A 113,057-nucleotide genomic window follows, 5' to 3' on the forward strand; every position below is an offset into this window, starting at 1 on the left:
GACGGTACGACGCCGTTGCCGGAGATATCGGCTGTCGTGTCGATGTTGTCCGCGATCGACGCGGTCCACAAGGTGTTGCCTGCCGCCGACAAGCGAGCGGCGAAACGTCGAGCGAAGGACATCGCCGAGGGCGACTGGGCGGGCGAGGCCGTCCGGAAGGCAGTGCAGGATGTGAACGCCGCGCTGGCGGTGGCGATCGTCGTCCCCGCCATCGCTGCGTCCGGTAGCTGAGCACTGGGCAGCAGGTCCTGCGATGATCGTGCGATGACGCGATCTCTCGCCATTCTGATGTTCGACGACGTCGAGGTGCTCGACGCATGCGGGCCGTTCGAAGTCTTCTCGGTGGCGAACCGAATCACCACGCGCGACGGGGGAGTGCGCGCGTTCGACGTGGTGCTCGTCGGAGTCGACGACGGTCCGGTGTATGCCCGCGGTGGCATGCGCATCGCGGTGGACACCACGATCGACGACACCAGGCGTTACGACGTGGTGCTCGTGCCCGGTGGTGTCGTCGACGAGGTACCTGCGGCCGCTGCGGCGTGGATCCACACGCAGTTCGGCACAACGGAAGTGACCGCGTCGGTGTGCACCGGTGCGTTTCTGCTGGCCGACGCCGGGGTGCTGGATGCACGTCCGGTGACGACGCACTGGGAAGACGTCGACGACCTCCGGCGGCGGTGGCCGAGTCTCGATGTCCGCGAGGGTGTCCGGTATCTCGATCACGGCGACATCGCGACGTCCGCGGGCATCAGCGCAGGACTGGACCTGGCGCTGCACCTGGTCTCGCGACTGGTGAGTCCCGACGTCGCCACGAGCACCGCCCGGCAGATGCAGTACGAATGGTCGGACGGTCAGTAAACGCAGGACCAGTGCTGCGACAGGCAGTGCAAAAGTGAGCCGAGGACGACACGAAAAAGGGGCCCGGTCGAACCGGGCCCCTTTTTCTACTTCTCGCTCAGGAATTCGACTGCGTCTGTCCCTCGTGGGAATCGGCGAATTCGGGAGTGTCGAACACTTCGCCTCCGAGCGGGTCGACGGGACCGCTGTCCGCCGAGTACTCCACTGCGCCGGTGTCGGGATCGACCTCGAGCGATTCTGTCGACACTTCGTGCACGGCGAGGACGACTGCGCCGTCGGTGGGCGTGGCCAAACCGATCTGCGACGGTCCGAGGCCCGAGAACGTCGACGAGATACCGGCTCCCCGACGACGTTTCTGTGTGTCCGAGTTCGTACCGGAGCTGTCGCCGTCTGCAGTGGGTGTCGCGGTGACCCGGACGTACCGCGGGGTCGTCGCGACGTCGTATCGGAACGCCTTCAACATGGACACGCATGCCAGCACGAGGATTATCGAGAACGGAACGGCCGTCGCGATGGACATCGTCTGCAGTGCCGTCAGTGACCCGGCGCCGCCGACGAGAAGCAGAATCGTCGCCGCGGTGCCTTCGAGGATCGACCAGTAGACGCGCGTGATCTTCGGCGGTTCCAGATCGCCTCCGGTGGACAGGATGTCGATGACGAGCGATCCCGAGTCCGAGGACGTGACGAAGAAGAACACGATGACGAAGATCGCGAGCAAGCTGCTGATCGTGGCCAGAGGCAAGCCGTCGAGCAGCTGGAAGAGCGAGGTGTTGGTGTTCACCGCGCCGTCGACGAGGAGATCGCCCTGCTCGCGCTGCCGAAGAATGCCTGCGTCGCCGAAGATGGTGAACCACAGCGAACCGATGATCGTCGGGGCCAGCAGAACACCGAAGACGAACTCACGGATGGTGCGTCCGCGCGAGATGCGCGCGATGAACATGCCGACGAAGGGCGCCCAGCTCATCCACCAACCCCAGTAGAAGATGGTCCACGCGCCGGCCCAGCCGTCGTCGGAGAAGGGGGAGGTGCGCAGCATCAGCTCCGGCATGGCCTGGATGTACCCGCCGAGGTTCTGCACCCAGGACTGCATGAGAAACAGCGTCGGGCCTGCGATCAGCACGAAGACGGCCAACCCGGCGGCGAGCGCCATGTTGATGTTGGACAGCCACTTCAGGCCACGCTTGACGCCGGAGACCACCGAGTACGTGGCGATGCCGGTGATGCCTGCGATGAGCAGGACGGTGACCCAGTTGCTGGTGTCGACCCAGCCCAGGTACTCGAGGCCGGCCGAGATCTGCTGAACACCGAAGCCGAGGGACGTCGCGACGCCGAACAGTGTTCCGATGATCGCGACCGCGTCGATGGCATGGCCGATACCGCCTTCGATCCGCTTACGCCCGAGCAACGGCTCGAGTAGCCAACGCACCGACAACGGCCGGCCCTTGCGGTACGTCATGTACGCCAGGCCGAGGCCGACGACCACGTAGATCGCCCACGCGTGCAGGCCCCAGTGGAACAGTGTCAGTTCCATGGCCTGATTCGCTGCGGCGTCCGTCGACCCGGCGACTCCACCGGCCTCCGGTGGAACGACGTAGTGCGACAGGGGCTCGGCGACACCGTAGAAGACGAGGCCGATGCCCATGCCCGCGCTGAACAGCATCGCGAACCAGGACAGCACCCCGAACTCGGGCTTCTCGTCGTCGCGTCCGAGTCGGATGTTTCCGACGCGGCTGACACCGCAGTACACGGCGAAGACGACGAATCCTGTCGTCGCGAGTATGTACCACCAGCCGACGCCGTCGGTGATCGCCGAATTCAGCGTCGAGAACGCGTCGGCAGCAGTGCTGGAGTAGATCACGGCGAAGGCGATCATCACGAAGATGACGATGGAGGCGGGGATGAAGACGGGCTTTCGAAGCCCGTCCCACGCTTCCTTCACCGCGTTGGGCTTCTTGTCCAGATTCACGTCGAGTCTTCCGTCCTCACGATTTTCGTATCCGAATCATGGGCGGCTACCGATGCAGTCGAGACCGGGCCGACCACATGTCGTTTCTCTTACTTATGCGTTCTATTGGTCAAGTGCCGGTAAACACGATAACCGACCTGTTCGACTCGAGCGAATTCGGCGTTCGACCGAGAACTCGCTGACGTGGCGATCTGCCGTTAATGTTTCGTCGTGCCGCAAACAACGACGGTGGTGGTCCTCGCACTCGGTGCAGCGCTGTGCATCGCAGTCGGGACAGTGGTTCGGCAGCGCACGGCAGCGCAGGTCCCGGTGGAGTCCAACGGTGCACTGGGGCCCATCGGGTCGCTGGTCAAGCAGCCGATCTGGTGGGTGGGGACCGTCGTCGGAATCCTCGGCTACGCGCTCCAGGCGGCCGCGCTCGGGATGGGATCGCTGCTCCTGGTCCAGCCTCTGCTGGTGCTGTCGTTGCTGTTCGCGCTTCCGCTCGGCGCACGGTTTGCACATCGGACGATCTCCGCCACCGAGTGGATGTGGGCCGCAGCACTGACCGCCTCGGTGGCGATCCTCGTCGTGGTCGGGGACCCGAAGCCCGGAGTGGAGAGGGCCGAGGCTCGGCACTGGATCGTCGTCTGCCTGATCGGACTACCGTTCGTCGCGCTGTGCGTCCTTGCGTCACGTAAGGCGAGCGGTCCTCGAAAAGCATTGCTGCTCGGCATCTCCGGGGGTGCATTGTTCGGCGTCGCCGCCGTGCTGACCAAGGGCGTGGTCCACCTCGTGAGCCGCGGAGTCGTTCCTCTGTTGACCTCCGTCGAGTTGTACGCGCTGATAGCCGTGGCGGTCGCGGCGATCACCCTGCAGCAGTCCGCATTTCAAGCCGGCGCTCTGCAGGCCTCGCTTCCCGCCACCACGGTGATGGAACCGGTGGTGGCGTCGGCTCTCGGGTTCGTGGTCCTCGGCGAGTACCTCGCCACCGGAAGAGGCGGCAGTGTGGTCCTCGTGGTCGCTCTCGTCGCGATGGTCGCGGCCACTGTTGCACTCGCCCGGTCATCGGCGCGAGACGAGCCGTCGGTGCCGATCTCGCCATGACCACCGGCCGCCTGTCGCCGGGACGGACGTTCGCCGGGTACACGGTCGAGCGGCTGCTCGGGGTGGGTGGGATGAGTGAGGTCTACCTCGTCGAAGGGCGCGAGACACTCAAGATTCTCGACGAGGACGCCTCGGGAGACGAGCAGCTCCGGGCGAAATTCGTCATGGAGGCGAAGATCGCGGCGCGGCTGCACCATCCGAACATCGTGTCCGTGCACGCCCACGGTGAGTTCGGCGGTCGACTGTGGATGACGATGCACTACGTCGAGGGATACAGCGCAGCGCGGCTCGTCGCACGCGGCCAGATCGCCCTCGACGTCGACCGAGCTGCCCGCATCGTCAGCGAAGTGGCGAAAGGTCTGGACTACGCCCACACTCAGGGCGTACTGCACCGCGACGTGAAACCGTCGAACATCCTGATCAGTACCGAACCGCGTGGCGGTTTCGAGCAGGTGATGGTGTCGGACTGGGGGATCGCGCGATTCCTCGACGCCGGACCGGTGGCGCGAGGAGGGTCGGTCTTCGCGTCCATTCAGTACGCCGCACCGGAACTGCTTCGCGGTGAGCGTCTGTCCGCTCGAACCGATGTCTACGCGTTGGGCGCAACGCTCGTGGAATTGCTCACCGGCAAGCCCCCGTATCCCCTCGCGACGCCGCTCGCGATCACGGACGCTCAGCTGAACGCGTCGCCTCCGTCGGTGACCGCGCGCCGACGAGACCTACGGAAGGGTCTCGACGGCGTCGTCGCGACCGCGCTGGCCAAGAAGCCGGAAGATCGATTCGCGACGTGCACGGAACTCAGCAACGCCGTCGCCGACGCCCTTGCTGCTCCCGCTCCGGAGCCCCCGCCTCGAAAGTCGCCCTTCGGGGCCGGGTGGCGTCGGAGGTTCTGATTGTCCGGCCCGTCAGTTGTCCGGATCGTCGTCGAGTGGTCTGTTGGCGACGACGGGGTACTGCCCGGTGTAGCCGAGACGTTCCTCGGCGACGGCGAGGACCTTCGTCCGCACCAGGAACCATCCGCCGATCAGTGCCGGGATGATGACGACGAGGGTGGCGATCGTCCAGGACCCGATCGGGGCGTCGAAGGCCATCAGAACCAGCACCCCGAAGAGGAACACCAGCGTCGCGTAGCTCGTGTACGGGGCGCCGAACAGACGGAATTTCGGACGTTCGAGGATGCCCTTCTTGGACCAGCGGTAGAGCTGGATCTGGCACAGCACGATCGTCGCCCAGCTCGCGATGATGCCGAGGGCGGACATGTTCAGCACGATCTCGAAGGCCTCACCCGGGGCGATGGCGTTGAGTGCGACGCCGAACAGCGTGATGAAGCAGGTGAGCAGAATGCCGCCGAACGGAACGCCGCCCTTGGTCATCTTCTTGGTGAACTCGGGAGCGCTGCCGTTCATGGCCATCGAGCGCAGGATGCGACCCGTCGAGTAGAGGCCGGCATTCAGTGAGGACAGAGCAGCAGTGAGCACGACGATGTTCATGATCGTGCCCGCGCCGCCGAGACCGATGCTCGAGAAGAACGTCACGAAAGGCGATGTTCCTGCTGCGTATGCCGTGTAGGGGAGCAATAGCGCCAGCAGGACGAGCGAGCCGACGTAGAACAGCGCGATACGCGCGATCACCGAGTTGATCGCGCGCGGCATGATCTTCGCCGGGTTCTCGGTCTCACCGGCGGCGGTGCCGACCAGCTCGACGGCGGCGTACGCGAACACGACGCCGGAGATGACGATGACCAGCGGCCACGCGCCCGACGGGAACAGCCCGCCGTTGTCGGTGATGAGGCTGATGCCGGGCATCTCGCTGCCGACGGGGATGCGTCCGGCGAGGAAGACGATGCCGACGATCAGGAACGTCACGAGTGCGACGACCTTGATCATCGCGGCCCAGAACTCCATCTCGCCGAACCACTTCACCGAGACCAGGTTGAGGCTCATGACCAGCACGAGCGCGATCAGTGCGATGACCCACTGCGGGATCACCTCGAACGATCCCCAGTAGTGCATGTAGGTGGCGATGGCCGTCACGTCGACGATGGCCGTCATGGCCCAGTTGAGGAAGTACATCCAGCCTGCGACGAATGCGGCTTTCTCGCCGAAGAACTCACGGGCGTACGAGACGAACGATCCCGACGACGGGCGGTGCAGCACCAGTTCGCCGAGGGCGCGGAGGATGAAGAAGACGAAGATGCCGCACAGGGCGTAGGCGAGGAACAGGCCGGGGCCTGCGCTGGCGAGTCGTCCACCCGCGCCGAGGAACAGCCCGGTGCCGATGGCGCCACCGATGGCGATCATCTGGAGCTGGCGAGGTTTGAGACCCTTGTGGTAGCCCTCCTCCTCGTGGTCCATGGCGGAGTTGTCGTACTTCGTGTCGACCGAATCGGACATGTGACGATCCTTGCTGTCGATGCGTTTATGGGTGTTTTGTCCGAAATGAGCTAGTGGCGAATGTTGCTGTCTCCGAACGTTATTTCCGGATCGCATCGAGCCGAAAGGCGTGCAATGTAAACAACGCGCCTGCATGTAAACAGTGCGTGAAAGGGTGAGCATCTGCTCGAGCTTCGCCCCGGCGTCGGACTCGGCCGGTCTTCTGCGCCGTAGGCGAACACTTCGGTGACGACCTTGCACTCGCCATGGTCGAGTGCTAGAAATGCAGTTGGCACTCGCGCCTTGTGAGTGCCAGGTCGGGACGGTGAGGCTGGGAATCATCGACACCCCTGGTCGTCCGTCGCGGGCACCGAACTCGGCCGAGCAAGTGCAGAAGAGCGACTGAACACGGTCGCTCTGCGTGTCACCCCCAATCCGGAGGATCACTTCGCAATGGCCAAGATCATCGCGTTCGACGAAGAGGCACGCCGTGGCCTCGAGCGAGGCCTCAACGCCCTCGCCGACGCAGTAAAGGTGACGTTGGGCCCCAAGGGTCGCAACGTCGTGCTCGAGAAGAAGTGGGGCGCCCCCACGATCACCAACGACGGCGTCTCCATCGCCAAGGAGATCGAGCTCGAGGATCCCTACGAGAAGATCGGCGCCGAGCTCGTCAAAGAGGTCGCCAAGAAGACCGACGACGTCGCAGGCGACGGCACCACCACCGCTACCGTTCTCGCTCAGGCACTCGTTCGTGAAGGCCTGCGCAACGTCGCGGCCGGCGCGAACCCGCTCGGCCTGAAGCGCGGCATCGAGAAGGCTGTCGCAGCCGTCACCGAGTCGCTGCTCGCTTCCGCCAAGGAGATCGACACCAAGGAGCAGATCGCTGCTACCGCTGGTATCTCCGCAGGCGACCCGTCCATCGGCGAGCTCATCGCCGAGGCCATGGACAAGGTCGGCAAGGAAGGCGTCATCACGGTCGAGGAGTCCAACACCTTCGGCCTGCAGCTCGAGCTCACCGAGGGCATGCGCTTCGACAAGGGCTACATCTCGGCGTACTTCGCCACCGATGCAGAGCGCCAGGAAGCCGTCCTCGAAGACGCGTACATCCTGCTCGTCAGCTCCAAGATCTCCACGGTCAAGGACCTGCTGCCGCTGCTCGAGAAGGTCATCCAGTCGGGCAAGCCGCTCGTCATCATCGCCGAGGACGTCGAGGGCGAAGCTCTCTCCACCCTCGTCGTGAACAAGATCCGTGGCACCTTCAAGTCCGTTGCCGTCAAGGCTCCCGGCTTCGGTGACCGCCGCAAGGCTCAGCTCGCCGACATCGCCATCCTCACGGGCGGCGAGGTCATCAGCGAAGAGGTCGGCCTCTCGCTGGAGACCGCAGGCCTCGAGCTCCTCGGTCAGGCACGCAAGGTCGTCATCACCAAGGACGAGACCACCATCGTCGAGGGCTCGGGCGACTCCGACGCCATCGCCGGACGCGTCAGCCAGATCCGCGCCGAGATCGAGAACTCCGATTCCGACTACGACCGCGAGAAGCTGCAGGAGCGCCTGGCCAAGCTGGCCGGTGGCGTTGCAGTCATCAAGGCCGGAGCAGCGACCGAGGTCGAGCTCAAGGAGCGCAAGCACCGCATCGAAGATGCAGTGCGTAACGCCAAGGCTGCCGTCGAAGAGGGCATCGTCGCCGGTGGTGGCGTCGCGCTGCTGCAGGCTTCGCCCGCACTCGACAACCTGAAGCTCGACGGCGACGAGGCAACCGGCGTGAACATCGTCCGCGTCGCCCTCGAAGCACCGCTCAAGCAGATCGCGTTCAACGCAGGCCTCGAGCCCGGCGTCGTCGCAGAGAAGGTCCGCAACCTCCCGTCCGGTCACGGCCTCAACGCCTCGACCAACGAGTACGAGGACCTGCTCGCTGCAGGCATCAACGACCCGGTCAAGGTCACCCGCTCGGCACTGCAGAACGCAGCGTCCATCGCGGCTCTGTTCCTGACGACCGAGGCCGTCGTCGCCGACAAGCCCGAGAAGGCCGGAGCGCCCGCAGGCGACCCGACCGGTGGCATGGGCGGCATGGACTTCTAGTCCGTCTCTCTCGAACAGGCCCGACTCCACTTCGGTGGGGTCGGGCTTTTTCGTGCTCGCGGTGGCCCGGGTGTACGTGTGCCCTGGATGCACACAAATCGGGTTCGCAGGGCCGGATGTGGCGTCGGGCGGCGGTTTTTGTGCACTCAGGCACGGCGGCTTCGCCTGCGGCGTCCGACCACTCCGATGATCTCGTCCACTACCTCGTCCAGGTGAGCGTTGACGTAGGCCGCGGAGTACCGGAGTACCCGCCAGTCGTCGTCGATCATCCAGTTCTGACGGATGCGATCGTTGGTGAACACCTCGGCTGCGATGTGGAATTCGCGACCGTCGATCTCGATGACGACACGTCCCCGTCTGCACACGAGATCGCCGTAGTACCTCCCGATTCGAGTGTTGATCTCGAGACGAAATCCGCGCGCGACCAGGGGGCGAGCCACCATCCGCTCGGGTTCGGATCTGGTGAGCGGACAGCACGTGCGGAGCTGCTCCCGGACTGCGACGACCCCATGACGCCCACGCGAATGCTCGACGAGAAGCGCAAGACGTTTCCAGTGCACGCGCGTGCCGATGGCGGAGTCGAACAGCGCCTCCAGTTCGGGTCGGGCCATGTCGACCGCCACATCCAGCATCGCCTGTTCGATCCCGACCACCGACAGGCCGTGTCGTGTGCTCGGCCGGACGACACGTCGATGCAGCGTCACCCAGCTCGGTGCTCTGACCTGGGCGGACATGGGCACCGTTGCCTCGACGATCGGCGGCTCGGTCGGCAGGAGCCCCCACAGCCAGGCTGCGGACGAATGGCTGAGGATCGCAGTGGGCTTCCACAGGGCGACGGCCGTACACCTGTCGAGGTAAGTGGGCGCCGCCGACGAGTAGACCGTGGGAAGTACCCGGTGCATCTGCGAAATTCGACGTTTGCTGTACCCGACTGCCGACCATTGCCCCCGTGTTCGAATAGTCATCCGAATACCGTTGCAAAAAAATCCGATTCGGATTTCGGGTTGTCCACATGCTGTGGACAACCGGAGTGACGGACCCGAGTGCACACAAATCGGGTTCGCAGGGCCGGATGTGACTCCGGCGCTCGATCTGTGTGCAGTCAGGCCCTGGATGTCTAGGCTCGTGGAATGGCAGCAGCGTCGGAGGCGATCGAACTCGAGGTGGGGGAGCGCATCGTGCGTGTCTCCAACCCCGACCGGGTGTATTTCCCCGAGAGCGGGGCCACCAAGCTCGATCTGGTGAACTACTACCTCGGCGTCGGCGATGGCATCGTCCGTGCTCTACGGGAGCGGCCGTGCATGATGCATCGGTTCCCGAAGGGTCTGGCGGGGGACAAGGTTCACCAGAAGCGTGTGCCGAACGGCGCCCCGGACTGGCTCGAGACCGTGCGCGTGACGTTCCCGCGCTACAACCGAACCGCCGACGAACTGTGCGTCACCGAGTTGGCGCACGTCGTGTGGGCTGTGCAGATGTCGACGGTGGAGTTCCACCCCTGGAACTCCAGGCGCGCGGACGTGGAGATGCCCGACGAGTGGCGCATCGATCTCGATCCCATGCCGGACTGCCCGTTCGATCGGGTTCGCCGAGTCGCCGGCGTCGCCGCCGAGGTCCTCGAAGACCTGGGTGCGACGGGCTGGCCGAAAACATCTGGCGGACATGGGCTTCACATCTACGTGCGGATTGCGCCGGAGTACGGATTCAAGGATGTTCGACGCGCTGCGCTCGCGTTCGCCCGTGAGGTGGAACGCCGCGCCCCCGACGACGTGACGACGGTGTGGTGGCGCAAGGACCGCGATCCGACGAAGCTGTTCGTCGACTACAACCAGAACGCGCGGGACCACACCATTGCCAGCGCCTACTCGGTGCGAGGCAATCAGCAAGCGACGGTGTCGACGCCGATTTCCTGGAACGAGGTTCCGGACGTCGATCCGCGTGACTTCACGATCTTCACTGTGCCGGACAGGTTCGCGAAACTCGGCGACCTGCACGACGGCATCGACGAGGCGGTGTTCTCGCTCGATCCGTTGCTGGAATGGGCGGAGCGGGACGAGCGGGAAGGGCTGACGGAACCCGAGGAGTAACCGATTCGAGTCGTCATCGTTATCCGTGATCGGTTAATGGCTTCGTAAAGCAGACCGATAGGACGGGTAGACGAGACGGCGCCCGGTTGTCTTGGGACGAGGAGTGTTCATGATCGCCGCACGGTCTGCCGTCGTCGTTGCCGCTGTGGCTGCTGTTCTGGCCGTGAGCGGCTGCAGTAGCGAGGAGCCGGATGGCGCTGCAGCGTCGGAAACGACGAGCGTAGCGCCCCAGTCGACGTCGGAACAGCCGACGTCGGAACAGCCGACGTCGGAACAGCCGACGTCCGACCAGCCGACGTCCGATCAGCCGCCGTCCGGACCTGCGCAGCCCGAGCAGGAGATCGTCATCGTTCCCACGGCGCCTGCCCCGGAGGAAGCGTCGGATCTGTTCCCGTGGAATCAGCCCCGACCGAGCCTGGATTCCGGCAATGTCGACCCGGCACTGTTCGCGACCGATCTCGGCCGGTACAACTTCACCACCCCGTCGGGAAATATTCAGTGCGGGATCTGGGCCGGGGGATCACCCGCAGGCCAGGTCGGTTGTCAGGCCAAGACGAGTGTCGCGCCGTTCGAAGGCCGCACATGCACCAATGCCGAGAACGACAAGTACGCAGTGCGGGTCAACGACGGTGGGGCGCAACACATCTGCACGACGCAAGGGATCTACACGGCCGACGAACCTCGAGTGCTCGAATACGGTCAGGTGTTGTCCGCGGTCGGCGTGGTGTGCGAATCCGACGAGATGTTCGGCGTCACCTGCTGGGGAACCGAAGGCGCGTTCATGTTCGCGCGTGACTGGAACGAGAGCTGGAGCTAACGGCGTAGCGATTCCACGGCGCCCCGGACGGCGTCGAGGTGCGCGGCCATGGCCTCGGCGGCCTTCTCGTAGCTGCCGGACCGAATGCCCTCGACGATGAGGTCGTGTTCGGTGTTGGACTTCTGCTGGCGTCGGGCGACGAGGTTGAGCGTCTCCGATTGGCGGGTGAGCGCGCCGCGGATGTCGACGATGATCGCTTCGAACACGCGGTTCTTGCTGGCTCGGGCGATGGCGGTGTGGAATTGGCCGTCGAGCAGTACCCAGGCGTGGTGGTCGTCCTCGCTTCGCATTTCGTCGGTGAGCCCTTCGAGGACGGCCAGGTCTTCGTCGGTTCGGCGCTCGGCTGCCCAGCCGGCCGACGGGATTTCGACGTGGGGGCGGGCTTCCATCAGTTCGCGGGCGTCGTAGTTGCCGATGTCGAGATCGCCGGTGACGCGATCTCGGGTGACGAAAGTGCCTCGGCCCGTTTTGGTTTCGGTGAGTCCGAGTGCATTGCACGATCGAAGTGCCTCGCGGATCACGGATCGGCTGACGGCGTATCGGGTGGCCAGTGCGCTCTCGGCGGGAAGTCGTTCGCCGATGGCGATGTGGCCGGCGACGATCGCGTCGCGGATGTCGGCGAAGACTGCTTCTGCCGCGCTCAGTCTCGTTGCGGTCGGCTGACTGACCGCCCAGCTGTCCGACAGGTTCATGTCTGAATAGTCCTCTTCCTGCGGCGGGCGAGTCAAGGTGACGGTTGACGGGCGGACGTGTCTTGGTTCACACTCTAACCTGTCAGACAGCCGGACAGCCGGACATCAGAAGGAGCAGGACGTGGTGGAGACTCGAATCGAGAAGGACCTTCTCGGTGAACGCGAGATACCCGCGGAGGCGTACTGGGGCATACACACCCTGCGCGCCCTGGAGAACTTCCCCATCACGGGCCGTTCGATCGGTACCAACGCTCATCTGATCCGCGGCCTGGCCGCCGTGAAATGGGCCGCGGCCTCCGCCAACGAGGATCTGGGGATTCTCGACGCCACCCGAAGCGACGCGATCCGTCGGGCATGCGACGAGATTCTGGGCGGGCAGTGGCACGACGAGTTCGTCGTGGATGTCGTTCAGGGCGGCGCGGGCACCTCGACCAACATGAACGCCAACGAGGTGATCGCCAACCGTGCGCTCGAGATCCTCGGTCATGCGCACGGTGACTACAGCCACCTGCACCCCAACGAGCACGTCAACGCAAGTCAGTCCACCAACGACGTGTACCCGACGGCCGTGAACATCGCGACGATCTACGCGGCGCACGAGCTGATCGAGTCCATGAAATTCCTGCGCGACGCGTTCCGCCGCAAGGCATCCGAGTTCGCCACCGTCGTGAAGATGGGACGTACGCAGTTGCAGGACGCGGTGCCGATGACTCTCGGGCAGGAGTTCGGAACGTACGCGATCATGATCGACGAGGACTGCTCGCGGCTGGAGGAAGCCGCGCTGCTGGTGCACGAGATCAATCTCGGTGCAACGGCCATCGGTACCGGTCTCAATGCCCCCGACGGATACACCGCGGCTGCATGCGAGCATCTGCGCACCAAGACAGGACTTCCGCTGGTCACGGCGACCGATCTGATCGAGGCGACGCAGGACGTGGGTCAGTTCGTGCACCTGTCGGGTGTGCTCAAGCGGATCGCGGTGAAGCTGTCCAAGATCTGCAACGACCTGCGGCTGCTGTCCTCGGGTCCTCGGGCCGGCCTGAACGAGATCAATCTGCCTCCGATGCAGGCGGGTTCGTCGATCATGCCGGGCAAGGTCAACCCGGTGATTCCCGAGGTGCTCAACCAAGTGGCCTACGAGGTGATCGGCCACGACGTCACCATCACCATGGCCGCCGAGGCGGGGCAACTGCAGCTCAACGCCTTCGAGCCGATCATCGTGAAGTCGCTGTCCGAAGGCATGGCCCATCTCGGCGCAGCCTGCCGTACCGTCGCGACCCGATGCGTGGACGGCATCACCGCCAACGCCGATCTGCTGCGCGCGCGTGTGGAGAACTCCATCGGTCTCGTCACCGCGCTGAGCCCGTACCTCGGTTACGCCGAGTCCACGACGATCGCCCAGGAGGCGTTGGTCAGTGGCCGCAATGTCGTCGACCTCGTGCTCGAGAAGAAGCTACTGGCCCGTGAAGAACTGGATCGTCTGCTCAGCCCGCAACATCTCGCCAATCTCCGCGTCGCGCCTGCACCGCACGCCGATGCCCCCGAAACTTCGACAAGGTAGCCGCACATGACAGTCGACACTCGACATTCGGAAGACCTCGGATACCGTAAAGCTCTGGTACCGAGACAGATTCAGATGATCGCCATCGGAGGTGCGATCGGAACCGGCCTCTTCATGGGCGCAGGCGGACGGTTGCACGATTCCGGTCCGGCCCTGGTGCTCGTCTATGCCCTCTGCGGGTTCTTCGCTTTCCTGATCCTCCGCGCGCTCGGCGAACTGGTGATGCACCGACCGTCGTCGGGAAGCTTCGTGTCCTACGCACGCGAATTCTTCGGGGAGAAGATGGCGTTCGCGGCCGGCTGGCTGTACTGGATGAACTGGGCCATGACGGCCGTGGTCGACGTGACAGCGGTTGCGCTGTACATGAATTTCTTCAAGAAGTACTGGGCGCCACTCGGAGATGTGGATCAGTGGGTCTTCGCGCTGATCGGCCTGGTTCTCGTACTCGGTCTGAATCTGGTGTCGGTCAAGGTCTTCGGAGAGCTCGAGTTCTGGTTCGCGCTCATCAAGGTTCTCGCCTTGGTCACCTTCCTGGTCGTCGGCGTGTACTACGTCATCTTCGGAACTCCCATCGACGGTCAGGCTCCCGGCTTGTCGGTCATCACCGACAACGGCGGACTGATCCCCAACGGGCTGCTGCCCGCGATCGTCGTGGTGCAGGGCGTCGTGTTCGCGTATGCGTCGATCGAGCTCGTCGGCACCGCGGCGGGAGAGACCGCGAACCCGGAGAAGGTCATACCCAAGGCGATCAACACGGTGATCGTTCGGATCCTGGTGTTCTACGTGGGTTCGGTGCTACTGCTGTCGCTTCTGTTGCCGTACAGCGCATATCACGCCGGGGAAAGTCCGTTCGTCACGTTCTTCGGCGCGATCGACGTGCAAGGCGCCGACGCCATCATGAACCTCGTGGTGCTCACCGCAGCACTGTCCTCGCTGAACGCCGGGCTGTATTCGACGGGCCGCATCCTCCACTCGATGGCCGTCGCCGGATCCGCACCGAAGTTCGCGGCTCGGATGAACAAGGCCGGAGTTCCCTACGGCGGAATCGCTCTGACAGCGTTGGTGGCGCTCGCCGGCGTCGGACTCAACGCTGCAGTACCGGCACAGGCGTTCGAGATCGTGTTGAACTTCGCGGCCCTCGGTATCATCAGCGCATGGGCGGTGATCATTCTGTGTCAACTGAAGCTGTGGTCGCGCTCTCGCTCGGGAGACCTCGCCCGGCCGAAGTTCCGGATGTTCGGCGCTCCCTACACCGGTATCGCGACGTTGGTCTTCCTCCTCGCCGTGTTGATTCTGATGGCGTTCGACAAGCCGGTCGGTACCTGGACCATCGCGTCGATCCTGATCATCGCACCGTTGCTCGTCGGCGGATGGTTCCTGTGCCGCAACCGGATTGCCGCAGTGGCCGAAGAACGAGAGGGATGACGGCTTGTCTCACATTGCCCTGCTGACAACAGGCGGAACCATCGGGAGCAGCCGCGACGAGGACGGCATCTCGAGGCCCGGCTCCGTGGGTTTCGACCTGCCGGGCGAAGTAAGGGTCCGCACCCTGATGTCCAAGGACAGCTCGGCGTTCGACTTCGCGGACCTGGACCGCATCGTCGACGCCGTGTTCGACGAGCTCGACGACCCGGCCTGCCTAGGTGTGGTGGTGCTGCACGGCACGGACACGATGGAAGAGTCCTCGCTGTTGGTGGATCTGTTCCACGGTGACCCGAGGCCCGTGGTGTTCACCGGTGCACAGCGCACGTCCGACCACGCGGACGCGGACGGTCCGGGCAACGTCGCCGCGGCCGTCGACGCCGTTCTCGACGAGGCGAACCGTGGCCGCGGTGTACTCGTCGTGTTCGGTGGACGGACGCTGCCTGCGCGGGGATTGTCCAAGTGGCACACAACGGAACTCGACGCATTCGTCAGCTCCGGTGAGCCGCGAGATGTCGTGCCTCGGACTCCGATCTCCGGTGTCCGCGTGGACATCGTGGCGCTGTACCCCGGCGCCGACGCGGTGGCCATCGACGCCTTCGTCTCCGCGGGCGCTCAGGGCATCGTGCTCGAGGCCACCGGGTCCGGGAACACCAATCCGTCCGTCGTGGCGGCGGTGAAGAGCGCGGGTGTACCGGTCGTCGTCACCACTCGCGTGCCCGTCGGGACCATCGAGCCCACGTACGGCGGTGGCGGCGGCGGAGCGGATCTCGTGGACGCCGGGGCCGTGTTCTCGCCGTTGCTACGCGCAGGCCAGGCGCGGGTGGTGCTCGCGGTACAGATCGCTACAGCTCCGACTCGCCCCAGGTCGTGACGTTCACGGTGTCTCCGACGGACAGCGTGCCGCCGTCGACCACGCTGAATTTCGCGCCGAAGGCAACGCCCTTCTGCCTTGCCTTGCGGTACGTGCCGAGGGTTTTCAGTGGTTCGCGTCCGTCTCGCACTCCGCGCGCCTGGTCGACGGTGGTGACGGGGCAGCGGATCGCGAGTTTGGTGTAGGCGAGCTCTGTCTCTCCGATCGAGATGTCGCGGACAAGATCTTCGGTGTGGGGGTCGTCCCAGCCGGTGACGACGATGTTCGGCCGGAATCGATTCATCGGAAGCGGCGCGTCCATCCGGGTGTTCAATCCGTCCAGGGTGGACTCCGAGAGGATGTGAACGGCGGAGCTGTCCGCGAATGCCGCTGTTCCTGGGGTGATTCCGTCGGTGACGCGGTGAAAGTCGGAGGGGACGGCAACCAGCCGCGACGCCTCGCCGACGACGTCGCTCAACCACGACGCGACGTCGTCGCCCTGATCGATGCCGAGGAACGGCGCACGGAACATGGTGACGTCGATCGGCTGTGACCGTCGATCGATCGTGCAGGTGACCGACCCGAATTCTTCGTGCGTGAGCGTCAGTTCGTCACCGTCGATCGACGGCGTCACCACGGCGAGGACGGGGTCGCTGCGTTGGCTGCGGAACGAGAAGTCGTCGTCGACGATCATGAATTCTCGATCGTGGTCGATCCCGCGAACCGTCATTCGTGCGGTGTCGAGTGACTGCCCGGCACAACCCTTGACCGGGTAGCAGACCAATTCGGACACTGTGGCACTCCGACCTGTGGCACTCACACCGGCGAGGATACTGGGGGCCATGACACGTGCATTGTTGGTAGTCGATGTTCAGAACGATTTCACCGAAGGCGGTGCTCTGGGAGTCGTGGGCGGTGCCGATGTCGCGCGTCGGATCAGCGGGCTTCTCGCGCGGCAGGGCGACGCGTACGACGTCATCGTCGCATCGCGGGACTGGCACGACGCGGACAGTGACAACGGCGGCCACTTCGCCACCGACGAGCAGCCCGACTTCGTGACGACGTGGCCGGTGCACTGTGTTGCGGGCACCGCCGGCGCCGCGTATCACCCGGAGTTCGCGACGGACTCGGTCGACGTGCATGTTCTGAAGGGGCAGGGCGAGCCGTCCTACTCCGCGTTCGAGGGCAGCACCGAGGACGGCACTGCGCTGCGGGACGTGCTGGATGCCAACGAGGTCACCGACATCGACGTCGTCGGGATCGCGACCGACTACTGCGTGCGGGCATCCGCCCTGGACGCGATCCACCATGGATTGGCTGTTCGGATTCTGACCGAGTTCGTTGCAGGGGTCGCGCCGGAGTCCTCCGAGACCGCCCTGAAAGAACTGTCCGACGCCGGTGCCGTGCTGGCCTAGGGCGTGTCGATGGTCGTCGTGATCGAGGTGACCGACGGTGCCGCCGGGGTACTGCCGAACCCGAAGGTGACCGGGGGCGTGACGGGTGTGAGGTGGCCGAGGTCTTCGCCGCGCCAGGATGCGGTGGCGCTGAGAATTCGGTGTTGGTGCTTCGCGCCGTAGTACTCGCGCCTGTCGTTCCCTGCACTGCCGCGGGTGCGTACACCTCGGAGGACCACCCGTGCGATGGGATCGGAGATGCGGCAGAACCACGGTGCCGTGGAGATCGTGGACGGGACCATCGCGAGGAGGGTGCCGAGTGCGGTGGAGCGTCCCGTTCTCAGAGTGAGTCGAAGGTCGTCGGTGTTCACGCTCACCGTGTCGCCGACTCGTGTGAAGCCGACCGGGGTCATTGATACGTCGTCGAACGTGTATGTCGCGGTGACGAATTCGCGCACATCTTCGTCCGGTGCGAGCAGAAGGCGGTGGCCGCCGGAGAACTGGATCATGACGTCGGTGAATTCTCCGAGCGGAGATCGGGTCCAGTGCCCGACGACGATGCGTACGCCCGACGAGGTACCTACTCCGAATATCTCACCGTGAAACCGTGATCTTCCCATCACACCGACTGTAACCCTGCGGCGTTGTTCTGGGTGCATGATGGATTCATGGCGTCCACGCGTTCCGATTCGCAGCAACCCACGATCTTCGTCCTGTTCGGTGCGACAGGCGACCTTGCCAAGCGCATGGTTCTACCGTCGTTCCATCAACTCCATGTCGAAGGACTGCTCCCGGAGGAGTGGCTTCTCGTCGGCAACGGCAGGCACGACACGTCCGACGACGAGTTCCGGGATCACGTGCGCAGTGCGCTCGAGGAGTTCGGCTCCGGGGCGGACGACTGGGATTCGTTCTCCGAGCGAATCCGGTTCGCAGGCAACGGGTTCACCGTGGACGATCCGGGAGATCTCGTCGACGTCGTCGCGAAGGCTCGTGAGGACATCGGCGACGCGCAGCTGGTGCACTACATCGCACTGCCGCCGAGCACGTTCGAGGACTACACGGCCGCGCTGGGTGCGCACGACCTCGCCGACGGCGCACGGGTGGTGTACGAGAAGCCGTTCGGCACGTCGCAGAAGGCATTCGAGCAGCTCGACAAGGCCGTGCACGACGTATTGGACGAGAAGCAGATCTACCGGATCGATCACTTCCTGGGCAAGGAAGCGACGCAGAACTTGCACGTGCTGAGATTCGCGAACGGCATGATCGACGGGATCTGGAACTCCGAGCACGTCGAGCAGGTTCAGATCGACGTACCGGAGACGCTGAACATCGACGACCGCGCCGAGTTCTACGACAGCACCGGTGCCGTGTTGGACATGCTGGTGACGCACTTGTTCCAGGTTGCTGCGGAGGTCGCGATGGAGCCCCCCGCGACGCTCGACGCGGAGGACCTGCAGTCCGCGCGTGAATCCGTCATCGGGTGTTTCAGGCCGATCGACACGTCCGAGGTGGTTCTCGGCCAGTACGACGGGTACCGCGATGTGGAGGGCGTGGCCGAGGATTCCGTCGTGGACACGTTCGTCGCCGCGACGCTGTGGGTGGACACCGACCGATGGCGCGGTGTCCCGTTCCTGCTCCGCACCGGAAAGATGCTCGGGGTCGGGGCCCAGCGTGTGTCGCTGGTGTTCAGGACTCCGGCGAACAGCCCGCTGAAAGATCTGCCCCGCGACGGTGCGGTGTTGTCCTTCGACCTGTCCGGCAACGGCGCGATCGACGTCGCGATGACGGTGAAGGAGCCGGGCCCGGACTTCGACCTGTCCGTCGGCCACCTGTCCCTGCCGCTGCCGTCGGTGCCTGATGCCGAACCGTTGTCCCCCTACTCACGTCTGATCCTCGACGTGCTGAACGGAGACCGGTCGCTGTTCACCCGGCCCGACGGCTTGGCTCACGTGTGGGAGGTCGCGGCGCCGCTGCTGAACGATCCTCCCGAGGTCAAGTCGTACGCACCGGGCTCGATGGGGCCTGACGAGGCCGACGAACTCGCCGCGCCGTGCGGCTGGCTGGTGCACTGACCTCGGTACCGGTGAGGGGTCAGCGCTGGGGCATCAGCATCCACGCTGCGAGGTACACGAGGGCGACGGTGCCGGCGGAGACGAACGCACCGATGACGGTGAGTACTCGGACGAGGTTCGGGTCGATCTCGAAGTATTCGGCGACACCGCCGCACACACCGGCGATCATCTTCTGCGAGTCGGAGCGAACGAATTCCTTGGGGGCGTTGGTGTAAGTCATGACACGAAGTCTGCGCGACGTCAGGGCCCCGGCGCATCGGGAACAACCCCCATCTCGACCCTGATTCGTAGCGCATGCCCGCCGTTCTCGGGGTGAACCGCGTCTGTCGTTCACCGAAGTGTCACCGGTTCGTTTCCGTATCCGGCTAGCTTCTGCGGTCATGACGCAAGATTTCAGCCTCCTCGGCGACCTGGCCACGGCGGTCGACCTGACGGACACCTCCGGGTTCGTCGTGGACGACAACGACGACGACGATCCCGTTCTCCTGACCGTCCCCGACGGTCGGATCGTCGACACCTGGCGTGAGGACTACCCGTACTCGGAGCGGATGACGCGGGCCGAGTACGACCTCCAGAAGCGGTTGTTGCAGATCGAGCTGCTGAAGCTGCAGATGTGGATCAAGGACACCGGCCAGCGTCACGTCATCGTCTTCGAGGGACGCGACGCCGCGGGCAAGGGCGGCACCATCAAGCGATTCATGGAGCACATGAATCCCCGAGGCGCACGCGTCGTCGCGCTGGAGAAGCCGTCGGTTCGGGAGTCCACGGAGTGGTACTTCCAGAGGTACATTCAGCATCTGCCTGCCGCGGGCGAGATCGTGATGTTCGACCGGTCCTGGTACAACCGTGCAGGCGTCGAGCGCGTCATGGGCTTCTGCACCGAGGACCAGCACGCTCGATTCGTCCGTCAGGCACCGCTGTTCGAGCAGATGCTCGTCGACGACGGGGTCAGTCTCACCAAGTTCTGGTTCTCTGTGTCGCAGCTCGAGCAGCGCACTCGGTTCGCCATCCGTCAGGTCGATCCCGTTCGCCAGTGGAAGCTCTCGCCGATGGATCTCGCGTCGTTGGACAAATGGGATGCGTACACCGCTGCGAAGGAAGAGAACTTCAGGGCCACCGACACCGACGTCGCACCGTGGACCGTCGTCAAGAGCAACGACAAGAAGCGCGCTCGGATCAACGCGATGCGGTTCATCCTCAACAAGTACGACTACGCCAACAAGGATCCCGAAATCGTCGGCGAAACCGACCCATTGCTCGTCGGCCGGGCTCGCGACGTGATCGGCGAGTGAAAGCGCCAGGTCAAACAAGTAATCGAGCTGTTACGGTGCCGAGGCGTTACCAAGTTTGTTTCTGGATTTAACGGGGTCGGAGCCGAGACCGCCCGTTAATGCGGTAAAAACGTACATGGGTCGTGATCGATCGGCTCGTTTCCAAATTCAAGGAGATCTCATGGGTTCTGCAGCAGGCTTCATCGGTGACATCGTCAGCGGCGTGTACGACGGCATCGTCGACGCCATCGTCGATCAGATCGTCGGCGTTCTGACCTCGGGCAGCGCAGCCTGATCGGTTGAATCACACGCGGTGTCGGGGGCCGCGGTGATTCGATATTTATCAGTGAAAACAAGATTCCTGTTTACTGTCGATTTGAATGCATTCGGTTTTTTATCGTTGCGGCTGTAGCCAATTCGATATTCGGTTGGTAGGAATGTATTCGGAAGTGATCGTTTCGTAACTTTCACATTCCGGGTACCTGACCTCGAATCGAAGGAGCTCAAAGGATGTCCATCAAGCCGTCGAACAAGATCGAACTTTCCGAACTTCTCGGCCTCCTGGCCCTCCTCTCCACGGGCAGCTCGGACAGCGGATCGAGCGAGGCAACCATTCCTGGTACGCCTCCCGTCAGCTGATCCACCGACCGCACACCGCGGTCCACGCGAACCTCGACGTCAGCCCGAACCGTGACCCGGTTCGGGCTGACGTCTTTTTCGTCCTTCCCGGCCTCGCTTTCCTTGCATAAAAGTCCTGATGAAGGTTTCGAGTGTCGTTCGAATTATTTGATCCGGTAAACATTCATTCGAACGACGCAATTGCGATCTCTTCGCTTTCCTCACGGCCATCCTGGTTGATAGAACTTTCCTCAGCCCGCCCATTCGTGGCATGGCCTTCCCCCTCAAGGAGATCCTCATGCTTGCTGCACTTCTTTCCCTCCTCGCCACCGGTAGCGCCGGAAGCTCCGAAGGCGCCGACACCGACGGTGGGCTGCTCACGGTGATCGGTGGACTGCTCGGAGGACTGCTGGGCGGCTGACCCACGCGTCGAGGTACACGAACAGCCGGCTCGCGTCACGCGAGCCGGCTGTTCGACTGTCCGGGGCCTAAGGTGTCGGCGTGGAGACAGTGCCGATTCAGATGCCCGACGGGACGAGCATCCCGGTTCGCTTGTTCGAGGCCGAGACTCCGAGGTCCGACCTGCCGGTCATCGTCGTGCTGCCCGGCCTCGGCATTCCGGGCGGGTACTACGCGCTGTTCGCGCAGGCTCTGACGGAGCGGGGTTTCCATGTGGCGACGGCCGACCTTCGCGGCCAGGGGGACAGCCGACCGAAGCCGAGCGGAGTCAGCACGTACGGCTATCAGGAACTCGTCTCGGTGGATTTTCCCGCAATCTTCGAGGTGGTTCGGGAACGGTTTCCCGACGCCACGCCGTACGCGCTCGGTCACAGCATGGGTGGCCAGCTCAGCTCCCTCTATGCGTCGAGAATCCGGGGGCGGCTCGGTGGGTTGATCCTCGTTGCATCCGGATCGCCGTTCCATCGCGGGTTCGGTGTGGCCCGCGGGGCGTCGCTGTTCCTCGGGGCAGCGGCGATGTCGTTGACCAGCAACATCGCCGGGTTCTGGCCGGGTGATCGCATCGACGTCGGCGGGTTCGGGCGCCAGTCGAAGGTGCTCATCGAGGACTGGTCGAGGTTCGCCCGCACCGGTCGGATCGAACCGACCGGCGCGGACATCGACTACGAGGAACGCATTGCCCGGTTGACGCTTCCCATCCTCGCGGTGACGCTCGCAGGCGACGATCTTGCACCGCGCGCGTCCATGGCCAACCTGCTGAAGAAGTTCCCGCGCGCGGAGGTCACCACGCGGCACCTCTCGTCGCCGCGCGGACACAACGAATGGATCCGGCAGCCGGCGACCGTCGTCGCGGAGATCGAGGCTTGGTTCAGTCGCTGAGGGTGTTCCACAGGAATCGGTACGTCAGCGCGGTCTTGAATGCGAGTTGCGCGTTGTCGGCTGCGCCGCCGTGCCCGCCTTCGATGTTCTCGAAGTAGCGGACGGTGTGCCCTGTTTCTTCGAGCCGAGCCGCCATCTTGCGAGCATGACCCGGATGGACTCGGTCGTCGCGGGTGGAGGTCGCGATCAGGATGGGCGGGTACGTTTTCTCTGCAGGCCCGACGACGTTCTGGTACGGCGAGTACTCGGAGATGAACGCCCACTCGTCCGGGTCGTCGGGGTTTCCGTACTCCGCGACCCACGACGCCCCGGCCAGCAGCAGGTGGTAGCGCTTCATGTCGAGAAGCGGAACCTGGCAGACGATCGCACCGAACAACTCGGGGTACTTGGTGACCATGATGCCCATCAGCAGGCCGCCGTTGCTTCCGCCCTGTGCACCCAGCTGACTCGGCGTCGTGATTCCCCGGTCGACGAGGTCGCGGGCCACGGCGGCGAAGTCCTCGTGCACCTTGTGGCGCCCCGCGCGGAGAACCTGTGTGTGCCAGTCCGGCCCGTACTCACCGCCGCCACGGATGTTGGCGACGACGTAGGTGCCGCCCTTCTCCAGCCAGGCCGACCCGGTCGCTCCGCTGTACGACGGGGTCAGCGAGATCTCGAAGCCGCCGTAGCCGTAGAGCAGGGTCGGGGCCGGGGAGCCGTCGGCGGGCTCCTTCCGGACGACGAAGTACGGGATCGCGGTGCCGTCGAGTGAGGTCGCGAAATGCTGTGCGACGGTGAGTCCTTCGGTGTCGAAGAACGACGGCGCTTGCTTGAGTGCCTCGACGCCGCCGCCGACGGTTCCGAACAGCAGCGTGGCGGGAGTGAGATATCCGCTCGACGACAGGAAGAACTCGTCGCCGTTCTCTTCGCCGTCGGTGCCGGCGATCTCGATCGACGTCAGTTCCGGCAGGCCGGTGAGTGGCGTGTCGCTCCATCCGTCGGCGCTCGGGGTGTAGATGCCGATTTCGGTGGCGACGTCGACGAGGGTGACGACGAGCAGGTGGTTCTCGGTCCACGCCCACTGGTGCAGCGACCGATGGGCGTCGGGCCGGAAGAGGACCGTGATGTCTCGGCTGCCACCGACGAAGTCGTCGAAGTTCGTCGCGAGCAGGGCGCCCGACGGGTACGTCACGTCGCCGACGGTCCACTCGGTCATCGTGCGGATCAGAAGCCACTGCTTGTGCACCGAAGTGGTTGCGTCGGTAGGGGTCTCGACGAGCGTGAGTGCGTCCCCCTCGAGGAGGTACAGCTCCGCGTTGTAGAAGTCGGTGGCTCGCTGAACGAAGTCGCGTTCGAAACCGGGCGTCCTGTCGTGCCACGCCGAGATCGAGATGTCCGACGCCTCGCCCTCGAAGACCGTCGTCGCCTCGGCCAGGGGAGTGCCACGGTGCCAGCGCTTGGCGATCCGCGGATAGCCCGAGTCGGTCAGGGAACCGTCGCCGAAATCGGTTCCGACGTAGACGGTGTCCGCGTCCATGTACCCGACGTCGGTCTTGGCTTCCGGAACGAAGAACCCGTCGTCGCGAAAAGTCCTCGACTCCAGATCGAACTCGCGCACGACGGTGGCGTCGGCGCCGCCCCGGGACATCGTCACCAGCGCGATCTTCTGATCGGGACGCAGAACCTGTGCGCCGCTCCACACCCAGTTCTCGCTCTCCGCGGCGGCCACGGCGTCGAGATCGAGGAGAACGTCCCACGCGGGCTCGTCCTTGCGATATTCGTCCATCGTCGTGCGACGCCAGATACCTCGGACGTGGGATGCGTCGCGCCAGAAGTTGTAGAGGTACTCACCGCGTCGGCGTGCGTACGGAATCCGCGCGTCGGTGTCCAGGACCTCGAGGATCCGTGCTTCGGTGGCGTCGAACTCGTCTCCGGCGAGTGCTGCGGTGGTCGCGGCGTTGCGGGTGCGGACCCAGTCGAGGGCCTCGTCGGCGGTGACTTCTTCGAGCCAGAGGTACGGATCGATCGCGTTGCTCATGCCCTATTTCTACCGTCTGCGAGTACTGTCCGTAGGTCATGGCCGGCCATGCGCTGACGTTCGCACTCGTGGGTCTCGTCGTCATGGTGTGGCCGTGGTCGGTGGTACCCGCGTTTCTGCTCGCGGCCACCGACAACGGTCCGAGAAAGCTTGTCGCGTACGTCCTCGGGTACGTCCTGGCCCTCGCCCTCGTGATGGTCCTTGCGGCAACTCTGCTGCCGCCGGGGCCGCGGGCGAAGTCGACGTCTCACGCCCTTTCCTGGTTCGAGCTCGCCGTCGGCCTCGTTCTGGCGTTGTTCGTCCTGGTTCTGTGGATCCGTGGGCGGCGCACGGCGGGGCAGCATCGAGTACGGCGTCGACCTGCTCGGTATCGACCACATCGGAATCGGCTCGGACTACTCGTTCGATCACGAGGATTTCAATCTGGAACTCGCGACGCATCCCGAGGCGTTCTCGGAGGAGTACACCAAGTACGGGATGCTGCAGTGGGTGCCGCCGGAGGACGTCGTGACGCTGCCTGCTGTGCTGCGTGATCGAGGGTTCGACGAGGCGTCGATCGCCGCCGTGTACGGAGGAAACTTCGCGCGGGTCGCCGCCCGGAGCCGTGCTACCGGCCGGTAACCGGACCGTCTGGAGACAGTGATACACGACGGGACTATCCTGGGGAATCGTGACCTCACACTATGACGTCGTTGTCCTCGGAGCCGGTCCCGGTGGGTACGTCGCTGCTATCCGCGCGGCACAACTCGGACTGAGCACTGCCATCATCGAGCAGAAGTACTGGGGCGGTGTCTGCCTGAACGTCGGCTGCATCCCCTCGAAGGCTCTTCTCCGCAACGCCGAGCTGGCGCACCTCTTCACCAAAGAGGCGAAGCTGTTCGGCATCTCCGGTGAAGCGTCCTTCGACTTCGGCGCAGCGTTCGATCGCAGCCGCAAGGTTGCCGAGGGCCGCGTCAAGGGAATCCACTTCTTGATGAAGAAGAACAAGATCCCCGAGTACGACGGCAAGGGCACGTTCACCGACGCCAACACCATCGAGGTCGAGCTCACCAAGGGCGGCACCGAGACCATCACGTTCGACAACGCCATCATCTCGACCGGCAGCACCACCAAGTTGCTGCCAGGTACCGAGCTGAGCAAGAACGTCGTGACGTACGAAGAGCAGATCATGACGAAGGAGCTCCCGGGCTCCATCCTCATCGTCGGCGCGGGCGCCATCGGCATGGAATTCGGCTACGTCCTCAAGAACTACGGTGTCGACGTCACCATCGTCGAGTACCTCGATCGCGCGCTGCCGAACGAGGACAAGGACGTCTCGAAGGAAATCGAGAAGCAGTACAAGAAGCTTGGCGTCAAGGTCATCACCGGCGCAGGCGTGCAGAGCATCGACGACGACGGCTCCAAGGTCACCGTCGAGATCAAGCACAACAAGTCCGGTGAGAGCGAAACCTTCACCGTCGACAAGGTCATGCAGTCCGTCGGGTTCGCACCCCGCGTCGAAGGCTTCGGCCTCGAGAAGACCGGCGTCGAGCTCACCGACCGCGGCGCCATCGGCATCACCAACACGATGCAGACCAACGTCCCGCACATCTACGCCATCGGCGACGTGACCGCGAAGCTGCAGCTCGCGCACGTCGCCGAGGCTCAGGCTGTCGTCGCTGCGGAGACCATCGGCGGTGCCGAGACACTCCCGATCGACGATTACCGCATGATGCCGCGCGCGACGTTCTGCCAGCCTCAGGTCGCCAGCTTCGGTCTCACCGAAGACCAGGCCCGCGAAGAGGCTCAGGCTCGTGGCTCGGACATCAAGGTCGCGAACTTCCCGTTCGCAGCCAACGGCAAGGCACACGGTCTCGGCGACGCCACCGGCTTCGTCAAGCTCATCGCCGACACCGAGCACGGCGAACTGCTCGGTGGCCACCTCATCGGCCCCGACGTTTCCGAGCTGCTGCCGGAACTGACGCTCGCGCAGAAGTGGGACCTGACGGTCAACGAGTTGGCTCGCAACGTGCACACGCACCCGACCCTGTCGGAAGCGCTGCAGGAAGCCATCCACGGCCTCGCCGGGCACATGATCAACTTCTGATCCAGCTTCACCGAAGAACATCCGCCCACAGCCTCGGCCGTGGGCGGATGTTCTCGTTTCTTCGGTCGGAGCTCCTCGGACGAAGGCTCAGAAATCGCGCTCGATGCGAAGGGTGCCGATGGTGGTGGCCAAGCCGTCGTATTGGCTTACGAGCAACAGGAATTCGATGAGTTGGCGTTCGTCGAATTCCTGGGCCAGAAGGGTCCAGGTCGGGTCGGACAGGTTCTTGGTCTTCATAAGTTCGTCGGTTGCCGTCAGGATGGTTCGGTACCGAGGAGTCAATCCCGGGGACTCCGGCCCCTCTTTCACCTGTGCGAGAAGCTCTTTCGTCACACCGAATCGGCGTCCGATGCGGCTGTGGTGGTCCATCTCGTAGCCGCAGTCCCGTAGGTGAGCGACGCGGTTGATGACCAGTTCGGTCTCCTTCTTGGAGATGCGGCCACCCGGCATCAAGCGCCCGCTGAAGAACAGCCATCCCCGGAACAGGCCTTTGTTGCGGCCGAGGGTGCTGAACAGGTGAGCGTCGGGTGTGCCTGCGACTTTGGAGAGAATCCGACACAACGCCCAGTTGATCGGGCCCAGCTCCTTGAACGTGCCTGTCGGAATTCGAGGTGTGGAGAGGCGGGGTGTCGTCACCGGACCGACGCTACCGCCCGACCCCCACCCCGCACCAGGTAACGCGAGTCGTCGGCGTGGAACGAGTCAGGACTTCCGCCAATGGTCGAAGCGTTCCTTGATGTCCGACGCCACGTCGCCGATTCCGTTTCCGACGGCGTCGACGGCACCGGTGAAACCGCCGCCGAGATCCCGGATCGTCTTGATCAAGGGGTCTTCCGACTCGTCGAAGTTCTGCTTGTAGGTTCTGGCGGCGTTCTTGAATTCCTCCGACGCCTTGGCTCGGTGGTCCTGAGATTTCAGCGGGTACTCGCCGCGGAGCACGGCGGCATACTCCCCGCTGTCCACCCACTTCTTCAGCTCCGCAGCGCGTAGTACCGAGAACGGGTGGGACAGCAGTTCGATGTTGAGGAGTTTGAGGACGCCGTCGCGTAGGTCGCCGCTGGACTCGTACTCGGCGGCCTGCGCGAGGAACGCGTCGACGTCGATTTCGCTGATGCGGGCACCGCCTGCCAGCTTGAGTTGCACGCGGATGGCGGTGTGGACGTCCTGGCCGCACAGCAGACCGGCGCGGTCACCCGAAAGTTCGGATTTGCGTTGCCATTCCATCAAGCCTGCGATGATCGCCCGCAGTGCCCAGCCGCCGACGGGTACCCAGCCGATGGTTCCGGCGAGTCGCATGAGGTGCATCAGAACGGTCCGGTAGACCGCGTGCCCGGACAGTGCGTGCCCCAGCTCGTGACCGACGACGAATCTCTGTTCCTCGTACGTCATGATGTCCAGCAGGCCGGTGGTCACGACGATGAACGGGCGGTCCATTCCGATCGTGAACGCGTTGACCACGGGTGACTGCATGACGAACAGCTCGGGCGTCTGATCCGCGCCGAGAATGCTCACGCAGTCGGAGCGAAGATCGTTCAGGTCCTTGAACTGTTTGTCGTCGACGCGTACGGCCGTGGCGAGGTACATCAGCCGGTGCTGGCGTTCCCTGAGCAGCCCGGAAAGGGTGCGGAGCACGGTGTCGAAACCCTTCAAGCTGCGCAGGGTCACGAGCGCGGCTCTGTCCGAGGGGTGTTCCCATGCTCGCGAGCTGATGTCCGGAAACTCGATACGGGTGCGGTCCGGTGCGGCAGTCAAGCGGTTCTCCCAGCGTCGAAGATTCGCAGTCCAAAGTATCAGTAAAACGGGCTGCACGGTCTGCCCATCGGCGACGCAAGACAGGCTAACCTTCATTGAACTTTCACTCATCGAGGTACGGAGGAATGCACGATGTCGAGGTCTGATCACCGCGGCGTGGCGGTAGCGGTCGGAATACTGGCTTTCGGTCTCGTGGCGTGCTCGTCGGGCGGCGGAGGATCGGCGAGCGAGTCCGACGGCAGCGCCGACGAACAGGGCACGCGGACCGTCGAGACCGTTCGCGGCAACGTCGAGGTTCCGGACAGTCCGATGCGCATCGTGACGCTCGAGCCGGTCGAGTTGGATACGTCCGTCGCTCTCGGTGTCGTCCCGGTCGGCACCGCTGTTCTCAGCGAAGCGACCGGTGTCCCGGCGTATCTGGGCGACGAGGCCGCGTCGATCGCGACGGTCGGGACCGTCGCCGAGCCGAGGATCGAATCCATCGCTGCGTTGAAGCCGGATCTCATCCTCGGGACCGAGACGAGGCATGCCGAGTACTATGACCAACTCGCGGCCATCGCACCGACGGTGTTCATGGCCTCGCAGTCCGATCCGTGGCAGGACAACGTCGACTTCGTCGGTCGTACGCTGGGCAGGGAGGACGACGCGCAGGCCCTGCTCGGCGAATATCGAGACCGCTGCTCCGACATCGCAACTCGATTCGACACCGAAGGTCGCACCGCGCAACTGATCCGGCCTCGGGACGACGTGCTCACGCTGTACGGTCCGCTGTCCTTCGCCGGCAGCACGCTGGAATGCGCAGGCTTCACCACACCGCCGCGGCCGGAATGGGCCGACGAGATCTCCGTCGACCTGTCTCCCGAACTCGTCACCGAGGCGCGCGCCGACGTCATCGTCGTCACCGCGACCGATCCGTCCGACCCGGCGGCGATCCCCGCCGCGATCACGGCGAACCCAGGAGCACTGCCGAACCCGCAGGCCGTCGATCAGTCCTACTGGATCACCGGCGTCGGACCGAAGGGCGGACAAGCAGTCCTCGACGACATCGAACGCATTCTCTCGCAGCCGAACTGAGACGTATCACGTGTAGGGGTACGGCAGGTCGGTGTCGACGTTCTCGTCGACGTGGACCTGCCGCCCCAGCTGTGGGAATGCCCGCTGCGCGCACGAGGTGCGTTCGCACACCTTGCATCCCGGGCCGATGGGCACCGCGGCGGCGCCGGAGTCCAGCGGCAACCCGTCCGCGTAGACGACTCGGCTCGCGTACGCGATGTCGCAGCCGAGCCCGATGGCGAAGTGCTTGCGGGGTGAGCGAAACCCGAGCCCACCGCTCTCGGTGGTGCGGGCGATCCACAGATAACTGCGGTCGTCGGGCATCGTCGCGACCTGGGTGAGAATTCTCCCGGACGCCGCGAACGCGTCGTGAACCACCCACAGCGGGCAGCTTCCGCCGACCCGGGAGAAGTGAAATGCGGTAGCGGACTGGCGCTTCGAGATGTTCCCGGCGCGATCGGTGCGGACGAAGAAGAACGGGACGCCTTTGGCGCCGCGTCGTTGCAGAGTCGAGAGTCGATGGCAGACGGTCTCGAATCCCACTTCGAACGTCAGCGACAGCAACTCGATGTCGTAGCGCACCGACTCCGCCGCGTCCAGAAAAGTCTCGTAGGGGAGCAGGAGCGCACCTGCGAAGTAATGGGCGAGACCCACTCGGGCGAGCTCGCGTGCGGGTGCGCTCAACGACGAATCGGCGTCGACGAGAGCATCGATCATCGTGGCCTGCGACAGAAACGCCAGTTGAGTGGCGATCTGGTACGCCCGCTGGCCCGCGGTCAATCGCCTGGCGAGAGTGAGCCTTCCCTGCGAGTAGATGCGCTTGGGGCCCAGCTGTCCCTTGGGGCCCAGCCGTCCTTTGGGTCCCAGCCGTCCATCGCCGTCGTCCTCGATGTCGACGGTGACGCCGTAGTTCGCCTCGATGACACGGGCCAGCTGCAGATCGAGAGCGCCGATGGTCAAGCCCTCGCGTGCGAACAATTCCTCGGCCGCGAGGTCCAGCTCCGGTATGTGATTGCGCCGATCGTAGAAGAAATCGCGCACCTCCTCGTAGGGCATCGGCGAACCGTCGACGGGCAGATCGGTGCCCCGGCCGTCGACACCCGCGGTGAGACGTTCCAATCGATCCGTCGTGGCGTGCAAACGCCGATGCAGACCGACGAGTGTGCGGCCGATGTCCGGCATCCGCGACACCAACTCCTGCACTTCCGACATGGAGACTTCACCGTCGTCCGAGGTCTCGGCGAGCACGTCGTGCAGATCGGCGACCAACCTGGCGTCGGTGTCGGTGGCGAAGAACGTGGGATCCAGGTCGAACGTGCTGTTCAGGCGCAGCAGGACCGGCACGGTGAGCGGACGCTGATCGTTCTCGAGCTGATTCAGATAACTCGGCGACAGCTCGAGCGTCCTGGCCAGGGCGAGCTGAGTCAACCCGCGGTCGGCGCGCAACCGTCGCAGGCGACTGCCGGCGTAGATCTTCTGCACTGCGACCTCCTCGTGCTGGAGAGAGTATCCGACGGGCATTCGCAACATTCGCAAATTTGCACCCTGCGCATCGCAAAAATAGGCACGGGCCACACCTTTCGCAGGTGAGGGCCAGGTGCGTACGTTTGCAAAAGAAGCGTAACCACAGCAGAAGAGGACCAGTCAGTGAAGACCCATCTGGTACGTACCCGTCGATCCGCCGAGGACTTCCCCCGGTCCGAGCACCTGGCGTGGAAAGTCGCGGAGGTGGCGGCCGATGCCGTCCCGGTACCCGAGGACACGACCGACATGATCGTGAACCGCATCATCGACAACGCGTCGGTGGCCGCGGCCTCCCTGGTGCGTCGACCGGTCACGAGTGCGCGCACCCAAGCGCAGGCGCATCCGTACAGCCCCGGTGCGACCGTGTTCGGCGTACCCGGCACGTTCTCACCGGAGTGGGCGGCCTGGGCCAACGGCGTCGCCGTGCGTGAACTCGACTTCCACGACACGTTCCTCGCGGCGGAGTACTCGCACCCCGGCGACAACATTCCGCCGATCCTCGCCGTCGCCCAGCATTCCGGGTGCTCCGGCCGAGACCTGATCCGCGGACTCGCCACCGGCTACGAGATCCAGATCGACCTCGTACGAGCGATCTCGTTGCACGAACACAAGATCGATCACGTCGCCCACCTCGGTCCGTCGGCAGCAGCGGGTATCGGAACGCTCCTCGGACTCGACACCGAGACCATCTACCAAGCCGTCGGCCAGGCACTGCACACCACGACCGCCACCCGTCAGTCACGCAAGGGTGCAATCTCGAGTTGGAAGGCGTACGCGCCGGCTCTGGCCGGAAAGGTCGCCGTCGAAGCCGTCGACCGGGCGCTGCGCGGCGAGGGGGCACCGTCGCCGATCTGGGAGGGCGAGGACGGCGTCATCGCATGGCTTCTCGGTGGACCCGACGCCGAATACCAGGTGCCGTTGCCCGGACCTGGCGAAGCCAAGCGCGCAATTCTCGACAGCTACACCAAGGAGCACTCGGCCGAGTACCAGAGTCAGGCGCCGATCGACCTGGCCCGCCGAATGCGCTCCCGCATCGACGATCTCGACCGGATCGAGACGATCGTGCTGCACACCAGCCACCACACGCACTACGTCATCGGCACCGGGTCGAACGATCCGCAGAAGTTCGATCCCACAGCATCCCGGGAGACGCTCGACCACTCGGTGATGTACATCTTCGCCGTGGCGCTCGAAGACGGCGAGTGGCACCACGAGCGGTCCTACGCTCCCGAGCGTGCGCAGCGACCGGCGACCATCGAACTGTGGAACAAGATCTCGACGGCGGAGGATCCGGAGTGGACCCGCCGGTACCACTCGACCGACCCGGACGAGAAGGCTTTCGGCGCTCGTGCCGAGATCACGCTGAAGGACGGGACCGTCATCGTCGACGAACTCGCGGTCGCCGACGCCCATCCGCTGGGCGCCCGGCCGTTCGCCCGTGAGCAGTACATCGACAAGTTCAGGACACTCGCCGACGGGATCGTGTCTCCCGACGAGCAGGACCGCTTCCTCACCGCTGCGCAGAACGCGCCGACGCTGGCGGCCGGGGAGCTCGACCGACTCACGTTCACGGTCGGCGGCGACGTGCTGGCCCGGGCGCCGAAGACCCCGAAGGGCATCTTCCGATGACCGGCCTCATTGCCGCATCGACGTCGGCGTCGGACAAGCGGGCGGCGTTTCGCGCCGGTCTCGCCTCGGGCACGATCCAGCGGTTGCCCGGTGCCTTCTCGCCTCTCGTCGCGAAACTGGTGCAGGAAATCGGGTTCGAGGGTGTGTACGTCTCCGGTGCAGTGCTGTCCGCGGACCTCGGACTGCCCGACATCGGACTGACGACACTGAGCGAGGTCGCGGGCCGAGGACAGCAGATCGCACGCGTGACCGACCTGCCGGTATTGATCGACGCCGACACGGGCTTCGGTGAACCGATGAGCGCCGCACGCACCGTCACGATGCTCGAGGATGCAGGCATCGCCGGCTGCCACCTCGAGGACCAGGTCAATCCCAAGCGCTGTGGCCACCTGGACGGCAAAGCCGTCGTCGACACCGAGACGATGGTGCAGCGCATCCGGGCCGCGGTGTCCGCGCGGCGCGACCCGAACTTCGTGATCTGCGCGCGCACCGACGCGCGCGCGATCGAGGGAATCGACGCCGCGATCACGCGGGCGAAGGCATACGCCGACGCCGGGGCCGACCTCATCTTCACCGAAGCATTGGCCGACGAGGCCGAGTTCGCCGCGTTCCGCGGTGCCGTCACCACGCCGTTGCTCGCCAACATGACCGAATTCGGCAAATCCGAGCTGATACCGGCACACGTACTCCAGGACCTGGGGTACAACGCGGTCATCTACCCGGTCACGACGCTGCGGCTGGCGATGTTCGCCGTCGAGAACGGGCTACGTGAGATCGCCTCCACCGGAACACAAGCCGCCGACCTGGACCGCATGCAACACCGCAGCCGCCTCTACGAACTGCTCGAGTACGGCCAGTACAACCGATTCGATCGAGGGATCTTCACCTACACGAGGGACGCGAGATGACCTATCCGACAACGAGAGCTGCCCTGGCCGAGACGAAGACGATCCACAAAGGCCTGGCCGGAGTGGTCGTCGACACGACGGCCATCTCCAAGGTGGTCCCGGAGACCAACTCCCTGACCTACCGCGGGTACGCCGTGCAGGACCTCGCGGAGCACTGCAGCTTCGAGGAAGTGGCGTACCTGCTGTGGAACGGCGAGCTACCGACGAACCCGCAACTCGAGCTGTTCTCGCAGCGAGAGCGGGCTCACCGCCGCGCCGACCGATCGTTGTTGTCGCTGGTGGCGAAGATGCCGGACAACTGCCACCCGATGGACGTCGTGCGCACCGCGATCAGTTATCTGGGCGCGGAAGACCCGGCGGAAGAGGACAATTCGGCGTCGGCGAACCTGAACAAGGCGCTTCGGATGACCGCCGTCCTACCGACCATCGTCGCCGCGGATCACCGTCGTCGACGCGGCCTCGATCCGATCGCACCGCACACCCACCTGGGGTTCGCCGAGAACTTCCTGAACATGTGCTTCGGGAGCGTGCCCGACCCGAAGATCGTCGAGGCGTTCGAGGTGTCACTGATCCTGTACGCGGAGCACAGCTTCAATGCGTCGACGTTCGCAGCCCGAGTCGTGACCTCGACACTGTCGGACATCTACAGTGCCGTCACCGCGGCGATAGGCGCATTGAAGGGAACGTTGCACGGCGGGGCCAACGAAGCGGTCATGCACGCCATGCTCGACATCGGCGAACCGCACTTGGCGAGGCAGTGGCTCCTGGACAAGCTCGCGGCCAAGGAGAAAGTGATGGGCTTCGGGCACCGTGTCTACAAGAACGGCGACTCCCGGGTGCCGACGATGCGAGCAGCCTTCCAGGACGTGGCCGAAGCAACGAACGGCCGCAAATGGGTACGGATGTACGACGTACTCGAACGCACGATGAACGAGGAGACCTCGATCGAGCCGAACCTCGACTTCCCCACCGGGCCGACGTACTACCTGATCGGCTTCGACATCGACGTCTTCACCCCGATCTTCGTGATGAGCCGAATCACCGGTTGGACGGCCCACATCATCGAGCAGGGTGCATCCAATGCGCTCATCCGTCCGCTCAGCGACTACTCAGGCGTTCCGCAGCGCGCCGTCGGTGCATGACGCCGTCCGAGCTTCAATTCTGCACTGCCAGTGCTATCTTCGCCATCGACAGAGCCTGAGTCGCACGGTCGATGACGATCCGCTGCGCGAGGTCGATGTGCGCCAGCAGCGACGCTCGTGCCGCCGCGAGATCCCCCTCCACGACGGCCACACAGATGGCAACGTGTTCGTCGACAGTGGACGCGATGCGCTCCCGAGTCAGGGAATCGAACATCCGCACCGGTCGTATCCGTGCGTTCACCGCACGAAGCGCCTCGGCCAACGCAGGATTGCCCGACGCCGCCAGCAGCGTCACGTGGAACGATTCGTCCCGCGCGACGAACTCCGCGTCCGGGTGCGGAAGTGACGACCTCGCCTGCGTCCAGTCGTTCAGGACCTCGCGGACCGCGGTGGCGTCGTGCGGCTCGGTGTCGACCCGGTCGATACCTCGGAGCTCCAAAGTCGTTCGGAGTTCGTAGAGGTCGGCCAGATCGTCGAGACGTGGCCGGTACGGAAAGAGGCCCGCGTCGAGTCGCTGCACCAACCCGTCGGCGAGAAGACGCGCCATCGCTTCTCGGACGGGCGTGCGCGACACCCCGTACGCCTCGGCGAGTTTCTCCTCGCCGAGGCGTGTCGTCGGGTCGAACACCCCCGCCATCAGATCCTGACGGAGCGCGACGTACACCTGTTCGCGCAGAGGTCCTCCGCCGCTGATCGCGGTGTAGGGCACATCTGTCATGTTCGTGGTCGCCGCTCAGATCGCCATCGCTGCACGAACGTCGGCTTCCGAATCGGCCCCGCCGTTGCCGCTCGACGTGATTCGCCCGGCCTCGAGAATGTAGTAGTTCTGTGCGGACTCCAGAGCGAAGCCGATGTGCTGCTCCACCAACAGGACACCGAGACCGCCGCGACGGGTCAGATCCAGGATGGTGCGCTCGATCTCGGCGACGACCGACGGTTGGATGCCCTCGGTGGGCTCGTCGAGAATCAGCATCTTCGGTTCGGTGATGAGTGCCCGGGCGATCGCCAACTGCTGACGCTGCCCGCCGGACAGCAGTCCGGCACGACGGGTGAGGAGCTCCTTCAACGCGGGGAAGAGGTCGAGGGCCTCGTCGATCAGCGCTTTTCCGCGTTTACGGCCGTCGGCGACGACCTGCAGGTTCTCGGCCGTCGTCAACTGCCCGAAGGACTGTTGGCCCTGCGGTACGTAGGCGAGACCACGAGCGACGCGCGCGCTCGGCCGCAACGCGCTGACGTCCTCACCGTCGAACATGACCTTGCCCGAGGTGACCTTCAACAGTCCGACGGCGGCACGGAGCAGCGTCGTCTTCCCCGCACCGTTGTGTCCCATGACGGCCGCGACGCCGTCGGCCGGAACGGTCAGCGACGCACCGTGGATGACTTCGCTCCGGCCGTACCCGGTGCGTACGTCGATCAGCTCAAGCATGACTGTCTCCTTCTTCTGCGATCTGATCGAGTTCCTCGCCCGCCGCTGCGGTACCGAGATACACCTCCTGGACCTTCGGGTCGGCCTGGACCTCGGCGACGGTGCCCTCCGACAGGATTCGGCCTCCGGCGAGGACCGTCACCGACGTCGCGAACGCGCGCATGAAGTCCATGTCGTGCTCGACGACGACGACCGTGCGCTCACCGCCGATGCGGCGCAACAGTTCACCTGTCTCCTCCCGCTCCTCGTGACTCATACCGGCAACGGGCTCGTCGAGCAGAAGCACATCGGCGTTCTGCACCAACAACATTCCGATCTCGAGCCACTGCTTCTGGCCGTGCGCGAGAATGCCCGCCGGCTTGTCCCGGTGCGCCTTCAGGCCGATCGTCTCGAGCGCCTCCTCGATCTCGTCCGACACCGTCTTGCGTTTGCGGAGCATCGTCGACCACGTGCGTTTCGACCCCGCTGCGATGTCGAGGTTCTGCAACACGGTGAGCTGCTCGAAGATGCTGGCAGTCTGGAACGTTCGACCGACGCCGAGCCGTGCGATCTGGTGCACCTTCTTGCCGAGCAGTTCGACGCCGGACTTGGTGACCGATCCCGTTGCTGGGACGAGTCCGGTGATGGCGTCGATCAGCGTCGTCTTGCCTGCACCGTTCGGTCCGATGAGAAATCGGAGATCGCCCTGCATGAGAGTGAGATCGACGTCGGTGTTCGCCTTGAAGCCGTCGAAACTGACGGTGAGACCGCGGACTTCCAGGTACTGGCTCGACATGCCTGCATTGCCACCGAACGTGGGCTGATGCCCCTCCACGTGGATCATTTGACGAGCTCCTTCTCCACGGCGTCGACGGTGACCACGTCGTCACCTGCCTTCTTTCGTTTCCGGAGTGCGAACAGACCGGCCACACCCGCGGGGAAGAATCCGACGACGACGATGAACAGCAGCCCCTGTGCGTAGGTCCACCCGGACGGGAACTGCTCCGAGAGTGTGGTCTGGGCCCACGCGACGCCGAGCGCGCCCAGCACCGGCCCCAGAAGTGTGGTGCGTCCGCCGATCGCAACGCCGATCAGGAAGGCGATGGACGGGACGATGCCGACGTCGTTCGGCGAGACGATCCCGACGATGGGCACGAACAGGGCTCCGGCGAGGCCGGCGAAGAACGCAGCGGCGACGTAGGCGACGATCTTGACGTTCGCGGGATCGTATCCGAGGAAGCGGACGCGCTCCTCCTGGTCGCGAACGGCGACGAGCAGCTCTCCGTACCGCGAGTACATCAGCTGGCGAGTGATGGCGACGACCGCGAGCAGAACACCGGCCGCGATGAAGAACAGCATCTGCTTGTTGGCCGGGTCGTTCAGGTTGAACCCGAAGAACGTCCGGAATCGGTTGAGTCCGTTGGATCCACCGGTGCTCTGCTGACCGATCAGCAGGATGGCGAACGCAGCGGCCAGCGCCTGACTGAGGATGGCGAAGTACGCACCCTTGACCCGACGCTTGAAGACGCCGAGACCGAGGACGAGTGCGACGAAAGCCGGGATGAACAGGATCCCGAGGATCGTGACGAGCGGAGACTGGAACGGAACCCAGTACGACGGTAGCTCGCGAATACCGGCGATGGACATGAAGTCCGGGACCGCGTCGCCGCGGATGTCGGCGTCGGAGATCTTGAGGTGCATCGCCATGATGTACGCACCGAGCCCGAAGAACACACCCTGGCCGAGCGTGAGCATTCCGCCTCGGCCCCAGGCCAATCCGATGCCTACCGCAACGATGGCGTAGCAGATGAACTTGCCGAGAAGATTGAGCCTGAACTCACTGAGAACAGCCGGTGCGACGGCGAACAGGAGGATCGCGGCGATGGCGAAACCGAGCCATGCTCCACGTTTCGCGACGAAGGTTTTCACACCAAACTCCTTGTCTTGACCGCGAACAGACCCTGCGGGCGGGCTTGGAGGAAGATCACGATGAGGACGAACAGAATGACCTTGGCAATGGACGCCGTCGTGTTGTACTCGATGAACGAGTTGACGATGCCGAGTGTGAACGCGGCTATCACCGCGCCCTTGATCTGGCCGAGGCCGCCGACGACGACCACCAGGAACGCGTCGATCAGATAGCTCTGCCCGACGGTGGAACTGGTGGAGCCGATCAGCGTCAACGCCACACCGGCGACGCCGGCGAGGCCGGACCCGATGAAGAACGTCGAGATGTCGGTCCTACGGGACGAGATGCCCGACGTCTCGGCGAGATCGCGGTTCTGCACGACCGCGCGGATGCGTCGACCCATCGGTGTCGTCTTGAGCGCGAACGACAGTGCGAGAACGCAGAGTACGGCGAGAACGAGAATGAAGATCCTCGTCTTGGGGACGACGGCTCCGAGGATGTCGACACCGCCGGACAACCAGCCGGGGGAGACGACGTTGACGGCCGGAGCGCCGAAGATGTCGCGGGCGAGCTGCTGGAGAACCAGACCGACACCGAAGGTGACGAGCAGTGTGTCCAACGGCCGGTGATACATGCGCTGGATGAGCGTGACCTCGAGCAGGACGCCCATGGCGCCGCCGACGAGGAATCCGACGATCAGAGAGATGAACAGCGACGCTCCGCCGGTGGAGACGATCTGCTGCACGACGTACGCGGTGTACGAACCGGCCATGATGAACTCACCATGAGCCATGTTGATGACGCCCATCTGACCGAACGTCAGCGAGAGTCCCAGAGCGGCGAGCAAGAGAATCGATCCGATACTCAGGCCGGTGAACAGCTGCCCGACTACGACATCCATGTAAGGCTCCTTTACAGGCCCCTCCGTGCGCGTACATGCCGACCCTGGCCTACATGTGCGCGCACAGCGGGGACCGGGGTCAGTTGAGGTCGGCGGCCCAGTCGTAGGTCTCCAGGAACGGGTCGGGCTCGATCGGTGCCGGCGACTCCCAGACCGTGTAGATCAGGCCGTCGGGGCGGATTTCACCGATGCGTGCGGTCTTGGAGATGTGGTGGTTGTCGCCGTTGATGACCACTTCACCCTCGGGGGCTGCGAAGCTCACGCCGTCCGCCGCGGCCTGAATGTCGGCGACTGCGAACGAATCTGCCTTCTCGACGGTGTTCTTCCACAGGTACACCGAGGTGTACGCGGCTTCCATCGGATCGGAGGTCGGCTTGTCGGCGCCGTACTTGGCCTTGTAGTCGGCGACGAACTTCGAGTTCTCCGGTGTGTCGACCGTCTGGTAGTAGTTCCACGCCGTCAACTGGCCCGCGATGTTCTGTGCACCGATGCCCGCGACCTCTTCCTCGGCGATGGACACCGAAATCACCGGCATGTCAGCGGCATTGAGGCCGGCATTGGTGTACTCACGGAAGAACGCGACGTTGGAGTCGCCGTTGAGCGTGTTGAACACGGCGTCCGCGTCGGCGGATCGAACCTTGTTGACGATGGTGGAGAAGTCGGTGGACCCGAGCGGCGTGTAGTCCTCGCCCTTGATCTCGATGCCGTTGGCCGCGGCGTACGCCTTGATCTCGCGGTTGGCGGTCTGCGGGAAGACGTAGTCGCTACCGACCAGGTAGAGCGAGGTGACCCCCTGCTCCTTCAGGTAATCCAGCGCGGGGATGATCTGTTGATTGGTCGTGGCGCCGGTGTAGAAGATGTTGTCCGACGCTTCGAGGCCTTCGTACTGCACCGGGTAGTACAGGAGTGCGTCGTTGTCCTCGAAGACCGGAAGCATGGCCTTGCGCGACGACGACGTCCACCCGCCGAATACCGCTGCGACACAGTCGCTGCTGATGAGCTTCTCGGCCTTCTCCGCGAACACGGTCGGCTCGGACGCACCGTCCTCGGCGACCACCTCGATCTGCTTTCCGTTGACGCCTCCCGACGCGTTGATCTCCTCCACGGCCAGGGCGATCGAATCACGAACCGTCACTTCACTGATCGCCATCGTGCCGGACAGGGAGTTCAGCGAACCGACCTTGACGGTGTCGCCCGAGGTGTCGACGCAGGATTCGGTGGCCCCGCCACCCTCGCCCGACGCCGTGTCACCGGCCCTGCTGCCGCACGCGGTGAGGGTCAGTCCGACCATCGCCAGCGCTGCGGGGAGCACCAGTGCCTTGGTGGCGAACTTGCTGGAAGGAAGAGCAGGCATCGCGGAAGCCCTTTCGCTTGTATACGGAGTTGTATTCGCGATTGCAGACAGTAAAGGGGAAGTATTGCGTTGATATGTTCCGCGGTGACGAGTTCGTTGCACGGATTACGCGGGTGTAAACAACCGGCCGTCGATCGAAATGACAAGCAGGGTTGACATCCAGTGACAAGTCCGCTTGACTTTTACCTATGAGAGACGCGGCGAAGACCACCGACGCGCTGAAGATCAACTCGGTGCGCGAGCACCGCAAAGCGGCGCGGCTCACCCAGGCCGAGCTGGGCAAGATCTGCGGAGTCAGCAGGCAGAGCATCGTTTCGGTCGAGGGCGGCGATTACGCCCCGAGCGTCTACCTCGCGATCAAGCTGGCGCGAGCACTGGGAACGACCGTCGAAACACTCTTCGAAACGGAGTAGAGATGAGCACCTTCACAGCGGCGATGCAGTACATCGGCGATCTCGACGACGAATTCTACGACGACGAACGTCAGCGCGATGTGTGGAACGAGGCCTCGGCCATAGGGTTTCAGCTGTTCGTCTGGACTCTGCTGATCGCCGGATCCGTTCTCCCGTGGGTGGCAGGCGTGACCGGCAGTTGGATCACGCTCGGCGTGCTGGCCGTGTTCTTCACGGTGTCGTCGATGGTTCTGATGTACGCGAAGGCCCGAGGCCTCGACATGTACACCTCCCAATCACTGGCTCGCCCAAGGATCTACCTGTGCACCGGCGTGTACCTGATCGCGGCGTTCGGCGCGATGATCACCCTGGCTTCCGAGTACCTGAGCGCAGGAGGTGCAGCAGTGTTCGTCGGTATGGCCATCGGAGCGTGCGTCGGCGTCGGGTGCGGGGTGCACGGCCTCGTTCGCAAGCGTCGACTCGACCGCGAGGCCGAAGCTGCTGCCGAAGCAACCGAGCTGCAGGAACTGACGAAGGAGCAGATATGAACGCGTTCGTGAAAGCACTTCGATTCGTCGGCGATCTGGACGACGAGTTCTACGACGACGAACGTCAGCGTGATGTGTGGAACGAAGCGTCGGCCATAGGGTTTCAGCTCTTCCAGTGGGCCTCGCTCGTCTCTGCCGCGGTGTTGCCGTGGGTGGCAGGCACCACCGGGGCATGGGTCGGCCTCGGCATCCTCGTCACCCTCACCGTGATCAACGTCCTGACCATCGGTTACTCGGCGGCGCGGAAGGTCAACCTGTACACCGCGTCCAAGATCAACCGGGTGCGCGGACTCGTCGTCGCGGTGGTGCTGATCATCGGATACGTCGGGGCGTTGATCAGGTTGCAACCGAACACGTTCTCCGATGCGAGTTCCTGGGCAGGCGGTGTCGTCGGAGCCGTCGTCGGCGGCGGAGTCGTCGGACTCGGGGTGTGGTGGATGCGTCGTCGCAACGCCCGCTTCGAAGCCGAGGCGGACCAGTGACCCGGTAGCTAGGGTCGAGTGCATGAACGCACAGCAGATCGCCGACGGCACCTGGGCCCACCTGTGGACGCCTGGAGGCTGGGGCCAGACGAACACCGGCCTGATCGTCGACGACGGTGCGGCGTCGATGGTGATCGACACCGTCTGGGACACGGGCAGGGCCGACGCCATCGCGTCCGAGAATCGTTCTCTCACACGACGATCACCGGTCACCGACGTGGTCAACACGCACTCGGACGGCGACCATTGGTGGGGCAACGACACGGTTCCGTCGGACGCCAGAATCATCACGAGCGCAGCGTCGTTGCATGCGATGAAGGAGGAGACGCCCCCGTCGGGCGTGCACCTGTTCGCGTCGTTGGGGGCACTGGCGGGCCGGTTGCCCGGGCCGGTCGGAGCAACCGGGACTTACATGGACCGTGTGCGGGGCGGGGCGACCTTTCCCCGTACCTCGCCGCGGCTACCGAATCACACCTTCGACGTGACGGAACGGATCGACGTCGGAACCAGAGCCGTACAACTCAGATATCTGGGGCCCGCGCACACGGCAGGAGACCTGATCGCCCACGTGCCCGACGTCGGTGTCGTGTTCAGCGGTGACCTACTGTTCATCGGTTCGACGCCCATCCTGTGGCACGGCCCCTTGTCCAACTGGATCGACGCACTCGATCATCTACTGGCGCTCGACGCCGCCGTGTACGTGCCCGGTCACGGACCACTGTGCGGTGCCGACGAGATCCGCGCGGTCCGCGAGTACTGGACCTGGGTCGACGACGCCGGCCGCCAACACTTCGACGCCGGTGTCGAGTATGCGCATGCGGCACGAAACATGATGCAGTCGAGAGAGTTTCAGCCGTATCAGGCGTGGGGCTCGCCCGAACGGCTCGTGCTCACCATGTCCACCCTCTACCGCCTGTGGAAGGGCGAGCCTGCAGCCCCGCCGACCCTGCTGCGCCGCGCACGAGCGTTCGCCGACGCAGGGGCGCTGCTGCGGGCAATAGAATCACGCTGAGTCCAACACTGTGCACGCTGCACCGACGCGGCAATCATCGTCCGAGTGACTCCTGCTCCAGTATTTCAGCGCTACCGCGACCCGGACCTACGCGAGCTCGCGCACCGGAACGAGACGCTGGAGGTGCTGCTCTCCCATCGCTCGGTGCGCAGTTTCACCTCGGACCCGATCGACACCGCCACCATCGAGACCATCGTCGCAGCAGCACAGTCCGCGCCGACGTCGTCCAACCTGCAGGCCTGGAGCGTCGTCGCCGTCCGTGATCCGGAGCGCAAGGCACGGATCGCGACGCTGGCAGGTGACCAGGCCTTCATTGCCCAAGCTCCGGTGTTCCTGGTTTTTCTCGCCGACCTGGGCCGTGTCCGGCGCCTGGCCGAACGCCGGGGTGTGCCGTCGGAGGGTGCCGATTACCTGGACTCGACGCTCCTGGGCGCGATCGACGCAGCATTGGCCGCGCAGAACGCCGTCGTCGCCGCGGAGTCACTCGGTTGGGGGACGGTGTACGTGGGAGCCGTCCGCAACGCGCCCGAAGAGATCTCCGACGAGCTCGACCTGCCTCCCGCGGCGTTCCCGGTGTTCGGGCTGTCCGTCGGCCGCTCCGCTGTCGCCACCGACGGCACCGGTCCCGGTATCAAGCCTCGACTGCCGCTGGCGTCGGTTCTCCATCACGACGTCTACGACGCCGAGACGGCCGACTCCGGCATCGATGTCTACGACGAACGACTGGGAGAGTACAACCGCGAACAGGGGCGCACGACGGCATGGACCACCGCCGTGCTCGCACGGCTGCGCGACGCGACATCGCTGAAGGGGCGCGACACCATTCGGGATTCACTCTCCGCCCGCGGCTTGCTCTCCAAATAACAGAAAGACATTCGACGTGCGATTTCAGATTCTGGACATCATCTTCAACCCACCGCACCCGGTGACCGGGGAGGTCGTCCATCCGTCGGACAGGCTGGGTCGCGTCGTCGAAACGGCAGTTCTCGCCGAAGAACTCGGCTTCGATTCCTTCTCCGTCGGAGAACGTCACGCCGGGGACGTCCTGTCCTCGTCGCCGACGGTGATTCTCGGTGCCATCGCCCACGCGACCGACCGGATCCTGCTGTCGACCGGAGTATCCGTCGTCGCCGTCCTCGATCCGATCCGTGTCGCCGAGGACTTCGCGACGATCGACCAACTCAGCCGCGGACGATTCGAACCCGTCATCGGTAAAGGCAACGAAGCACTGCAGTACCCACTGTTCGGCCTCGACATCTCCAAGCAGTACGAGTACCTCACCGAGAACTACGAACTGCTTCGGCGGCTCGTTCGTGAAGAGCACGTCGACTGGAACGGGACGCACCGGCACCCACTCGTCGACGCGACCACCCTTCCGCGGCCGTTCGACGGACCGTTTCGAATCTGGCACGGATCCGCGACGTCGGTGGAGGCGGTGGACCTGGCCGCGAAGTGGGGAGATCCCATCGTCACCGCCAACGCTCTGCAGCCGCGAGAGAACTACAAGGTTCTCATCGATCGATACCGGGAGCAGTACCTCGCGCACGGCCACGACCCGGAGAAGCTCTACGTCGGATCGGGTTCCGGCGGGCTGTTCCTCGCCGACACCACCGAACAGGCGACCGACGAGTTCCGTCCGATCTACGAAGGGTTCGTGGCCCAGCAGGACAAGCGGCTGGAGCGTAGCTTGCGGAGTGACCTCGGTGGCAAGCACGACCCGGCCGCGAAGGGGAAGGTGACGAGTTTCCGGACCATCGAGGATGCTGTCGAGCGCGGCCCGGCACTGGTGGGATCCCCGGACAGGGTTGCGGAGAAGATTCTCGACTACCACGACAGTTACGGGCACGATCTGCAGTCGGTGTCGGTGAATCATGTCCTGGACTTCGAGCAGCAGAAGGACACGCTTCGCCGCTTCGCGGAGGAAGTGATCCCTCTGGTGAAGAAGGAACTGTCCACGACACTGTGGAGTCCGTTCGACGCCGACCGAGCCAAGGGATTCACTGCCTCCTGACCCGCTGCGAGTGCGGCGACGCCGCTCAGCGAACGAGGTAGGGAGACACGGAGCTTCGATGCTCGTCGATGTCCAGGTCCTTGCCCAGGGGAGGGAAGGCGCGTTGAGGGCAGTTCGCCCGCTCGCAGACACGGCAGCCTGCTCCGATGGGCGTGGCGACCGACGACCCGTGTAGATCCAGCCCGTCCGCGTAGACCAATCGGCCCGCATGGCGGAGTTCGCACCCGAGTCCGATGGCGAAGGTCTTGCCCGGTTGGCCGTACCGCGCCGCGCGCCGCTCGACGGTCCGAGCGATCCACAGGTAACTGCGCCCGTCGGGCATCTCCGCGATCTGAGTCATGATCTTGCCGGGGTAGGCGAACGTCTCGTACACGTTCCACAGCGGGCACGTTCCGCCACTCGACGAGAAATGAAACCCCGTCGCCGACTGTCGTTTCGACATGTTCCCGGCGCGGTCGACGCGGACGAAGGAGAACGGAACTCCGCGGAGCTTCGGCCGCTGCAGTGTCGACAAGCGATGGCATATCGTCTCGAAGCTCACCGAGAAGAAGGCCGACAACCGTTCCACGTCGTAGCGGAAATCCTCGGCTATGTCGTGGAACTGGTGATACGGCAGAACGGTCGCGGCGGCGAAGTAGTTGGCGAACCCCAGCTTCGCGAGCTTCTTGGACGCCTCGGACGTGAAGCCTCCCTCCTCGACCATCTGCTCGAGCAGGTCCGCGCACTCCAGGTAGGCCAATTCTGCCGCGAACTTGAAGACCCGCTGCCCGCCGGACAGGTGGGGCGAGATCTCCAGCAGCCGAGTCTTCGGGTCGAACCGGTGCAGAACGTTCTCGCCCAGATCGATCCGATTGACGATCTGCACCTCGTGCACCGTGCGTAGGCGTTTGGCGATCTCGTTACCGACGTCGGCCCGATGGAAGCGGATCCGCGACGTCAATTCCTCTGCCGCTGTGTCCAATTCATGGAGATAGTTCTGTCGCTGATAGAAGTAGTCACGTACCTCCTCGTGCGGCTTGCTGATCGACCCGCTGCCGCTACCGTCGGCGAACCGCTCCTCGGTCGCCGCGGCGAGCTGAGCGGTGGTGTTGCGATACCGACGATGCATGTTGACCATCGCTCGCGCCAACTGCGGATGGGAGGACACCATCTGCGCGATCTCGTGTGCGTCGGCGACGATGCCCATGTCCTGATCCAGCGCGACTTCGCGCAGCTCGGCCACCAGCCTGGTGTCGTCCTCGGACGAGAAGAACGACGTGTCGACGCCGAACACCTCGGAAATCCGCAGCAGGACCGGGACGGTGAGAGGCCGCACGTCGTGTTCGATCTGGTTGAGGTAGCTCGCGGAGATCTCGAGCTGTCCGGCCAGAGCTACCTGACTCATCTTGCGTTCCGTGCGTAGTTGACGCAGGCGCACGCCGACGAACGTCTTGGGCATGCGCTCAGGTTACGCCTGCGAAGAATGGCGTTAACAGGCTTCACCGATCGGTGCGCACGTGCAGTTCCGGATGGTCTGTGGATCACAATTCGGGGTCGAGCGGAACAGCCGGGCGCTGGGAGGCGTATACCCATAGGTGTTGGTTCGCATAAGTAATTAAGAGGGAGGCCCATCATGTCCGACAATCTTCGTGAACTCGTCCGCGACGCCGTCGTACTCGTAGCAGGCACCGTTCTGGTGGCGTCGACCATCTGGCTTCCGGTCGACGGTGACACCGGCGTGTCCGGGGCCATTCTGATTCTCGGTCTGCTCGCCGCAGGCACCGCGCTGTGGGCGATGTCCGCGGCCTCGAGGTCGAGTCACTGGGCGCACGTCGTGCTCGGCGCGGCTCTCGCTCTGTCGCCCGTGGTTTTGGCGTTCCCTGCAGGACTCGTGACAGCAGACCTGTTCGCGCTCGTCGGGGGCGTCGTCATCGCGGCCATGGGCGTTCTCGGCGTGGCCACCGGTCGTAGCGACATCCGGCCGAGTGTGCTCGTGGCGTCGTCGCCCGAACGCGTGCGGGTGCGCAGCTGACACGTCCCTCTCTCACTGGAAGCAGCCTCGGCACTGTGCCGAGGCTGCTTTCGTCGTACGAGGCTCCGATTGCAGTATGTGATACTGGTCACAGTGCCTGCCTTCTGGCTCGATTCAGACGGTTTCATGAAAACAGTACGTTTGTCCGGTTGGAACGGCCGGACGGTTTTCGTAAATTGCGTTCATGAACTGCGCTTTCGTCCTACTGGCGAGTAGCAAAGCCGTCCAATCGGGCGGGTGTGATCCGACGGCGATCTTCGCAAAGTTAGCAAGGCTTGATTGAAACCTAACCAAGATTGGCACTTGTAACAGGTGGACGGCCCTTTTTGGGTGTGCCACTCTTTGGAAGAACACCCGCACGGCCTGGCAACGATGTGAAGAATTCGAGCACCGAGTCGGCCGTATCGCACATCCGATAGAGACTGGAGCTGAGATGTCGACCACCGGCACCCCGAAAACTACAGAAGAAATCCAGAAGGATTGGGACACCAACCCTCGCTGGAAGGGCGTGACGCGCAACTACACCGCCGAGCAGGTTTCCAAGCTGCAAGGCTCCGTCGTCGAGGAAGCAACCCTTGCTCGCCGCGGCTCCGAAATTCTTTGGGACCTCGTCAACAACGAGGACTACATCAACTCGCTCGGCGCACTGACCGGTAACCAGGCCGTTCAGCAGGTCCGCGCAGGCCTCAAGGCCATCTACCTCTCCGGCTGGCAGGTCGCAGGCGACGCCAACCTGTCCGGACACACCTACCCCGACCAGAGCCTGTACCCGGCCAACTCGGTGCCGCAGGTCGTTCGTCGCATCAACAACGCACTGCTGCGCGCCGACGAGATCGCCCGCGTCGAGGGTGACACCACCGTCGACAACTGGCTCGCTCCGATCGTCGCCGACGGCGAAGCCGGCTTCGGTGGTGCCCTCAACGTCTACGAGCTGCAGAAGGCCATGATCGCGGCCGGCGTCGCCGGATCGCACTGGGAAGACCAGCTCGCCTCGGAGAAGAAGTGCGGCCACCTCGGTGGCAAGGTGCTCATCCCCACCCAGCAGCACATCCGCACCCTGACCTCGGCTCGCCTCGCCGCCGACGTCGCGGACGTTCCGACCGTCGTCATCGCCCGCACCGACGCCGAGGCCGCAACGCTTCTGACGTCCGACGTGGACGAGCGCGATCAGCCGTTCCTCGACGGCACCCGCACGGCAGAAGGCTTCTACGGCATCAAGAACGGTGTCGAGCCCTGCATCGCGCGTGCCAAGGCATACGCGCCGTACGCAGACCTCATCTGGATGGAGACCGGCGTGCCGGACCTCGAGGTCGCCAAGCACTTCGCCGAGTCGGTTCGCTCCGAGTTCCCGGACCAGCTCCTGGCGTACAACTGCTCGCCGTCCTTCAACTGGAAGCAGCACCTGGACGACGCGACCATCGCGAAGTTCCAGCGTGAGCTCGGAGCGATGGGCTTCAAGTTCCAGTTCATCACCCTCGCGGGCTTCCACTCGCTCAACTACGGCATGTTCGACCTGGCACACGGCTACGCCCGCGAAGGCATGACCGCGTTCGTCGACCTGCAGGAGCGCGAGTTCAAGGCTGCCGCAGAGCGTGGCTTCACCGCCATCAAGCACCAGCGTGAGGTCGGCGCAGGCTACTTCGACTCCATCGCCACCACGGTCGACCCCAACACCTCGACCGCAGCGCTGAAGGGATCCACCGAAGAGGGCCAGTTCCACTGAGCTAGCCCGCCTCCCCGGATACACAGCACATCAGTCAGGCGGCCCCAGCGTTTCGCTGCGGGCCGCCTGATCTGTATCGCCCGGGTTCTGGGGGTACCCGGCCGGAGTTACCCCACCTCGCTTACAGCTGTTGTCGTGTACGCATCGAAGGAGTCCGCCGTGCCGGTCGAGAGGGTGGGGATTGTCGGCGCCGGCCAGATGGGGGCCGGGATTGCAGAAGTCTGCGCCCGGGCACACCTCGACGTTCTGGTCTACGAGCACACTCGCGAGCTGACGACCGCAGGACGCACGCGCGTCCTGCGATCGTTGGACCGTGGCGTCAGCAGCGGCAAGATCACCGAACGCGAACGCGAACAGGCAGCGTGCGCACTACGCTTCACGACCGATCTCGACGACTTCGCGGATCGAGAGCTCGTCGTGGAAGCCGTCACCGAGGACGAGGACATCAAGTCCGACATCTTCGCCCGTCTGGACGCAGTGGTGACGGACCCCGGCGCGGTCCTCGCGTCGAACACGTCGTCGATCCCGATCATGAAACTCGGTGTCGCGACGGCCTCGCCCGACCGAGTCGTCGGGCTGCACTTCTTCAATCCGGTGCCGGTTCTGCCTCTCGTCGAGCTGGTCACAACCGTGAAAACCAGTGACGCAGTGGCCGAACGCGCCGAGAAGTTCGCCGGCGACGTACTCGGCAAGCAGGTCGTCCGCTCGGCGGACAGATCCGGGTTCGTGGTCAATGCACTTCTCATTCCTTACCTGCTCTCCGCGGTTCGGATGGTCGAGTCCGGATTTGCCTCCAAGGAAGACATCGACAAGGCGACGGTGCTCGGTCTCGCGCATCCGATGGGGCCGCTTGCGCTCGCGGATCTGATCGGACTCGACACGGTCAAGTCCATCGCCGATTCCATGTACGCCGAGTTCGGCGAACCACTCTTCGCCGCCCCGCCGTTGCTTCTTCGGATGGTCGAATCGGGTTCGACCGGCAAACGCACAGGCGCAGGGTTCTATCGGTACGAGAACGGCCGGGTAGTGAAAGAGCCTTCGTGAGTGAAAATGTAGGTGTCGGGACACATTTCCACTCCCGACCGCAGTAACTTGGTGGTGCGCACACGGCGCGCCAGACGACGTCAGGGGAGAGCGATGAGCAAGTCGAAGAAGTCCGGTGGAGTGTTGCCGAAGGCGTTCGGTATCGGACTGGCCGCGACGGGCGCAGCGCACTTCGTGGTTCCCGAGGCATTCGAGCCCATCACCAAACTGCCGTTCCCGAAGGACACCCGCGACTGGATCACGCGCAACGGTGCAACCGAACTGGTCGTCGGAGCCGCCATCGCGTACCCGAAGACACGCAAGATCGGCCTGCTCGGCCTCGGTGCCTACGTCGGCTGGCTCGGATACAACATCGCTCGCAACAGCTGACGCCGAGAATGTAGCGAACGCCTCCCGCCGATCGGGAATTCCCTGCTCGCGGCGCCTTCACCTGCTCGAACGCGCCAAGGCTGTTTGCCAAGCTACCAATGCGTAGGTAGCAATGTAGTTATGACTTCAGCTACCGCGTACACAGCGACAGCCCCCGACGCACCCCTCGAGAAGGTGACGATCGACCGCCGCGAGCTAGGACCCAAGGACGTCCTCATCGAGGTCAAGTTCGCCGGCATCTGCCACTCCGACATCCACACCGCCCGCAACGAGTGGGGCGGCACCACCTACCCGGTCGTCCCGGGACACGAAATCGCAGGCATCGTTGCCGAGGTCGGCTCCGGCGTCACCAAGCACAAGGTCGGCGACCGCGTCGGCGTCGGCTGTTTCGTCGACTCGTGCGGCGAGTGCGACGCCTGCCTGGCAGGCGAGGAGCAGTACTGCTTCAAGGGCGTCACCCAGACCTACAACTCCAAGCAGGCCGACGGGTCGATCACCCAGGGCGGCTACTCGACGCACATCGTCGTGACCGAGGGCTTCGTGCTGTCCATCCCCGAGGGCATCGAACTCGATGTCGCCGCACCGCTGCTGTGTGCGGGCATCACGCTGTACTCGCCGCTCAAGCACTGGGGTGCAGGCCCGGGCAAGAAGGTCGCCATCATCGGAATGGGCGGACTGGGCCACGTCGGCGTCAAGATCGCCCACGCCCTCGGAGCCGAGGTCACCGTGCTGAGCCAGACCCTGAGCAAGGAAGAGGACGGCAAGCGCCTCGGAGCCGACCACTACTACGCGACCTCCGACAAGGAGACGTTCAAGAAGCTGCGCGGCGAGTTCGACCTGATCATCAACACCGTCTCCGCCGAGATCGACATGGACAAGCACATGTCGCTGCTCGCGATCAACGGCTCGCTCGTCATCCTCGGACTGCCGTCGGAGCCCATCAAGGTTCGCGGATTCACGCTCGCTGCGAACCGTCGCAGCCTCGCAGGCTCGATGGTCGGTGGCATCGCGCAGACCCAGGAAATGCTCGACTTCTGCGCCGAACACCACATCGGTGCCGAAATCGAGACCATCCCGGCCGACAAGATCAACGAAGCCTACGAGCGCGTCCTGAAGAGCGACGTTCGATACCGCTTCGTCATCGACGCCAACACCTTCTGATCCACTCCTGTGGGCGGCAGGTAGCGACGGGCGCTACCTGCCGCCCACAGGCGTAACGTCGAAGTCGGGTCGGAAGATGTTCTCCGCAAGGAAAGGACACTTTCATGAAGACTTCCTCCAGCCGTCACGGCAAGATGGCCGCAGCCGGGCACAGCTCAGCCGGCCACGCACTGGTCGGCGCCCACCCCGGCGCCGCGCGGTATGCACTGGTCACCGTCGGTGTGCTCGCGCTCGTCCTGTTCGCACTGTCGGCCTTCAACGGTCTCGGCACCGTCGCCGTCATCGCCGGTTGCGTGTGCGTCGTCGCAATGGCGTCGGCGATGGGTCTCGTCGGCGGCACAGGGCACCCCGACTCCTGACCTGGTCGGACGCCTGACCTCGTCGGAGAGGTCCGTCGCTAGCTGTCCGCGAGACGCTGCTTCTCCACCTCGACGTCGAAATCGGCTTCGGGCCACTCGAGGTCGAGCTTCTGCAGTGCATCGATCAGCAGCTCGGTCACCGCCAAGCGTGCGTACCACTTCCGATCGGCCTGAATGACGTGCCACGGCGCGTAGTCCGTGTTGGTCCTGTCGATGACCCGCTGATACGCGGTGCGGTACTGCGGCAGAAAGCCGCGCTCGGTGACGTCGCCCGGGTTGTACTTCCAGTGCTTGTCCGGCCGATCCAACCTCTCCTGCAACCTGGTTCGCTGCTCTTCCGGAGAAACGAACAACGCAACCTTCACGATGTGCGTGCCGCCGTCGACCAACTCCTTCTCGAACGCGTTGATCTCGTCGAACCGCGGTTCCCAGACCTGACGCGGAACAAGGTCGTGGACGGCGACGACCAGCACATCCTCGTAGTGCGAGCGGTCGAAGACACCGATCCGTCCACCGCGCGGCAGGGCGTTTCGGATGCGCCACAGGTAGTGATGCTGCTTCTCCTCCTGCGTCGGAACTCCGAACGACGCCAGGTCGACGCCCTGCGGGTCGACCATTCCGATGACATGTCGCACCATGCCGCCCTTGCCTGCGGTGTCCATGCCCTGAAGTACCAGCAGGATCGAGCGCAGGTCACCGGTCCGGCCGTTGGCGTACAGCTTCTCCTGCAACGCCGACAGCACCTCGCCGCGCTCTGCGAGCAGCGCCTGCCCGTCGGTCTTGCTGCCCTCGAAACCCGGAGTCAGTGAGCAGTCCAGGTCCGCGACGGATGTCTCGTCGGTCGCACGGAGGATGTCGGCCGCAGGTGTCGACCACAGGTTGCCGCTCTTCTTCGAATGCTTTGCCATGATTGGACCCTAGTAGCAGCGGGGACCCCACCCGCCGAGAACCGAGATGGCGTCGCGCGGCGCGGCTAACCTGGAGGCATGGCTCCGAAACTGGCAACTGCTGAATCCGTCGCACGTGAACAACTGCTCGACTTCGTCCGCCCACGTCATCATTCCACGCTCATCACGCACAAACGTGATGGTGGCCTGCAGGTTTCGCCGGTGACATCCGGCGTCGACTCCGAGGGCCGCATCGTCATCGCGTCGTACCCCGAACGCGCCAAGGTGGCCAACATCCGGCGGAACTCCGCCGTCACCGTCTGCGTTCATTCCGACGAATGGAACGACGCCTACGTCCAGATCGACGGAACCGCTGAAATCCTCGACGTGCCGGACGCCGTCGAACCGCTCGTCGAGTACTTTCGCAGCATCGCCGGGGAGCATTCCGATTGGGACGAGTACCGCGAAGCAATGGTGAAGCAGGGAAAGTCGTTGATACGCATCACGATCGAATCCTGGGGCCCCGTCGCCGAAGGTGGCTTCCCGCCCGGGAGAATGTGACAAGCCCTCCGGGAAGAATGTGACAAGCCCTCCGGGAAGAATGTGACAAGCCCTCCGGGAAGAATGTGACAAGCCCGCACGGGAGTATGTGACGGCTCAGCAGTTGCTGGGCGCGGGGCCGCCGGTGAAGCGGTCGTCGACCCAGGTTTCGACGAGGGTGCCGGGGTCGACGTCGTGACCTTGGCCTTCGAGGCGGACGGCCAGCAGGGTGTCGCCGAGGCTGCAGGCTCGCCCGAGCGCGGATTCGGTCCAGGCGGGTTTCACCACGGTGTCCTCGGAGCCGTAGACGGCGAGAATCGGTGCGGGTGATGCTGCGCGGGGCAGCGAGTACTCCTGCATGCGGCGCGTCAGTTGTTCGGCGGCTGCCGGAGTCGATGCGGTGGTGTCACCTGGCTGGACGTCGGCGGCTGCGGCGGCTTGTGCTTCGCTGCTCGCGGCGTTGCATCCGACGAGTTGGTCGAGGTTGCCGGCGAGGGCACCGTGCAGGTGGTCGGCGGGGTCGATGGACGGGTCGACCCGGGCGGCGCCTTCGACGATCAGTGGGTACACCGCCCGCTGGCCATCTGCTTCGCCTGATGTTCCCGAGCTCTGAGCTTCGATGATTCCGGGCGAGATGTCCAGTGCTGGAGACAGGACTGCGGCGCCGCGCAGGTCGAGTCCGTCCCCGTACACGTCGTCGAATTCGTTTGCAGCCCACGCTGCTTGACCGCCCTGGGACCAGCCGACGGCGACCCATCGTGTCGACAGGCGCGGGTCGAGGTTGCGGGCGGCGCGGACGGAGTCGATGACGTCGAAGGCTGCGGTCCGAGGTTCCAGATACGGGTGTGGCGGCGAGTCGACGGTGCTGCTCAAGCCCTGGTAGTCCGTGTATGCGACGGCGTATCCGCGTTCGAGGAAGCGTGACACCACGTCGGCGTCTCCGGCGAGGTCTCGCTTCTCGGACGGGGCGCACCCGGGGGAGATGCCGACGGTTCCGTGCGCGTACGCCACGATGGGTCGCCCGCCGACGGGGGCGGGGCCGTCGGGGACGAACACTGCGCCGCTCACCTGGGTCGGGCTGCCGTCCACGCCGGACACGGAGTTGTACACGACAGTCGCCGCGGTGGTGCCGGCCGGGAACAGAGCTGGATCGAACGGCGTCGTGGTGGAACTCGACACGACGGTTCCGCGCGCGGCGACGGTCTCGGCCGTGGCGGTGGGGATGCTCGTCGAATAAGCGGGCGGCTGGGCGGCCGAGTGTGCGGGTGAGGGTGCGTGCGGCTGGGCGGAGGTGGTGCTGCACGCCGCCGCAAGGGTTGCACATACGGCGAGCGCAGCCGCGCTGGCCTTCGGACCCACTGTCGGTTTCGCCGGCAGGAACCGGGGAGCGCGAGAACCGAACACGCGTCGATCCAACCACGGTCGGCAGTGCGGAACCAAAGCGTTCTCGGTGGGCAACGACGAGCGGCCCCGCCCTTCTGTCGAGGGGCGAGGCCGCGGGAGTGTCGTTCATCAGCCCTTCAGCGGGGCAGCGAACAGCGGAACAGCGTTCTCGAGGGCGTATCGGGTACCTGCAACCGAGGCGGCCGAGAACGCGTTGCTGAGGTCGAGGTCACCGAGAACCACCAGACGCCCGTCGCGGGCGACCGGGAGACCCTGGATCGACGGGTCGTTCGCGATGGCGTCGGCGGTCTCGCCGATGGGGAACATCACGGTCAGGTCCGCGTCGAGCTGGGCTGCGTTCTCGGCGGACAGGTCGATGGCGAACTTCCCGTCCGACGCCTGGGCCTGGATCTCCGGCTTGTTGACGAAGCCGAGCCGCTTCATGAACTCGACGCGAGTATCTCCGTCGACGTAGGCACCCAACTGCCCGCTGTACAGCGTGCCGACGACGACGTTCTTGCCGTCGAACTCGGGGTTGGCCGACGTTGCGGCGTCGAACGCGGCGTTGGTCTCGTCGATGAGCGTCCGGCCTTCGGCTTCCTTTCCGAGTGCCTCGGCGACCAGTTCGGTCTGACCGTCCCACGTGGTGCCGTACGCGATCTCGGTGCCGGCGGGTGCCCCGACCGTCGGCGCGAGTTCGGACAACTGGTCGTATGTGGCTTGGTCGTTGGTGCTGCGGGTCCACAGGATGAGGTCCGGGTCGAGCGCGGCCACGGACTCGATGTCCACCTCGTACGTGCCGAGGATGGTAGGTGGCGTGTCGTAGGACTCCTCCACCCACGGGCCGAGTCCGTCTCCGCCGACTGCAAGCCAGTCACTGGCTCCCACCGGCTGCACTCCGAGCGCGAGTGCGGTCTCGGCGTCGGACCAACCGAGGGCCACCACGCGTTGCGGGTTCTCGGGAACGGTGACGTCGCCGAAGATGGTCGAGACGGTGGCACCCTCGGCGTCCGTGTCCGACGAGTCGGAGCTGCTGCAGGCGGTCATCGTGAGGGCCGCGACCGCGGCGATCGCGGGGGCGAGTAGAGCGAGGCGGGATGTGCGCATAGGCAACGCTAACCTACGGTGTCCGATTTCGAGAACTGTTCTACCAGTGCAGCGCAGAAGGCGGGGAGGTCGTCCGGGTTACGGCTCGAGATCAGATTTCCGTCGACCACCACTTCCTCGTCGACGACGGTCGCGCCCGCATTGCGCAGATCGGTGCGGATACTGGGGAACGACGTCAAGGTGCGGCCCTGGAGAACGTCGGCCTCCGCGAGGGTCCACGGACCGTGGCAGATGACGGCGACGGGCTTGCCCGAGGACACGAATCGGCGGACGAATTCCACTGCGTCGGAATCGGTTCTCAACTTGTCCGGGTTGGTGGTCCCGCCGGGGAGAATCAACGCGTCGAAATCCTCGGGAGACACATCCGCGACGACAGCGTCGACCTCGAACGTGTTGGAGGCGTCGACGTCACCGGTCATCGCTTGAATGTCCCCGTGAGTCAGCGAAATCAATGTCGTTGTGCCACCGGCGGATCGGACCGCATCACGAGGTTGGACCAGTTCTACTTCTTCGACGCCGTCGGTAGCGAGAATGGCCACCGTGCGTCCTGTCAACGAAGGGCTCATGGTGCCAGGGTGACCGGCGAATCGGCGTTTCAAACCGAGCGCTGGTCCTCCTCGTCCTTCGGGGTGACGAGCGGATGCGGCTGCGCGTTGAATTTCGCCGGGGAACCGTCGGCCATCGCGACGCCGTGAATTCCGCCCCACGTCATCATGCTGAGGTAGTCGATGAGGTCCTCCATCGACATCGACTTGTTCGAGATCCACCAGTGGGTGGCGAGTTGCACGGCCCCGACGATCGCGAACGCGAACGGCACCGAACCGCCGGAATCCATTTCGCGCTGGCGTAGACGCTCGCCGAGAACCGTCGCCAACAGTTCGGCGATCATGCGCTCCGACTCCGCGACGACGTCCCGGTTGCTGCCCGCGTTGTTCGCCATCACGTACAGGTAGACCTCGGGATCGGTGGCAACCGTCTCCACGTACGCCGCGATGACCGCCCGGGTGAGGTGGTACTCGTCCAGTTCCTCCGAGATCGCGAAATAGATCCGCGGCGCGAGCGTCGTCTCGACGTACCGCGTCATCGTCGCGTTGGTCAGGTCCGCCTTGTCGGTGAAGTACCGGTACAGCACGGTCTTAGAGATACCGATCTCCGACGCGATCTCGTCCATCCCGATCTCGCGCCCGCGCAGGCGGATCGCCGCGAGAGTGCCGTCGACCAACTCTTCCCGACGCGCGATCTTGTGGTCGCGCCAGCGACGCTTGCGTCCGTCCGGCTTCTCCGTCTTGGTAGCCTCCGCCTTACCGGCTCCTGCGTCCTTGGCTGCTGCTTCGGTGTCGTCGTTGTTCGCTGATGTTGCATTTCTCGCCACGTGTGCCCGCCGTATCCCATCGCCTTCGTATGCAGATCAGCTTAGGCGTCCGGGCTGGGAGAGGTCGTCCATGGTGCGGCTCACGTTTGCAACGCCCGTGCGCGGGCACAATGGCGCTGTGGAACTGATGAAGATGGACGACGCGACCAAGCGTCGTGATCTGCGCAAGATGAAGGTCGTCGCGACCGGATTCCTTGCGTTCGCGACGGTGGTCTACCTGATCTGCCGTTGGCAGGAATCCCGCGGTGCGGGGGAGTGGGTCGGGTACGTCAGGGCGGCGTCCGAGGCGGGCATGGTGGGTGCGCTCGCCGACTGGTTCGCGGTGACCGCGTTGTTCAAGCATCCGCTCGGCATTCCGATTCCGCACACCGCGATCATCAGGAAGAAGAAGGATCAGCTCGGATCCTCGCTCGGATCCTTCGTGGGGAGCAACTTCCTCGCGCCCGACGTCGTGTCGGAGAAAGTACGGTCCGCGCAGATCCCGCTGCGGCTCGGAACGTGGCTCGCCGAGCCGCAGAACGCCGAACGTGTCGCCGCGGAATCCGCGACGATTCTGCACGGCGCCGTCGAAGTCCTGAAGGACGAGGACATCACCCAGATCATCGACAGCACCATCGTCAAACGTCTCGGCGATCCACAGTGGGGGCCGCCCATCGGACGCGTGCTCGACGAGCTGATCAAGGAGAACCGGCAGCTACCGCTCATCGACATGCTGGCCGAGCGCGCACACCAGTGGGCCCTCGGCAGTGAGGAGACCATCGAGCGCGTCGTGTCCCGTGACTCACCGACGTGGTCGCCGAAGTTCGTCGACGCCCTGCTCGGCGAGAAGATCTACAAGGAACTCGTCGAGTTCACCTGGAAGGTTCGGTCCAACCCGCAGCACGAACTGCGCCTGGCCGCCAACAAGTTCCTCGTCGACTACGCCCACGATCTGCAGAACGACCCCGCGACCATCGAGAAGGCGGAGTCGCTCAAAGCGCAGATCATGGGCCGTGAGGAGATCACCGGGCTCGCCGCGGCAACGTGGAAGGTGGCCAAGCGGCTCATCACCGAATCCGTGGACGACCCGTCCAGCACCCTGCGACGCAAGGTCAGCGAGAACGTCGCGAGCTGGGGCGCGAGAATCCGCGACGACGAGGAACTGCGCGCCAAGGTCGACGGATGGCTGCTCGGCGGGGCCCGCTACGTGGCGTCCAACTACGCGGACGAGATCACGACGATCATCACCGACACCGTCGCACGATGGGACGCCGACGAGGCGAGCCGCAAGATCGAACTACAGGTCGGTCGCGATCTGCAGTTCATTCGTATCAACGGCACCGTCGTCGGTTCCTTCGCCGGACTGGTGATCTACACGTTGTCGCACCTGCTGTTCGGCTGATGGCAACTACTGCTAGCAGAGTGCTTGCAATAGTTAGCACCCTTGGGTAGCCTCGGACGAGTACACCGAAGACCACAAGTTCGAGACACACGAAACGAGTGGTGACCATGACCCCCAGCAGTGAAGATCCGATCGACAGTCAGATCGACAACCAGGGGATAGTCGCGAAGGTGTCCGAGGCGACGGACGTCGTGGCCGAAGCGAGCGACCTCGTCGCAAGCGTCGTCACAACCGCGGCGTCGGACATCGGTAGTTACATCCGTAGCCAGCGCGAGGCAGCCCAGGTATCCATGCGGCAACTCGCGTCGAGGGCGGGGGTGAGCAATCCGTATCTCAGCCAGATCGAGCGCGGATTGCGCAAGCCCTCCGCCGAGGTGCTCACGCAGATCGCCAAGGGTCTACGTGTGTCATCGGAAGCTTTGTACGTACGGGCCGGGTTCTTGGAAGAACGACCACACGGTCCAGTCCGGGACGCGTTGCTCGGCGACACGGAGATCACCGAACGGCAGAAGCACGTGCTGATCGAGATCTACGACTCGTTCCGCCGAGAGAACGACCAGAAGAACGCAGCCGGACCAGATCCGACAACCGACACCGAATCACCCTTACAGGAGTCTTCCCATGACTGATCCCAGGAACTTCGACAACGTCAAGACCCCCCTCTACGCCGCAGTCGGCGCAGGCGATGCCGTCGTTCAGGCCGTCGCCGACGTCGTTTCGCAGGTACGCAGTCGCGCCGAGACGCGCGGCAGCGAGGTCACCGATCGCGTCGACACGGCACGGGCACGGATCGCCGACCTGTCCGAGGACGTCACCGAAGGAGTCGAGTCCCTTCGCGAGCGCTTGGCGAACCTTCCCGCCGAACTCCCCGACGAGATCGCGGATCTGCGTGAGCGCTTCACCCCGGAAGAACTGCGCAAGGTCGCCGAGGCGTACCTGAAGGTCGCGTCCGATCTCTACACCTCGCTCGCCGAGCGCGGCGAAGAGACCGTCGAGCGGATTCGCCGCACCCCCGCCGTCGAAGAAGGACTCGAGCGTGCCAACTCCGCCGCCAACGACGTCGTCGACCTGACCGAGCAGGCTCTCGGCACCGTCGCCTCGCAGACCCGTGCAGTCGGTGAGCGCGCTGCCGCACTCGCAGGCATCGCGTCGGACAAGGTCCGCGACACCGCCGACGACATCTCCGATTCGGCCGAGGAACTGGCCGAGGGCATCGACGAGGCGGGCGAAGGCGCCAAGGAAGCCGCAACCGACGCATCGCAGAAGGTGAGCGGCGTGGCAGGCAAGGTCGAGTCCAAGACCCGCGGCACCGCCAACGCTCCGATCAAGAAGGCTGCGCCCGCCAAGAAGGCGACGCCGGCAACCGCAGCGAAGAAGGCACCGGCCAAGAAGGCTCCGGCCAAGAAGACCACCAGCTGAGCGTCCGAACGGCTGTCGACCCCTGCACCGAGCGGTGCAGGGGTCGAATTGCCCAGTTCGAGTGGTTAGTATGGGCCTTGTGCCAGCCGTAGACAGCCTCACCGGACTGATCCTTCTCGTCCTGCGCTTCATCGCGCTGGCCGGCGCCGCCTACGCGGTGTTCCACGCAGTCAGGCAGCGGCCCGACGCTTTCACCGCGGTGGACAAGTTGACCAAGCCCGTCTGGCTGGGAATCCTCGTCGTGGCGTTGCTCGTCATCTTTGCGTTCGGAATCAACTTCATCGGCCTGATCGGCATCGTCGCGGTCTGCGTCTACCTGGTCGACGTCCGACCGAAGGTCGACAGCATCCAGCGCGGCGGCTCGCGCTGGTAGATCCTCGCTCGCCGATCCCGCGGGGCGTGGGCCTATCTTCTAGGGATGATGGAGTACCGGGTCGACGATCTGGCGCGTCGCGCAGGGGTGAGCGTTCGTAACGTCCGCGTCTACCAAGACCGTGGACTGCTTCCGCCGCCGCGGAAAGAAGGACGAACCGGCTGGTACAGCGAGTCTCACCTCGCCCGGCTGGAGCTGATCAGCCGGATGCTCGACCGCGGGTACACCTTCGCAACCATCAGCGAACTGCTGATCGCAGCGCAGTCCGGGCTCCGCATCGAGGACGTTCTGACCGCCGACGACGTCGACGACACCGCCCGCAGGCAACGGGAATCGACCCACCTGACCCGCGAGGACATCACCCGGAAGTTCGCCCGAGGCATCACCGACGACGAACTCGACCGGGGTGTTGCCCTCGGCGTACTGGCCCGCAGCTCGGATGGCTACCGCATCGACCAGCCGGATCTGCTCGACGCCGCGACACTGCTCCACGATGCGGGAACCTCGGTCGGTCGCATCCTCGACGAGACCGAAGCGGTGCAGAAGGACCTCGACGACGTCGCCGCAAGGTTTGTGTCGTTGATCACAGACAAATTCGTCGGCGAAGGCAAGGATCCGTTCGACACCGATGCCCTGACCGTAGGGCAACTGGCAACGCTGATCGACAACCTCCGGCCGCTCACGCATCGCGTGGTCGGAGCGCTGTTCCGGGAAGCAATGGAACACCGAATCACGTTGACCATGGAAGAGATGGTCGCGCAGTACAGCGCGGAAGGCGACACTGCGTCGGAAGGCGCGGCACTGTCGCAGACAGGGGAGGCTTGAAGTGGTTACACGCAAGGCAGTCGAGGCAACGATTCTCGGAGTCGGAGGTCTCGCGGCGATTGCGGGCATCGGTGCCCTCGTCCGCAGAAATCGCCACGCGAACAGTTTCGTCCGCGCGGCGGACAGTCGACCCGACGAGCTGCTGCACCAGCCGACACACGTTCCTCGGACCGTCCCCGTCGTCACCGACGACGGCGCGCAACTGCACGTGCGGATCTACGGAGACCCCGACGCACAGCCGATCGTGTTCAGCCACGGTTGGACGTGCTCGGTGGACTACTGGACACCGCAGATCAACGCCTTCGCGGACAACTACAAGGTCATCGTCTACGACCAGCGTGGCCACGGCCGCAGCGACGTCGGCACCAGGCCGCTCGGCCCCGACGTACTCGCCGACGACCTCGCGGACGTTCTCGCGGCCACTGTCGATGAATCGGACAAGGCAGTGCTCGTCGGCCACAGCATGGGCGGAATGTCGATCATGGCCTGGGCGGGGCGGTACCCCGAACAGGTCGACCGCCTGGTGAGCGCAGTCCTGCTCGCCTCGACCGCCACGGACAGCCTGGTACGTGAGACCACGGTCATCCCGCTCCCTCAGCGATTCCCGCGCGTACCCGTGCCCGTCGGGCGGGTGGTCCTCAAATCCGCGGTCCCGCTACGACCGTCGTCCGTCACCCGCCACGCCATCAAGTACGTGTCGATGGCGCCGGGATCGACGCCTGCCGAGGTCGCGTTCTGCGAGAAGATCGTGCTCGAGTGTGCGCCTCGAACCCGAGGAATCTGGGGCGCTGCACTCACCGACCTCGACATTCACGAGGCGCTGAAGAACCTCAACGTGCCGACGACCGTGCTCGTGGGAACCGCGGACCGGCTCACGCCTCCCGTGCACGCCCGCAAACTGGCCGAAGCGCTCGACGCCCACGACCACCTCAGCGCCCTCGTCGAGATTCCCGGCATCGGCCACATGAGTTCGGTCGAGGCCATCGACGAGTTCAACGCCGAAGTCGCGCGCCTGCGCAACTTGTGAAGCCCGAGGGCAACTAGCTGAAGACGACTGTCTTACGGCCGTGGACCAGGACACGGTCCTCCAGATGCCATCGGAGGCCACGGGAGAGAACGAGCTTCTCGATGTCCCGGCCCTGGCGCACCATGTCGGTGACCTCGTCGGAGTGGTCGACGCGAATGACGTCCTGTTCGATGATCGGGCCGGCGTCGAGCTCGGCCGTCACGTAATGGCAGGTCGCTCCGATCAGCTTTACCCCACGGGCGAATGCCTGGTGGTAAGGGCGTGCGCCGACGAACGACGGCAGGAAGCTGTGGTGGATGTTCAGCGCGCGGCCGGCCCAGTGCTCGCACAGTTCCTCCGGCAGCACCTGCATGAACCGGGCCAGAACGACGGCGTGGGGATCGTAGGAGTCGACCAGCTCGCGAACCCGATCGAACGCCGGGCCTCGTTCGGCCGGATCCTTCGCGAACTCGACATGATGGAACGTGATGCCGTGCGCTGTCGCCACCGGTTCCAGCGACTTGTGATTACCGATCACGGCCGAGATCTCGGCAGGTAGCTCGCCGCCCGCCGCGCGGCCCAACAGATCGTGCAGGCAGTGCGCTTCCTTGCTGACGAGAAGTACGACGCGTTTGCGCTCGCCGGAATCCTGAAGCGTCCACTCCGTCTCGGGGCCGATGTCGTCGGCGACTTCCTGGAATCGTGCGCGTAGATCCTCGATGCTCATGTTCACCGACGACGCCCGGACGGCCTGGCGGGTGAAGAACCAGCCCGTGTCCGGGTCGGCGTGATACGCGGCTTCGACGATCCAGCCGCCGACGTCCGCGAGGAACGAGGAAATCCTGGCAACGATGCCGGTGGTGTCGGGGCACCCGAGGGACAGAACGTAGCGACGGTCGTCGGCTACAGCAGCGGAACTCATGCGTCGATTCTCTCAGGCGGTCCTGACGCCGGTTGCGACCAGTGTGGTGGCGTCGACGAAATCGATATCGCGCTCGGTCAGCAGCTCGCCGAACTCTCGTCGGATCGCGAGTGTGGTGGACTCGTCGAAGTTGCTCAAGGCGCCACGAAAGCCGCTGCCCAACACAAAGTTCCACACGAACTCCTCGGTGGCGGGAACGTGATTGGACAGTTCCTGAACCTGTACGTCGCTGCATCCCTCCGACTGCAGCCACTCGGCCAGGGAGTCCGCTGTCTCCACCCGTCGGATGGGGTTGGTGTCGTAGTTGCTCCTCGACCGAGGACCGTTGTGCGCGACGTCCGGCGCGTAGCGGGCAACGACGTCGAAGAACGCGTTACCGAACGCTTCCACCGCGCCCTTGCGCCACACGGTGACGCCGACACGACCGCCAGGTCGAACCAAGCGAACCAGGCGCGCGAACGAGATGTCCATGTCCGGAAGAAAGAAGATGCCGTAGGAGCAGGACAACGCGTCGTAGCCGTCCGGAACGGAACTCGGTGTCTCCCACTCGGTGGCGTCGGCGCAAACGAAGTCGATGTTGCGCAGCGCGGCCGCCGTGGCCTTCACCCGCCCGACCTCGAGGAGGTCGTCGGCGAGATCGATGGCGTGGACGATGCCGTCCGGACCCACTGCCTGCGCTGCGGGGAGCGCCGACGCGCCCGTACCCGCGCAGACGTCGAGCACCGCGTCCCCGGCCCTCAATGCGAGCGCGAACGCCAACGACTGGCCTGCCGGACCCCAGACGAGCGGGGTGACGGAGTCGAAATCGGAACTCGTGGAATTGAAAGTGCCTGCGACGCTCATGACCGATGAGTTTATGTCGTTCGGGGGCTGTGGTTGGGTGGTCTCATGTCTCTCTCACGCGGAGCCCTCGCCCGAATGGTCGACCACACCCTGCTCAAGCCCGAAGCCACGTCCGACGACGTGACTGCACTCATCGCCGAGGGCCTCGAACTCGGTGTCCTCGCAGTCTGCGTGTCACCCTCGATGCTGCCGATCAGGGCCGACGGACTCGTCGTCGCCGCAGTCGCGGGATTCCCGTCGGGCAAACATCATTCGCTCGTCAAGGGAGCGGAAGCGCGGCTCGCCGTCGATCAGGGTGCGCAGGAAATCGACATGGTCATCGACGTCGGAGCCGCTGTCGCCGGCGACTACAACGCTGTGCTGTCGGACATCCTGACCGTCCGCGAAGCCATCGGACCGACGGCTGTGCTCAAGGTGATCATCGAATCGGCAGCCCTGTCCGACGACGCGATCGTCGAAACCTGCCGCGTCGCGGAGAAAGCCGGTGCCAACTTCGTCAAGACCTCCACCGGCTTCCATCCGGCAGGCGGCGCCAGCGTCGAAGCAGTGCGGTTGATGGCGGAGACCGTCGGCGGACGACTCGGCGTCAAGGCCAGCGGCGGCATCCGTACGACGGACGCCGCCCTGGCGATGATCGACGCGGGCGCAACCAGATTGGGTCTCTCGGGTACTCGCGCCGTCTTGGCAGGAGTGGAGCCTGCGGAATGACCGGGTGGCAGGAGTGGAGCCTGCGGAATGACCGGGTGGCAGGAGTGGAGCCTGCGGAATGACCGGGTGGCAGGAGTGGAGCCTGCGGAATGACCGAATGGCAGGAGTGTAGGGGCCAGTTTCCGCTACGCGAGCATTCCGCAGCCTTCGGGAGCCTCGACCGTCTGACCCGGTTGGGCGGCGGGAATCGAGTACTGCCCGCCCTGCAGGTTCAGTGCGATGCCGCTGTCGGTGACGGTCAACGACGTCGGCGTCATGTCCAGCGGGTACTGCTGGAGGCTGTCGGAGAGGACGCCGACGATGCTGTCGACGAGATCGGTCGGGATGCCGAGGCCGAGGATCGATGCGTCGACGGTCTGGACGTCGACGCGGTCGCCGGTGACGGTCGGCTTCACGGTCAACTGCGCGAGGCCGCCCACCGCGAAGGACAGCGTGCCCGCCGCGGCGTCCGACGTCACACCGGAGACGAGGGCACCGATGCCCTGGGACTGCAGGGTGCGGGCGATCCCGTCGGTCGACCACGAGATGTCGGCGCTGGAGCTGCCGATGGTCCCGTTGCTGTCCGCGGTCTGCGCGAGGTCGACGTCCTCCACCTCCGCGTGGACGGTCATGCCCTCGGCGGGGCCGAAGCGGGCATCGTTCGAATCGAGCGTGACCGAAGAAACCTGCTTGTCGACGAGCGAGATCAGAATGGGCTTCCATCCGAGACCGACGTCGACCTGGCTGCCGATCTCGGACTCCAGTTGGCCGGCGAGGCACGACTTGATCTGCTGCCGGAAATACAGTTCCCCGCCGAGCAACGCCGCGACGAGAACGAGTACGACGAGCACCGCGATCATGGGAGCTTTGCTTCGTGTCATTCGCCGCAGTCTTCCCGATGATTCTGAAAGTCCTCTGTGAAACAGAGATACAAGCGTGGGAAAGATGGATCGACACGGGAGTAGTGCCAATTCTTTGTGATGTGCAACACAGATTGTCGTACGCTGGGGCGCATGAGCACGTTACGGCCGAGCACCGTCGAACTGCGTCGTCTGGCAGCACGCCAAGACGGATATTTCACCACCGAGCAGGCCGAGGCCCTGGGCTTCGAGGCCCCTGCAGTGGTCGCCAACATCGCCGTCGGCGACTGGACCAAAGTGGAACGAAACCTGTGCCGGCTGACCGACTGGCCGCACAGCGACCTCGAACAGTTCGCCATGTGGTGCGCGTGGTTCGGTGGTGATGCTGTGATCTCTCACCAAAGTGCCGCCGAGCTACACGGATTCGGACACCTGCACCCGCAGTTCGTGCACGTCTCCGCGTACACCAACCTGCGCCTGACCGACACGCGCCTCGCCGTTCACCGACTGCAGCTGTCTCCGAAGGACTTCGAGTCCACTGGCACGTTCCGGATGACCACCCCGGTCCGAACTGTCCTCGACCTCGCCGCCGGAGGAATCTCCCAGATCACCCTCGACGAAGTGGTGGGCGACGCCGTCGCCATCGGCCGCGTCGACCCGGGATCCCTGTACGACGAAGCCGTCGGCGGGCCGGAACGAGTGGCCGAACGCGTCGAGCTCGCCCTCTCGTCCTGCACCTAGGTCTCGGCGGGCGCCACAGCATCCCAGGGAACGGTGAGGATGTTGTCGCGTAGCCTGCGCCGCGGCGCCGTGGTGGGAAGACCCTCGGCGACCAACTGATTCAAGGCCGCCCGCCATCGCACTCGCGGGCCGAACGGTGCCAGCGGCGCCGCCGTCGACCACGCCCTGTCCGCGGCGCGCAGCACCGCATGAATGCGTTCACCCGGCACATTGCGGTGAATCAACGCCTTCGGCAGACGCTCCGCGATGTCCGACGGCGTCGCGACGGTGAACGGATCCCACGCCAAGGTCAACGAGATCGGACCCTGCTGCCCGACGAGCACCCACGCGCACCGACGGCCGAGTTCGTCGCACGTCCCGTCGACCAGGAGCCCGCCGGGTTCGAGCCCGGACAGGATGCGGGCCCAGGCGTCGGGAACAGCGTCCTCGGGGTACTGCCGCAGCACGTTGAACGCGCGAACCAGGTTCGGTCGGAGGCCGGCGAGCTCGAAGCCGCCGCGCGCGAACGTGACGTTCTCCTGCGACTCGACAACTCGTGCGGGATCGATCTCGAGGCCGGTGACCCGCAGGTCCGGCCGAACGGTTCGGAGCCGACGAGCCAGCTCGAGCGTCGTGTCCGGCCGTGCGCCGTACCCGAGATCGACGACCAAGGGATCGAGTGCATCGGTCAGCACCCGGCGCACGAGTGGATCGTGCATCAGCCACCGATCACTGCGGCGGAGGCGGTTGATGCCGGTGGTGCCGCGGGTAACAGTGCCTTCAGGAGTGGAGCCTGCGGAACGACCCGGTTGGCCAGGAGTGGAGCCTCTAGTTGTTCTGGGCAAGCCAGTCGGCGGTGACTTCGCCTTCGCCGCGCCAGAGGTCTCGGAGGTTGACGAGCATGAGCTGTTCCAGTTTTCCGCCGACGAAAGGAAGGAACACCTTGGCCTCGGAGGAGGTCCGCAGCGTCGAGCCCGTGTCGGTGGAGAACAGCGAGGTGACGCCCTTGAGGCTGCCGGGGCCGGCGGGGATGGAGGCGTCGTATTTGCCTTCGGTGGTGTCCGAGTAGGGGTCGAAGTGCACGTTACGGGTGATGACCATGTCCTTCTTCATGACCGTCTGCGCGATGTCCGGCAGTTCGGTCCTGGGAATGATGTGGTGCATCACGACGTCGATGCCTGCGTCGGAGACCTCGAAGCTCTTCAGCTCGTTGTGGGAGTACTTCTTCATCTCCTCGATGCGAGCGTCCCAGTGATCGCGGCTCGACAATGCCGCGTACACCTGCTCGGTGGAGTAGGTGAACCGGGCTGAGTAGTTCATTCGGCGCGCCATAACCGGAGAGGGTACCTATCCGAGGTTGTCCGCGATCCAGTTGCCCGTGAAGTCGTGCTCGTTGTCGATGAGCCCCAGTACCTGCTCGCTGATCATCGCTTCGATCTTGCTCCCGAAGAGAGGGATCTTGACCTCGGTGGTTCCGGACAGCGACATCGTCGACGATGTGTCGTCGCCTTCGAGGAGCGTGGTGCCGGAAATGGTTGCCGGAGCGCCGTCGACGGTGGCTCCGAACTTGCCCTCGGCGCGACCGCCGCCGAGAGGACCCCACGACTCGGTGCGCTCGATGATCAGCGGGCCCTTCTTGAAGGCGGTGACCGCGGCGGGGAGTTCCTCCTCGGGAACCGACTGCGTGATGACGACGCTGATGGTTCCGTTGATCGCGGTGACGCTCACCAACTGTGCGCCCGGACCGCCGATCTGCTCGATGCGGTCCTTCCAGTACTTCTCGGACACGAGCGCGGCGTGCACCTTGTCGACGGGTGCGGGAACGGGCGCGCTGTGCGCGATGGGGCGAGGCATAGGCGGAGGGTACCGGTGGCTCCCGACATCCGCGTCGACCGGTACCCTGGACTCCCGTGCCTACCGCAATTTCCGAGCTCACCACCATGCGACTCGGTGGCCCGGCTCGCGAGTTCGCCGTCGCAACGACGTCCGACGAACTCGTCTCCCTCGTGCGCGACGCCGATGCGTCGGGAACCCCGGTGCTGTTGGTCGGTGGCGGATCCAACCTCGTCGTCGGGGACCAGGGTTTCGACGGTCTGGTGATCAAGGTCGAGACGTCGGGAGTGCGCGTCGACGGTGATTCCATGTGGGTCGCTGCCGGTGAGCGGTGGGACTCCGTCGTCGCCGCGTCGTTGGACGAGGGTCTTGCCGGGATCGAAACCCTGTCCGGCATTCCTGGATTGGCCGGTGCGACGCCGGTGCAGAACGTCGGTGCGTACGGCACGGTCACGTCCGACGTGCTGGAATCGCTGACGGTGTACGACCGCGAGACAGGCGAGACCGCCGTCTGGTCGCCGGACCGATGCGGTTTCGGATTGCACCGTCAGTCGGTGTTCAAGCATTCGATGCGATACGTCATTCTCGACACGACGATGGGGTTGCGACGGTCCGTGTCCTCCGATCCTGTCCGCTACGCCGGTCTCGCGGACCGGCTCGGCGTCGACATCGGTGACACGGTCCCTGCTCTCGATGTGAGAGAAGCAGTCCTCGATCTGCGTGGCCAGAAGGGCATGGTGCTCGACGCGGCGGATCACGACACGTGGAGTGTCGGCTCGTTCTTCCTGAATCCGGTGCTGACGGAGATCCCCGCGTCCGCATCGAGGGCGCCTCAGTATCCGGACCCGTCGGGCATCAAGATCCATGCCGCCTGGTTGATCCAGAACGCCGGCTTCGCACACGGCTACGGCACGGAGTTCGGCAACGGAACAGTGTCGTTGTCCACCAAGCACGTGCTGGCCATCACCAATCGCGGCGGGGCGAGCACGTCGGACGTCATGGCGTTGGCGTCGCACATTCGTGACGGAGTGGAAGCCGAGTTCGGCATCACCTTGGTGCCGGAGTGCGATCTCGTCGGCTGCTCGCTGAGTTGAATCGGTAGCAGCATCGAGTCGGTGGCAGCGCCTACCATTGATTCTTCGTAGCAAGTTAAGGAGTAGTTCGTTGCAGGTCACAAGCGTCGGGCACGCGGGGTTCCACATTCGGACCGATGCAGGCACCATCCTGTGCGACCCGTGGGTCAACCCTGCTTACTTCACGTCCTGGTTCCCGTTCCCGGACAACACGAAGTTGGACTGGGACGAGCTGGGCAAGTGCGACTACCTGTACGTCTCGCACCTGCACAAGGACCACTTCGACCCCAAGAACCTCGCCGAGCACGTGGACAAGGACACCACCGTTCTGCTGCCGGACTACCCCGTGCCGGACCTCAAGCACGAGCTCGAGAAGCTCGGCTTCCACAAGTTCTTCGAGACGACGGACTCGGTCAAGCACCGCATTTCCGGTCCCAAGGGCGATCTCGACATCATGATCATCGCCCTGCGCGCACCCGCCGACGGCCCGATCGGTGACTCCGGCCTGGTCGTCTCCGACGGAGAGACCGTCGCGTTCAACATGAACGACGCCCGGCCCGTCGACCTCGACGTGTTGACGGAGGAATTCGGGCACGTCGACGTGCACATGCTGCAGTACTCGGGCGCGATCTGGTACCCGATGGTCTACGACATGGTCGAGCGCGCCAAGAAGTCGTTCGGTGAGCAGAAGCGTCAGCGTCAGATGGATCGTGCGCGCCAGTACATCGAGCAGATCGGCGCGACGTGGGTGATTCCGTCGGCAGGCCCGCCGTGTTTCCTCGACGACGAGCTCCGCTTCCTCAACGACGTGTACGAGGACCCGTCGAACATCTTCCCCGACCAGATGGTGTTCCTGGACCAGATGCGCCGCAACGGTCACGACAAGGGCCTGCTACAGATCCCCGGCACCACGTCGACGTTCTCGGGCAGCGAGCTCGTTTCGCACGAGCACCCGATTCCCACCGAAGAAGCCGAAGCCATCTTCACCACCGGCAAGGCCCAGTACATCGAGGATTTCGCGCAGCGACAGGCAGGCGTCATCGCCGCGGAGAAGGCGGCGTGGGCACCGGCCGAGGGCGAGCCACTGCTCGAGCCACTGCGAGAGCTGTTCGAGCCCATCATGATTCAAACCGACCAGATATGCGACGGCATCGGGTACCCGGTGGCCCTGATGCTCGGCGCGGAAACCGTCGTGCTCGATTTCCCCAAGCGCATCGTGCGTGAGCCCCTGCTCAAGGAGCGGTTCCGGTACAGCTTCACGATCTCGCCGCAGCTCGTGCGGACGGCCGTGCGGGACAAGGAACCGGACTGGGTCAACTCGATCTTCCTGTCCACCAGGTTCCGGGCCCGACGCGTCGGGGGATACAACGAGTTCCTCTACACGTTCTTCAAGTGCCTCACCGACGAGCGCATCGCCTACGCCGACGGGTGGTTCGCCGAAGCACACGACGACACCGCCACCATCGTCAAGGACGGCTACGAGATCCAGCGTCGCTGCCCGCACCTGAAGGCGGACCTGTCGAAGTTCGGCATCGTCGAGGGCAACAAGCTGACCTGCAACCTGCACGGCTGGGACTGGAACCTCGATACCGGCCGCTGCCTGACGTCCAAGGGACACGAACTCAGGTCGACGAAGCTCTGAAGTGCGCGGATTGTCCGAATCTCCTCGAGGATTCGATGTGAATCTCCGCGCACCCGAGCTTTCGATAGTGGTTCGCCCATGAGCCGCGAGTACGTTGGAATACGTGCATGAGCAGGTAGAACAGACAAAACGGACGCGGTTGTTGTGGCTGGTCACAGCAATCGTGGCGTTGGCGGCGCTTGTCGCGGGCTGCACCATCGGTGGCACCGACGGCTCCTCCGGCGGGTCCGAGCCGACCACCGAAGCGGCTCCCGTCGCCCAAGTGACGCAGAACCCCGCCGACGGAGCCGAGGACGTCAGCCCCGTCGCGCCGATCTCCGTGGCCGTGAAGAACGGGACCCTGGCCGACGTCACCCTCACCAACCCCGACGGCAAGGTCGTCCAAGGCGCGCTGGCGCCGGACAAGGCGTCGTACTCCGTCACGGAGCCGCTGGGCTACGGCGTCTCGTACACCTGGGCGGGCAACGCCGTCGGAAGCGACGGCAAGTCCGTACCCGTCGAGGGCAGCTTCACGACGGTCACGCCGGACAGCCGCACGTCGGTGAGCACCAACATCGGCGACGGGCAGGAGGTGGGGATCGCGGCCCCGATCATCCTGCAGTTCGACTCCTCGATCGAGGACAAGGCCGCCGTCGAGAAGGCGTTGACGGTGACGACCAACCCGCCGACGCCCGGCGCGTGGGCGTGGTTCCCCGACGACAACGGCTCACGCGTCCACTGGCGCCCCACCAACTACTGGGCTCCGGGCACGACGGTGTCGGTGAAAGCGAACCTGTACGGGGTCGACTACGGCGGCGGTGCGTACGGCGCCGACGACGTGACACTCGACTTCACCATCGGTCGTAGCCAGATCGTCAAGGCGGAGGCGACGAGCCACCGCATGCAGGTCGTGCGCGACGGTCAGACCATCATGGACATCCCCGTCAGTTACGGCGAGGGCAACGAAGCGCGCAACGTCACGCGCAGCGGAGTGCACGTGGTGACCGAGAAGCACGAGGACTTCCTGATGTCGAACCCGCCGTTCTACGAGAACGTGCGCGAACGATGGGCCGTGCGGATCTCCAACAACGGCGAGTTCATCCACGCCAACCCGGAGACGACGGGTGTCCAGGGGGCGTCCAACGTGACGAACGGCTGTATCAACCTGTCGACGTCGGACGCGGAGCAGTATTTCGGGACCGCGATGTACGGCGATCCGGTCGAGGTGACGGGTACGTCCATCGATCTGTCGGCCGCCGACGGTGACCTCTACGACTGGGCGATCGACTGGCCGACGTGGGAGTCGATGTCTGCGCTCTGATGCAACTTATGTGAGTGGAAATGTAGGCCCTGGGACAGGAGCGGAGCCTGCGGAGCGACCAGAAGACGCTACATTTCCACTCACACAAAGGGTTCTATTTTCTACTGAAGCGGCCGGGGCCGGCCTGGTCACGCGGCTTGATGATGATCTGATCGAGGTTCACGTGCGACGGACGTGATGCCACGAACCCGATGATCTCGGCGATGTCCCTGGCGACGAGCGGCGTGATGCCCTGATAGACGGCGTCGGCCTTGTCCTCGTCTCCGTCGAAACGGACGAGCGAGAATTCGGTTTCCACGGCTCCCGGCGCGATCTCCGTGAGCCGAACCGGCTGCCCGAGCAGCTCGCCGCGCAGCGTGCGATGCAGGACGGCCTGTGCGTGCTTGGCGGAGGTGTATCCCGAGCCGTTGTCGTACGCCTCGAAGGCGGCCACCGACGTGATGGTGACCACAAGTCCGTCGCCCGACTCGATGAGTTTCGGAAGCAATGCCTTGGTGACACGCAGGGTGCCGAGGACGTTCGTCTCCCACATCCAGCGCCAGTCGTCGAGATCGGCATCGATGACCGGTGCCAGTCCCTTCGCGCCTCCCGCGTTGTTGATCAACACGTGAACACGGGGGATCACCGCGGTGAACGCGGCCGCCGAATCTTCGTCGGTGACGTCGAGTTGCAGTGCAGTCCCGCCGATTTCGGATGCCAGCTTCTCGAGTCGATCGACGCGACGCGCACCGACGACGACGTGGTAGCCCTGCTCGGCGAGTTGGCGTGCGGTTGCCTCACCGATGCCGGAACTTGCGCCGGTGACTACGGCGATGCGGGCGTCGGACGGGATTTGTTCTGACAATGTCATGGCAGAAATTCTAGACTCCGGTCGGGCGCGGCCGGTACGCAGCGGAAATCTTGCCCGTATTGGTGATCGGGCGGGGAAGTGCTACTTTTGCGTTCATGTCCGCCAGCCACACTCCTGCACTGCGCGTCACGTACGTGACCGCTGCTCTGGGTTCCCGGCTGCCGCTCCCTCGTGAACTGTGTTGTCGCAGCTTCTAGGCCTGTAGCTTTCTCGGGATCGCTTCTCGATTCTCGGCCGTATCGGCCGTTCTGCAGGCGTCGCTCGCTCGACTTTCTCCTTCTCCAGCACCTGTGTCACCCACGTTTCAAGTGGGTCTACTGCCGAGGACGAACCACAGTGTCACTTGCAACTTTGCCGGTATCTTCCACTTCCGTGAACCTTCGAGGGTCACGGCCCACCTCTCTGTCCCGTGTAGCGGGACGGGCCCGAGTTCAGGTCGTTGCACCCGACCTGCGCATCGCCGACAGTCCCGCCGCATCGGTGCTTCGCGTAGCCTCCGCCGACGGTCCGCTTTCCCGTGATATTGCCGCTCGCGCAACAGGATTGAGTATCGCTACGGTCAACCGTCAGGTCTCCGCCCTGCTCGGCGTCGGGTTGCTTCGCGAACGCGCCGATCTGACGGCCTCCGGTGCGATCGGCCGCCCACGCGTGCCGTTCGAGGTCAACCACGAGCCCTTCGCCACCATCGGAATCCACATCGGTGCCATCGTCACCGGCATCGTCGTCAGCGACCTGCGTGGTCGCATCCTCGGTGCCGTCGAGATCCCGACGCCGGGCGGCCCCGCCTCCGAAGCGTTGTCCGTGATCACCCGCAGCGCAGGCGCTTTCGCGGCGCGCTGGCACCGTCGAACTCCGCTCTGGGTGGGTGTCGCCCTCGGCGGTCGAGTCGACGGTGCGTCGGGCACGGTGGATCATCCCCGCCTCGGCTGGGAGAACGCCCAGGTCGGCGCCATCGTCGGTGGCGGTCTGGGGTTGCCCGTCTCCGTGTCCGGTCACGTCGAGGCGATGGCGGGCTCCGAACTGCTCCTGACGCCGGCGCGGGCGGACACGACGACGACCGGTACCAGCCTGTACTTCTATGCACGCGAGACCGCGGGAATCGCGTTGACGATCGACGGCCGGGTGCACACGCCCTCCACCGGACCCGGGTCGATCGCTCACCTGCCCACCGGATCGAACGTGCTGTGCCAGTGCGGAAACCGCGGATGCCTCGAAGCGACCGTGAGCGATCGCGCGGTGCTGGCCATCGCCGTCGAGCGCGGGGTTCTCCCGGCAGGATCGGGCGTCGCCGCGCTGTACCAGGCCGCACACGACGGCTCGGCGGCGGCGCAGCAGATCCTCGTCGAACGTGCGAAGGTGCTCGGTCGGACGGTCGGACTCCTGCGGGATCTGTTCAACCCCGATCGGGTGGTCCTCGGCGGACAGGCGTTCACCGAATACGCCGCGGGTATCCCGTACGTCGCCGAGGCCTTCGGCCAGACGTCGACGCTGCCGCGCAAGGACATTCGAATCTCCGGTTTCGGAAACAAGGTGCAGGAATTCGCTGCGGCCGTGGTGTCCCTCAGCTCGGTCTACTCCGATCCGCTCGCGTCGATGCGCCGGGCCGCCGCGTAACTCGCGCTCCGAGCAGTCGGGAAGTCGGGCAGTCGGGCACCCGGGCATGATGGGGGCATGACTGGATCGGTACGCCACGCCACGAGCCGAATCGACACCACGACGGCCGGCACGAACATCGTCTATCGAGTGAGCGGCGACGAGTCGCACCGCCCGCTCGTCCTGCTGCACGGGTGGGCGCAGTCGTCCGCGTGCTGGGGTGACCGGGTGTTGACGACGCTGGCGGAGTCGTACCGGGTGATCGCGGTCGACCTGCGGGGCCACGGTTACTCGGACGCGCCGAACACGGGGTACGGCGAATCGGCCAACTGGGCGGCAGACGTGCACGCGGTACTGACTGCCGAGGGAATCGAGCAGGACGCGGTTCTGCTCGGCTGGTCCTACGGCGGCCTGGTCATCTGCGACTACCTGGCCGCACACGGGACAGGGGCGGTCGCGGGCATCGTGCTCGTCGGCGCGATCACCAGCATCGGCAGGGGGGAAGCCGGTGGTCGAGTCGGCAGCGCGATGCGCGCGGCGATCCCGGACGCGATGTCGGAGGAGCCGCGGGTGGCCATCAAGGCGCTCGGCAGCTTCGGTCGTGCACTCACCGGGCCGATCGAGGGCAAAGGCGCGCAGGCTCAGGCCCTGTTCGGGGCGACGCTGTCCACGCTGCCCCGCGTCCGAGCAGCGCTGTTCGATCGGGCTGTCTCGCACGACGACCTGCTTGCGGGCCTCGACGTACCCGCGCTGGTCCTCCACGGCACCGCGGACACCGTCGTCGACGTCTCCGCTGGTGAGCATGCTGCGTCGCTGATTCCGGCGGCAACCGCCTCGTTCTGGGAGGGCGTCGACCACGGCCCGTTCGTCGCCGATCCCGACCGGTTTCTGGCCGAGGTGACGGCCTTCGTCCAGGGTCTGTGAACCCACCCGGCGCGGGAGAGTGCAAACTGGTGTGGTGAGTGGTCGCCAGTTGAATCGGGTTGCAGTGTTGTCGTTGCATACCTCGCCGTTGGCGCAGCCGGGCATGGGGGATGCGGGCGGAATGAACGTCTACGTGCTCCAGAGCGCCAAGGAGCTGGCGAAACGGGGCGTCGAGGTGGAGATCTTCACCCGGGCGACGTCGTCGGCGGACAAGCCTCTCGAGGAAGCGGCGCCGGGCGTTCTGGTGCGCAACATCGTGGCAGGGCCGTTCGAGGGGCTCGACAAACAGGACCTCCCGACGCAGCTGTGCGCGTTCGCGGCAGGAGTCCTTCGTGAAGAGGCCCGGCACGACGCCGGCTACTACGATCTGGTCCATTCGCACTACTGGTTGTCCGGCCAGGTCGGATGGTTGGCCCGTGATCGCTGGGGCGTGCCGCTGGTCCACACGGCCCACACACTCGCCGCCGTCAAGAACGCGTCGTTGGCAGCGGGGGATTCCCCGGAACCGGCCGCGCGGCAGATCGGCGAGCAACAGGTGGTCGCCGAGGCGGACAGGCTCATCGCCAACACCGGCGAGGAAGCGAAGCAGCTGATCGAGATCTACCACGCATCGCCTCGATCGATCGACGTCGTCGCCCCCGGCGCCGACCTCGGCCGGTACCGGCCCGGTGACAAAGCCGCTGCGCGAGCCGAATTCGGTATCGATCCGTCGGAAACCGTGGTCGCCTTCGTCGGCCGGATCCAACCGCTCAAGGCCCCGGACGTGTTGTTGCGCGCCGCAGCGGAACTGGTGGCCGCTCGGCCGAGCCTTCCGCTGCGGGTGCTCGTGGTCGGAGGGCCGTCCGGCAGCGGCCTCGACCGCCCCGACAGCTTGATCGAACTCGCTGCAGAACTGGGTATTTCGACGCGAGTGACGTTCCTGCCGCCGCAGCCCTCCGAGAAACTCGTCCAGGTCTACCGTGCCGCCGACGTCGTGGCGGTGCCGAGCTACAACGAATCGTTCGGACTCGTCGCGATCGAAGCTCAGGCCAGCGGAACCCCGGTGATCGCAGCGGACGTCGGCGGGCTCGGGGTCGCCGTGCGGTCCGGGGAGACGGGCGTGCTCGTGCAGGGGCACCGGACCACGGAGTGGGCGCGAGCCCTCGGCGCAATGCTCGCGGATCGAGATGGCCTGGCGCACATGGCGTCCGCGGCCCCGATCCACGCTGCGAACTTCTCGTGGGAACACACCGCGGAAGGCCTGCTGGACAGTTATCGTGCAGCACAGTTCCACTTCGACCGTCACGAGGCCCCGAGCGAGTTCTCGCCGCGGCGCGTGCGCGGACTGTCGAAGCTACGAAGGGCGGGGGCAACGGCATGAGCGAGCTGATCGAGCTGATCGATTCGGTACTGAGCGAACGTGAGCTCGAGTACCAACGCAAGGGGGACAACGCGTTCGTCGTCGAACTGCCGGGCGAGCGGAAGCTGAAGACGACCACGATCCTCACCGTCGGGCACCACGGCGTACGGATAGAGGCGTTCGTCTGCCGTAAACCGGACGAGAACTTCGAGGGCGTCTACAAATACCTGTTGCGCCGAAATCGACGGCTCTACGGAGTGCACTACACCCTGGACAAGGTAGGAGACATCTACCTCGTCGGACGGTTGTCCACCCATGCGGTGACGGGGGAGGAAATCGACCGAATACTCGGCCAGGTGCTCGAAGCCGCCGACGGAGATTTCAACGTTCTGCTCGAACTCGGCTTCGCCGAATCGATCAAACGCGAGTGGGCCTGGCGTGTGTCCCGGGGCGAGTCGTTGGCGAACTTGAAGGCCTTCGAACACCTGGTTACACCGTCGAAACTCGACAACTGATCGGACGTAACCGAGGGTTCGTACGCTTCGGTGCATGACCAGGCCAGAGGACGCCACGCCGCCGGTGCTTCAGATGTTCGGGTACGGCATGCAACACATCCTCTCGATGTTCGGCGGCGTCATCGCAGTGCCGATCATCGTCGGCGGCGCGGCGGGGCTATCCGGTACCGACCAGGCGCTGCTCATCTCCTGCGCTTTGTTCGTCAGCGGTGTCGCGACGGTGCTGCAGACGGTCGGCGTGCCGTTCTTCGGTTCGCAACTGCCACTGGTGCAGGGTATTTCGTTCGCCGCCGTCTCCACCATGCTGACCATCATCGTCGGGGCGGAGAACGGCGAGACCGGCCTGCGAACCGTGCTGGGCTCGGTGATCGTCGCCGCGCTGATCGGCCTCGCCGTCGCACCGTTCTTCTCGAAAGTGGTGAAGTTCTTTCCGCCCATCGTCACCGGATCGATCATCACGGTCATCGGACTGTCGCTGATGCCCGTCGCGGCCCGGTGGATCACCGGGCAGGAAATGGTCGGCGGCGCACCGAATCCGGAGTACCTCGACGTCGGCAACATCGGATTGGCGATGTTCACTCTGCTCGTGGTGCTGATCCTGACGAAGACCCCCAGGGTGTCGCGGCTGTCGATTCTGCTGGGACTTCTCGTGGGCACGATCGCCGCATTCGTCTTCGGAAAAACAGATTTCGACGGTGTCGGCGATGCGGACATCGTGGCACTGCCGACACCGTTCGCATTCGGCAGTCCCATCTTCGCCGTGGGCGCCATCATCTCGATGACCATCGTGATTCTGGTGATCATGGTCGAGACCACGGCCGACATCCTCGCCGTCGGTGAGGTCGTGGGCACCGACGTCGACACCCGGCGCGTCGGCGACGGTCTCCGCGCGGACATGCTGTCCTCGGCGATCGCTCCGGTCTTCAACTCGTTCCCCGCCACCGCGTTCGCGCAGAACGTGGGGCTCGTCGCGATGTCCGGAGTGAAGAGTCGATTCGTCGTTGCCGTGGGCGGTGGAGTGCTTGCGCTGCTGGGTCTTTCGCCGATTCTCGCCGCGGTAGTCGGTGTGATTCCGCTTCCCGTACTCGGCGGGGCGGGCATCGCACTGTTCGGGACCGTCGCGGCCAGTGGCATCCGCACACTCGGCAAGGTGAACTACGACAACAACAACAATCTCGTCATCGTCGCGGTGACACTTGCCTTCGGGCTGATTCCCGTTGTGGCGAGCGACTTCTGGGACGAGTTCCCGGACTGGTTCGTCACTGTGTTCCACTCCGGCATCAGCGCCGCGAGTATCGTCGCGGTGATACTCAATCTCTTCTTCAACGTCTTCCGACCCGGCACGCCCGAGGACCCCTCGATCGTCGCTGCGGGCCCCGCCGTCATGGTGCGCGACGACGAAGCAGACGTCCCGAGAGACCGTGACGGGAGCAGCGTCGACGGCCGGAAACCGAACCCCCGGGACCCGGAGGCGTAAGGCGCGAAATCATGCGGGTAACCCGAGCGAGTAGTAGCGTCCGCAATCAGACAAACTAGCCACACACCGATCGCGTGTTCACGAGACCCGCGAACACGCAGCAGCGCCACCGTGCTGCACCGAACACTGGAGGAAGTTTTGACCGTCGTTCCCCGCTCACACACCCGCAGACTGGTATTCGGGGGAGTCGCGTCGCTCGGTGCGGTCGCACTCGTCGCTGGATGTGGCTCCGCCCCCGAGGACAGTGGATCGGATTCCGGTGGCACAGCCGCAGGCGACTTCAAGCCCTGCATGGTGTCCGACGCAGGTGGCTTCGACGACAAGTCGTTCAACCAGCTCAGCTTCGAGGGGTTGACCAACGCCTCCGAAGAGCTCGGTGTCGAGCCCATCACCGTCGAATCGGCGTCGCCGACGGACTACAACCCCAACCTGAACAACCTGATCGACCAGGGATGTTCGCTGATCCTGACCGTCGGATTCGACCTCGCCGACGCCACCAAGGCCGCCGCCGAAGCGAACACCGACATCGACTTCGCCATCATCGACGATTCCAGCATCGACCTGCCGAACGTCAAACCGCTGACCTACGACGCGGCCCAGGGCGGATTCCTCGCCGGCTACGCCGCTGCGAGCTTCTCCAAGACCGGTGTCGTCGGTACTTTCGGTGGCTCACAACTGCCCACCGTCACCATCTTCATGGACGGATTCGCCGACGGCGTCAACTACTTCAACGAGCAGAAGAACGGCAACGTTCGCGTCATCGGCTGGGACGTCCCGGCCCAGAACGGCTCGTTCACCGGCGGTTTCGAAGCCAACGCCGTCGCCAAGAACACCGCTCAAGGCCTCATCGACCAGAACGCGGACGTCATCTTCCCCGTCGGTGGACCGATCTACCAGAGCGCGGCACAGGCAATCCGTGATTCCTCGCGTCCCATCGCTCTGATCGGTGCCGACGCGGACGTCTACGTGTCCGACCCGTCCGTCGGCGACCTGCTCCTCACGTCGGTCACCAAGGGCCTGCAGACCAGCGTCGACGAAATCGTCGCCTCCTCGGGTGACGGATCGTTCGACAACGCACCCTACGTCGGCACCCTCGAGAACGACGGTGTCGGCATCGCACCGTTCCACGACTTCGAGTCCCAGGTGGACCCGGCACTGCAGGGCGAACTCGACACGATCAAGGCAGGCATCATCGACGGTTCGATCACCGTCGAGTCCCCGTCCTCGCCCAAGTGACGTGAAACTAGAACTACAGGGCATCACGAAGAGGTTCGGCTCGCTCGTCGCGAACGATTCCATCGACCTCGTCGTCGAGCCGGGAGAGATCGTGTGCCTGCTCGGCGAGAACGGGGCAGGCAAGTCGACGCTGATGAACGTTCTCAGCGGCCTGTATCGCGCCGAGGAAGGCAAGATTCTGCTCGACGGCGTCGAGCAGAATTTCGCCGGCCCCGGTGAGGCCATGAGCGCCGGAATCGGCATGGTGCACCAGCACTTCATGCTGATTCCGGTCTTCACCGTCGCCGAGAACATCATCCTCGGGCACGAGACAACCAAATCCGGAGGCAGACTGGATCTCGGCGCCGCCCGGAAGCTGGTGCGGGAGATTTCGTCGCGCTTCGGTTTCGACCTCGACCCGGACGCCAGGATCGACGACCTCCCCGTCGGCGTTCAGCAGCGCGTGGAGATCATCAAGGCGCTCAGCCGTGACGCCAAGGTGTTGGTGTTCGACGAGCCGACGGCTGTGCTCACGCCGCAGGAAACCGACGACCTGATGCGCATCATGCGTGAATTGGCCGAATCCGGCACGGCCATCGTGTTCATCACCCACAAGCTTCGCGAAGTGCGTGAGGTGGCGGACCGCATCACCGTCATCCGGCTCGGCAAAGTCGTCGGCGAAGCGGAACCGACGGCAACCAACGCCGAACTGGCTGCCCTCATGGTCGGACGCGATGTGCAGCTCACGGTGTCGAAGGAACCAGCGACGCCCGGGGATGCCGCGCTGGTCGTGAGAAATCTGACGGTCTTCGACGGAGCCGGTCAGAAGGTCGTCGACGATGTCAGCCTCGAGGTCCACCGAGGTGAGATCCTCGCCGTCGCCGGTGTACAGGGCAACGGGCAGAGCGAATTCGTCGAGGCCCTCCTGGGCGCGCGCGAGCAGATCAGCGGCGAGATCGAGCTCGACGGTCGCTCTCTCGTCGGCGCATCCGTGCACGACGTGCTCGGCGCAGGTGTCGGCTTCGTGCCCGAGGACCGCACGGTCTACGGACTCGTCGGCGAGTTCTCGATCGCGGAGAACCTCATGCTGGACAGGTCGACGGGGGAGCCGTTCGTTCGTCGCGGCGCCATCCGACGCGAGTATCTGGACACGTTCGCCGCCGAGAAGGTCGAGGAGTTCGACGTCCGAACTCCGGGAATCGACACACGCGTCGGGCGGCTGTCCGGCGGTAATCAGCAGAAGGTCGTGCTCGCTCGCGAACTGAGCCGAGACCTCCGGCTGTTCGTCGCGTCGCAGCCGACACGAGGTATCGACGTCGGCTCGATCGAGTTCGTGCACAAGCGGATCGTCGCGACTCGGGACTGCGGTGTGCCGGTGATCGTCGTCTCCAGCGAACTCGACGAAGTCGCGGCGCTCGCCGATCGAATTGCAGTCATGTACCGCGGGACCATCGTCGGCATCGTGCCTGCCGACACGTCCCGCGAAGTTCTAGGTGTGATGATGGGTGGAGAGAAGCATGGCTGAAACGCCTGCACCGTCGCGGTCCCATGTGGTTCTGCGGCAGATATTCACCGGAAGCGCGATCATTTCCGTGCTCGCCGTGTTCATGGCGGTGATCGTCGGAGCAGTGCTGATCGCCGTCACCGACGATCAGGTGCAGGAGACCGCCGGATACTTCTTCTCGCGGCCGTCGGACATGCTGGTGGCGGTCTGGGACGCAGTGTCGGGGGCGTATTCGTCCCTGTTCCAGGGGTCGGTGTACAACTTTCGGCGACCCGGATTCGAGAACGGCATCCGGCCGCTCATGGAGACACTGACCTTCGCGACGCCATTGATCGTCGCCGGTCTCGGTGTGGCACTTGCCTTCCGGGTCGGGATGTTCAACATCGGTGGCCGCGGCCAGATGCTCATCGCCGCGGCGTGCGCCGGGTGGGTCGGTTTCTCGCTGCAGCTCCCGGCGGGGATTCACCTGATCCTGGCGATCCTCGCGGGTGTCGTCGGCGGCGCGGTGTGGGGCGGTATCGCCGGAGTGCTCAAGGCGCGCACCGGTGCCCACGAAGTCATCGTCACGATCATGCTCAACTACGTCGCGTTCTACCTCGTCGCATATCTGTTGCGCACACCGGGCGCACTGCAAGCACCCGGGCAGAACAACCCCAAGACCGCAGCGATGGAATCGACGGCGGTCTTCCCGAAGCTGTTCGGTGACCGCTATTCCCTGCATCTCGGTTTCGTCCTCGTCGTCGTGGTGACCGTCGCGGTCTGGTGGCTTCTCGAACGATCATCGTTGGGATTCCGCTTCCGCGCCGTCGGCGAGAACCCGCATGCGTCGAAGATCGCGGGCATCGATGTCAATCGGATGTACCTGTACGCGATGGTGATGTCCGGCGCCCTGGTCGGCTTGGCAGGTGTCGCCCAGGTTCTGGGCACGGTCACCACCGGTTTCGGCGCGGACATCGACGCAGGCATCGGATTCGACGCCATCACCGTGGCCCTGCTCGGCCGATCCAAACCGTGGGGAGTGTTCTTCGCGGGCATACTGTTCGGTGCCTTCAAAGCCGGTGGATTCGCGATGCAGGCGGCCGAGGGCATCCCCATCGACATCGTTCTCGTCGTGCAATCGGTCATCGTCCTGTTCATCGCGGCGCCTCCGCTGGTGCGAGCTGTCTTCCGATTACCGCCACCGGGAGCCGAGACCGCGGCCCGCGCCGACACCGCGAAGGTGGGAGCACTGTGACCACCCTCGACACGGCGCCGGAGGTACTGACGCCGAAGCGAAGCTGGAAGGTACCGGGCGTCCTCGGTGCAGCGACTCTGCTCGGGCTGATCCTGTTCGTCCTGCGCGGCAAATCCGGTACGACCACCTTCGGCCTCGCCAGCGAGAACGACTTCTTTGCGCTCCCGGCAGTGGGAGTCCCGACCGGGGCGACCGGAATTCTCGTCGTCGCGGCATTGGCTGCGATTCTCGCGTTCTCCGTCTGGAACGTACTGCGCCACAGGACAACGCCGCTGTGGCTCCTCGCAGTGTTCGCAGTGCTGTTCGTACTCGGGTTCCTGACGTGGGCCGCCGCCGGAGCAACCGTGCCCGTGCCCGGACTGCTCATCGGCGCCGTCGCACTCAGCACACCACTGATCTTCGGCGCGATGGGCGGCGTCATCTCCGAACGCGTCGGCGTCATCAACATCGCCATCGAAGGCCAGCTTCTGTCCGGCGCCTTCGTCAGCGCCGTCGTCGCGTCGATCACCGGATCCGCCTACGTGGCTTTGCTCGCCGCACTGCTGGCCGGAGCGTTGACCGCGGCACTGCTGGCGATGTTCTCCATCAAGTACTTCGTCAACCAGGTCATCGTCGGCGTCGTACTGAACGTTCTGGTCGTGGGACTGACGAGCTTCCTGTACTCGGTCGTGCTCACGAAGAATACCGAGACCCTCAACTCCCCGCCGCGGTTCGGGCGCATCGAGATTCCGGTGCTGTCCCAGATCCCCGTGATCGGCCCCGTGCTGTTCCGCCAGACCCTGATCGTCTACATGATGTACTTCGTCGTCGCGCTGGTGTGGTTCGGTCTGTTCCACACCAAGTGGGGTCTGCGTCTGCGCGCCGTCGGTGAACACCCGCAGGCTGCGGACACCGTCGGTATCAACGTCGCGCGTACGCGCTTCTGGAACGTCTGCCTCGCCGGAGCCATCGCCGGCCTGGGCGGTGCGTACTTCACCCTCGGATCGGTCGGCGCATTCGGTAAGGAAATGACCGCAGGCGCCGGTTACATCGCCTTGGCCGCAGTCATTTTCGGCCGATGGGACCCGATACGCGCAACGCTGGCGGCCCTGCTGTTCGGCTTCGCGTCGAACCTGCAGAACGTGCTCGGCATCATCGGCTCGTCCGTTCCGAGCGAGTTCATGCTGATGCTCCCGTACGTGGTCACGATCTTCGCGGTCGCCGGCCTCGTCGGTCACGTGCGTGGTCCCGCCGCTGCCGGTAAGCCGTACGTGAAGTCCTGACTCGCCAGTAGGTCACCTGTCGGTTGTGACCGCGTTCACTGTAGGGTTTCGGACATATTGCCGTAAGCGTGTTCGAAGGAGAGTCATGAGCTTCAACAGCCCCTTTCCCGACGTAGAGATACCGAACCTGAGTGTCTACGACTACCTCTTCGGTTCCATCACGGACGCCGACCTCGAGAAGCCCGCCCTCATCGACGGCGCCTCGGGGGATGTCACGACGTACCAGGCTCTCATCGGCCAGATCAACGGCATCGCAGGAGCACTCGCCGCGCGCGGGCTAGAGGTGGGCGACGTCGTCGGCCTGCATTCGCCCAACGTGCCCGCGTTCGCCGCGGTCCTCCACGGCATCCTGCGCGCAGGCGGCACCGCGACCACGATCAACGCGCTGTACACCGCCGAGGACATCGCCAAGCAGCTCACCGGGTCCGGCGCGAAGTTCCTGTTCACCGTCTCGCCGCTGTACCCGCAGGCCAAGGCCGCCGCGGAGAAAGTCGGTATCGACGACGACCACGTCATCGTTCTCGACGGCGCCGAAGGCCACCCGAATCTGCGCGACCTGCTGACCCAGGGCGCGCCCGCCCCCGACGTGACGTTCGATCCCGCAACCCAGGTCGCCGTGCTTCCGTACTCGTCCGGAACGACCGGTGTGCCGAAGGGCGTCATTCTCACGCACCGCAACCTCGTCGCCAACGTCGCGCAGATGGAACCCCGCGTCGGCATCGACACCGACGACGCGATCCTCGCGCTGCTGCCGTTCTTCCACATCTACGGCCTGACAGTGCTTCTCAACATCGCCCTGAAACTGCGTGCACGACTGGTCACCATGCCCAAGTTCGACCTCGTCGAATTCCTGCGCATCATCCAGGACAACAAGCTGACCTACCTCTTCATCGCACCCCCCGTCGCCGTTGCACTCGCCAAGCACCCCTTGGTGGACCAGTACGACCTCTCCAGCGTGCACACCATCTTCTCCGGCGCAGCCCCGCTCGACGAAGAACTAGGCAAGGCCGTCGCGGCTCGGCTGAACACCCGCATCCGTCAGGGCTACGGCATGAGCGAGCTCAGCCCGGTCAGCCACGCAATCCCGTTCGACCGCGACGACATGCCGCTCAGCTCCGTCGGCCTCCCGCTGGCCAACACCGTCAACAAGCTCGTCGACCCCGAGACCCTCGAGGAAATCGACATTCCGGCAGAAGGACGGTCCAAGCCGGGCGAACTGTGGGTCAAGGGGCCGAACGTCATGGCCGGCTACCTCAACAACCCGACCGCTACCGCAGAGACCCTCGACGACGACGGCTACCTGCACACCGGAGACATCGCAGTCGTCGACTCCGAGGGCGTCGTCTACATCGTGGACAGGCTCAAGGAACTCATCAAGTACAAGGGTTACCAGGTTCCGCCCGCCGAGCTCGAAGCTCTGCTGCTCACCCACCCCGAAATCGCCGACGCCGCCGTCATCGGTGTACTCGACGACGAGGGCGAGGAAGTGCCGAAGGCCTTCGTCGTGTTGCAGGCAGATGCGTCGATCGACGAGGACGGCGTCATCGCCTTCGTCGCCGAGCGCGTCTCACCGCACAAGAAGGTCCGCAAGGTCCAGTTCATCGACACGGTTCCGAAGTCCGCTGCGGGCAAGATCCTGCGCAAGGACCTCAGGGCCGCGGAAGCAGCACAGTAGGACCTCCGGGAGTGGTGTGACAATCACGTGCTCAGCAGTCGGATTCCCGCCTGCGTAGGACGGAACTGTCACACCATTCCCAGTCCTTCGGGTAGTAAAGAAGCATGGACGTCACAGTCGACATCGCTCAGGGTACGGTCCGCGGTCAACAGAGCGGACCGGTCACCTCTTTTCTCGGAATTCCCTACGCCGAAGCGCCGTTCGGTGCCCGCAGGTTCGCGGCGCCCAGCGCACCCCCGTCGTGGAGCGGTGTCCGAGATGCCGTGACGTTCGGGGCCACGGCCCCCAAGATCGGATACCGACCGCCCGTCAGCGACATACTCACCGAGCCAGTGGTTCCCGGTGACGAATGCCTGAACGTGAACGTGTGGACACCCGACGTGTCCGCGTCGGGACTGCCGGTGTTCGTCTGGATCCACGGCGGGGCATTCGTGAACGGGAGCAACGCCGTACCCATCTACGACGGCTCGGCGTTCGCGCGGGACGGCATCGTCGTCGTCACCGTCAACTACCGTCTCGGCGCCGACGGATTCGCGAGAATCGACGGAGCGCCTGCCAACCGAGGTCTCCTGGACCAGGTCGCCGCACTGAGGTGGGTGCGTGACAACATCGCTGCCTTCGGCGGAGACCCGAACGCGGTGACCGTTGCCGGTGAATCGGCAGGGGCGATGAGCGTCGGGACCCTGATGTCGATGCCGTCGGCGGAGGGGCTCTTCCGGCGCGCGATACTGCAGAGCGGGGCGGGCTACCACGTCATCACCGAGGGTACTGCCACGAAAGTAGCCGAGGCGCTTGCCAATTCGCTCGGCGTGCAACCCGATGTGAACGGTTTCGGTTCTGTGCCGGTGGAAGCGTTCGTCGACGCTCAGCGTGAGCTCGGTGACCGCGTCACCGCGGAAGCCCCGACCGGAGCGTGGGGTGAACTGGCGTTCAACATGATGCCGTTCGAGCCCTACGTCGACGGCGATGTCGTGCCCGACGTTCCGCACCGGAGAATCGCCGCAGGCGCGGGCTCGGAGATCGATGTTCTGATCGGCACCACCAGCGAGGAGTTCGCGTTCTTCCTGGTGCCGGCCGGTGTCGTCGGGTACGTGGACGAGGCACGGGTTCGAGCCGCGATCGGCGCGTACGGTGCCGACGTCGAGCAGACACTCGACGTCTACCGGGCGCAGCTGCCCGACGCGTCACCCGGCGAACTGCTCATCGCGGTGATCACCGACTGGTTCTTCCGCATCCCCGCCGTACGCGTCGCGGAGACCCGCGGCGGAAACGCCTTCGTCTACGAGTTCACGTGGCGATCCACTCTCTTCGACGGCGCCCTCGGGGCATGTCATGCCCTGGAAATACCGTTCGTGTTCGACCTGCTGGACAAACCGGAGACGGCGCGGATCACCGGAGCGAACCCACCCCAGCAGGTGGCCGACGACATGCACCGAGCCTGGGTCGACTTCGTGCGCGACGGCTCGCCCGGCTGGTCCCGGTACGGGGCGGATCGATCGGTGATGATGTTCGGCGACCGGACCGAAGTGGTCGACGACCCCCGTGCGTCGACGAGGGAAGTCTGGGCCGGGGTGCGCTGACGAGGTCTCGTTTCACAGGTAAGGCGTCGACAACGGGTCTATAGTCACCACCAACCTGCGGGCTGGAGTGGCAATGGACGCTTTGGATCTATCGAGGTGGCAGTTCGGAATCACGACTGTCTATCACTTCGTATTGGTGCCGCTGACCATCGGTCTCGCGCCGATGGTCGCGATCATGCAGACGATGTGGATGATCACCGGGAAGGACTCCTGGTACCGGCTCACCAAGTTCTTCGGCAAGCTTCTGCTGATCAACTTCGCGCTCGGCGTCGCCACCGGAATCGTTCAGGAGTTCCAGTTCGGCATGAACTGGAGTGAGTACTCGCGGTTCGTCGGCGACGTCTTCGGTGCTCCGTTGGCGATGGAAGGTCTCGTCGCGTTCTTCCTCGAATCCACGTTCCTCGGACTGTGGATCTTCGGCTGGGAACGACTGCCTCGGGGCGTCCACCTCGCGACCATCTGGCTCGTCGCGATCGGTGTGAACGCGTCGGGATACTTCATCGTCGTCGCGAACTCGTTCATGCAGCATCCCGTCGGCGCGGAGTACAACGCCGAGTCCGGCCGGGCGCAGCTGACCTCGATCGGTGACCTGCTGTCGAACAACACTGCGCTGGTTGCCTATCCACACGTCATCGCCGGCGCATTCCTGACGGCCGGAACCTTCGTCGCCGGTATCTCCGGCTGGTGGATGGTGCGAAACATGCGTCGGGGCCGCGAACAGGAAGCTCGTGAACTGTTCCGTCCGGCAACACGTCTCGCGCTGTTGGTGATGGTCGTGGCAGGCGTCGCCGTGGCGTGGACGGGGGACTCGCAAGGCAAGCTGATGTTCGTGCAACAGCCGATGAAGATGGCGTCGGCGGAATCGCTGTGCAACACCGAGACCGACCCCGACTTCTCGGTCCTCACGATCGGCACGCACAACAACTGCGACAGCGTGACATCGGTGATCGAATTACCCTTCGTGCTCCCGTTCCTCGCGGAAGGCAAGTTCTCCGGAGTGACACTGCAAGGCGTCGAACAGTTGCAGGAGCAGTACGAGCAGGAATTCGGACCGGGCAACTACACACCCAATCTCTTCGTCACGTACTGGTCGTTCCGAATGATGATCGGGCTCGCCGCTGGATCGGCCGCGCTGGCGCTCGCCGGGCTGTGGGTCACCAGGCGCGGGCGGGTGCCCGATCAGCGCTGGTACTCGTGGCTGGCGTTGATCGCGATACCGATGCCGTTCCTCGCCAACAGCGCCGGCTGGATCTTCACCGAAATGGGCCGACAACCGTGGATGGTGCACCCCAACCCGACCGGCGTGGACATGATCCGGTTGACCGTCGACCAAGGTGTGTCCGGGCATTCCGCCGCAACCGTGTGGATTTCCATCGTCACCTTCACGCTGCTGTACGGGGCACTGGGCGTCGTGTGGCTGAAGCTGATGATCCGATACGCGAAGGACGGCCCCATGGATCACGACAGAACACCGCCGGATCCTGCTGAACCGAAGCAACTTTCGTTCGAGTACTAGGAGGCGACGATGGCCGAGATGTGGTTCGTGATCGTCGCAGTACTCTTCGTCGGCTACTTCCTGCTGGAGGGCTTCGACTTCGGCGTCGGAATGCTGATGCCGATCGTGGGGCGGCGCACCGATATCCCGCCGGACGTTCGACGTCGGGTCGTATTGAACACGATCGGACCGGTGTGGGACGGCAACGAGGTCTGGTTGATCACCGCGGGCGGCGCACTGTTCGCGGCCTTCCCGGACTGGTACGCAACCCTGTTCTCCGGCTTCTACCTTCCGCTGCTGCTGATCCTGGTGGCCCTGATCCTGCGGATCGTCGCGATCGAATGGCGCGCGAAGATCGACGACGACAACTGGCGCCGACGATGCGACTGGGGGATCGTCTTCGGGTCATGGGTTCCGGCCGTGCTGTGGGGCGTCGCCTTCGCCAACATCGTGCGCGGGGTCGAGATCGATGCGCAGAAGCAAGTGGTGTCCAGCCTCTTCGATCTGCTGAATCCGTACGCCCTGTTGGGCGGCGTCACCACCGCCGTGGTGTTCGCACTCCACGGCGCGGTGTTCCTCGCACTGAAATCGGCCGACGAGATCCGCGAGGACGCAGTCGCCATCGCAGCCAGGCTCGCGGTACCTGCCGTGCCGATCGCCGGATCCTTCGTACTGTGGACCCAGATCGCGTACGGCAAGGGATGGACCTGGATCCTCGTCGGCCTCGCCGCGGCAGCCCTTCTGGGCGTCGTGGTCTTCACCCGAGACGAGAAGGAAGGACGTGCCTTCGCGCTCACGTCGATCGCCGTCGTCAGTACCGTGACACTGCTGTTCGCGTCGCTGTTTCCCAACGTCATGCCATCCACCCTCGACCCGGCCTACAACCTGACCATCGCGAACGCGTCGTCCAGCCCGTACACACTGACCGTCATGACCTGGGTCGCCGCCTTCATGACGTCCGTCGTGATCCTGTACCAGGCATGGACGTACTGGGTCTTCCGCCAGCGCATCTCCAGCACCGCCATCGGACAGTCCCACGGATTGAAATGGGCGGGGCGGAGCTGACACTGTTTCTGTAGAACGGGTGCCAGGTCAGGACTTTCGTCCGAAATGTCCGACAAACGTGTGCAGCACAAGACAATTCGGTCTGCCCTGGCCTATCGTCGACGCCTGTGAACCAACCGACGAGTAAGTTCAGGCTCAACCCCATGCGCCCACGTGACGCAGCAGAACCGCATCGCGCCGCGAGCCCGCTGGAGTTGTTCTTCGACCTGGTGTTCGTGGTCGCCGTCAGTATCGCGGCGGTTCAGCTGCATCACGCGTTGACCGAGAACCACGTCCTCGACGGTATTGCCAGCTACCTCATGGTGTTCTTCGCCATCTGGTGGGCGTGGATGAACTTCACCTGGTTCGCGACGTCGTTCGACACCGACGATTGGCTGTATCGCGTACTGACGGTGGTGCAGATGGCGGGCGTGCTCGTGCTTGCCGCGGGAATCGAACCGGCGTTCGCCGACAAGGACTTCACGATCCCGGTGCTGGGCTACGTCGTCATGCGTATCGCGATGGTGGCGCAGTGGATTCGAGCGTCGAGGGCGCCCGAGCACCGGAAGACGGCGTTGATCTACGCGTCCGGTATCACGGCCGTTCAAGTGCTGTGGGTTCTGTGGCTGCTGGTCCCGCAGAGTCCGGTGCAGATCGTTCTGTTCGTGGTGTTCGCGGCACTGGAGATCTCGATCCCCGTCGTCGCCGAGAAGTCCGGTGGCACAACACCGTGGCACCCGCATCACATCACCGAGCGATACGGACTGTTCACGCTCATCCTCCTCGGCGAATCACTTCTCGCGTCGGCCAACGCCATCATCGAAGCTCTCCACGACGAGACCGCGCTCGCGCCACTGATCTCCATCTCGGTGCTGACGCTCGTGGTCACCGCCGGACTGTGGTGGATCTATTTCTGGCCGCCTCATCACCGTGCGATCGGTGGATTCGGCACGTCACTGACCTACGGTTACATGCACTACTTCATCTTCGCCGCGGCCGGCGCGTTCTCGGCAGGCATCGAAGTGGAGATCGACGTGCTGACCCATCACAGCGAACTCGGCGACGTCGCCGCATCGTTCACCGTGACGGTGCCCATCGCAGTGTTCGTCCTCGGCATCTGGTTCATCGCGATCAAGGGCAACGCGGATCGCGTCGTCAACACCGTCGTTCCCGTCGGCGCCCTCCTGGTCCTCCTCGACCCGGTCATTCCCATCCCGATCACGCTGACGGCCGTCGTGATGGCGGTGATCGTGGCAGTGCTCGTCGTACACCGTCCCGTCGACGCGGCGCACCACGAAACCGGGCATGAGAAACTCTCCTCATGAGTATCGGAACCTTGATTCTGCTCCGCCACGGCGAGAGCGAATGGAATGCGTCGAACCAGTTCACCGGGTGGCAGGACGTTCGCCTCACCGACAAGGGCGAAGCAGAGGGCAAGCGCGCAGGTGAGCTGCTGAAGGAAGCAGGAGTGCTCCCCGACGTGCTGTACACCTCGCTGCTGCGTCGCGCGATCAGTACCGCGAACATCGCCCTCGACGCCGCGGACCGGCACTGGATCCCCGTCGTCCGCGACTGGAAACTCAACGAACGTCACTACGGCGCGCTGCAGGGACTGAACAAGGCTGAGACGAAGGACAAGTACGGCGACGAGCAGTTCATGCTGTGGCGTCGCAGCTACGACACCCCGCCGCCGCCCATCGAGGTAGGCAGTGAATTCAGCCAGGACAGCGATCCCCGATACGCAGACCTCGACAGCGTTCCACTCACCGAGTGCCTGAAGGACGTCGTCGACCGGCTCATCCCGTACTTCGAAGACGTCATCGTCGCCGAACTGAAGGCGGGCAAGAACGTGCTCGTCGCCGCGCACGGCAACTCGCTGCGCGCTCTCGTGAAGTACCTCGACGAGATCTCCGACGCCGACATCGCCGGCCTCAACATCCCGACGGGCATTCCCCTGCAGTACGACTTCGTCGACGGCGAAGGCAAGCTGGTGCCGTCGAACCCGGGCGGAACATACCTCGACCCCGAAGCCGCCGCCGCAGGAGCCGCCGCGGTCGCCAATCAGGGCGGCAAGTAAGGCCCCGGTCCGAAACAGCAGGTGAACGATCGAAGAACACTGCCGACGAGGACTATGACGACCAGGGAAATGCCTGCACCCTGCGTATGTGAGGTGTCCATCGAACGTACGATTCCGGTGTGAGTGTTGCATCGGCCGTACTGCTGGCTATCGCCACGGCCTTCGTCGGATATCTCGTCGGCGGTGTTCTGATCCCCTATCTCGCGACACGTCACTCCGAACGCGCACGCGCAACGTCGGGACTGACGATGTCGCAGGTACTGGATCTGATCATCCTGGCGTCGGAAAGCGGCATCGCCGTCGTCGACCGCTTTCACGACGTGGTCCTGTCCAACCCACGGGCCGAGGAGCTCGGTCTGGTGCGTAACCGCCTCATCGACGACCGTGCATGGGAAGCCGCACAGAAGGTCCTCGCCGACGGCCACCCCGTCGAAGTCGACATCAGCTCCAAGGATGCCCGCACCACCACCAGCCGAGATCGCATGGCCGTACGGTGTGTGGCTCGGATGCTGAGCAAGGAAGACCAACGCTTCGTCGTGCTGTTCGCCGACGACGATTCCGAACAGGTTCGGATGGAAGCGACCCGTAGGGACTTCGTCGCCAACGTCTCTCACGAACTCAAGACGCCCGTCGGCGCCATGAGTCTGCTGGCCGAGGCGTTGCTCGAGTCCGCCGACGACCCCGATTCGGTCCGCCACTTCGGCGGAAAGGTCGTAGCGGAGTCGAAGCGCCTCGGCAACATGGTGACGGAGCTGATCGCGCTCTCCCGCCTCCAAGGCGCCGAGAAATTGCCCGACCTCGAAGTCGTCGACGTCGATACCGTCGTCAACGAAGCTCTCGATCGGTCGAAGATCGCCGCCGAGAACGCGGGAATCACCGTCACCACCGACCACCCCAGCGGCCTCGAAGTGCTGGGGGACCAGGCACTGCTGGTGACGGCGCTCGCCAACCTGATCCAGAATGCCATCGCCTACTCATCGGACGGATCGCCGGTATCGGTGTCGCGGGCACTGCGAAGCAGCTGCGTCGCCTTCGCGGTCACCGACCGCGGAATCGGCATCGCGAAAGAAGACCAGGAGCGGGTCTTCGAACGATTCTTCCGCGTCGACAAAGCACGGTCGCGGGCAACAGGAGGCACAGGTCTCGGCCTGGCCATCGCCAAACACGTCGCAGCCAACCACAACGGGAGCATCTCGCTGTGGAGCAAGCTCGGCACCGGATCGACATTCACTCTGCAGATCCCTGCGTATTTCGAAGAGGACGACCTCGCGTCGTTAGAAGGAGAAGAACAGTGACCAACGTCTTGATCGTCGAGGACGAGGAATCGTTGGCCGACCCTCTGGCCTTTCTCCTGCGCAAGGAAGGTTTCGAGGCCACCGTCGTCGGCGACGGACCCTCCGCGCTGGCCGAGTTCGACAAGGCCGGCGCCGACATCGTGCTGCTCGACCTGATGCTGCCGGGAATGAGCGGCACCGACGTGTGCAAGCAACTGCGTGCGCGGTCCGGCGTCCCGGTGATCATGGTGACCGCACGCGACAGCGAGATCGACAAGGTCGTCGGACTGGAACTGGGTGCGGACGACTACGTCACCAAACCGTATTCGGCGCGCGAGCTCATCGCCCGCATCCGCGCGGTACTCCGCCGGGGCAGCGACGCCGAGCTCGACGGCACCGCGGACACCGGTGTGCTCGAGGCAGGCCCGGTCCGCATGGACGTGGAACGACACGTCGTCCTGGTGAACTCGGAACAGATCACGTTGCCGCTCAAGGAATTCGATCTGTTGGAGTACTTGCTCCGCAACTCCGGTCGGGTCCTCACCCGCGGACAGTTGATCGACCGGGTGTGGGGCGCGGACTACGTCGGAGACACCAAGACCCTCGACGTGCACGTCAAGAGATTGCGGTCGAAGATCGAGAACGACCCTGCCAAGCCGGAGCATCTCGTGACCGTCCGAGGCCTGGGCTACAAGCTCGAAGGCTAGATCCTATGGATGGGGCCTCACCCTCGCAGAATCGGTAGTACTTGAAGGTTTAACATTCAAGTATTGCAATGAAACTGTATCGAGGAAGAAGTAAGTAATGAAGGCCCTTCAATACCGCTCCATCGGATCCCGCCCCGAACTCGTCGACATCGACAAGCCCACACCCGGTGCATCGGAGATTCTGCTTCGCGTCACGGCCGCAGGCGCCTGTCACTCCGACGAATTCATCATGGGCGTCTCCGAAGAGGAGTACTACTTCAAGCCCCTCCCGCTGACCCTCGGCCACGAGGTCGCAGGCGTCGTCGAAGCCGTCGGCAGTGGAGTCCACGACGTGGAGATCGGCGAATCCGTCATCGTCTGCGGACCCTGGGGATGCGGCCGCTGCTACGCCTGCGCACAGGGCGACGAGATGAACTGCGAGAAGGGGATGCGCGCGCCCGGCATCTTCAGCGACGGCGGCATGGCCGAGTACATGATCGTCGACGACGCCCGCCACCTCGTCCCGCTGGGTGACCTCGACCCCGTGACGAGTGTGTCGCTCACCGACGCAGGCCTGACGCCGTATCGCGCGGTCAAGTCGGCGCTGAACAAGCTGACGCCCGGCACGACGGCCGTGGTGATCGGCGCGGGTGGTCTCGGGCACGTCGCCATCCAGATCCTCAAGGCGCTGACGCAGTCGACGGTGGTCGCGCTCGACCTGGGCGAGGAGCAGCTCGAGTTCGCCAGGAAAGTCGGTGCCGACCACACGTTCACCTCCGACGCAGCGGCTGCCGAGTCGGTCAAGGGACTCACTCGTGGCCTCGGCGCGGACGTGGTCTTCGACTTCGTGGGCATCCAGCCCACCGCGGATCTGGCCGCGAAGATGGTCGCGACCGCAGGACAGGTCGTCGTCATCGGTGTGGCAAGTGGCGCGGTGCCGATCGGGCAGCGGACGGTTCCACTGGACGTCACCGGACGTGCGATCAACTGGGGTTCGCGCGCCGAGCTGATGGAGGTCGTCGAGCTCGCCAAGCGCGGCGCCATCGAGATCCACGTCGAGAAGTACAGCCTGGACAACGCCACCGAGGCGTATGACAACCTGCACGCGGGCAAGATCCGTGGCCGCGCGGTGATCGTGCCCTGACGTCCGTTGTGAGTGGATATGTAGGCCTTGGCCTACATATCCACTCACGTAGGGGAGAGGGCCTACTTCGTCCGCTGGGCCTCACGAGTCGCTGGGTGGACCGCGATGAGGCCGAGGCCGCGGCGCCGCTTGCACAGCGACGCCAACTCGTCGTACGCGGGCTTGCCGAGCAGCTCGGTCAGCTCGGGCTCGTAGGACTCGAACACCTGCTTGCTGCCGACGTGCGCGTCGGGGGAACCCGAGCAGTACCAGGACAGGTCGTGCCCGCCCTCGCCCCATCCGCGCCGGTCGTACTCACCGATGGTCGTCTTCAGAACCTCGGTGCCGTCGGGGCGCGTCACCCAGTCCTGAGTGCGGCGAATCGGTAGCTGCCAGCACACATCCGGCTTGACCTCCAGCGGCTCGATGCCTTTGCGCAGCGCCATCGAATGCAGTGCGCATCCGATGCCGCCGGCGAACCCCGGACGGTTCTGGAAGATGCACGCACCCTTGTAGCGACGGGTGCGCAGCGACTGCTCGTCCTCGAGATCGTCGTACTCGACGTATCCCTTCTTCCCGAGTCCCTTGTCCCTGAACTGCCAGTCCTCGGCCGTCAGCATCTTCACCGACGCGTCGAGTTTCTTCTTGTCGTCGTCGTCGGACAGAAACGCGCCGTGCGAACAGCAGCCGTCGTCCGGGCGCCCGGCCACGGTTCCTTGGCAGGCAGGAGTGCCGAACACACACGTCCAGTTGGACAGCAACCACGTCAGGTCGGCGGCGATGATGTGTTCGGAGTTGTCCGGATCGGGGAATTCCACCCATTCGCGAGGAAAATCCAGGTCCACTTCTGCGGCGAAGGTGTGCTGCTTACTACCTGCTGTCACAAGTGTCGACGGTAGACCCAGTACCGTGGTCCTGTGCGATTAGGGGTGCTCGACGTCGGAAGCAACACGGTGCATCTGTTGGTGGTGGATGCGCACCGCGGTGGTCACCCCACACCGATGAGCTCGTCGAAGGCCACGCTGCGACTGTCCGAGAACACCGACGCCGACGGCAACATCACCCGCGAAGGCGCAGACCGGCTGGTGAACGAGGTAGGCGACTTCGCGTCGATCGCGACGAAGTCCGGTTGCGAGGAGCTCATGGCCTTCGCCACGTCGGCGGTGCGTGACGCACACAACAGCGACGATGTTCTGGCCCGCGTTCAGCGTGAAACGGGCGTCGCGCTGCAGACGTTGTCCGGTGTCGACGAAGCCCGTCTGACGTTCCTCGCAGTCCGCCGCTGGTACGGGTGGAGCGCCGGTCGCATCCTGAACCTCGACATCGGCGGAGGGTCGCTCGAGCTGACCTCGGGAACCGATGAGGACCCCGACGTCGCGTTCTCCCTTCAACTCGGCGCAGGCCGCTTGACCAGGGATTGGCTCGACGGTGACCCGCCGGGCAAGCGTCGCGTCGCGGTCCTGCGTGACTGGCTCGACGCCGAGCTCGCGACCCCGGCGAAGGAACTGCTGGCCGCTGGCGAACCTGATCGTGCCGTCGGAACGTCGAAGACGTTCCGGTCGCTCGCCCGGCTGACCGGAGCGGCGCCGTCGGCAGCAGGTCCGCGAGTGACCCGGACGCTGACGGCGAACGGTCTCAGGCAACTCATAGCCTTCATAACGAGGATGACTGCATCCGACCGTGCAGAATTGGAAGGAGTCAGCGCCGACCGATCACCGCAATTGGTGGCCGGGGCGTTGGTGGCAGAGGCGAGTATGCGAGCACTGTCGGTCGAGCAGATCGAGATATGCCCGTGGGCGCTGAGGGAAGGTTTGATTTTGCGGAAGCTGGACACCGAAACGGACGGCGATCTGGTGGTGCGGTCGACATGAGCGAGAACAACACCGATCCGGAGGACACCGGACAGATCTCCGTAGCCGAACTGCTCGCTCGCAACGGACAGAAGTCGACGTCGTCGAGCACCGGTGGACGCCGTCGACGCGGCGTCAAGGGCGGCATCTCCGTAGCGGAACTGACCGGCGAAATTCCCGTCGTCCGCGCCGAGCCCGCATCCGACGAGGCCCCGGTGATCGCCACGGACTCCAAGCAGGTGCCTGCGCAGGCCCCGGCGCCGGTCCGCACGCGCGAGACCGACGAACCGGAACCCGAGTTGCTGTCCGGATCGACGACGGCAGCCGGCGACCTGATGAACCGAGCTCACGACGAGGCCGACGAGCGGCGACCGTACGGCTCGACCGCGTCGCAGCGTCCGGTGCCCGCGGCGGGTCGACGCACGCCCGACGAGACCTCACGTTCCACGTCCGGCAGGCAGACGACCGGATTCGTGGCCCGTCCCCGCCCGTCGCGCCCGGAGCCGTCCGCCGCGACACCTGCGGACGCAGAACCGAAGACCGACGTCACGCCCAAGCCTGTTGTGCCCCCGAAGGCGGCAGGCCCGGCAGTCACGTCCACACCGGCAGCAACGTCGAGCCCAGCGACGCGTGCGTTCGCTCGACGTGACGACGCAGACGAGAAAGCGCTCGCCGAGGAGGAGACGACGCAGACTCCTGACCTGGTGAAGAAGGTCGCAGCGCTCGCCGACACCGAGGACGCTCCAGCCGAGGACAGCACTGCCGAGAACAGCACTGTCGCGGACAGGGACGCCTCCGCCGAGAGCGTCGAGGAGACGGACGAGTCGCAGCCGAGAGCCGAGAAGAAGGATGCCGCCAAGCAGTGGCTCGGGCTCGCAGGCCAGGGTGTTGTGGCGGTGGTCGTCGGCGCGCTGTTGTTCAAGGGCTTCGAAAGGCTGTGGGACGTCCTGCCGTGGGTGGCGCTCGTTCTCGCGGTTCTGGTGATCGTCGGTCTCGTTGCCGTCGTGCGGATCCTGCGCCGCACCGACGACCTCGTCAGCATGGTGATCGCCGTTGTGGTCGGTGTGTTCGTGACGCTCGGTCCATTGGCGTTTCAACTGAGTACTGGCTGACAGGCGCTCGGGTGTCGGGCGTAGCTGTCGGGTTGTCCACTGCCTCGGTGTATCCGCAGAACACCGAAGCGGCGTTTCGATACGCCGCCGAGTTGGGTTACGACGGCATCGAGCTGATGGTCTGGGCGGAGTCGGTGAGCCAGGATGCGGAGGCCGTACGGGCGTTGACCCGCAAATACGGCGTCCCGGTCCTGGCGATCCACGCGCCGTGCCTGCTCATCTCGCAACGCGTGTGGGGTGCGGATCCGGTGGCGAAGCTCGAGCGTTCGGTGCGTACGGCGGAGCAGTTGGGTGCGGCGACCGTCGTCGTCCATCCGCCGTTCCGGTGGCAGAAGAAGTACGCCGAGGGCTTCGGTGACCAGGTCGCCGAGCTGGAATCCGCGTCCGAGGTCGTGGTGGCCGTGGAAAACATGTTCCCGATGCGCGCGGACCGATTCTTCGGGCGCAAGGAAGGCTCGGCGGCGAGGCTCCGCAAGCGTGGTGGGCCGGGGGCTGCGGTGTCGGCGTTCGCGCCCTCGTACGATCCGACGGATTCCGGCCACGCGCATTACACCCTCGACCTGTCGCACACCGCGACCGCCGGGACCGACGCCGTCGACATGATGGACCGGATGGGCGACGGGCTCGCGCACCTGCATCTCGCCGACGGTCGGGGCGCGTCGATCGACGAGCATCTGATCCCGGGCCACGGAGATCAGCCGTGCGCACAGGTCTGCGCCGAGTTGGTTCGCCGCGGCTTCCGCGGGCAGGCGGTGATCGAGATCAACACTCAGAACGCACGAACTCTGCCGGAGAGAGCATCGATGCTCGGCCAGGCCCTCGCGTTCGCACGCCGCCACCTGGCGTGAGCGCACCAGTACGTCCCGATTCGAAAGGCACGCCACCGATGACCAGCCCCTTCGCCGCGGCGACGACGTTGACCCCGCTGGAGAGATCCGAGTTCGAAGGCAGCTACGGCGCGGTCATCGATTCGATCTGGACGATCGGGCCGAAGGTGCACGGAGGCACGATGCTGGCGACGTGCGCCGCCGCAGCGAAGGCGCAGCTGGGGGACGAGGGAGTACAGCCACTTGCCGTCAGTGTCAGCTACCTCAGCGCACCCGACCCGGGTGAGGTGCACCTGACCGCAGTACTTCGCAAACGCGGAAAGCAGGTCTCGCACGTCGACGTCGAGATGACGCAGGGCGGACGTGCCGCGGTTCGTGCAGTCGTCACCCTGGGGCGGCCGGACACCGACACTCCCCGGCACACGGTGGAATCGTCGCTGGCGTCGATGCCTGCCGCGCCGCCGCCGGAGACGGATGCGATCGGCGGCGAGCATCCGATGGCGTCGATCGTGCACCTGGCACAGGGGTGCGAGATGCGGATCGACCCGACGTCGGCGCACTTCCTCACGGGACAGCAGGGCGAACCCGAAGTTCGCATGTGGGTCAGGCCCCGGCCGGGCGACGAGAACGACGTGGACACGGCAGCCCTGTTCGCGCTGATGACGGGCGACATCTGCGCACCCGTGACGATGAACCGAGGGATGTTCGGCTGGGCGCCGACTGTGCAGTTGACGACCTACCTGCGCAAGCAGCCTGCACCGGGATGGCTCCGGGTCGCCGCGAGCAGCACCGTCATCGGCGGAACGTGGTTCGAGGAGGATCACCTGGTGCTCGACGAGACGGGCGACGTCGTCGTGCAGAGCAGGCAGTTGGCGATGGTGCCCCGGTAGCGTTCGGCGACTCCCGGGCCGCAATCTACGCTTGTCACCCATGACGAGAATTGCAGTAATCGGAGGCGGGCGGATCGGCGAGGCGCTGATCGCCGGACTGCTCGAAGCAGGCCACGCAGTCCGCGACCTGGTGGTCGCCGAGAAGTTCGAGGCCCGGGCGGCCGAGCTCGCATCCACCTTCGGAATCCTCACGACCTCGATCTCGGAGGCGTCGGAGAACGCGGACGTCATCGTTCTCGCCGTGAAGCCGGGCGACGTCGACGGCGTCATCACCGAGGTCGCGAAGATCGACCTGGACGGCGAGCGTGAACAGCTGATCGTGTCGTTGGCCGCCGGAGTCCCGACGACGAAGTTCGAGCCGAAGCTGCCCGCAGGTTTTCCCGTCGTCCGAGTCATGCCGAACACACCGATGCTCGTCGGCGAGGGCGTCAGCGTCCTCGCGCCCGGCCGGTACGCCAAGACCGAACACCTCGAACTGGTCGAGAAGATCCTGTCCTCGGTGGGCAAGGTCGTCGTCGTCAAGGAGAATCAGCTCGACGCGGTGACCGCGGTGTCCGGTTCCGGTCCGGCGTACTTCTTTCTCGTCGCCGAGGCGATGATCGACGCCGGTGTCGGATTGGGGCTGCCACGCGACGTGGCGTCGGCGCTCGTCGTTCAGACGATGATCGGCTCGGGTGCGATGCTGGATCGCTCCGACGACACCCCGACCGAGCTGCGCTACGCAGTGACCTCACCTGGGGGAACGACGGCGGCAGCGGTGCGCCGGCTCGAGGAGGGCGGTCTACGGACTGCGTTCTTCGACGCGTTGTCCGCAGCCAACGATCGTGCAGCTGAGATGGGCGTCACACCAGAATAAAAAATCAGTTCCCTACACCCGTCGCAGTAACCCCATTGGTCACGTTAAGCTCACAGGTAGCACGTGCGTGTCTGTTCGGCAGGAGGGGAAGCCTGCCGCGCGAGACGTGCCGGAGGTAAGTGGATTGATGGTGCCTGCAAACAAGCCGGTCAAGAGTGCGTCCCAGGACGGACAGTCAGCTGTCGCTGGAACGCAGTTCCTCACGGTCGCGGAGGTCGCGACCCTGATGAGGGTGTCGAAAATGACTGTGTACCGATTGGTGCACGGCGGAGAATTGCCTGCTGTGCGAGTGGGTCGATCGTTCCGTGTGCATGCCAAGGCTGTGCACGATTACCTCGAGACCTCGTACTTCGACGCAGGCTGAGCGGCCCGAGAGTCGTCGGCGGTACACCTCGCCGAGCCGGTTTCGTGGAACCAGGTCCACCCCGGTAAGGTGAGGTTTCGTCGTGGTCGAGTAATATCGACACTCGTGCCAGGAGCTTCAAGAGCTTCGTCGGTTGCATCGAGCTTCGGCAAACGAGGCCCGAGCGCCAGCTTGGGGATCGACGGCTCGGTCCGCAGTACGTGGGCGGATGGGTTCGAGGCTGCCAGGTAGGCGTACGCAACTTGCGTGCGCGAAACGCTAGAGAAGAACGTGAGGACACCCGCCATGGGTTCAGTGATCAAGAAGCGTCGCAAGCGCATGTCGAAGAAGAAGCACCGCAAGCTGCTTCGCCGTACCCGCGTTCAGCGCAGGAAACTCGGCAAGTAAATCTCGTCTCGACGGGCCCGTCACCTCGCAGGAGGTGTCGGGCCTTTCGTGTGTCGTGGGACCGCTCGTTGCGTTTTCCACTGTCCTCGCATCTTCCGCGGATTCCAGTAGGCTTGCCGCCAGCGGTAATCAATCGGGGGTGTGAGTGACTTCGAACGAGCGAGGCGTCGCGGCGCCGAAGGTAGTGCTGGTCACCGGCGCGAGCCGCTTCCTCGGCGGATATCTCGTCACCAGACTTGCGCAGAACCCGGCTGTCGAGCGCGTCATCGCCGTCGACGCACAGTCACCGAGCAAAGACCTGTTGCGACGCATGGGCCGCGCCGAATTCGTGCGCGCCGACATCCGCAACCCGCTGATCGGCAAGGTCCTCCGGAACGCGAACGTGGACACGGTGGTCCACGCCGCCACCATCACCAAACCGCCCCGCTCGGGTGGTCGCGCCACGATGAAGGACCTCAACGTCATCGGGGCCATGCAGCTGTTCGCCGTGTGCCAGAAGTCTCCGTCGGTACAGAAGGTGGTCCTCCGTTCCTCGTCCTCGGTGTACGGGTGCAGTGCGAAGGATCCGGTGAAGTTCACCGAGGAGATGAGCGCCAGGCGGCCGCCGTCCGGAGCATTCGCCCGGGACACGATCGACATCGAGGGCTACATCCGCGGCCTCGGTCGGCGACGCCCGGACATCGCCGTGTCGATCCTGCGGATGGCTCCGCTGATCGGTCCACGGCTGAACGGGTCCATCTCGCGATACATGACGTCTCCGATTATCCCCAGCATCATCGGCCGCGACGCGAGGATGCAGCTGCTGCACGAGGAGGACGCACTCGCCGCGCTCGAACGAGCCACCGTCAGCGGTCCCGCGGGCACCTTCAACGTCGGCGCAGACGGCACCATCATGCTGTCGCAGGCCATCAGACGCGCAGGCCGCATCGAGGTACCCGTCCCGTTCGCGCTGTTCAAGAGCGTCGGGCGCGCCCTCATGGGATCGATGATGCGGGAGTTCACAACCGAACAGTTGGACTATTTCCACTTCGGCTGCGGACTCGACACCACTCGTATGCGATCGGACCTCGGATTCGAGCCTCGATGGACTACGGTTCAGGCATTCGACGATTTCGTTCGAGGCGCGGCGCTACGGCCGGTACTTCGCACGGAATGGGTCGATTCGGTGGAACAGCACGCGCTGCGCGCAGTCGACGGCGGCGCTGCCGTCACCAAGGCAGCACTGACGGCTGTGTCGGGTTCAGGACGGGAGGGGTGAACGAGGTGGCGAAGGTAATCCCGCTGCACGGCACCGGTTCCGGACGCGACGGAGCCGGTCGAGAGCGCGCTGCCCGCGCACGTGCCGACAACAACCGTGCCGATACCGGTGCGGCGAGCAGCCGTAGCAGACACCCGTCGTCGTACGCCGAGCCGACGCCGCCGATCCCACTGCTCACGCCTACCGAATCCACGGCCCACCCCACCGCGGCGACGGAGCCGTCACAGATCGACGACGTCAAGGCGAAGATCGTCGACACCATCTCGGAGACAGCGGAATTCGTGCGCCGCCGTCTCGCGGGCGATTACACGGTCGACGAGTTCGGATACGATCCTCATTTCGCCGACGCCGTCTGGCTGCCGCTGCTGCGACCTCTGTTCGACAAATGGTTCCGTGTCGAGATCAAGGGAATCGAGAACATCCCCGACGACGGTGGCGCGCTCGTCGTCGCCAACCACGCAGGGGTCATTCCCGTCGACGCGCTGATGACGTCGGTCGCCGTCCGTGACCACCATCCTGCGCACCGCCCGTTGCGAATGTTGGCCGCCGACATGGCGTTCGAGATGCCGGGCGTCGGAACCATCGCTCGAAAGGCAGGGCACACCCTCGCCTGCAACCCGGACGCAGAACGTCTGCTTCGTATGGGTGAGGTCGCTGCGGTGTTCCCCGAGGGGTTCAAGGGCATCGGCAAGCCGTTCAGCGAGCGGTACAAGCTGCAGCGGTTCGGTCGCGGCGGATTCGTGTCCGCCGCTCTGAAAACCGGAGCGCCGATCATTCCGTGCTCCATCGTCGGTTCGGAGGAGATCTATCCGAAGATCGGCGACATCACGCCGCTCGCACGTCTGATGGGTATGCCGTACTTCCCGGTCACGCCGTTCTTTCCGCATCTCGGGCCGCTCGGTCTCGTTCCGTTGCCGTCGAAGTGGTACATCGAATTCGGTAAGCCGATCTACACCGACTCGTACGACGCGCAGGCGTCGGAGGACCCGATGGTGTTGTTCGAACTGACCGACCACGTCCGTGAAACCATCCAGCACACCCTGTACCGACTGCTGGCCAAGCGCCGCAATGTCTTTCTCGGGTAGGCAGTAACCTCGCCGGTGTGCTGATCAGAGACACCGTCACCGAAGATCTCCCGTCGATTCTCGACATCCACAACGACGCCATCCGGAACACGACGGCAATCTGGGACGAAACCGAAGTCGGTCTCGACGAGCGGATGGACTGGCTCGACGGCCGACTCCGCGCCGGATACCCCGTGCTCACCGCAGTCGTCGACGGCGCAGTCGCGGGGTATGCGTCGTACGCGCAGTGGCGCCCGAAGAGCGGATACCGTCTCACCGTCGAACATTCCGTGTACGTCGGTAGCGACTTCCACCGTCGCGGAATCGCCAGCGCCTTGATGGCCGAACTGATCGCCCGGGCATCCGCCGCGGGGATCCATGCGCTCGTCGGGGTCATCGAATCACGAAACACGACGTCGATAGCGCTGCACGAGAAGTTCGGATTCGTCACCGTCGGGCAGATGCCCGAGGTCGGCATCAAGTTCGACCGGTGGCTCGATCTCACCTTGATGCAGTTGACGCTCTAGCGCCTGCTCAGGCTCGGCGGCGGCCGATGACCGCGGCGAGGCCGCCGCCGACGGCACCGAGCGCGAGGGCCGTCGGGACGCCGATCTTGGCCGCCTTGCGGCCGGTGCGAAAGTCGCGGATCTCCCAGCCCCGATTCTTCGCCAGCTCGCGCAGGTCCGCGTCGGGATTGACTGCAACTGCAGTTCCGACGAGCGAGAGCATCGGCACGTCGTTGTGACTGTCGGAATACGCGGTACACCGCTTGAGGTTGAGGCCCTCGCGTACGGCCAGGGTGCGGACGGCGTGAGCCTTGCCGAGACCGTGCAGGATGTCGCCGACGAGCCTGCCGGTGAAGATGCCGTCGTTGCTCTCGGCCACGGTTCCCAGCGCGCCGGTGAGACCGAGGCGTTCGGCGATGATCTGGGCCAACTCGAGCGGGGTCGCGGTCACCAGCCACACCTGTTGGCCGGCGTCGAGGTGCATCTGAGCGAGTGCTGCGGTGCCCGGCCAGATCTTGTCCGCGATCAGTTCGTCGTAGATCTCCTCGCCGAGCAGACGCAGCTCCGCGGTGGAGCGACCCTTGATGAAGGACAGCGCCTTCTCGCGGCCGCTCGCGACGTCGTCGCTGTTCTCCTTGCCGCTGACCCGGAACTTGACCTGCTGCCAGGCGAACTGCGCTAGGTCGCTACTGGTGAAGTACTTGCGCGCTGCGAGCCCGCGCGCGAAGTGAATGATCGACGCACCCTGCACCATCGTGTTGTCGACGTCGAAGAACGCTGCCGCGGTGAGGTCGAGTGGGACCGAACCTCCCGACTCGGCCTGCAGCGCTATCGCAGCATCGGCACTGGCCTCGCCTGCGACATTCGCGCGCACCTGTGCATCCGACGGACCGAGTGGATTACGGAGTCGCCGCTTGCGGCGCTTGTCCTCCCGCGGATGCTCCGTGTCGACCATGACCTCGTCCGGCACCTCGGTGATGGGAAGGTCGGGCGTCTCGGCGCTCGTGTCCGGGTCGCTGCCCCCGAGCGGGCCGTCAGGAGTACTTCCAGGCGTCTCGGAACCCCCGTTGCTCATCACGCGCACCTCCATGTTCGAGCACTGCCCCAAACCCTAGTCCGTAGCTCTCCGCGGGGAATCCCTCGCACTCGGTCACCCCCACCGAGGACCTGCAGGCTCCACTCCTCTGCGACCGGGTCGTTCCTGCAGGCTCCACTCCTCTGCGACCGGGTCGTTCCTGCAGGCTCCACTCCTGTACGACCGGGTAGTTCCCGCAGGCTCCACTCCTGTGTGACCGGGTCGTTCCTGCAGGCTCCACTCCTGTGTGACCTTCGTCTCTCTACTGTGGGTGAGAGGGTGGACGGTATGACTACAGCTGGTCCCACCGTGGTTCTTCTCACCCGAGCCGGATGTCACACATGTGTGGCCGCCTTCGAGCGATTGGTGGCGGTCTGCAGCGAGTTCGGGGTGACGCCGACGTCCACCGACGTCGACGAAGTCGCGAAAACTATGCCTGACCTGCGCGCGGAGTACGGCGACCGCGTCCCTGTCGTGCTGCTCGACGGCCGCGAACACAGTTACTGGGAGGTCGACGAACCACGTCTACGTGCCGATCTCGCAGCCAGAAGGGCACCCTAATAACGGGCCGTCGGTGCTCGCTTTGCAGGTGAGAGCCCCTCTAGCACGGATGCAGCGACTTTGTTCATTCGTTCACAAGCAGTTACCGTGGTGTCGGCGCAGGAATGGAACTGCGTGCAGTTTCTGGTGAGAGAAGCCCGCGGATCAGCGTGAAGACCGGCCGTCGCAGCCGATCGGACGAGGAGCCATGAACGTGACCGAAGAGCGCCCGGCCATGCCGGCTGGTGTCGACCGGTCACCTGGTGTCGATCCAGCCCGATCGGGCACTGCCGAACGGGTCATCCCACAGGCTACGGTGACGCGATTGGCCACCTACTTGCGGGTCCTCGGAATCCTCGCCGACGACGGCGTTCTGATCGTTTCGAGTGAAGAACTCGCCACTGCCGCCGGAGTCGGATCGGCCAAACTTCGCAAGGATCTTTCTTTTCTCGGGCCCAACGGTGTCCGCGGCGTCGGTTACGACGTTCTGCGACTGCGCGCCAAGATCGAGACCGCACTGGGACTGGACCGCGGGCACAAGGTGGTGCTCGTCGGCGTCGGAAACCTCGGCGAGGCCCTCGCTCGCTACGGAGGATTCGGCCGTCGTGGCTTCTCCATGGTGGGTCTGTTCGACCGCAACCCCGAGCGGGTCGGCCTCGACATCGACGGACTCCGCGTCCAGCACGTCGACCGGCTCGAAACGTCGTGCCGTGAACTGGAAGCGACCATCGGCGTCATCGCCACCCCCGACGATTCGGCCCAGGACGTGGCGTCGGCGTTCGTCGCCGGCGGAGTCCAGAGCATCCTCAGCTTCTCTCCGGTGACGCTGGATGTTCCCGACGCAGTGGAGGTCCGTCGCGTGGATCTGGCCGTCGAGATGCAGGTCCTGTCGTTCAACAGCTCCCGCAACGACGCGTCCGCGCTGTCGGCAGCGCCGCGGCTCGGCAGAAGCAGAGGCCCCCGCGTCACGCCCGGTTCTCTGGCAAGTTCGGCGCAATCCGCGCTCGGTACCCCGGTAAGTAGTTCGGCAAGCAGTAGCTTTACACAGAACGGATCGGTGATTACACCGTGAGTGTCCTCCTCGTCGGGATTTCGCATCGAAGCGCTCCCGTCGCAGTCCTCGAGCGTGTCGCCATCACGGAGACCGACCGTCCGAAGTTGACGGACAAGCTGATGGCCAGCGGAAACATATCCGAGGTCATGGTCGTGTCGACGTGCAACCGCGTCGAGGTCTACGCCGTCGTCGACGCCTTCCACGGTGCGCTCGCATCGGTGGGGGAGATCCTGGCCGAGCACTCCGGTCTGATGGTTCCCGAGCTGACCAAGCACGCCTACGTTCGCTACAGCGAAGCCGCTGTGGAGCACCTGTTCGCCGTCGCCAGCGGACTGGACTCGATGGTCATCGGTGAACAGCAGATCCTCGGTCAGATCCGTGCCGCGTACGCTGCATCCGATGCCTCGCAGGCGTCGGGACGTGTTCTGCACGAACTGGCCCAACAGGCACTGCGTGTCGGCAAGCGTGTGCACTCCGAAACCGGGATCGATGCCGCAGGCGCATCCGTCGTGTCGGTGGCGCTCGACCGCGCCGCCGCACTGTTCGGCGGCAGCCTCGAAGGCCGAACCGCTGTCGTGCTGGGCGCAGGGGCCATGGGCGGGCTGTCCGTGGCTCATCTCGGTCGGGCCGGAATCGGCTTGCTGGTCGTCGTCAACCGCACTCGTGAGCGTGCGGACCACCTGGCCGAGACCGCGGTGTCGGCCGGTGTCGCAGCAACCTCCGTCGACCTCGACGACCTCGCATCCGCCCTCGCCGATGCAGACGTGCTCGTCACCTGTACCGGCGCGGTCGGCGCCGTCGTCTCGCTCGCGGACGCCCACCACGCGCTCGCGCAGCGAGAAGCAGGCCGGCCGCTCGCCGTGTGCGACCTGGGACTGCCCCGCGACGTGGATCCGGCAGTCGCAGGACTCCCCGGAATCAGCGTGTTCGACATGGAGTCGCTGCAACGCGACCCCGCAGCCGGAGCGGCCTCGTCGGACGCGTCGGCGGCCCGCGAAATCGTGTCCTCCGAGCTTTCCGGCTACCTGGCGGGCCAGCGGCTCGCCGAGGTGACGCCGACGGTCACCGCGCTGCGCCAGCGCGCAGCGGAGGTCGTCGAAGGCGAGCTCATGCGTCTGGAATCGAGATTGCCCGGCCTGGACTCACCGCAGCGCGACGAGGTCGCGAGGACGGTGCGGCGCGTCGTCGACAAGCTTCTTCACTCTCCGACGGTCCGGGTCAAGCAGCTCGCCACCACCCCGGGTGGGGACTCGTACGCGGCTGCTCTGCGCGAACTGTTCGAGCTGAGTCCGGGCACGGTCGAGGCCGTCGCGAGCCCGATCGAGATCAACGGAATGGAACTCGTGGACGACTTCACCGCCAGCCGCACCGATGGTCGGAAGGGACAGTCGGAGTGAGCGTGAGTGAAAAGAATGTCGTTCGGATCGGAACGCGAGGGTCTCTGCTCGCCACGACGCAGGCCGAGACGGTCCGTCAGGGCTTGATCGCAGCAGGCCTCGACGCCGAACTCGTCATCGTCAAGACCGCGGGCGATCTGTCCGCTGCTCCGGTGCAGACCATCGGCGTCGGTGTCTTCACCGCCGCGCTGCGCGAGGCTCTCACCGACGGCAAGGTCGACATCGCGGTCCACTCCTACAAGGATCTGCCGACCGCACCCGACGAGCGCTTCGTCATCGCGGCAATCCCGCCCCGCGAGGATCCGCGCGACGCACTCGTCGCACGCGACGGCCTCGTTCTCGGCGAACTGCCCGCAGGCGCGAGGATCGGAACTTCGGCGCCGCGTCGCGCGGCGCAACTTCGAGCTCTGGGGCAGGGGCTCGACGTTCAGCCGCTACGCGGAAACCTCGACACCCGCATCGGCAAGGTCGCCTCGGGCGAACTCGACGCCGTCGTCGTGGCTCGGGCCGGACTGGCCCGCATCGGCCGCCTGGACGTCGTCACCGAGGCTCTCGACCCGGTCCAGATGCTGCCCGCGCCCGCTCAAGGTGCCCTCGCCGTCGAATGTCGGTCCGCGGACGTCGACCTCATCGAGGTGGTCCGCACACTGGACGACGCCAACGCGCGGGCATCCGTCGCCGCGGAACGTGGACTGCTGGCCGAGCTGGAAGCGGGATGCACCGCTCCCGTCGGAGCCATCGCCGAGGTCGTCGAATCCATCGACGAGGACGGGCGAGTGTTCGACGAGTTGTCGGTCCGTGGATGTGTCGCGGCAATCGACGGCAGCGACAGCATCCGAGCGTCCATCGTCGGCGCAGTGTCCGGCGCCGAGGAACTCGGTCGCGATCTCGCCCGCGAACTCCTGGACCTCGGTGCCCGGGATCTCGTCGCGGTGACCGAACCTGCACCCGCAGCCGGTTCCGCCGCTACCGGGGGAGCCGACCATGTCTAGGTCCATCACGGCTCCGACACGCGGACGAGCCAAACGCAGGGCCCCTCGGCCACCTGTGCGCGGCGGCGCGATAGCGACCGCGCGACTGATACCGAAACGGGGCCCGGCAACCCCGCTCGAACTGCATTACCCACACAAGACAGCACTGGAGAACAACCGATGAGCCCAGTCCGCAAGAACGCAAACGGACGGATCCTGTTCGTGGGATCGGGGCCGGGAGATCCGGCTCTGCTCACAGTCCGCGCACGCGAAGTGCTCGGCGCAGCCGAACTCGCCTTCACCGATCCCGACGTCGACAAGGGTGTCGTGGCGCTGGTCGGCAACGACCTCCCGCGTGACCCGGAGACCGGGGAGAACGGTGTCGACGTCCGTCCCGCCCTCGGTGAGCCCGCCGAGGTCGCGAAGACTCTGCTGGCCGAGGCCAAGAACGGCCACGACGTCGTCCGTCTCGTGTCGGGTGATCCGTTGACGACCGATTCGGTCATCGCCGAGGTCGCTGCCGTTGCTCGCACCCACGTTCAGTTCGAGGTCCTGCCGGGTCTCCCGTCCGGATCGGCTGTTCCCAGCTACGCGGGCATGGCCTTGGGCTCCGGTCACACCGAAGCCGACGTGCGCGGCGAGGTCGACTGGGCTGCTCTGGCGGCTGCTCCCGGCCCGCTGGTTCTGCACGCGACGTCCGGCCATCTCGCCGAGACCGCGAGTGCGCTCACCGAGCACGGGCTCGCCCCACAGACACCTGCCGCGATCACCGTTCGCGGCACCACCCGTCAGCAGCGGACCGTCGAGGCCACCCTCGCGACGCTCAACGACGCGGGCAGCGAACTCGTCGGTTCGCTCGTCGTGACCGTCGGAAAGGTCGTTTCGGGCCGAAACAAGATGTCCTGGTGGGAATCTCGGGCGTTGTACGGGTGGACCGTGCTGGTGCCTCGGACGAAGGATCAGGCCGGTGAGATGAGCGATCGGCTCGTCACGCACGGTGCGATCCCGATCGAGGTTCCGACCATCGCCGTCGAGCCGCCGCGCAGCCCCGCGCAGATGGAACGCTCGGTGAAGGGCCTCGTCGACGGCCGCTACCAGTGGGTCGTCTTCACCTCCACCAACGCCGTGCGCGCAGTGTGGGAGAAGTTCGAGGAGTTCGGGCTGGACGCTCGCGCGTTCTCGGGCGTCAAGATCGCCTGCGTTGGTGAAGCAACCGCGGACAAGGTCCGTTCGTTCGGAATCAACCCCGAACTGCTGCCGTCGGGTGATCAGTCCTCTCTCGGCCTGCTCGAGGACTTCCCGCCGTACGACGAGGTGTTCGACCCGGTCAACCGAGTTCTGTTGCCGCGTGCCGACATTGCCACCGAGACCCTTGCCGAGGGCCTGCGTGAACGTGGCTGGGAGATCGACGACGTCACCGCCTACCGCACGGTGCGTGCAGCGCCGCCGCCCGCCGAGACCCGCGAGATGATCAAGACCGGTGGATTCGACGCCGTGTGCTTCACGTCGAGCTCCACGGTCCGCAATCTCGTCGGTATCGCCGGAAAGCCGCATGCGCGCACACTCGTCGCGTGCATCGGGCCGAAGACAGCCGAGACGGCGGTGGAATTCGGTCTGCGCGTGGACGTGCAGCCGGAGACCGCGCAGGTCGGTCCGCTGATCGAAGCGCTCGCCGAGCACGCAGCTCGGCTGCGCGCCGAAGGCGCACTGCCTCCTCCCCGCAAGAAGTCCCGTAGGCGCTGAGGCCGGTGTTTCCCGTAGACCGTCCCCGCAGGCTCAGGCGTACCCCGGCGCTCCGGCGCCTCGTCGCCGAAACGTCGCTGCAGCCACGGCACCTGGTGCTGCCGATGTTCGTCGCCGACGGTATCGCCGAGCCTCGTGAGATCTCGTCGATGCCCGGAGTCTTCCAGCACACGCTCGATTCGTTGAGCACAGCCGCGGAGGAGGCTGTCGCAGCAGGCGTCGGTGGTGTCATGCTGTTCGGCGTGCCGAAGGCGGAGGACAAGGACGCCGAGGGTTCCGGCGCGAGCGATCCGGACGGCATTCTCAATCGCGGTCTGAGGCGGCTGAAGTCGGATCTGGGCGATGCGACGGTCATCATGGCCGACACGTGCCTCGACGAGTTCACCGACCACGGTCACTGCGGTGTCCTCACCGTGGACGGCGCGGTCGACAACGATGCGACGCTGACTCGTTACGTGGACATGGCGCTGTCGCAGGCCGATGCAGGGGCACACCTGCTCGGACCGAGCGGAATGATGGACGGGCAGGTCGGCGTCATCCGTGAGGCACTCGACGCCGCCGGGCACCGCGAGATCGGACAGTTGGCCTACTCGGCCAAGTACGCTTCGGCGTTCTACGGTCCGTTCCGCGAGGCCGTCGGCTCGTCGCTCCAGGGCGATCGCCGTACCTACCAACAGGATTCGGCGAACCGCCGCGAGGCCGTGCACGAGGTGGAGTTGGACCTGAACGAGGGCGCGGACATGGTGATGGTCAAGCCTGCGATGTCCTACCTCGACATTCTGCGCGACGTCGCGAACATCTCGTCCGTTCCGGTTGCGGCGTACCAGATCTCCGGCGAGTATTCGATGATCACCGCGGCCGCCCAGAACGGGTGGATCGACCGCGACGCGGCAATCCTGGAGTCGTTGACCAGCATTCGCCGTGCAGGCGCAGACGTGGTGTTGACCTACTGGGCGACGGAAGCGGCGGGCTGGCTGTGAGCAATGACGGACAACGCCCGCCCGAGCCCGACTGGGCACGCTGGGAAGCCGAGCACGGCCCCGTGGGATTCGACGCCATCCCGCCGCAACAGCCCGCGGCCCGCAGTTCGGCTCCTCTGGACATCGAGACGTCACGGCATCTGTGGTGGGGTGTGACCGCGCTCGGGTTGATCAGTTTGATTCTGACCCTGGTGATGGTGAACTCCGATCGCACGCCGTTCGCCCAGCAACTGGTCGACGACGTGGCGAGACAGGATCCGTCGCTGCCGCTGACGCTCGAATCCGCGGAAAGTTACCTGACCGGCGCCCTGGTGTTGATGGCCGTCATCGGCATCGCGTTCGCGGGGCTGTTCCTGTACTGGGTGAACAAGATGCGACTCGGACGGCTCTGGGCGCGAACCGTGCTCACCGTCATCGGAACCGTCACGGTGGTGCTCGCCGTCCCGCAGCTGTTCGCCTTCGGTGTCGACGGTGGAGCCATGCAGATCGTCATGAGCGTCGCGGGCATTCTGCAGGGTGTTCTAGCGGGCGGCGCGGTGTATCTGATGCATCGCAAGGAGTCGCAGGCGTACTTTCTGGCGGCGCGGAAGCACTGACACTCGGCCGATGCTCCGCGTGTCACATCAGCCACATGCATCACATGTGACTACGATCACGCGATGGGGGAACCCGTCGAGTAGATCGGACATCTCATGGCCCTATCCGAAGTTCCCGAGCCCGAACGCGGCCGTCCGCTGTGGGCGCTCCTCGGTCTGCTCACCGCCGTCTCGGTAGCCGTGCTGATCGTGAGTATGGGGTTGAGTGCAGCCTGACCTGGTGATTAGGGTGAGCACCCGAGCGAGGGTACGGTGACAATTGTCACTGCAGATGCCCGTGCGTCAGGATGAGGTGAACCCATGGTTCAGGCAAGTTCGAGGCGGATCGCACCACCCGTCGAGCGCACGATTCCCGTCGAACACGGTGTCACCCGAGAGCTCTTCCTGATCGCCCTCGTGGTTGCCATGGGCATCCTCGCATCGGTCGCAATCGTCATTCCGGCGCTCGTCTCGCACTGAAGATTCGCGCGGCGGTTCTCGGCCGACCCACTGTGGTTCGATCACACACAACCGGGCACTATGAAATCGTGAATTCGGACAAGGCCGCACGCCCGCGCGTCGTCACCGCTGCATACCTGCTGTGGCTGATCGCTGCGGTACTGCTCGTCTTCGTCGCGTTGATCACGCTGACCGTGCCGGTGGACCAACTACGCACCTCTCTCGCCGACGAGGGCAACACACCCGCTCAGATCGATTCCTACCTCGGCACCATTCGTCTTCTCGGTGCAGGCTGCGGACTCCTGGGCATCGTTCTCGGATTCCTCGCCGGACCCGTGCGCGCCGGACACGCAAGGATGCGGGCCGTGTCCGTACTGCTGTCGTCGGTCACCGTTCTGCTGCTCCTCGTGGTGGTCTTCGTTTTCGGTCTGTTCTCCGAACTACTCGCAGTCGCCCTCGTCCTGATCGCCGCCTGCGTGGTGATCTACCGCCCCTCGGCGACACCGTGGTTCGCCCATGACTGACTCGAACGACGCGCTGTTCGAAGAGCCGGGAGCTCGGTGGCGATCGCTGCTGTGGGGGCCTGTCTTCTGCGCTGCGGTACTGGTGTTCGAGCTGCTGACGGGGCCTGTCGTCCACTGGGTCGCGCTCGCAGTGGTTGCCGTCGTGCTGACGGGCTTCACCTACGTTCAGGTCAGCGCAGCTCGCCGCCACGTCAGCGTGGCCCTCACGGCGACCGAGCTTCGCCAGGGCACCGAAAGGCTGCCCGTGGCGGACATCGCCGTCGTCTTTCCGGCGCCCGAGTACGCCGCGGGTGAATACGAGCCGAAGAAG

General features: G+C 64.9%; 116 protein-coding genes and 1 pseudogene (2 of these 117 running past the window's edge). 85 read left to right on the top strand and 32 right to left on the bottom strand.

Annotation, left to right across the window (positions count from 1 at the left end; all coding sequences use genetic code 11):
• Both CH289_RS14000 and CH289_RS14005 read left to right on the top strand, forming a co-directional pair.
• Positions 1–231, top strand: the 3' portion of a protein-coding gene (locus CH289_RS14000; RefSeq protein ID WP_037143600.1) for a GOLPH3/VPS74 family protein. 444 nt of this gene lie to the left of the window's left edge; the window shows 231 of its 675 coding nt (coding positions 445–675); its start codon lies off the left edge, out of view; it ends in the stop codon at positions 229–231.
• Positions 232–264: 33 nt separating this feature from the next.
• A complete protein-coding gene (locus CH289_RS14005) occupies positions 265–858 on the top strand; it encodes a DJ-1/PfpI family protein (protein WP_094728062.1) in 594 nt (197 codons plus the stop codon).
• Between the two features lie 97 nt (positions 859–955).
• Here the strand turns inward: CH289_RS14005 and CH289_RS14010 are convergent, their stop codons facing one another.
• A complete protein-coding gene (locus CH289_RS14010; protein WP_037163861.1) occupies positions 956–2,824 on the bottom strand; it encodes a BCCT family transporter in 1,869 nt (622 codons plus the stop codon).
• A gap of 210 nt (positions 2,825–3,034) precedes the next feature.
• On the opposite strand from CH289_RS14010, the gene CH289_RS14015 reads away from it, so the two are divergent.
• Both CH289_RS14015 and CH289_RS14020 read left to right on the top strand, forming a co-directional pair.
• A complete protein-coding gene (locus tag CH289_RS14015) occupies positions 3,035–3,910 on the top strand; it encodes a DMT family transporter (RefSeq protein WP_033188683.1) in 876 nt (291 codons plus the stop codon).
• Positions 3,907–4,803 (top strand): serine/threonine-protein kinase, encoded by an 897-nt coding sequence (locus CH289_RS14020; RefSeq protein ID WP_019666611.1) that lies wholly within the window; start codon positions 3,907–3,909, stop codon positions 4,801–4,803. Before CH289_RS14015 ends, CH289_RS14020 begins: the two co-directional genes overlap by 4 nt.
• Positions 4,804–4,815: 12 nt before the next feature.
• Here the strand turns inward: CH289_RS14020 and CH289_RS14025 are convergent, their stop codons facing one another.
• Positions 4,816–6,303 carry an amino acid permease gene (locus CH289_RS14025; protein WP_019666610.1) on the bottom strand — a complete coding sequence of 496 codons (1,488 nt, stop codon included), beginning with the start codon at positions 6,301–6,303 and terminating at the stop codon, positions 4,816–4,818.
• Positions 6,304–6,735: 432 nt separating this feature from the next.
• On the opposite strand from CH289_RS14025, the gene groL reads away from it, so the two are divergent.
• Complete coding sequence (gene groL, locus CH289_RS14030) at positions 6,736–8,361, top strand: chaperonin GroEL (RefSeq protein WP_026348058.1); 1,626 nt, start codon at positions 6,736–6,738, stop codon at positions 8,359–8,361.
• A gap of 146 nt (positions 8,362–8,507) precedes the next feature.
• Here groL and CH289_RS14035 read toward each other — a convergent pair whose 3' ends face one another.
• Positions 8,508–9,326, bottom strand: a complete 819-nt coding sequence (locus CH289_RS14035) for an endonuclease domain-containing protein (protein WP_094728063.1) — start codon at positions 9,324–9,326, stop codon at positions 8,508–8,510.
• 165 nt (positions 9,327–9,491) lie between these two features.
• On the opposite strand from CH289_RS14035, the gene ligD reads away from it, so the two are divergent.
• Together ligD and CH289_RS14045 are read left to right on the top strand one after the other, a co-directional pair.
• Entirely contained in the window at positions 9,492–10,445 is a 954-nt protein-coding gene (gene ligD, locus CH289_RS14040) for a non-homologous end-joining DNA ligase (RefSeq protein WP_020112577.1), read from the top strand.
• A 109-nt stretch (positions 10,446–10,554) separates the two neighbouring features.
• The gene (locus tag CH289_RS14045) at positions 10,555–11,262 is read left to right on the top strand and encodes a hypothetical protein (RefSeq protein ID WP_256977215.1); all 708 of its coding nucleotides are present in this window, start codon (positions 10,555–10,557) and stop codon (positions 11,260–11,262) included.
• On the opposite strand, the gene CH289_RS14050 is transcribed toward CH289_RS14045, so the two are convergent.
• A complete protein-coding gene (locus tag CH289_RS14050) occupies positions 11,259–11,954 on the bottom strand; it encodes a FadR/GntR family transcriptional regulator (RefSeq protein ID WP_020112575.1) in 696 nt (231 codons plus the stop codon). The genes CH289_RS14045 and CH289_RS14050 overlap by 4 nt on opposite strands.
• Before the next feature lie 121 nt (positions 11,955–12,075).
• Here CH289_RS14050 and aspA point away from each other — a divergent pair, with 121 nt between their 5' ends.
• Genes aspA through CH289_RS14065 form a run of 3 tightly spaced genes read left to right on the top strand, consistent with a single transcriptional unit; the run spans position 12,076 to position 15,811 of the window.
• Positions 12,076–13,515 carry an aspartate ammonia-lyase gene (aspA, locus tag CH289_RS14055; RefSeq protein WP_037182855.1) on the top strand — a complete coding sequence of 480 codons (1,440 nt, stop codon included), beginning with the start codon at positions 12,076–12,078 and terminating at the stop codon, positions 13,513–13,515.
• Positions 13,516–13,521: 6 nt separating this feature from the next.
• Positions 13,522–14,940 carry an amino acid permease gene (locus tag CH289_RS14060; protein ID WP_020112573.1) on the top strand — a complete coding sequence of 473 codons (1,419 nt, stop codon included), beginning with the start codon at positions 13,522–13,524 and terminating at the stop codon, positions 14,938–14,940.
• 4 nt (positions 14,941–14,944) lie between these two features.
• Positions 14,945–15,811: an asparaginase gene (locus CH289_RS14065; RefSeq protein ID WP_019666602.1), complete on the top strand. Its 867-nt coding sequence runs from the start codon at positions 14,945–14,947 to the stop codon at positions 15,809–15,811.
• On the opposite strand, the gene CH289_RS14070 is transcribed toward CH289_RS14065, so the two are convergent.
• Entirely contained in the window at positions 15,783–16,610 is an 828-nt protein-coding gene (locus CH289_RS14070; protein ID WP_230620903.1) for an MOSC domain-containing protein, read from the bottom strand. The genes CH289_RS14065 and CH289_RS14070 overlap by 29 nt on opposite strands.
• A gap of 22 nt (positions 16,611–16,632) precedes the next feature.
• Between CH289_RS14070 and CH289_RS14075 the strand changes: the two genes are divergently transcribed.
• Positions 16,633–17,205, top strand: a complete 573-nt coding sequence (locus CH289_RS14075; RefSeq protein ID WP_020112571.1) for an isochorismatase family protein — start codon at positions 16,633–16,635, stop codon at positions 17,203–17,205.
• On the opposite strand, the gene CH289_RS14080 is transcribed toward CH289_RS14075, so the two are convergent.
• A complete protein-coding gene (locus CH289_RS14080; RefSeq protein WP_019666599.1) occupies positions 17,202–17,804 on the bottom strand; it encodes a hypothetical protein in 603 nt (200 codons plus the stop codon). The two genes, CH289_RS14075 and CH289_RS14080, sit on opposite strands and share 4 nt — an antisense overlap.
• A 48-nt stretch (positions 17,805–17,852) precedes the next feature.
• Here CH289_RS14080 and CH289_RS14085 point away from each other — a divergent pair, with 48 nt between their 5' ends.
• The gene (locus CH289_RS14085) at positions 17,853–19,256 is read left to right on the top strand and encodes a glucose-6-phosphate dehydrogenase (RefSeq protein ID WP_094728089.1); all 1,404 of its coding nucleotides are present in this window, start codon (positions 17,853–17,855) and stop codon (positions 19,254–19,256) included.
• A 19-nt stretch (positions 19,257–19,275) separates the two neighbouring features.
• Here CH289_RS14085 and CH289_RS14090 read toward each other — a convergent pair whose 3' ends face one another.
• Entirely contained in the window at positions 19,276–19,476 is a 201-nt protein-coding gene (locus CH289_RS14090; protein WP_019666597.1) for a PspC domain-containing protein, read from the bottom strand.
• A 160-nt stretch (positions 19,477–19,636) separates the two neighbouring features.
• Between CH289_RS14090 and ppk2 the strand changes: the two genes are divergently transcribed.
• The 4 genes from ppk2 (at position 19,637) to CH289_RS14100 (ending at position 22,483) form a co-directional block, all read left to right on the top strand.
• Positions 19,637–20,548: a polyphosphate kinase 2 gene (gene ppk2, locus CH289_RS14095; RefSeq protein ID WP_019666596.1), complete on the top strand. Its 912-nt coding sequence runs from the start codon at positions 19,637–19,639 to the stop codon at positions 20,546–20,548.
• 489 nt (positions 20,549–21,037) lie between these two features.
• Positions 21,038–21,166 (top strand): hypothetical protein, encoded by a 129-nt coding sequence (locus CH289_RS28740; RefSeq protein ID WP_020112566.1) that lies wholly within the window; start codon positions 21,038–21,040, stop codon positions 21,164–21,166.
• Positions 21,167–21,443: 277 nt separating this feature from the next.
• A complete protein-coding gene (locus CH289_RS28745; RefSeq protein ID WP_254924961.1) occupies positions 21,444–21,566 on the top strand; it encodes a hypothetical protein in 123 nt (40 codons plus the stop codon).
• An 80-nt stretch (positions 21,567–21,646) separates the two neighbouring features.
• Positions 21,647–22,483 carry an alpha/beta hydrolase family protein gene (locus CH289_RS14100; protein WP_094728065.1) on the top strand — a complete coding sequence of 279 codons (837 nt, stop codon included), beginning with the start codon at positions 21,647–21,649 and terminating at the stop codon, positions 22,481–22,483.
• Here CH289_RS14100 and CH289_RS14105 read toward each other — a convergent pair.
• Positions 22,473–24,500 (bottom strand): prolyl oligopeptidase family serine peptidase, encoded by a 2,028-nt coding sequence (locus tag CH289_RS14105; RefSeq protein WP_094728066.1) that lies wholly within the window; start codon positions 24,498–24,500, stop codon positions 22,473–22,475. The two genes, CH289_RS14100 and CH289_RS14105, sit on opposite strands and share 11 nt — an antisense overlap.
• An 83-nt stretch (positions 24,501–24,583) precedes the next feature.
• Here CH289_RS14105 and CH289_RS29025 point away from each other — a divergent pair.
• The 3 genes and pseudogenes from CH289_RS29025 to lpdA form a co-directional block, all read left to right on the top strand.
• Positions 24,584–24,817 (top strand): annotated as a pseudogene (locus tag CH289_RS29025) (GAP family protein); the annotation flags it as partial.
• 1 nt (position 24,818) lies between these two features.
• A complete protein-coding gene (locus tag CH289_RS14115) occupies positions 24,819–25,121 on the top strand; it encodes a dipeptidase (protein ID WP_256977217.1) in 303 nt (100 codons plus the stop codon).
• A 49-nt stretch (positions 25,122–25,170) separates the two neighbouring features.
• The gene (lpdA, locus tag CH289_RS14120) at positions 25,171–26,586 is read left to right on the top strand and encodes a dihydrolipoyl dehydrogenase (protein ID WP_019666588.1); all 1,416 of its coding nucleotides are present in this window, start codon (positions 25,171–25,173) and stop codon (positions 26,584–26,586) included.
• 87 nt (positions 26,587–26,673) lie between these two features.
• On the opposite strand, the gene CH289_RS14125 is transcribed toward lpdA, so the two are convergent.
• Complete coding sequence (locus CH289_RS14125) at positions 26,674–27,222, bottom strand: carboxymuconolactone decarboxylase family protein (RefSeq protein ID WP_020112564.1); 549 nt, start codon at positions 27,220–27,222, stop codon at positions 26,674–26,676.
• A gap of 66 nt (positions 27,223–27,288) precedes the next feature.
• Positions 27,289–28,338 carry a M48 family metallopeptidase gene (locus tag CH289_RS14130; RefSeq protein ID WP_033188672.1) on the bottom strand — a complete coding sequence of 350 codons (1,050 nt, stop codon included), beginning with the start codon at positions 28,336–28,338 and terminating at the stop codon, positions 27,289–27,291.
• A 132-nt stretch (positions 28,339–28,470) separates the two neighbouring features.
• Between CH289_RS14130 and CH289_RS14135 the strand changes: the two genes are divergently transcribed.
• Entirely contained in the window at positions 28,471–29,412 is a 942-nt protein-coding gene (locus CH289_RS14135; RefSeq protein ID WP_094713193.1) for an ABC transporter substrate-binding protein, read from the top strand.
• Positions 29,413–29,418: 6 nt separating this feature from the next.
• On the opposite strand, the gene CH289_RS14140 is transcribed toward CH289_RS14135, so the two are convergent.
• The gene (locus CH289_RS14140; protein ID WP_179276806.1) at positions 29,419–30,873 is read right to left on the bottom strand and encodes a short-chain fatty acyl-CoA regulator family protein; all 1,455 of its coding nucleotides are present in this window, start codon (positions 30,871–30,873) and stop codon (positions 29,419–29,421) included.
• Between the two features lie 165 nt (positions 30,874–31,038).
• On the opposite strand from CH289_RS14140, the gene prpD reads away from it, so the two are divergent.
• From prpD to CH289_RS14155, 3 genes are read left to right on the top strand one after another with little or no spacing between them, the layout of a single operon-like run.
• On the top strand, positions 31,039–32,544 hold the full coding sequence (gene prpD / locus CH289_RS14145) for a 2-methylcitrate dehydratase PrpD (RefSeq protein WP_019666583.1): 1,506 nt from the start codon (positions 31,039–31,041) through the stop codon (positions 32,542–32,544).
• Positions 32,541–33,452 (top strand): methylisocitrate lyase, encoded by a 912-nt coding sequence (gene prpB / locus CH289_RS14150; protein WP_094728068.1) that lies wholly within the window; start codon positions 32,541–32,543, stop codon positions 33,450–33,452. The genes prpD and prpB overlap by 4 nt, the downstream gene beginning before the upstream one ends.
• Positions 33,449–34,594 carry a bifunctional 2-methylcitrate synthase/citrate synthase gene (locus tag CH289_RS14155; protein WP_094728069.1) on the top strand — a complete coding sequence of 382 codons (1,146 nt, stop codon included), beginning with the start codon at positions 33,449–33,451 and terminating at the stop codon, positions 34,592–34,594. The genes prpB and CH289_RS14155 overlap by 4 nt, the downstream gene beginning before the upstream one ends.
• A 13-nt stretch (positions 34,595–34,607) precedes the next feature.
• Here CH289_RS14155 and CH289_RS14160 read toward each other — a convergent pair whose 3' ends face one another.
• The 6 genes from CH289_RS14160 to urtA all read right to left on the bottom strand — a co-directional run bounded on the left by CH289_RS14160 (position 34,608) and on the right by urtA (position 40,163).
• On the bottom strand, positions 34,608–35,312 hold the full coding sequence (locus CH289_RS14160; RefSeq protein ID WP_179276803.1) for a GntR family transcriptional regulator: 705 nt from the start codon (positions 35,310–35,312) through the stop codon (positions 34,608–34,610).
• A 15-nt stretch (positions 35,313–35,327) separates the two neighbouring features.
• On the bottom strand, positions 35,328–36,020 hold the full coding sequence (gene urtE / locus CH289_RS14165; RefSeq protein WP_019666579.1) for an urea ABC transporter ATP-binding subunit UrtE: 693 nt from the start codon (positions 36,018–36,020) through the stop codon (positions 35,328–35,330).
• Positions 36,013–36,843, bottom strand: a complete 831-nt coding sequence (gene urtD / locus CH289_RS14170; protein WP_019666578.1) for an urea ABC transporter ATP-binding protein UrtD — start codon at positions 36,841–36,843, stop codon at positions 36,013–36,015. The genes urtE and urtD overlap by 8 nt, the downstream gene beginning before the upstream one ends.
• Entirely contained in the window at positions 36,840–37,928 is a 1,089-nt protein-coding gene (gene urtC / locus CH289_RS14175) for an urea ABC transporter permease subunit UrtC (protein WP_019666577.1), read from the bottom strand. Before urtC ends, urtD begins: the two co-directional genes overlap by 4 nt.
• Positions 37,925–38,809, bottom strand: coding sequence for an urea ABC transporter permease subunit UrtB (gene urtB / locus CH289_RS14180; protein ID WP_020112558.1), 885 nt, complete (start codon positions 38,807–38,809; stop codon positions 37,925–37,927). The genes urtC and urtB overlap by 4 nt, the downstream gene beginning before the upstream one ends.
• Positions 38,810–38,888: 79 nt before the next feature.
• Positions 38,889–40,163 (bottom strand): urea ABC transporter substrate-binding protein, encoded by a 1,275-nt coding sequence (gene urtA / locus CH289_RS14185; protein WP_020112557.1) that lies wholly within the window; start codon positions 40,161–40,163, stop codon positions 38,889–38,891.
• Positions 40,164–40,351: 188 nt separating this feature from the next.
• Here urtA and CH289_RS14190 point away from each other — a divergent pair, with 188 nt between their 5' ends.
• Genes CH289_RS14190 through CH289_RS14215 form a run of 6 tightly spaced genes read left to right on the top strand, consistent with a single transcriptional unit; the run spans position 40,352 to position 44,608 of the window.
• Positions 40,352–40,576, top strand: coding sequence for a helix-turn-helix transcriptional regulator (locus CH289_RS14190; protein WP_019666574.1), 225 nt, complete (start codon positions 40,352–40,354; stop codon positions 40,574–40,576).
• A gap of 2 nt (positions 40,577–40,578) precedes the next feature.
• Positions 40,579–41,103, top strand: coding sequence for a hypothetical protein (locus tag CH289_RS14195; RefSeq protein WP_020112556.1), 525 nt, complete (start codon positions 40,579–40,581; stop codon positions 41,101–41,103).
• On the top strand, positions 41,100–41,585 hold the full coding sequence (locus CH289_RS14200) for a hypothetical protein (RefSeq protein WP_019666572.1): 486 nt from the start codon (positions 41,100–41,102) through the stop codon (positions 41,583–41,585). Before CH289_RS14195 ends, CH289_RS14200 begins: the two co-directional genes overlap by 4 nt.
• Positions 41,586–41,607: 22 nt before the next feature.
• A complete protein-coding gene (locus CH289_RS14205; protein ID WP_094728070.1) occupies positions 41,608–42,597 on the top strand; it encodes an MBL fold metallo-hydrolase in 990 nt (329 codons plus the stop codon).
• 45 nt (positions 42,598–42,642) lie between these two features.
• Positions 42,643–43,461 (top strand): NADPH-dependent oxidoreductase, encoded by an 819-nt coding sequence (locus CH289_RS14210; RefSeq protein WP_019666570.1) that lies wholly within the window; start codon positions 42,643–42,645, stop codon positions 43,459–43,461.
• Positions 43,462–43,477: 16 nt separating this feature from the next.
• The gene (locus tag CH289_RS14215; RefSeq protein ID WP_033188666.1) at positions 43,478–44,608 is read left to right on the top strand and encodes an LLM class flavin-dependent oxidoreductase; all 1,131 of its coding nucleotides are present in this window, start codon (positions 43,478–43,480) and stop codon (positions 44,606–44,608) included.
• Between the two features lie 25 nt (positions 44,609–44,633).
• Here CH289_RS14215 and ramB read toward each other — a convergent pair whose 3' ends face one another.
• A complete protein-coding gene (ramB, locus tag CH289_RS14220) occupies positions 44,634–46,046 on the bottom strand; it encodes an acetate metabolism transcriptional regulator RamB (RefSeq protein WP_020112553.1) in 1,413 nt (470 codons plus the stop codon).
• A 174-nt stretch (positions 46,047–46,220) separates the two neighbouring features.
• Between ramB and CH289_RS14225 the strand changes: the two genes are divergently transcribed.
• The 6 genes from CH289_RS14225 to CH289_RS14250 all read left to right on the top strand — a co-directional run bounded on the left by CH289_RS14225 (position 46,221) and on the right by CH289_RS14250 (position 51,275).
• The gene (locus tag CH289_RS14225) at positions 46,221–46,619 is read left to right on the top strand and encodes an SPW repeat domain-containing protein (protein WP_019666567.1); all 399 of its coding nucleotides are present in this window, start codon (positions 46,221–46,223) and stop codon (positions 46,617–46,619) included.
• 433 nt (positions 46,620–47,052) lie between these two features.
• The gene (gene aceA / locus CH289_RS14230; protein ID WP_019666566.1) at positions 47,053–48,342 is read left to right on the top strand and encodes an isocitrate lyase; all 1,290 of its coding nucleotides are present in this window, start codon (positions 47,053–47,055) and stop codon (positions 48,340–48,342) included.
• A gap of 159 nt (positions 48,343–48,501) precedes the next feature.
• Positions 48,502–49,386, top strand: a complete 885-nt coding sequence (locus tag CH289_RS14235; protein WP_019666565.1) for a 3-hydroxybutyryl-CoA dehydrogenase — start codon at positions 48,502–48,504, stop codon at positions 49,384–49,386.
• A 93-nt stretch (positions 49,387–49,479) separates the two neighbouring features.
• Entirely contained in the window at positions 49,480–49,755 is a 276-nt protein-coding gene (locus CH289_RS14240; RefSeq protein WP_020112552.1) for a hypothetical protein, read from the top strand.
• Positions 49,756–49,875: 120 nt separating this feature from the next.
• On the top strand, positions 49,876–50,916 hold the full coding sequence (locus CH289_RS14245; RefSeq protein WP_020112551.1) for an NAD(P)-dependent alcohol dehydrogenase: 1,041 nt from the start codon (positions 49,876–49,878) through the stop codon (positions 50,914–50,916).
• A gap of 104 nt (positions 50,917–51,020) precedes the next feature.
• Positions 51,021–51,275 (top strand): hypothetical protein, encoded by a 255-nt coding sequence (locus tag CH289_RS14250; protein WP_019666562.1) that lies wholly within the window; start codon positions 51,021–51,023, stop codon positions 51,273–51,275.
• A 38-nt stretch (positions 51,276–51,313) separates the two neighbouring features.
• Here CH289_RS14250 and CH289_RS14255 read toward each other — a convergent pair whose 3' ends face one another.
• Positions 51,314–52,183 carry a polyphosphate kinase 2 family protein gene (locus CH289_RS14255; RefSeq protein WP_019666561.1) on the bottom strand — a complete coding sequence of 290 codons (870 nt, stop codon included), beginning with the start codon at positions 52,181–52,183 and terminating at the stop codon, positions 51,314–51,316.
• Positions 52,184–52,261: 78 nt separating this feature from the next.
• On the opposite strand from CH289_RS14255, the gene CH289_RS14260 reads away from it, so the two are divergent.
• A complete protein-coding gene (locus CH289_RS14260; RefSeq protein WP_019666560.1) occupies positions 52,262–52,723 on the top strand; it encodes a PPOX class F420-dependent oxidoreductase in 462 nt (153 codons plus the stop codon).
• A 96-nt stretch (positions 52,724–52,819) separates the two neighbouring features.
• Here CH289_RS14260 and CH289_RS14265 read toward each other — a convergent pair whose 3' ends face one another.
• The 4 genes from CH289_RS14265 to CH289_RS14280 all read right to left on the bottom strand — a co-directional run bounded on the left by CH289_RS14265 (position 52,820) and on the right by CH289_RS14280 (position 56,564).
• Positions 52,820–54,106: a lipase family protein gene (locus CH289_RS14265; protein ID WP_019666559.1), complete on the bottom strand. Its 1,287-nt coding sequence runs from the start codon at positions 54,104–54,106 to the stop codon at positions 52,820–52,822.
• Positions 54,107–54,214: 108 nt separating this feature from the next.
• Complete coding sequence (locus CH289_RS14270) at positions 54,215–55,192, bottom strand: iron-siderophore ABC transporter substrate-binding protein (protein WP_019666558.1); 978 nt, start codon at positions 55,190–55,192, stop codon at positions 54,215–54,217.
• Positions 55,193–55,200: 8 nt separating this feature from the next.
• Positions 55,201–55,758: a type 1 glutamine amidotransferase domain-containing protein gene (locus tag CH289_RS14275; protein WP_026348051.1), complete on the bottom strand. Its 558-nt coding sequence runs from the start codon at positions 55,756–55,758 to the stop codon at positions 55,201–55,203.
• Between the two features lie 29 nt (positions 55,759–55,787).
• A complete protein-coding gene (locus CH289_RS14280) occupies positions 55,788–56,564 on the bottom strand; it encodes a TetR/AcrR family transcriptional regulator (protein WP_019666556.1) in 777 nt (258 codons plus the stop codon).
• Between the two features lie 127 nt (positions 56,565–56,691).
• On the opposite strand from CH289_RS14280, the gene CH289_RS14285 reads away from it, so the two are divergent.
• From CH289_RS14285 to CH289_RS14310, 6 genes are all read left to right on the top strand, one after another.
• The gene (locus CH289_RS14285) at positions 56,692–57,945 is read left to right on the top strand and encodes a DUF445 domain-containing protein (RefSeq protein WP_170947547.1); all 1,254 of its coding nucleotides are present in this window, start codon (positions 56,692–56,694) and stop codon (positions 57,943–57,945) included.
• A gap of 107 nt (positions 57,946–58,052) precedes the next feature.
• Positions 58,053–58,574 (top strand): helix-turn-helix domain-containing protein, encoded by a 522-nt coding sequence (locus CH289_RS14290; RefSeq protein WP_371828083.1) that lies wholly within the window; start codon positions 58,053–58,055, stop codon positions 58,572–58,574.
• The gene (locus tag CH289_RS14295) at positions 58,567–59,364 is read left to right on the top strand and encodes a YtxH domain-containing protein (protein WP_020112547.1); all 798 of its coding nucleotides are present in this window, start codon (positions 58,567–58,569) and stop codon (positions 59,362–59,364) included. Before CH289_RS14290 ends, CH289_RS14295 begins: the two co-directional genes overlap by 8 nt.
• 70 nt (positions 59,365–59,434) lie before the next feature.
• Positions 59,435–59,737: a DUF2516 family protein gene (locus CH289_RS14300; protein ID WP_019666552.1), complete on the top strand. Its 303-nt coding sequence runs from the start codon at positions 59,435–59,437 to the stop codon at positions 59,735–59,737.
• Positions 59,738–59,782: 45 nt separating this feature from the next.
• Entirely contained in the window at positions 59,783–60,562 is a 780-nt protein-coding gene (locus CH289_RS14305; protein ID WP_037163822.1) for a MerR family transcriptional regulator, read from the top strand.
• A 1-nt stretch (position 60,563) separates the two neighbouring features.
• Positions 60,564–61,589: an alpha/beta fold hydrolase gene (locus tag CH289_RS14310; protein WP_019666550.1), complete on the top strand. Its 1,026-nt coding sequence runs from the start codon at positions 60,564–60,566 to the stop codon at positions 61,587–61,589.
• 13 nt (positions 61,590–61,602) lie between these two features.
• Here the strand turns inward: CH289_RS14310 and purU are convergent, their stop codons facing one another.
• Both purU and CH289_RS14320 read right to left on the bottom strand, forming a co-directional pair.
• Positions 61,603–62,490, bottom strand: a complete 888-nt coding sequence (gene purU / locus CH289_RS14315) for a formyltetrahydrofolate deformylase (RefSeq protein WP_019666549.1) — start codon at positions 62,488–62,490, stop codon at positions 61,603–61,605.
• Between the two features lie 12 nt (positions 62,491–62,502).
• On the bottom strand, positions 62,503–63,333 hold the full coding sequence (locus tag CH289_RS14320) for a class I SAM-dependent methyltransferase (protein WP_037143664.1): 831 nt from the start codon (positions 63,331–63,333) through the stop codon (positions 62,503–62,505).
• Between the two features lie 45 nt (positions 63,334–63,378).
• Between CH289_RS14320 and deoC the strand changes: the two genes are divergently transcribed.
• Positions 63,379–64,041: a deoxyribose-phosphate aldolase gene (gene deoC / locus CH289_RS14325; RefSeq protein WP_020112543.1), complete on the top strand. Its 663-nt coding sequence runs from the start codon at positions 63,379–63,381 to the stop codon at positions 64,039–64,041.
• A gap of 125 nt (positions 64,042–64,166) precedes the next feature.
• Here deoC and CH289_RS14330 read toward each other — a convergent pair whose 3' ends face one another.
• Positions 64,167–64,901, bottom strand: a complete 735-nt coding sequence (locus tag CH289_RS14330; protein WP_026348048.1) for an LmeA family phospholipid-binding protein — start codon at positions 64,899–64,901, stop codon at positions 64,167–64,169.
• Positions 64,902–65,033: 132 nt separating this feature from the next.
• Between CH289_RS14330 and CH289_RS14335 the strand changes: the two genes are divergently transcribed.
• The gene (locus CH289_RS14335; RefSeq protein WP_094627687.1) at positions 65,034–65,621 is read left to right on the top strand and encodes a type IV toxin-antitoxin system AbiEi family antitoxin domain-containing protein; all 588 of its coding nucleotides are present in this window, start codon (positions 65,034–65,036) and stop codon (positions 65,619–65,621) included.
• On the opposite strand, the gene CH289_RS14340 is transcribed toward CH289_RS14335, so the two are convergent.
• The 3 genes from CH289_RS14340 to CH289_RS14350 form a co-directional block, all read right to left on the bottom strand.
• Positions 65,618–66,319, bottom strand: coding sequence for a class I SAM-dependent methyltransferase (locus CH289_RS14340; RefSeq protein ID WP_020112542.1), 702 nt, complete (start codon positions 66,317–66,319; stop codon positions 65,618–65,620). The two genes, CH289_RS14335 and CH289_RS14340, sit on opposite strands and share 4 nt — an antisense overlap.
• A gap of 109 nt (positions 66,320–66,428) precedes the next feature.
• Positions 66,429–66,932: a DUF2505 domain-containing protein gene (locus tag CH289_RS14345; RefSeq protein ID WP_020112541.1), complete on the bottom strand. Its 504-nt coding sequence runs from the start codon at positions 66,930–66,932 to the stop codon at positions 66,429–66,431.
• A gap of 15 nt (positions 66,933–66,947) precedes the next feature.
• Positions 66,948–67,454, bottom strand: a complete 507-nt coding sequence (locus tag CH289_RS14350; protein ID WP_019666542.1) for a DUF2505 domain-containing protein — start codon at positions 67,452–67,454, stop codon at positions 66,948–66,950.
• A 56-nt stretch (positions 67,455–67,510) separates the two neighbouring features.
• Here CH289_RS14350 and CH289_RS14355 point away from each other — a divergent pair, with 56 nt between their 5' ends.
• From CH289_RS14355 to CH289_RS14365, 3 genes are all read left to right on the top strand, one after another.
• The gene (locus CH289_RS14355) at positions 67,511–68,527 is read left to right on the top strand and encodes a UDP-N-acetylmuramate dehydrogenase (protein WP_019666541.1); all 1,017 of its coding nucleotides are present in this window, start codon (positions 67,511–67,513) and stop codon (positions 68,525–68,527) included.
• Positions 68,528–68,597: 70 nt separating this feature from the next.
• Complete coding sequence (locus CH289_RS14360; RefSeq protein WP_094725650.1) at positions 68,598–70,148, top strand: MBL fold metallo-hydrolase; 1,551 nt, start codon at positions 68,598–68,600, stop codon at positions 70,146–70,148.
• 103 nt (positions 70,149–70,251) lie between these two features.
• The gene (locus CH289_RS14365; protein WP_026348046.1) at positions 70,252–71,448 is read left to right on the top strand and encodes a L,D-transpeptidase; all 1,197 of its coding nucleotides are present in this window, start codon (positions 70,252–70,254) and stop codon (positions 71,446–71,448) included.
• Positions 71,449–71,542: 94 nt separating this feature from the next.
• Here the strand turns inward: CH289_RS14365 and CH289_RS14370 are convergent, their stop codons facing one another.
• A complete protein-coding gene (locus CH289_RS14370; RefSeq protein ID WP_094728071.1) occupies positions 71,543–72,298 on the bottom strand; it encodes an SDR family NAD(P)-dependent oxidoreductase in 756 nt (251 codons plus the stop codon).
• Positions 72,299–72,670: 372 nt separating this feature from the next.
• On the opposite strand from CH289_RS14370, the gene CH289_RS14375 reads away from it, so the two are divergent.
• The 18 genes from CH289_RS14375 to CH289_RS14460 all read left to right on the top strand — a co-directional run bounded on the left by CH289_RS14375 (position 72,671) and on the right by CH289_RS14460 (position 94,336).
• Complete coding sequence (locus CH289_RS14375) at positions 72,671–73,912, top strand: ROK family transcriptional regulator (RefSeq protein ID WP_230594291.1); 1,242 nt, start codon at positions 72,671–72,673, stop codon at positions 73,910–73,912.
• Positions 73,913–73,969: 57 nt separating this feature from the next.
• Positions 73,970–74,815, top strand: coding sequence for an alpha/beta fold hydrolase (locus CH289_RS14380; RefSeq protein WP_037163812.1), 846 nt, complete (start codon positions 73,970–73,972; stop codon positions 74,813–74,815).
• Between the two features lie 31 nt (positions 74,816–74,846).
• Positions 74,847–76,175 (top strand): D-inositol-3-phosphate glycosyltransferase, encoded by a 1,329-nt coding sequence (gene mshA, locus CH289_RS14385; RefSeq protein WP_026348044.1) that lies wholly within the window; start codon positions 74,847–74,849, stop codon positions 76,173–76,175.
• Complete coding sequence (locus tag CH289_RS14390) at positions 76,172–76,669, top strand: type III secretion system chaperone family protein (RefSeq protein ID WP_019666534.1); 498 nt, start codon at positions 76,172–76,174, stop codon at positions 76,667–76,669. Before mshA ends, CH289_RS14390 begins: the two co-directional genes overlap by 4 nt.
• A 34-nt stretch (positions 76,670–76,703) precedes the next feature.
• Entirely contained in the window at positions 76,704–78,146 is a 1,443-nt protein-coding gene (locus tag CH289_RS14395; protein WP_033188658.1) for a nucleobase:cation symporter-2 family protein, read from the top strand.
• Positions 78,147–78,257: 111 nt separating this feature from the next.
• Positions 78,258–79,382, top strand: a complete 1,125-nt coding sequence (locus tag CH289_RS14400; protein WP_019666532.1) for a BMP family lipoprotein — start codon at positions 78,258–78,260, stop codon at positions 79,380–79,382.
• Between the two features lies 1 nt (position 79,383).
• Positions 79,384–80,886, top strand: a complete 1,503-nt coding sequence (locus CH289_RS14405; RefSeq protein ID WP_094728072.1) for an ABC transporter ATP-binding protein — start codon at positions 79,384–79,386, stop codon at positions 80,884–80,886.
• On the top strand, positions 80,879–82,099 hold the full coding sequence (locus CH289_RS14410) for an ABC transporter permease (RefSeq protein ID WP_230595781.1): 1,221 nt from the start codon (positions 80,879–80,881) through the stop codon (positions 82,097–82,099). Before CH289_RS14405 ends, CH289_RS14410 begins: the two co-directional genes overlap by 8 nt.
• On the top strand, positions 82,096–83,361 hold the full coding sequence (locus tag CH289_RS14415) for an ABC transporter permease (RefSeq protein ID WP_094728073.1): 1,266 nt from the start codon (positions 82,096–82,098) through the stop codon (positions 83,359–83,361). The genes CH289_RS14410 and CH289_RS14415 overlap by 4 nt, the downstream gene beginning before the upstream one ends.
• Positions 83,362–83,446: 85 nt before the next feature.
• Complete coding sequence (locus tag CH289_RS14420; protein WP_037143680.1) at positions 83,447–85,036, top strand: AMP-binding protein; 1,590 nt, start codon at positions 83,447–83,449, stop codon at positions 85,034–85,036.
• 104 nt (positions 85,037–85,140) lie between these two features.
• Positions 85,141–86,616, top strand: coding sequence for a carboxylesterase/lipase family protein (locus CH289_RS14425; protein ID WP_094728074.1), 1,476 nt, complete (start codon positions 85,141–85,143; stop codon positions 86,614–86,616).
• A gap of 73 nt (positions 86,617–86,689) precedes the next feature.
• Positions 86,690–88,132, top strand: coding sequence for a cytochrome ubiquinol oxidase subunit I (locus tag CH289_RS14430; protein WP_094728091.1), 1,443 nt, complete (start codon positions 86,690–86,692; stop codon positions 88,130–88,132).
• A 9-nt stretch (positions 88,133–88,141) separates the two neighbouring features.
• Complete coding sequence (gene cydB / locus CH289_RS14435) at positions 88,142–89,176, top strand: cytochrome d ubiquinol oxidase subunit II (RefSeq protein ID WP_094728075.1); 1,035 nt, start codon at positions 88,142–88,144, stop codon at positions 89,174–89,176.
• Positions 89,177–89,319: 143 nt separating this feature from the next.
• Positions 89,320–90,480 (top strand): low temperature requirement protein A, encoded by a 1,161-nt coding sequence (locus tag CH289_RS14440; RefSeq protein ID WP_019666524.1) that lies wholly within the window; start codon positions 89,320–89,322, stop codon positions 90,478–90,480.
• Positions 90,477–91,232 carry a phosphoglyceromutase gene (locus CH289_RS14445; RefSeq protein WP_019666523.1) on the top strand — a complete coding sequence of 252 codons (756 nt, stop codon included), beginning with the start codon at positions 90,477–90,479 and terminating at the stop codon, positions 91,230–91,232. The genes CH289_RS14440 and CH289_RS14445 overlap by 4 nt, the downstream gene beginning before the upstream one ends.
• A 119-nt stretch (positions 91,233–91,351) precedes the next feature.
• On the top strand, positions 91,352–92,527 hold the full coding sequence (locus CH289_RS14450; protein WP_019666522.1) for a sensor histidine kinase: 1,176 nt from the start codon (positions 91,352–91,354) through the stop codon (positions 92,525–92,527).
• Positions 92,524–93,213 (top strand): response regulator transcription factor, encoded by a 690-nt coding sequence (locus tag CH289_RS14455; protein ID WP_019666521.1) that lies wholly within the window; start codon positions 92,524–92,526, stop codon positions 93,211–93,213. Before CH289_RS14450 ends, CH289_RS14455 begins: the two co-directional genes overlap by 4 nt.
• 97 nt (positions 93,214–93,310) lie before the next feature.
• Complete coding sequence (locus tag CH289_RS14460) at positions 93,311–94,336, top strand: NAD(P)-dependent alcohol dehydrogenase (protein ID WP_094728076.1); 1,026 nt, start codon at positions 93,311–93,313, stop codon at positions 94,334–94,336.
• A 62-nt stretch (positions 94,337–94,398) separates the two neighbouring features.
• Here CH289_RS14460 and CH289_RS14465 read toward each other — a convergent pair whose 3' ends face one another.
• Entirely contained in the window at positions 94,399–95,199 is an 801-nt protein-coding gene (locus CH289_RS14465) for a hypothetical protein (protein ID WP_033188652.1), read from the bottom strand.
• Positions 95,200–95,232: 33 nt separating this feature from the next.
• Here CH289_RS14465 and CH289_RS14470 point away from each other — a divergent pair, with 33 nt between their 5' ends.
• The 10 genes from CH289_RS14470 (at position 95,233) to CH289_RS14515 (ending at position 103,450) form a co-directional block, all read left to right on the top strand.
• Positions 95,233–96,186 (top strand): Ppx/GppA family phosphatase, encoded by a 954-nt coding sequence (locus CH289_RS14470; RefSeq protein WP_026348041.1) that lies wholly within the window; start codon positions 95,233–95,235, stop codon positions 96,184–96,186.
• Entirely contained in the window at positions 96,183–97,277 is a 1,095-nt protein-coding gene (locus tag CH289_RS14475; protein WP_019666517.1) for a hypothetical protein, read from the top strand. Before CH289_RS14470 ends, CH289_RS14475 begins: the two co-directional genes overlap by 4 nt.
• Positions 97,278–97,288: 11 nt before the next feature.
• Positions 97,289–98,125, top strand: coding sequence for a sugar phosphate isomerase/epimerase family protein (locus CH289_RS14480; RefSeq protein ID WP_052062070.1), 837 nt, complete (start codon positions 97,289–97,291; stop codon positions 98,123–98,125).
• A 38-nt stretch (positions 98,126–98,163) separates the two neighbouring features.
• The gene (locus CH289_RS14485) at positions 98,164–98,994 is read left to right on the top strand and encodes a thioesterase family protein (RefSeq protein ID WP_019666515.1); all 831 of its coding nucleotides are present in this window, start codon (positions 98,164–98,166) and stop codon (positions 98,992–98,994) included.
• Positions 98,995–99,034: 40 nt separating this feature from the next.
• Complete coding sequence (gene proC / locus CH289_RS14490) at positions 99,035–99,850, top strand: pyrroline-5-carboxylate reductase (RefSeq protein ID WP_094725657.1); 816 nt, start codon at positions 99,035–99,037, stop codon at positions 99,848–99,850.
• A 127-nt stretch (positions 99,851–99,977) separates the two neighbouring features.
• On the top strand, positions 99,978–100,214 hold the full coding sequence (locus CH289_RS14495) for a helix-turn-helix domain-containing protein (RefSeq protein WP_019666513.1): 237 nt from the start codon (positions 99,978–99,980) through the stop codon (positions 100,212–100,214).
• Positions 100,215–100,499: 285 nt separating this feature from the next.
• Complete coding sequence (locus CH289_RS14500) at positions 100,500–100,601, top strand: 30S ribosomal protein bS22 (protein ID WP_003402602.1); 102 nt, start codon at positions 100,500–100,502, stop codon at positions 100,599–100,601.
• 145 nt (positions 100,602–100,746) lie between these two features.
• Positions 100,747–101,859 (top strand): NAD-dependent epimerase/dehydratase family protein, encoded by a 1,113-nt coding sequence (locus CH289_RS14505; RefSeq protein WP_170947532.1) that lies wholly within the window; start codon positions 100,747–100,749, stop codon positions 101,857–101,859.
• Positions 101,856–102,944 (top strand): lysophospholipid acyltransferase family protein, encoded by a 1,089-nt coding sequence (locus tag CH289_RS14510; RefSeq protein WP_019666510.1) that lies wholly within the window; start codon positions 101,856–101,858, stop codon positions 102,942–102,944. Before CH289_RS14505 ends, CH289_RS14510 begins: the two co-directional genes overlap by 4 nt.
• A 17-nt stretch (positions 102,945–102,961) precedes the next feature.
• On the top strand, positions 102,962–103,450 hold the full coding sequence (locus CH289_RS14515; RefSeq protein WP_019666509.1) for a GNAT family N-acetyltransferase: 489 nt from the start codon (positions 102,962–102,964) through the stop codon (positions 103,448–103,450).
• A gap of 7 nt (positions 103,451–103,457) precedes the next feature.
• Here the strand turns inward: CH289_RS14515 and CH289_RS14520 are convergent, their stop codons facing one another.
• The gene (locus tag CH289_RS14520; protein WP_230594353.1) at positions 103,458–104,384 is read right to left on the bottom strand and encodes an HAD family hydrolase; all 927 of its coding nucleotides are present in this window, start codon (positions 104,382–104,384) and stop codon (positions 103,458–103,460) included.
• Between the two features lie 408 nt (positions 104,385–104,792).
• On the opposite strand from CH289_RS14520, the gene CH289_RS14525 reads away from it, so the two are divergent.
• The 10 genes from CH289_RS14525 to CH289_RS14565 form a co-directional block, all read left to right on the top strand.
• Positions 104,793–105,065: a glutaredoxin family protein gene (locus tag CH289_RS14525; protein ID WP_026348038.1), complete on the top strand. Its 273-nt coding sequence runs from the start codon at positions 104,793–104,795 to the stop codon at positions 105,063–105,065.
• 187 nt (positions 105,066–105,252) lie between these two features.
• On the top strand, positions 105,253–106,116 hold the full coding sequence (locus tag CH289_RS14530) for a redox-sensing transcriptional repressor Rex (RefSeq protein WP_019666506.1): 864 nt from the start codon (positions 105,253–105,255) through the stop codon (positions 106,114–106,116).
• On the top strand, positions 106,113–107,495 hold the full coding sequence (locus tag CH289_RS14535) for a glutamyl-tRNA reductase (RefSeq protein WP_094728077.1): 1,383 nt from the start codon (positions 106,113–106,115) through the stop codon (positions 107,493–107,495). The genes CH289_RS14530 and CH289_RS14535 overlap by 4 nt, the downstream gene beginning before the upstream one ends.
• Entirely contained in the window at positions 107,492–108,487 is a 996-nt protein-coding gene (gene hemC / locus CH289_RS14540) for a hydroxymethylbilane synthase (RefSeq protein ID WP_019666504.1), read from the top strand. The genes CH289_RS14535 and hemC overlap by 4 nt, the downstream gene beginning before the upstream one ends.
• Positions 108,488–108,646: 159 nt before the next feature.
• The gene (locus CH289_RS14545; RefSeq protein WP_020112525.1) at positions 108,647–110,209 is read left to right on the top strand and encodes a bifunctional uroporphyrinogen-III C-methyltransferase/uroporphyrinogen-III synthase; all 1,563 of its coding nucleotides are present in this window, start codon (positions 108,647–108,649) and stop codon (positions 110,207–110,209) included.
• Between the two features lie 5 nt (positions 110,210–110,214).
• Positions 110,215–111,189, top strand: a complete 975-nt coding sequence (hemB, locus tag CH289_RS14550) for a porphobilinogen synthase (protein ID WP_094728078.1) — start codon at positions 110,215–110,217, stop codon at positions 111,187–111,189.
• Positions 111,186–111,785, top strand: a complete 600-nt coding sequence (locus tag CH289_RS14555) for a hypothetical protein (RefSeq protein ID WP_033188647.1) — start codon at positions 111,186–111,188, stop codon at positions 111,783–111,785. Before hemB ends, CH289_RS14555 begins: the two co-directional genes overlap by 4 nt.
• A gap of 300 nt (positions 111,786–112,085) precedes the next feature.
• Complete coding sequence (locus CH289_RS28300) at positions 112,086–112,244, top strand: hypothetical protein (RefSeq protein WP_179275275.1); 159 nt, start codon at positions 112,086–112,088, stop codon at positions 112,242–112,244.
• Between the two features lie 68 nt (positions 112,245–112,312).
• Positions 112,313–112,747 carry a hypothetical protein gene (locus CH289_RS14560; protein WP_033188646.1) on the top strand — a complete coding sequence of 145 codons (435 nt, stop codon included), beginning with the start codon at positions 112,313–112,315 and terminating at the stop codon, positions 112,745–112,747.
• Positions 112,740–113,057, top strand: partial view of a hypothetical protein gene (locus tag CH289_RS14565; protein ID WP_037163784.1) — the 5' portion only. 159 nt of this gene lie beyond the right edge of the window; 318 of the gene's 477 nt are visible here — the first part of the coding sequence; its start codon is at positions 112,740–112,742; its stop codon lies beyond the right edge, outside the window. Before CH289_RS14560 ends, CH289_RS14565 begins: the two co-directional genes overlap by 8 nt.

The organism is Rhodococcus sp. RS1C4, from assembly GCF_002258225.1.
In the GTDB taxonomy this organism is placed as follows: Bacteria; Actinomycetota; Actinomycetes; order Mycobacteriales; family Mycobacteriaceae; genus Rhodococcoides; species Rhodococcoides fascians_E.

Excerpts from the sequence above, each read along its gene's own strand:
- CH289_RS14005 (WP_094728062.1), top strand. The coding sequence starts at position 265 with ATGACGCGATCTCTCGCCATTCTGATGTTCGACGACGTCGAGGTGCTC.
- CH289_RS14020 (WP_019666611.1), top strand. The coding sequence starts at position 3,907 with ATGACCACCGGCCGCCTGTCGCCGGGACGGACGTTCGCCGGGTACACG.
- CH289_RS14025 (WP_019666610.1), bottom strand. The coding sequence starts at position 6,303 with ATGTCCGATTCGGTCGACACGAAGTACGACAACTCCGCCATGGACCAC.
- groL (WP_026348058.1), top strand. The coding sequence starts at position 6,736 with ATGGCCAAGATCATCGCGTTCGACGAAGAGGCACGCCGTGGCCTCGAG.
- CH289_RS14035 (WP_094728063.1), bottom strand. The coding sequence starts at position 9,326 with ATGACTATTCGAACACGGGGGCAATGGTCGGCAGTCGGGTACAGCAAA.
- ligD (WP_020112577.1), top strand. The coding sequence starts at position 9,492 with ATGGCAGCAGCGTCGGAGGCGATCGAACTCGAGGTGGGGGAGCGCATC.
- CH289_RS14045 (WP_256977215.1), top strand. The coding sequence starts at position 10,555 with ATGATCGCCGCACGGTCTGCCGTCGTCGTTGCCGCTGTGGCTGCTGTT.
- CH289_RS14050 (WP_020112575.1), bottom strand. The coding sequence starts at position 11,954 with ATGAACCTGTCGGACAGCTGGGCGGTCAGTCAGCCGACCGCAACGAGA.
- CH289_RS14060 (WP_020112573.1), top strand. The coding sequence starts at position 13,522 with ATGACAGTCGACACTCGACATTCGGAAGACCTCGGATACCGTAAAGCT.
- CH289_RS14075 (WP_020112571.1), top strand. The coding sequence starts at position 16,633 with ATGACACGTGCATTGTTGGTAGTCGATGTTCAGAACGATTTCACCGAA.
- CH289_RS14080 (WP_019666599.1), bottom strand. The coding sequence starts at position 17,804 with ATGGGAAGATCACGGTTTCACGGTGAGATATTCGGAGTAGGTACCTCG.
- CH289_RS14085 (WP_094728089.1), top strand. The coding sequence starts at position 17,853 with ATGGCGTCCACGCGTTCCGATTCGCAGCAACCCACGATCTTCGTCCTG.
- CH289_RS14090 (WP_019666597.1), bottom strand. The coding sequence starts at position 19,476 with ATGACTTACACCAACGCCCCCAAGGAATTCGTTCGCTCCGACTCGCAG.
- ppk2 (WP_019666596.1), top strand. The coding sequence starts at position 19,637 with ATGACGCAAGATTTCAGCCTCCTCGGCGACCTGGCCACGGCGGTCGAC.
- CH289_RS28740 (WP_020112566.1), top strand. The coding sequence starts at position 21,038 with ATGTCCATCAAGCCGTCGAACAAGATCGAACTTTCCGAACTTCTCGGC.
- CH289_RS28745 (WP_254924961.1), top strand. The coding sequence starts at position 21,444 with ATGCTTGCTGCACTTCTTTCCCTCCTCGCCACCGGTAGCGCCGGAAGC.
- CH289_RS14105 (WP_094728066.1), bottom strand. The coding sequence starts at position 24,500 with ATGAGCAACGCGATCGATCCGTACCTCTGGCTCGAAGAAGTCACCGCC.
- CH289_RS14135 (WP_094713193.1), top strand. The coding sequence starts at position 28,471 with ATGTCGAGGTCTGATCACCGCGGCGTGGCGGTAGCGGTCGGAATACTG.
- prpB (WP_094728068.1), top strand. The coding sequence starts at position 32,541 with ATGACCGGCCTCATTGCCGCATCGACGTCGGCGTCGGACAAGCGGGCG.
- CH289_RS14155 (WP_094728069.1), top strand. The coding sequence starts at position 33,449 with ATGACCTATCCGACAACGAGAGCTGCCCTGGCCGAGACGAAGACGATC.
- CH289_RS14160 (WP_179276803.1), bottom strand. The coding sequence starts at position 35,312 with ATGACAGATGTGCCCTACACCGCGATCAGCGGCGGAGGACCTCTGCGC.
- urtE (WP_019666579.1), bottom strand. The coding sequence starts at position 36,020 with ATGCTTGAGCTGATCGACGTACGCACCGGGTACGGCCGGAGCGAAGTC.
- urtD (WP_019666578.1), bottom strand. The coding sequence starts at position 36,843 with ATGATCCACGTGGAGGGGCATCAGCCCACGTTCGGTGGCAATGCAGGC.
- urtB (WP_020112558.1), bottom strand. The coding sequence starts at position 38,809 with ATGGATGTCGTAGTCGGGCAGCTGTTCACCGGCCTGAGTATCGGATCG.
- urtA (WP_020112557.1), bottom strand. The coding sequence starts at position 40,163 with ATGCCTGCTCTTCCTTCCAGCAAGTTCGCCACCAAGGCACTGGTGCTC.
- CH289_RS14190 (WP_019666574.1), top strand. The coding sequence starts at position 40,352 with ATGAGAGACGCGGCGAAGACCACCGACGCGCTGAAGATCAACTCGGTG.
- CH289_RS14195 (WP_020112556.1), top strand. The coding sequence starts at position 40,579 with ATGAGCACCTTCACAGCGGCGATGCAGTACATCGGCGATCTCGACGAC.
- CH289_RS14200 (WP_019666572.1), top strand. The coding sequence starts at position 41,100 with ATGAACGCGTTCGTGAAAGCACTTCGATTCGTCGGCGATCTGGACGAC.
- CH289_RS14205 (WP_094728070.1), top strand. The coding sequence starts at position 41,608 with ATGAACGCACAGCAGATCGCCGACGGCACCTGGGCCCACCTGTGGACG.
- ramB (WP_020112553.1), bottom strand. The coding sequence starts at position 46,046 with ATGCCCAAGACGTTCGTCGGCGTGCGCCTGCGTCAACTACGCACGGAA.
- CH289_RS14225 (WP_019666567.1), top strand. The coding sequence starts at position 46,221 with ATGTCCGACAATCTTCGTGAACTCGTCCGCGACGCCGTCGTACTCGTA.
- aceA (WP_019666566.1), top strand. The coding sequence starts at position 47,053 with ATGTCGACCACCGGCACCCCGAAAACTACAGAAGAAATCCAGAAGGAT.
- CH289_RS14240 (WP_020112552.1), top strand. The coding sequence starts at position 49,480 with ATGAGCAAGTCGAAGAAGTCCGGTGGAGTGTTGCCGAAGGCGTTCGGT.
- CH289_RS14245 (WP_020112551.1), top strand. The coding sequence starts at position 49,876 with ATGACTTCAGCTACCGCGTACACAGCGACAGCCCCCGACGCACCCCTC.
- CH289_RS14250 (WP_019666562.1), top strand. The coding sequence starts at position 51,021 with ATGAAGACTTCCTCCAGCCGTCACGGCAAGATGGCCGCAGCCGGGCAC.
- CH289_RS14255 (WP_019666561.1), bottom strand. The coding sequence starts at position 52,183 with ATGGCAAAGCATTCGAAGAAGAGCGGCAACCTGTGGTCGACACCTGCG.
- CH289_RS14260 (WP_019666560.1), top strand. The coding sequence starts at position 52,262 with ATGGCTCCGAAACTGGCAACTGCTGAATCCGTCGCACGTGAACAACTG.
- CH289_RS14270 (WP_019666558.1), bottom strand. The coding sequence starts at position 55,192 with ATGCGCACATCCCGCCTCGCTCTACTCGCCCCCGCGATCGCCGCGGTC.
- CH289_RS14275 (WP_026348051.1), bottom strand. The coding sequence starts at position 55,758 with ATGAGCCCTTCGTTGACAGGACGCACGGTGGCCATTCTCGCTACCGAC.
- CH289_RS14285 (WP_170947547.1), top strand. The coding sequence starts at position 56,692 with ATGAAGATGGACGACGCGACCAAGCGTCGTGATCTGCGCAAGATGAAG.
- CH289_RS14290 (WP_371828083.1), top strand. The coding sequence starts at position 58,053 with ATGACCCCCAGCAGTGAAGATCCGATCGACAGTCAGATCGACAACCAG.
- CH289_RS14295 (WP_020112547.1), top strand. The coding sequence starts at position 58,567 with ATGACTGATCCCAGGAACTTCGACAACGTCAAGACCCCCCTCTACGCC.
- CH289_RS14300 (WP_019666552.1), top strand. The coding sequence starts at position 59,435 with ATGGGCCTTGTGCCAGCCGTAGACAGCCTCACCGGACTGATCCTTCTC.
- CH289_RS14305 (WP_037163822.1), top strand. The coding sequence starts at position 59,783 with ATGATGGAGTACCGGGTCGACGATCTGGCGCGTCGCGCAGGGGTGAGC.
- purU (WP_019666549.1), bottom strand. The coding sequence starts at position 62,490 with ATGAGTTCCGCTGCTGTAGCCGACGACCGTCGCTACGTTCTGTCCCTC.
- CH289_RS14320 (WP_037143664.1), bottom strand. The coding sequence starts at position 63,333 with ATGAGCGTCGCAGGCACTTTCAATTCCACGAGTTCCGATTTCGACTCC.
- deoC (WP_020112543.1), top strand. The coding sequence starts at position 63,379 with ATGTCTCTCTCACGCGGAGCCCTCGCCCGAATGGTCGACCACACCCTG.
- CH289_RS14330 (WP_026348048.1), bottom strand. The coding sequence starts at position 64,901 with ATGACACGAAGCAAAGCTCCCATGATCGCGGTGCTCGTCGTACTCGTT.
- CH289_RS14335 (WP_094627687.1), top strand. The coding sequence starts at position 65,034 with ATGAGCACGTTACGGCCGAGCACCGTCGAACTGCGTCGTCTGGCAGCA.
- CH289_RS14340 (WP_020112542.1), bottom strand. The coding sequence starts at position 66,319 with ATGCACGATCCACTCGTGCGCCGGGTGCTGACCGATGCACTCGATCCC.
- CH289_RS14345 (WP_020112541.1), bottom strand. The coding sequence starts at position 66,932 with ATGGCGCGCCGAATGAACTACTCAGCCCGGTTCACCTACTCCACCGAG.
- CH289_RS14350 (WP_019666542.1), bottom strand. The coding sequence starts at position 67,454 with ATGCCTCGCCCCATCGCGCACAGCGCGCCCGTTCCCGCACCCGTCGAC.
- CH289_RS14370 (WP_094728071.1), bottom strand. The coding sequence starts at position 72,298 with ATGACATTGTCAGAACAAATCCCGTCCGACGCCCGCATCGCCGTAGTC.
- CH289_RS14380 (WP_037163812.1), top strand. The coding sequence starts at position 73,970 with ATGACTGGATCGGTACGCCACGCCACGAGCCGAATCGACACCACGACG.
- CH289_RS14390 (WP_019666534.1), top strand. The coding sequence starts at position 76,172 with ATGAGCGAGCTGATCGAGCTGATCGATTCGGTACTGAGCGAACGTGAG.
- CH289_RS14395 (WP_033188658.1), top strand. The coding sequence starts at position 76,704 with ATGACCAGGCCAGAGGACGCCACGCCGCCGGTGCTTCAGATGTTCGGG.
- CH289_RS14410 (WP_230595781.1), top strand. The coding sequence starts at position 80,879 with ATGGCTGAAACGCCTGCACCGTCGCGGTCCCATGTGGTTCTGCGGCAG.
- CH289_RS14420 (WP_037143680.1), top strand. The coding sequence starts at position 83,447 with ATGAGCTTCAACAGCCCCTTTCCCGACGTAGAGATACCGAACCTGAGT.
- CH289_RS14425 (WP_094728074.1), top strand. The coding sequence starts at position 85,141 with ATGGACGTCACAGTCGACATCGCTCAGGGTACGGTCCGCGGTCAACAG.
- CH289_RS14430 (WP_094728091.1), top strand. The coding sequence starts at position 86,690 with ATGGACGCTTTGGATCTATCGAGGTGGCAGTTCGGAATCACGACTGTC.
- cydB (WP_094728075.1), top strand. The coding sequence starts at position 88,142 with ATGGCCGAGATGTGGTTCGTGATCGTCGCAGTACTCTTCGTCGGCTAC.
- CH289_RS14440 (WP_019666524.1), top strand. The coding sequence starts at position 89,320 with ATGCGCCCACGTGACGCAGCAGAACCGCATCGCGCCGCGAGCCCGCTG.
- CH289_RS14445 (WP_019666523.1), top strand. The coding sequence starts at position 90,477 with ATGAGTATCGGAACCTTGATTCTGCTCCGCCACGGCGAGAGCGAATGG.
- CH289_RS14460 (WP_094728076.1), top strand. The coding sequence starts at position 93,311 with ATGAAGGCCCTTCAATACCGCTCCATCGGATCCCGCCCCGAACTCGTC.
- CH289_RS14475 (WP_019666517.1), top strand. The coding sequence starts at position 96,183 with ATGAGCGAGAACAACACCGATCCGGAGGACACCGGACAGATCTCCGTA.
- CH289_RS14485 (WP_019666515.1), top strand. The coding sequence starts at position 98,164 with ATGACCAGCCCCTTCGCCGCGGCGACGACGTTGACCCCGCTGGAGAGA.
- proC (WP_094725657.1), top strand. The coding sequence starts at position 99,035 with ATGACGAGAATTGCAGTAATCGGAGGCGGGCGGATCGGCGAGGCGCTG.
- CH289_RS14495 (WP_019666513.1), top strand. The coding sequence starts at position 99,978 with ATGGTGCCTGCAAACAAGCCGGTCAAGAGTGCGTCCCAGGACGGACAG.
- CH289_RS14500 (WP_003402602.1), top strand. The coding sequence starts at position 100,500 with ATGGGTTCAGTGATCAAGAAGCGTCGCAAGCGCATGTCGAAGAAGAAG.
- CH289_RS14520 (WP_230594353.1), bottom strand. The coding sequence starts at position 104,384 with ATGGTCGACACGGAGCATCCGCGGGAGGACAAGCGCCGCAAGCGGCGA.
- CH289_RS14525 (WP_026348038.1), top strand. The coding sequence starts at position 104,793 with ATGACTACAGCTGGTCCCACCGTGGTTCTTCTCACCCGAGCCGGATGT.
- CH289_RS14530 (WP_019666506.1), top strand. The coding sequence starts at position 105,253 with ATGAACGTGACCGAAGAGCGCCCGGCCATGCCGGCTGGTGTCGACCGG.
- CH289_RS14545 (WP_020112525.1), top strand. The coding sequence starts at position 108,647 with ATGAGCCCAGTCCGCAAGAACGCAAACGGACGGATCCTGTTCGTGGGA.
- CH289_RS28300 (WP_179275275.1), top strand. The coding sequence starts at position 112,086 with ATGGTTCAGGCAAGTTCGAGGCGGATCGCACCACCCGTCGAGCGCACG.